This window comes from Cupriavidus metallidurans CH34 (genome assembly GCF_000196015.1).
Taxonomy (GTDB): Bacteria; Pseudomonadota; Gammaproteobacteria; order Burkholderiales; family Burkholderiaceae; genus Cupriavidus; species Cupriavidus metallidurans.
This window is the reverse complement of record NC_007974.2, coordinates 1,659,335-1,774,331: the sequence shown is the minus strand read 5'-3', so window position 1 is coordinate 1,774,331 and position 114,997 is coordinate 1,659,335. Positions and strand designations below refer to the sequence as shown.

100 protein-coding genes and 4 pseudogenes (2 of these 104 cut by a window edge) are annotated in these 114,997 nt (G+C 64.5%); 50 read left to right on the top strand and 54 right to left on the bottom strand.

Annotated elements, in window-relative coordinates; translation table 11 throughout:
* Positions 1-482, top strand: the 3' portion of a protein-coding gene (locus RMET_RS26045; protein WP_011519491.1) for a helix-turn-helix domain-containing protein. It extends 274 nt beyond the left edge of the window; the window shows 482 of its 756 coding nt (coding positions 275-756); the start codon falls outside the window, past its left edge; its stop codon occupies positions 480-482.
* Positions 483-524: 42 nt separating this feature from the next.
* Here the strand turns inward: RMET_RS26045 and RMET_RS26040 are convergent, their stop codons facing one another.
* The 6 genes from RMET_RS26040 to RMET_RS26015 all read right to left on the bottom strand — a co-directional run bounded on the left by RMET_RS26040 (position 525) and on the right by RMET_RS26015 (position 7,952).
* Positions 525-968 (bottom strand): cupin domain-containing protein, encoded by a 444-nt coding sequence (locus RMET_RS26040; protein WP_011519490.1) that lies wholly within the window; start codon positions 966-968, stop codon positions 525-527.
* 149 nt (positions 969-1,117) lie between these two features.
* On the bottom strand, positions 1,118-1,816 hold the full coding sequence (locus tag RMET_RS26035) for a DUF2894 domain-containing protein (protein ID WP_011519489.1): 699 nt from the start codon (positions 1,814-1,816) through the stop codon (positions 1,118-1,120).
* Positions 1,809-2,462, bottom strand: coding sequence for an OmpA family protein (locus RMET_RS26030; RefSeq protein ID WP_011519488.1), 654 nt, complete (start codon positions 2,460-2,462; stop codon positions 1,809-1,811). Before RMET_RS26030 ends, RMET_RS26035 begins: the two co-directional genes overlap by 8 nt.
* A complete protein-coding gene (locus RMET_RS26025) occupies positions 2,459-5,554 on the bottom strand; it encodes a DUF802 domain-containing protein (RefSeq protein WP_011519487.1) in 3,096 nt (1,031 codons plus the stop codon). Before RMET_RS26025 ends, RMET_RS26030 begins: the two co-directional genes overlap by 4 nt.
* A 9-nt stretch (positions 5,555-5,563) precedes the next feature.
* Positions 5,564-6,256, bottom strand: a complete 693-nt coding sequence (locus tag RMET_RS26020; RefSeq protein ID WP_011519486.1) for a DUF3348 domain-containing protein — start codon at positions 6,254-6,256, stop codon at positions 5,564-5,566.
* Between the two features lie 637 nt (positions 6,257-6,893).
* A complete protein-coding gene (locus RMET_RS26015) occupies positions 6,894-7,952 on the bottom strand; it encodes a beta-keto acid cleavage family enzyme (RefSeq protein ID WP_008652041.1) in 1,059 nt (352 codons plus the stop codon).
* A gap of 325 nt (positions 7,953-8,277) precedes the next feature.
* On the opposite strand from RMET_RS26015, the pseudogene RMET_RS32915 reads away from it, so the two are divergent.
* Positions 8,278-8,907: pseudogene (locus RMET_RS32915) on the top strand (sulfatase-like hydrolase/transferase); the annotation flags it as partial.
* Positions 8,908-9,024: 117 nt separating this feature from the next.
* Here the strand turns inward: RMET_RS32915 and RMET_RS26000 are convergent.
* Positions 9,025-9,453, bottom strand: coding sequence for a hypothetical protein (locus RMET_RS26000; RefSeq protein ID WP_011519485.1), 429 nt, complete (start codon positions 9,451-9,453; stop codon positions 9,025-9,027).
* Positions 9,454-10,426: 973 nt separating this feature from the next.
* On the opposite strand from RMET_RS26000, the gene msuE reads away from it, so the two are divergent.
* From msuE to RMET_RS34610, 5 genes and pseudogenes are all read left to right on the top strand, one after another.
* Entirely contained in the window at positions 10,427-11,008 is a 582-nt protein-coding gene (gene msuE, locus RMET_RS25995) for an FMN reductase (RefSeq protein ID WP_029306532.1), read from the top strand.
* Between the two features lie 66 nt (positions 11,009-11,074).
* Positions 11,075-12,058, top strand: a complete 984-nt coding sequence (locus tag RMET_RS25990; RefSeq protein ID WP_029310080.1) for a DUF1852 domain-containing protein — start codon at positions 11,075-11,077, stop codon at positions 12,056-12,058.
* A 29-nt stretch (positions 12,059-12,087) separates the two neighbouring features.
* The gene (locus RMET_RS25985) at positions 12,088-13,116 is read left to right on the top strand and encodes a methionine synthase (RefSeq protein WP_011519482.1); all 1,029 of its coding nucleotides are present in this window, start codon (positions 12,088-12,090) and stop codon (positions 13,114-13,116) included.
* Between the two features lie 292 nt (positions 13,117-13,408).
* Positions 13,409-13,519: pseudogene (locus tag RMET_RS34400) on the top strand (epoxyqueuosine reductase QueH); the annotation flags it as partial.
* Positions 13,519-13,650, top strand: a pseudogene (locus RMET_RS34610) (5,10-methylenetetrahydrofolate reductase); the annotation flags it as partial. The pseudogenes RMET_RS34400 and RMET_RS34610, both read left to right, overlap by 1 nt.
* A gap of 130 nt (positions 13,651-13,780) precedes the next feature.
* On the opposite strand, the gene RMET_RS25980 reads toward RMET_RS34610, so the two are convergent.
* From RMET_RS25980 to RMET_RS32910, 4 genes are all read right to left on the bottom strand, one after another.
* On the bottom strand, positions 13,781-14,281 hold the full coding sequence (locus RMET_RS25980; protein WP_011519481.1) for a hypothetical protein: 501 nt from the start codon (positions 14,279-14,281) through the stop codon (positions 13,781-13,783).
* Positions 14,282-14,521: 240 nt separating this feature from the next.
* Positions 14,522-15,631 carry a methyltransferase gene (locus tag RMET_RS25975; protein WP_011519480.1) on the bottom strand — a complete coding sequence of 370 codons (1,110 nt, stop codon included), beginning with the start codon at positions 15,629-15,631 and terminating at the stop codon, positions 14,522-14,524.
* Positions 15,549-15,836, bottom strand: a complete 288-nt coding sequence (locus RMET_RS34030) for a hypothetical protein (RefSeq protein WP_152567199.1) — start codon at positions 15,834-15,836, stop codon at positions 15,549-15,551. The genes RMET_RS25975 and RMET_RS34030 overlap by 83 nt, the downstream gene beginning before the upstream one ends.
* A complete protein-coding gene (locus tag RMET_RS32910) occupies positions 15,829-16,074 on the bottom strand; it encodes a hypothetical protein (RefSeq protein ID WP_152560254.1) in 246 nt (81 codons plus the stop codon). Before RMET_RS32910 ends, RMET_RS34030 begins: the two co-directional genes overlap by 8 nt.
* Between RMET_RS32910 and RMET_RS25970 the strand changes: the two genes are divergently transcribed.
* The 7 genes from RMET_RS25970 to RMET_RS25940 all read left to right on the top strand — a co-directional run bounded on the left by RMET_RS25970 (position 16,061) and on the right by RMET_RS25940 (position 22,384).
* Positions 16,061-16,594: a GNAT family N-acetyltransferase gene (locus tag RMET_RS25970; RefSeq protein ID WP_029310081.1), complete on the top strand. Its 534-nt coding sequence runs from the start codon at positions 16,061-16,063 to the stop codon at positions 16,592-16,594. The two genes, RMET_RS32910 and RMET_RS25970, sit on opposite strands and share 14 nt — an antisense overlap.
* A gap of 27 nt (positions 16,595-16,621) precedes the next feature.
* Positions 16,622-17,809, top strand: coding sequence for an MFS transporter (locus RMET_RS25965; RefSeq protein WP_011519478.1), 1,188 nt, complete (start codon positions 16,622-16,624; stop codon positions 17,807-17,809).
* Between the two features lie 191 nt (positions 17,810-18,000).
* On the top strand, positions 18,001-19,305 hold the full coding sequence (locus RMET_RS25960; protein WP_008652000.1) for an MFS transporter: 1,305 nt from the start codon (positions 18,001-18,003) through the stop codon (positions 19,303-19,305).
* Entirely contained in the window at positions 19,302-19,706 is a 405-nt protein-coding gene (locus RMET_RS25955; RefSeq protein ID WP_011519477.1) for an SRPBCC family protein, read from the top strand. Before RMET_RS25960 ends, RMET_RS25955 begins: the two co-directional genes overlap by 4 nt.
* Before the next feature lie 198 nt (positions 19,707-19,904).
* On the top strand, positions 19,905-20,276 hold the full coding sequence (locus tag RMET_RS25950) for an META domain-containing protein (protein WP_008651998.1): 372 nt from the start codon (positions 19,905-19,907) through the stop codon (positions 20,274-20,276).
* 108 nt (positions 20,277-20,384) lie between these two features.
* Complete coding sequence (locus tag RMET_RS25945; protein WP_011519475.1) at positions 20,385-21,452, top strand: maleylacetate reductase; 1,068 nt, start codon at positions 20,385-20,387, stop codon at positions 21,450-21,452.
* Positions 21,453-21,493: 41 nt separating this feature from the next.
* Positions 21,494-22,384 carry an intradiol ring-cleavage dioxygenase gene (locus RMET_RS25940; RefSeq protein WP_011519474.1) on the top strand — a complete coding sequence of 297 codons (891 nt, stop codon included), beginning with the start codon at positions 21,494-21,496 and terminating at the stop codon, positions 22,382-22,384.
* An 18-nt stretch (positions 22,385-22,402) separates the two neighbouring features.
* Here the strand turns inward: RMET_RS25940 and RMET_RS25935 are convergent, their stop codons facing one another.
* Genes RMET_RS25935 through RMET_RS25920 form a run of 4 tightly spaced genes read right to left on the bottom strand, consistent with a single transcriptional unit; the run spans position 22,403 to position 25,865 of the window.
* Complete coding sequence (locus tag RMET_RS25935; protein ID WP_011519473.1) at positions 22,403-23,410, bottom strand: tripartite tricarboxylate transporter substrate binding protein; 1,008 nt, start codon at positions 23,408-23,410, stop codon at positions 22,403-22,405.
* 52 nt (positions 23,411-23,462) lie between these two features.
* Positions 23,463-24,164, bottom strand: coding sequence for a 3-oxoacid CoA-transferase subunit B (locus tag RMET_RS25930; protein ID WP_011519472.1), 702 nt, complete (start codon positions 24,162-24,164; stop codon positions 23,463-23,465).
* Positions 24,157-24,837: a 3-oxoacid CoA-transferase subunit A gene (locus tag RMET_RS25925; RefSeq protein WP_011519471.1), complete on the bottom strand. Its 681-nt coding sequence runs from the start codon at positions 24,835-24,837 to the stop codon at positions 24,157-24,159. The genes RMET_RS25930 and RMET_RS25925 overlap by 8 nt, the downstream gene beginning before the upstream one ends.
* Before the next feature lie 41 nt (positions 24,838-24,878).
* Positions 24,879-25,865: a Bug family tripartite tricarboxylate transporter substrate binding protein gene (locus RMET_RS25920; RefSeq protein ID WP_011519470.1), complete on the bottom strand. Its 987-nt coding sequence runs from the start codon at positions 25,863-25,865 to the stop codon at positions 24,879-24,881.
* A gap of 280 nt (positions 25,866-26,145) precedes the next feature.
* On the opposite strand from RMET_RS25920, the gene RMET_RS25915 reads away from it, so the two are divergent.
* Positions 26,146-26,757 carry a TetR/AcrR family transcriptional regulator gene (locus tag RMET_RS25915; RefSeq protein ID WP_017512283.1) on the top strand — a complete coding sequence of 204 codons (612 nt, stop codon included), beginning with the start codon at positions 26,146-26,148 and terminating at the stop codon, positions 26,755-26,757.
* Between the two features lie 68 nt (positions 26,758-26,825).
* On the opposite strand, the gene RMET_RS25910 is transcribed toward RMET_RS25915, so the two are convergent.
* Positions 26,826-27,326, bottom strand: a complete 501-nt coding sequence (locus RMET_RS25910) for an FAD-dependent oxidoreductase (protein WP_029310083.1) — start codon at positions 27,324-27,326, stop codon at positions 26,826-26,828.
* Positions 27,327-27,421: 95 nt separating this feature from the next.
* Here RMET_RS25910 and RMET_RS25905 point away from each other — a divergent pair, with 95 nt between their 5' ends.
* The 3 genes from RMET_RS25905 to RMET_RS25895 all read left to right on the top strand — a co-directional run bounded on the left by RMET_RS25905 (position 27,422) and on the right by RMET_RS25895 (position 31,380).
* Positions 27,422-28,354 (top strand): Bug family tripartite tricarboxylate transporter substrate binding protein, encoded by a 933-nt coding sequence (locus RMET_RS25905; protein ID WP_223277367.1) that lies wholly within the window; start codon positions 27,422-27,424, stop codon positions 28,352-28,354.
* A 28-nt stretch (positions 28,355-28,382) separates the two neighbouring features.
* A complete protein-coding gene (locus RMET_RS25900) occupies positions 28,383-29,576 on the top strand; it encodes a M24 family metallopeptidase (protein ID WP_011519466.1) in 1,194 nt (397 codons plus the stop codon).
* A gap of 193 nt (positions 29,577-29,769) precedes the next feature.
* Positions 29,770-31,380 carry an ABC-F family ATP-binding cassette domain-containing protein gene (locus RMET_RS25895; RefSeq protein WP_011519465.1) on the top strand — a complete coding sequence of 537 codons (1,611 nt, stop codon included), beginning with the start codon at positions 29,770-29,772 and terminating at the stop codon, positions 31,378-31,380.
* 68 nt (positions 31,381-31,448) lie between these two features.
* Here the strand turns inward: RMET_RS25895 and RMET_RS25890 are convergent, their stop codons facing one another.
* Positions 31,449-32,507, bottom strand: coding sequence for an alpha/beta fold hydrolase (locus RMET_RS25890; RefSeq protein WP_011519464.1), 1,059 nt, complete (start codon positions 32,505-32,507; stop codon positions 31,449-31,451).
* Positions 32,508-32,802: 295 nt separating this feature from the next.
* Between RMET_RS25890 and RMET_RS25885 the strand changes: the two genes are divergently transcribed.
* The 8 genes from RMET_RS25885 (at position 32,803) to RMET_RS25850 (ending at position 43,995) form a co-directional block, all read left to right on the top strand.
* Positions 32,803-33,663 carry a hypothetical protein gene (locus RMET_RS25885; RefSeq protein ID WP_011519463.1) on the top strand — a complete coding sequence of 287 codons (861 nt, stop codon included), beginning with the start codon at positions 32,803-32,805 and terminating at the stop codon, positions 33,661-33,663.
* 48 nt (positions 33,664-33,711) lie between these two features.
* The gene (locus RMET_RS25880; RefSeq protein WP_011519462.1) at positions 33,712-35,814 is read left to right on the top strand and encodes a hypothetical protein; all 2,103 of its coding nucleotides are present in this window, start codon (positions 33,712-33,714) and stop codon (positions 35,812-35,814) included.
* A gap of 273 nt (positions 35,815-36,087) precedes the next feature.
* On the top strand, positions 36,088-36,843 hold the full coding sequence (hutC, locus tag RMET_RS25875) for a histidine utilization repressor (RefSeq protein ID WP_008651975.1): 756 nt from the start codon (positions 36,088-36,090) through the stop codon (positions 36,841-36,843).
* A 218-nt stretch (positions 36,844-37,061) separates the two neighbouring features.
* Entirely contained in the window at positions 37,062-38,741 is a 1,680-nt protein-coding gene (gene hutU / locus RMET_RS25870; RefSeq protein WP_011519461.1) for a urocanate hydratase, read from the top strand.
* A 15-nt stretch (positions 38,742-38,756) separates the two neighbouring features.
* Positions 38,757-40,313: a histidine ammonia-lyase gene (gene hutH, locus RMET_RS25865; RefSeq protein WP_011519460.1), complete on the top strand. Its 1,557-nt coding sequence runs from the start codon at positions 38,757-38,759 to the stop codon at positions 40,311-40,313.
* Positions 40,314-40,398: 85 nt separating this feature from the next.
* Positions 40,399-41,781 (top strand): amino acid permease, encoded by a 1,383-nt coding sequence (locus RMET_RS25860; RefSeq protein ID WP_029306512.1) that lies wholly within the window; start codon positions 40,399-40,401, stop codon positions 41,779-41,781.
* 16 nt (positions 41,782-41,797) lie between these two features.
* The gene (hutG, locus tag RMET_RS25855; protein ID WP_029310085.1) at positions 41,798-42,760 is read left to right on the top strand and encodes a formimidoylglutamase; all 963 of its coding nucleotides are present in this window, start codon (positions 41,798-41,800) and stop codon (positions 42,758-42,760) included.
* Between the two features lie 161 nt (positions 42,761-42,921).
* Positions 42,922-43,995, top strand: a complete 1,074-nt coding sequence (locus RMET_RS25850; protein WP_011519457.1) for a mechanosensitive ion channel family protein — start codon at positions 42,922-42,924, stop codon at positions 43,993-43,995.
* 113 nt (positions 43,996-44,108) lie between these two features.
* On the opposite strand, the gene RMET_RS25845 is transcribed toward RMET_RS25850, so the two are convergent.
* Positions 44,109-44,534 (bottom strand): phasin family protein, encoded by a 426-nt coding sequence (locus RMET_RS25845; protein WP_029306509.1) that lies wholly within the window; start codon positions 44,532-44,534, stop codon positions 44,109-44,111.
* A gap of 275 nt (positions 44,535-44,809) precedes the next feature.
* On the opposite strand from RMET_RS25845, the gene RMET_RS25840 reads away from it, so the two are divergent.
* Together RMET_RS25840 and RMET_RS25835 are read left to right on the top strand one after the other, a co-directional pair.
* A complete protein-coding gene (locus RMET_RS25840) occupies positions 44,810-45,067 on the top strand; it encodes a hypothetical protein (RefSeq protein ID WP_011519455.1) in 258 nt (85 codons plus the stop codon).
* Positions 45,068-45,209: 142 nt separating this feature from the next.
* Complete coding sequence (locus tag RMET_RS25835; protein WP_029310086.1) at positions 45,210-46,391, top strand: GGDEF domain-containing protein; 1,182 nt, start codon at positions 45,210-45,212, stop codon at positions 46,389-46,391.
* A gap of 78 nt (positions 46,392-46,469) precedes the next feature.
* Here RMET_RS25835 and RMET_RS25830 read toward each other — a convergent pair whose 3' ends face one another.
* The gene (locus RMET_RS25830) at positions 46,470-47,159 is read right to left on the bottom strand and encodes a GntR family transcriptional regulator (RefSeq protein WP_029306507.1); all 690 of its coding nucleotides are present in this window, start codon (positions 47,157-47,159) and stop codon (positions 46,470-46,472) included.
* A 200-nt stretch (positions 47,160-47,359) separates the two neighbouring features.
* Here RMET_RS25830 and RMET_RS25825 point away from each other — a divergent pair, with 200 nt between their 5' ends.
* The 5 genes from RMET_RS25825 to RMET_RS25805 all read left to right on the top strand — a co-directional run bounded on the left by RMET_RS25825 (position 47,360) and on the right by RMET_RS25805 (position 51,378).
* Positions 47,360-49,054, top strand: a complete 1,695-nt coding sequence (locus RMET_RS25825; RefSeq protein ID WP_029310087.1) for a thiamine pyrophosphate-binding protein — start codon at positions 47,360-47,362, stop codon at positions 49,052-49,054.
* Between the two features lie 42 nt (positions 49,055-49,096).
* Positions 49,097-50,143, top strand: a complete 1,047-nt coding sequence (locus tag RMET_RS25820) for a Bug family tripartite tricarboxylate transporter substrate binding protein (RefSeq protein ID WP_011519451.1) — start codon at positions 49,097-49,099, stop codon at positions 50,141-50,143.
* A gap of 164 nt (positions 50,144-50,307) precedes the next feature.
* Entirely contained in the window at positions 50,308-50,685 is a 378-nt protein-coding gene (locus tag RMET_RS25815; protein WP_231138579.1) for a PaaI family thioesterase, read from the top strand.
* A gap of 213 nt (positions 50,686-50,898) precedes the next feature.
* Entirely contained in the window at positions 50,899-51,132 is a 234-nt protein-coding gene (locus RMET_RS25810) for a hypothetical protein (RefSeq protein ID WP_011519449.1), read from the top strand.
* Positions 51,133-51,159: 27 nt separating this feature from the next.
* The gene (locus RMET_RS25805; protein WP_011519448.1) at positions 51,160-51,378 is read left to right on the top strand and encodes a DUF2188 domain-containing protein; all 219 of its coding nucleotides are present in this window, start codon (positions 51,160-51,162) and stop codon (positions 51,376-51,378) included.
* Positions 51,379-51,499: 121 nt separating this feature from the next.
* Here RMET_RS25805 and RMET_RS25800 read toward each other — a convergent pair whose 3' ends face one another.
* The 5 genes from RMET_RS25800 to RMET_RS25780 form a co-directional block, all read right to left on the bottom strand.
* Positions 51,500-51,871, bottom strand: a complete 372-nt coding sequence (locus tag RMET_RS25800; protein WP_011519447.1) for a copper-binding protein — start codon at positions 51,869-51,871, stop codon at positions 51,500-51,502.
* The gene (locus RMET_RS25795) at positions 51,868-55,035 is read right to left on the bottom strand and encodes an efflux RND transporter permease subunit (RefSeq protein WP_011519446.1); all 3,168 of its coding nucleotides are present in this window, start codon (positions 55,033-55,035) and stop codon (positions 51,868-51,870) included. The genes RMET_RS25800 and RMET_RS25795 overlap by 4 nt, the downstream gene beginning before the upstream one ends.
* Positions 55,032-56,549: an efflux RND transporter periplasmic adaptor subunit gene (locus tag RMET_RS25790; protein ID WP_011519445.1), complete on the bottom strand. Its 1,518-nt coding sequence runs from the start codon at positions 56,547-56,549 to the stop codon at positions 55,032-55,034. Before RMET_RS25790 ends, RMET_RS25795 begins: the two co-directional genes overlap by 4 nt.
* Positions 56,546-57,847, bottom strand: a complete 1,302-nt coding sequence (locus RMET_RS25785; RefSeq protein ID WP_011519444.1) for a TolC family protein — start codon at positions 57,845-57,847, stop codon at positions 56,546-56,548. The genes RMET_RS25790 and RMET_RS25785 overlap by 4 nt, the downstream gene beginning before the upstream one ends.
* 72 nt (positions 57,848-57,919) lie before the next feature.
* On the bottom strand, positions 57,920-58,321 hold the full coding sequence (locus RMET_RS25780) for a hypothetical protein (RefSeq protein ID WP_011519443.1): 402 nt from the start codon (positions 58,319-58,321) through the stop codon (positions 57,920-57,922).
* 416 nt (positions 58,322-58,737) lie between these two features.
* Between RMET_RS25780 and RMET_RS25775 the strand changes: the two genes are divergently transcribed.
* On the top strand, positions 58,738-60,072 hold the full coding sequence (locus RMET_RS25775) for an SGNH/GDSL hydrolase family protein (protein ID WP_011519440.1): 1,335 nt from the start codon (positions 58,738-58,740) through the stop codon (positions 60,070-60,072).
* Positions 60,073-60,203: 131 nt separating this feature from the next.
* On the opposite strand, the gene RMET_RS25770 is transcribed toward RMET_RS25775, so the two are convergent.
* The 7 genes from RMET_RS25770 to RMET_RS25740 all read right to left on the bottom strand — a co-directional run bounded on the left by RMET_RS25770 (position 60,204) and on the right by RMET_RS25740 (position 69,282).
* Positions 60,204-61,028, bottom strand: coding sequence for an SDR family NAD(P)-dependent oxidoreductase (locus RMET_RS25770; RefSeq protein WP_011519439.1), 825 nt, complete (start codon positions 61,026-61,028; stop codon positions 60,204-60,206).
* Between the two features lie 42 nt (positions 61,029-61,070).
* Positions 61,071-61,487: a MaoC family dehydratase gene (locus RMET_RS25765; protein WP_011519438.1), complete on the bottom strand. Its 417-nt coding sequence runs from the start codon at positions 61,485-61,487 to the stop codon at positions 61,071-61,073.
* A 13-nt stretch (positions 61,488-61,500) separates the two neighbouring features.
* Positions 61,501-61,941 (bottom strand): MaoC family dehydratase N-terminal domain-containing protein, encoded by a 441-nt coding sequence (locus RMET_RS25760; RefSeq protein WP_011519437.1) that lies wholly within the window; start codon positions 61,939-61,941, stop codon positions 61,501-61,503.
* Positions 61,942-61,952: 11 nt separating this feature from the next.
* Complete coding sequence (locus RMET_RS25755) at positions 61,953-63,140, bottom strand: lipid-transfer protein (RefSeq protein ID WP_011519436.1); 1,188 nt, start codon at positions 63,138-63,140, stop codon at positions 61,953-61,955.
* A gap of 52 nt (positions 63,141-63,192) precedes the next feature.
* Positions 63,193-64,332 (bottom strand): acyl-CoA dehydrogenase family protein, encoded by a 1,140-nt coding sequence (locus tag RMET_RS25750; protein ID WP_011519435.1) that lies wholly within the window; start codon positions 64,330-64,332, stop codon positions 63,193-63,195.
* 37 nt (positions 64,333-64,369) lie between these two features.
* Complete coding sequence (locus RMET_RS25745; RefSeq protein ID WP_011519434.1) at positions 64,370-66,265, bottom strand: feruloyl-CoA synthase; 1,896 nt, start codon at positions 66,263-66,265, stop codon at positions 64,370-64,372.
* A 173-nt stretch (positions 66,266-66,438) separates the two neighbouring features.
* Positions 66,439-69,282: a LuxR C-terminal-related transcriptional regulator gene (locus RMET_RS25740; protein WP_011519433.1), complete on the bottom strand. Its 2,844-nt coding sequence runs from the start codon at positions 69,280-69,282 to the stop codon at positions 66,439-66,441.
* A 262-nt stretch (positions 69,283-69,544) separates the two neighbouring features.
* On the opposite strand from RMET_RS25740, the gene RMET_RS25735 reads away from it, so the two are divergent.
* The gene (locus RMET_RS25735; protein ID WP_157139116.1) at positions 69,545-72,100 is read left to right on the top strand and encodes a LuxR C-terminal-related transcriptional regulator; all 2,556 of its coding nucleotides are present in this window, start codon (positions 69,545-69,547) and stop codon (positions 72,098-72,100) included.
* Between the two features lie 51 nt (positions 72,101-72,151).
* On the opposite strand, the gene RMET_RS25730 is transcribed toward RMET_RS25735, so the two are convergent.
* Together RMET_RS25730 and RMET_RS25725 are read right to left on the bottom strand one after the other, a co-directional pair.
* Positions 72,152-72,583 (bottom strand): PaaI family thioesterase, encoded by a 432-nt coding sequence (locus RMET_RS25730; protein WP_011519431.1) that lies wholly within the window; start codon positions 72,581-72,583, stop codon positions 72,152-72,154.
* Positions 72,580-73,746 (bottom strand): CaiB/BaiF CoA transferase family protein, encoded by a 1,167-nt coding sequence (locus tag RMET_RS25725; protein WP_011519430.1) that lies wholly within the window; start codon positions 73,744-73,746, stop codon positions 72,580-72,582. The genes RMET_RS25730 and RMET_RS25725 overlap by 4 nt, the downstream gene beginning before the upstream one ends.
* 150 nt (positions 73,747-73,896) lie before the next feature.
* Here RMET_RS25725 and RMET_RS25720 point away from each other — a divergent pair, with 150 nt between their 5' ends.
* Positions 73,897-74,535, top strand: coding sequence for a hypothetical protein (locus RMET_RS25720; protein WP_011519429.1), 639 nt, complete (start codon positions 73,897-73,899; stop codon positions 74,533-74,535).
* 79 nt (positions 74,536-74,614) lie between these two features.
* On the opposite strand, the gene RMET_RS25715 is transcribed toward RMET_RS25720, so the two are convergent.
* From RMET_RS25715 to RMET_RS25690, 6 genes are all read right to left on the bottom strand, one after another.
* A complete protein-coding gene (locus RMET_RS25715; protein ID WP_011519428.1) occupies positions 74,615-76,036 on the bottom strand; it encodes an aldehyde dehydrogenase family protein in 1,422 nt (473 codons plus the stop codon).
* 31 nt (positions 76,037-76,067) lie between these two features.
* On the bottom strand, positions 76,068-77,834 hold the full coding sequence (locus tag RMET_RS25710) for a hypothetical protein (protein ID WP_011519427.1): 1,767 nt from the start codon (positions 77,832-77,834) through the stop codon (positions 76,068-76,070).
* 32 nt (positions 77,835-77,866) lie between these two features.
* The gene (locus RMET_RS25705) at positions 77,867-79,540 is read right to left on the bottom strand and encodes a GMC family oxidoreductase (RefSeq protein WP_011519426.1); all 1,674 of its coding nucleotides are present in this window, start codon (positions 79,538-79,540) and stop codon (positions 77,867-77,869) included.
* 332 nt (positions 79,541-79,872) lie between these two features.
* On the bottom strand, positions 79,873-80,880 hold the full coding sequence (locus RMET_RS25700; protein WP_011519424.1) for an aldo/keto reductase: 1,008 nt from the start codon (positions 80,878-80,880) through the stop codon (positions 79,873-79,875).
* Positions 80,881-80,938: 58 nt separating this feature from the next.
* Positions 80,939-82,513, bottom strand: coding sequence for an FAD-dependent oxidoreductase (locus tag RMET_RS25695; RefSeq protein ID WP_011519423.1), 1,575 nt, complete (start codon positions 82,511-82,513; stop codon positions 80,939-80,941).
* 161 nt (positions 82,514-82,674) lie between these two features.
* Positions 82,675-83,142: a cupin domain-containing protein gene (locus tag RMET_RS25690; protein WP_008649220.1), complete on the bottom strand. Its 468-nt coding sequence runs from the start codon at positions 83,140-83,142 to the stop codon at positions 82,675-82,677.
* A gap of 301 nt (positions 83,143-83,443) precedes the next feature.
* On the opposite strand from RMET_RS25690, the gene RMET_RS25685 reads away from it, so the two are divergent.
* Positions 83,444-84,823, top strand: coding sequence for an FAD-containing oxidoreductase (locus tag RMET_RS25685; protein ID WP_011519422.1), 1,380 nt, complete (start codon positions 83,444-83,446; stop codon positions 84,821-84,823).
* A gap of 25 nt (positions 84,824-84,848) precedes the next feature.
* On the opposite strand, the gene RMET_RS25680 is transcribed toward RMET_RS25685, so the two are convergent.
* Positions 84,849-85,418, bottom strand: a complete 570-nt coding sequence (locus tag RMET_RS25680; protein ID WP_029310089.1) for a YdeI/OmpD-associated family protein — start codon at positions 85,416-85,418, stop codon at positions 84,849-84,851.
* A 137-nt stretch (positions 85,419-85,555) separates the two neighbouring features.
* Between RMET_RS25680 and RMET_RS25675 the strand changes: the two genes are divergently transcribed.
* Positions 85,556-86,821, top strand: coding sequence for a TIGR03862 family flavoprotein (locus RMET_RS25675; RefSeq protein WP_011519420.1), 1,266 nt, complete (start codon positions 85,556-85,558; stop codon positions 86,819-86,821).
* 51 nt (positions 86,822-86,872) lie between these two features.
* On the opposite strand, the gene RMET_RS32895 is transcribed toward RMET_RS25675, so the two are convergent.
* The 3 genes from RMET_RS32895 to RMET_RS25665 form a co-directional block, all read right to left on the bottom strand.
* Entirely contained in the window at positions 86,873-87,019 is a 147-nt protein-coding gene (locus RMET_RS32895) for a DUF3096 domain-containing protein (RefSeq protein WP_008649224.1), read from the bottom strand.
* Between the two features lie 60 nt (positions 87,020-87,079).
* Positions 87,080-87,283: a CsbD family protein gene (locus RMET_RS25670; protein ID WP_008649225.1), complete on the bottom strand. Its 204-nt coding sequence runs from the start codon at positions 87,281-87,283 to the stop codon at positions 87,080-87,082.
* A 94-nt stretch (positions 87,284-87,377) separates the two neighbouring features.
* Positions 87,378-87,956, bottom strand: a complete 579-nt coding sequence (locus RMET_RS25665) for a hypothetical protein (RefSeq protein ID WP_029310090.1) — start codon at positions 87,954-87,956, stop codon at positions 87,378-87,380.
* Between the two features lie 361 nt (positions 87,957-88,317).
* On the opposite strand from RMET_RS25665, the pseudogene RMET_RS34275 reads away from it, so the two are divergent.
* Together RMET_RS34275 and RMET_RS25660 are read left to right on the top strand one after the other, a co-directional pair.
* Positions 88,318-88,461: pseudogene (locus RMET_RS34275) on the top strand (VOC family protein); the annotation flags it as partial.
* Between the two features lie 13 nt (positions 88,462-88,474).
* Positions 88,475-89,044: a cysteine hydrolase family protein gene (locus RMET_RS25660; protein WP_011519417.1), complete on the top strand. Its 570-nt coding sequence runs from the start codon at positions 88,475-88,477 to the stop codon at positions 89,042-89,044.
* Positions 89,045-89,091: 47 nt separating this feature from the next.
* On the opposite strand, the gene RMET_RS34025 is transcribed toward RMET_RS25660, so the two are convergent.
* Together RMET_RS34025 and RMET_RS34270 are read right to left on the bottom strand one after the other, a co-directional pair.
* Positions 89,092-89,244, bottom strand: a complete 153-nt coding sequence (locus RMET_RS34025) for a hypothetical protein (protein ID WP_017511327.1) — start codon at positions 89,242-89,244, stop codon at positions 89,092-89,094.
* Between the two features lie 127 nt (positions 89,245-89,371).
* Positions 89,372-89,869 carry a putative quinol monooxygenase gene (locus tag RMET_RS34270; protein WP_227874118.1) on the bottom strand — a complete coding sequence of 166 codons (498 nt, stop codon included), beginning with the start codon at positions 89,867-89,869 and terminating at the stop codon, positions 89,372-89,374.
* A 23-nt stretch (positions 89,870-89,892) separates the two neighbouring features.
* Between RMET_RS34270 and RMET_RS25650 the strand changes: the two genes are divergently transcribed.
* The 7 genes from RMET_RS25650 to RMET_RS25625 all read left to right on the top strand — a co-directional run bounded on the left by RMET_RS25650 (position 89,893) and on the right by RMET_RS25625 (position 98,492).
* A complete protein-coding gene (locus RMET_RS25650) occupies positions 89,893-90,345 on the top strand; it encodes a MarR family winged helix-turn-helix transcriptional regulator (protein ID WP_011519415.1) in 453 nt (150 codons plus the stop codon).
* A gap of 33 nt (positions 90,346-90,378) precedes the next feature.
* Positions 90,379-91,704 carry an MFS transporter gene (locus RMET_RS25645; RefSeq protein WP_011519414.1) on the top strand — a complete coding sequence of 442 codons (1,326 nt, stop codon included), beginning with the start codon at positions 90,379-90,381 and terminating at the stop codon, positions 91,702-91,704.
* A gap of 735 nt (positions 91,705-92,439) precedes the next feature.
* Positions 92,440-93,780: a DUF1254 domain-containing protein gene (locus RMET_RS25640; protein ID WP_035822326.1), complete on the top strand. Its 1,341-nt coding sequence runs from the start codon at positions 92,440-92,442 to the stop codon at positions 93,778-93,780.
* 43 nt (positions 93,781-93,823) lie between these two features.
* Complete coding sequence (locus tag RMET_RS25635) at positions 93,824-95,344, top strand: DUF1254 domain-containing protein (protein ID WP_011519411.1); 1,521 nt, start codon at positions 93,824-93,826, stop codon at positions 95,342-95,344.
* Between the two features lie 527 nt (positions 95,345-95,871).
* Complete coding sequence (locus RMET_RS25630; RefSeq protein ID WP_011519409.1) at positions 95,872-97,218, top strand: 2-hydroxycarboxylate transporter family protein; 1,347 nt, start codon at positions 95,872-95,874, stop codon at positions 97,216-97,218.
* A gap of 180 nt (positions 97,219-97,398) precedes the next feature.
* Positions 97,399-97,710: a hypothetical protein gene (locus tag RMET_RS32885; RefSeq protein WP_011519408.1), complete on the top strand. Its 312-nt coding sequence runs from the start codon at positions 97,399-97,401 to the stop codon at positions 97,708-97,710.
* A gap of 227 nt (positions 97,711-97,937) precedes the next feature.
* A complete protein-coding gene (locus tag RMET_RS25625; RefSeq protein WP_011519407.1) occupies positions 97,938-98,492 on the top strand; it encodes a DUF3455 domain-containing protein in 555 nt (184 codons plus the stop codon).
* A 248-nt stretch (positions 98,493-98,740) separates the two neighbouring features.
* Here RMET_RS25625 and RMET_RS25620 read toward each other — a convergent pair whose 3' ends face one another.
* The 3 genes from RMET_RS25620 to RMET_RS25610 form a co-directional block, all read right to left on the bottom strand.
* Positions 98,741-99,169, bottom strand: coding sequence for a GFA family protein (locus RMET_RS25620; protein ID WP_029310136.1), 429 nt, complete (start codon positions 99,167-99,169; stop codon positions 98,741-98,743).
* A gap of 231 nt (positions 99,170-99,400) precedes the next feature.
* Entirely contained in the window at positions 99,401-100,546 is a 1,146-nt protein-coding gene (locus tag RMET_RS25615; RefSeq protein ID WP_011519405.1) for a porin, read from the bottom strand.
* Positions 100,547-100,868: 322 nt separating this feature from the next.
* Positions 100,869-102,260 (bottom strand): MFS transporter, encoded by a 1,392-nt coding sequence (locus RMET_RS25610; protein WP_231108919.1) that lies wholly within the window; start codon positions 102,258-102,260, stop codon positions 100,869-100,871.
* Positions 102,261-102,447: 187 nt separating this feature from the next.
* On the opposite strand from RMET_RS25610, the gene RMET_RS25605 reads away from it, so the two are divergent.
* Together RMET_RS25605 and RMET_RS25600 are read left to right on the top strand one after the other, a co-directional pair.
* A complete protein-coding gene (locus tag RMET_RS25605) occupies positions 102,448-103,962 on the top strand; it encodes an MFS transporter (protein WP_011519402.1) in 1,515 nt (504 codons plus the stop codon).
* 187 nt (positions 103,963-104,149) lie between these two features.
* Complete coding sequence (locus RMET_RS25600) at positions 104,150-105,331, top strand: porin (RefSeq protein WP_011519401.1); 1,182 nt, start codon at positions 104,150-104,152, stop codon at positions 105,329-105,331.
* Here the strand turns inward: RMET_RS25600 and rrtA are convergent.
* From rrtA to RMET_RS25575, 5 genes are all read right to left on the bottom strand, one after another.
* A complete protein-coding gene (gene rrtA, locus RMET_RS25595) occupies positions 105,290-106,009 on the bottom strand; it encodes a rhombosortase (protein ID WP_224444328.1) in 720 nt (239 codons plus the stop codon). The genes RMET_RS25600 and rrtA overlap by 42 nt on opposite strands.
* Complete coding sequence (locus RMET_RS25590) at positions 105,940-108,486, bottom strand: ExeM/NucH family extracellular endonuclease (RefSeq protein WP_011519399.1); 2,547 nt, start codon at positions 108,484-108,486, stop codon at positions 105,940-105,942. Before RMET_RS25590 ends, rrtA begins: the two co-directional genes overlap by 70 nt.
* Before the next feature lie 528 nt (positions 108,487-109,014).
* Positions 109,015-109,827 carry a MetQ/NlpA family ABC transporter substrate-binding protein gene (locus RMET_RS25585; protein WP_011519398.1) on the bottom strand — a complete coding sequence of 271 codons (813 nt, stop codon included), beginning with the start codon at positions 109,825-109,827 and terminating at the stop codon, positions 109,015-109,017.
* 175 nt (positions 109,828-110,002) lie between these two features.
* Positions 110,003-112,000 (bottom strand): sensor histidine kinase, encoded by a 1,998-nt coding sequence (locus tag RMET_RS25580; protein ID WP_029310134.1) that lies wholly within the window; start codon positions 111,998-112,000, stop codon positions 110,003-110,005.
* Entirely contained in the window at positions 111,997-112,710 is a 714-nt protein-coding gene (locus RMET_RS25575) for a response regulator transcription factor (RefSeq protein ID WP_011519396.1), read from the bottom strand. Before RMET_RS25575 ends, RMET_RS25580 begins: the two co-directional genes overlap by 4 nt.
* Before the next feature lie 359 nt (positions 112,711-113,069).
* Here RMET_RS25575 and RMET_RS25570 point away from each other — a divergent pair, with 359 nt between their 5' ends.
* Positions 113,070-114,377, top strand: a complete 1,308-nt coding sequence (locus tag RMET_RS25570) for a cation:proton antiporter (RefSeq protein ID WP_011519395.1) — start codon at positions 113,070-113,072, stop codon at positions 114,375-114,377.
* Positions 114,378-114,383: 6 nt separating this feature from the next.
* On the opposite strand, the gene RMET_RS25565 is transcribed toward RMET_RS25570, so the two are convergent.
* Positions 114,384-114,997, bottom strand: partial view of a DMT family transporter gene (locus RMET_RS25565; protein WP_011519394.1) — the 3' portion only. 154 nt of this gene lie beyond the right edge of the window; the window shows 614 of its 768 coding nt (coding positions 155-768); the start codon falls outside the window, past its right edge — the gene reads right to left on this strand; it ends in the stop codon at positions 114,384-114,386.

Sequence of the window (114,997 nt, the reverse complement as noted above, 5' to 3'; positions counted from 1 at the left end):
GGCCCATCGTCACGCGCGCCAATCAGGGCGTGGTCTATACCGGCCAGTCGATCGCCTATGAGTTTCTCTGTACCGAGGCGGCCGGCAAACAGATGAGCCCGACGGTGGCCACCGTCCACGCGCGGCACATCACGGGCCCGGAGGTCTTTGCCAGCCACCCCGGCGAGGAATTCATCTATGTGCTGAGCGGCGAAGTCGAGGTGCACTTCGCGAATGGCGAGTTCGTGCGACTGGCACGCGGGGATTCCTTGTACTTCGATGCCCGGCTGGGACACGCCTATATCAGCGTCAGCCGGCAACTGGCACGTACCATTGGCGTGACCACCAGCGAGAGCCAGCAGATGCGCTCCGCTCAGGCGCTGCCGGCAGCGGTGTCAAGCAAGGTCAAGGAGCGGAGAGCGGTGGCCGCGCCGGGCGCAAAGGCCGTCAGCGGCAAACGTGCAGGCACCGTCGCGAAACGGGCGGTCAAGATCAAGCGTTGATCCATTGATGCGGCTGCCGCGCGATCACGCGGCCTCGGCCTGTCAACCCGGAATCGTCACGCCGCACTCCTGCGCCACCGCATGAAGCTTTTCCAGATCGGGCGGGCCCGGAGGTACCGTTTCATCGATGCGCGAGAAGAGATGCGACGCATTGCCGCCGTGGCTGGTGACAGAGATCATCTCGCCCCCGCCGGTACCGAAGCGGAACGAGTGCGTCGTGCCAGCCGGAATATGGACGAACGTGCCGGCCGGTGCCACGAAGACCTGATCGTCATAGCCGATCTCGACACTGCCCCTGGTGACGTAGAACGATTCGTCCCAGTCGTGGCTATGCGGCGGCGGCCCACTGCCTTCCTCGCCATGCTGCAGGAATACCTCGTAGCCCTGCGTGGCGGCACTTGAGGCCAGCACCGTGATTTTCTCGCCCACGACGTTGAGCGGGCGTGCGTACGCGTCCGGCGTCACTACAAATGGCTCTGGTTTCATGGCTCGCTACCCAGTCGGTCAGGAATCGGATGACTCGGTACTGCGAGGGTGACTATGCGCGTGTCGCGGTATTGCACCGTGCGGTTGCGCACAGACGGAGCCATGGTGATTGCCGCTACGCAAAGCCTACGCCTTGCGCGCCGGCCCTTTCAGACAATGCCGCTTCCCGTCTTGCCCGATTTGGCGCGCGCCTTGCGTTCGGGTACCAGCGAGATGGGGTGCATCCCCTCCAGCCACGACAGCGCATCGACATACGACAGGAACTGTTCGAGATACCCGGGCGACACCTCGCGCATCAGTGACAGTGACCGATGCACCAGATGGTTCGTATTCAGCGGCCCGGCGTTCTCGGGCACACCCGCCTGCGACTGGCGCATTTGCCGGTCGACACTGACGCGGGCCCAGGTGTCGCGGAAGTAGTCGGCCAGTGCCGGTTCGACGGGGGCGGCTCGCTGCGGGATGAGGGCGTTGGGCGTGTGAGCCTGAGCCTGAGCGTTAGCGTTAGCGTGGGTGTGGCTGGTGATGGCCCCAGTGGCTGGCTGCGTATGCTGCCCGAGGCGCTCCCTCAGCGCCGCGAGTTCCGCGAGAGCACTGTGCGGTTGCGACTGTGCCTCTGGCGACGCCACCTCGTCCGAAGCGCCGGCGTCACGCGCCAGCATCGCTCCATACTCCGCCACCAGCCTGGCTACCCGTGCATCGAGCAGACGGCCCGCTTCGCCGCTATAGCCGGACGCGCGTTGCGCCATCGTCTCGATAAAGCGAAAGCGGACGGGGTCCGCACGGTCTGCGCCGCTGTCGCGCCAGCCGTCGAGCAGGGTAAGGGGGTCGTGCGGGCCGTCGTTATGCATGGGGTTTCGTGGCCCCGGCCCCGGCAGATACCCTCGGCACTGGCGCGATTTCCACGCGTCGGTTCTTTGCACGGCTTTCCTCCGTGGCATTCGACGCGACCGGCTGCTGCGAGCCGAATGCCGCCGAGAAGATCGAAGCCGGGGGCAGGCCCGCTTCGATCAGCGCGCGGGTTACGGTCAGCGCTCGCTGAGCCGACAGTTCCAGGTTGTCGGCAAATCGCCGGTTGCCTTCCCTGACCTGCTGGTCGTCGGTGAAACCGCTCACCATCAGGATCTCGTCGCGCGCGCCCAGATAGGCCGACAGCGGCGCGGCAAGGCTCTTGAGCAACGCGCGGCCTTCCGGCTGCAACTGGTCGGAATTTAGCGCGAACAGCACATTGCCGCTGATGCCGATGCGTCCGTCCTTGAGCGTGACCCGGCCAGCCGCCAGCGGCCCGGCGAGCGCTTCCTCCAGTGTCTGGCGGCGTTTCAGTTCCTCCTGCCGCTGCTTAACCTCGTTCTCGAGCCGTGCCGACAGTTCCATCTGCACGCCGATCACACCCAGCAGCACCAGCACGAAGGCGCCCAGCATGACCGACATCAGGTCACCGAACACCGCCCAGGCCGGGACGGTGGGCTCCGCGCCGGCGTCGAAATCGTCCGTCATGCCGCCTCGGCTCCGGCTTGCTGCGCGGAGAACTGCTGCAGGTTCTCCAGGATCTGCTTCTGCGACAGCATGCTCAGGTCCACCACCTCGCGGGCCTGCGCCACGTAGTAAGCCAACTGCTCGTCGCTACGCATCATGGACTTGTCGAGCGCGGACTCGATACGGGTGAGGTGCTCCGCCAGCTTGTCATTCGATGCGCTGAACACCTGCACCGCCATGCCAAAGGCTTCGCCCAGGCTTGCCACTTCGACGGCGCTACCCGTGACCTGTGCCGCGATGCCATCCAGCTTGCCGGTCTCCTGCGCCACCTGCTCGGTGAAGCGCGTGCCGACGCGCTCCAGCAGGTCCGCCGTGGTCGTGACGAGCCCATCCACGGCCGCACGTTGCTCGGTGGAGGCGTGATTCACGGCATCGAGCAGCGTGCCAAGCGTTTCGAGCAGACGCCCACGCTCCTCGAGCATTGCGTTGTCGCGTGCCATGCCGTCTGTGAGCTTCTGGCGCAGTTCGGCGATGACGTCGGTGGCGGCCTTGGGTGCTTCAGTTGCGATCTGCGCCAGGCGAGCCACTTCGGCGATGGTGCCGTTGGCCTGCTCCTGCGTGTGTGTGGCGATGTCACTGGCGGTCCGGGCGAGGGCGTCGCGGATCTCCCGCTGATGCTCGGCCGATTGCGTGCTCGCCTGCTGCCATTCGTCGCGCATGGTAGCTGCCATGGTTGCCAGCGTGTCACGCCATGCGGCAAGGCGCTGTTCGTCGCGCGAGGCCAGTTCCGCTTGCAGTGTGGATGCGGCCTGCAACAGGCGGTCGATCTCGGCAACCGTGCCGGAGGCGTGCGTCTGCGCGTGAGCGGCGATGTCGTGCGCGCTTTGCGTCAGGGCATCGCGGACATCCTGCTGATGGGCGGCCGATTGCGAACTGGCCTGTTGCCATTCATCGCGCATCGTGGCGGCCATGGCTGCCAGCGTGTCGCGCCATGTGGCGAGTCGCTGTTCGTCACGTGCGGCCAGTTCCGCTTGCTGCGTGGTTGTGGTTTGCAGAAGACGGTCGATTTCGGCAAGCGTGCCGGTGGTGTGAGCCTGGGCGTGCGTGGCGATGTCGCGCGCGCTTTGCGCCAGGGCGTCACGAACGGCCTGTTGGTGGGTCGCAGATTGCGAGCTGGCCTGTTGCCACTCGTCGCGCATCGTGGCGGCCATGGCTGCCAGCGTGTCGCGCCATGTGGCGAGTCGCTGTTCGTCACGTGCGGCCAGTTCCGCTTGCTGCGTGGTCGTGGTCTGTAGCAGGCGGTCGATCTCGGCAAGCGTGCCGGTCGCGTGAGCCTCGGCGTGCGTGGCAATATCGCGGGCGCTTTGCGTCAGGGCGTCGCGGACATCCTGCTGATGGGCAGCCGATTGCGAGCTGGCCTGTTGCCACTCGTCGCGCATCGTGGCGGCCATAGTCGCCAGCGTGTCGCGCCATGTGGCGAGGCGCTGTTCGTCACGTGCGGCCAGTTCCGCTTGCTGCGTGGTCGTGGTCTGTAGCAGGCGGTCGATCTCGGCAAGCGTGCCGGTCGCGTGAGCCTCGGCGTGCGTGGCGATGTCGCGCGCGCTTTGCGCCAGGGCGTCGCGAACGGCCTGCTGGTCGGCGGCCGATTGCGTGCTGGCCCGTTGCCATTCGTCGCGCATGGTGGCGGCCATGGCTGCCAGCGTGTCGCGCCACGCGGCAAGCCGCGCTTCATCGCGTTCGGCTAGCGCCGTCTGGCGCTCCGTTTCCTGTGCCGCCAATTGCGATTGCAAGTTGGCGTGCGACTGGTTGACTGTCCCGGCGACGTCGGCGGCGTGCTGCGCGAAGGCAGCCGAGGCGTCGGCCATCGCCTGGCGGTTGGCGCTGGCGAGCGATTCGCCCGTATGTTCGAGGCGCGACAGCGCGGTATCCCACGTCCTGGCGGCGTCGGCGGCGGCTGTGTCGAGGCGCGTGCTCATGCCGTCGACCAGTGCCGTCGAGCGTTGCGCGAAGGTTTCGCCGAAGCCATCAAGCGATGCGCGCAGGTCCGACGTCAGGGAGGCGTTCACCTGCTGGTGTTCGGCGAGCGCCTGACGCCAGGTCTCGGCCACGGCGGTAGTGGTGGCGCCGAAGCGGGTGGAGAGGTCGTCCAGATGCTGTCGCACGGTCTGCGTGACGGTGTCGCGCATGGTGGCGGCTTCGCGGGCGAGGCCGGTCATGGTGGTGTCCACGGCTGGCTGGATTGCCGTGCTGGCGGCCCGGGCGCTGTCCGCGATGCCTTCCTTCAGCGACTGCCCCACGGTATCGGCCAGCCGCGCGTAGGCCGCTTCGGTCCGCGTGTGGAAGGCATCCTGGCTGGCCGACAGGCGCTCGCCGAGGGCTTCGTTCTGGCGGGCCATCGTCGTGGCCATGGTTTCCAGTCGATCTACCAGCGTGGGCATCAGTTCGGTCTGGCGTTGCAGCAGGGCGAATACCGTATCGTGCTGGTGATGGCGCGAATGCGTGCGCAACGTGGTGGCGATGCGCTCGTCCAGCATCTGCGCCGCTTGCACGCGCTCGCGGCGGGCAAGCGTCGAAAGCAACCCGAGCATGGCCGAGGTGGCTACGCCAGCCACAGACGTCCCGAAGGCGAAGCCAAGACCCTTGACCGGGGCTGCCAGCGAGGCGCGGATCGCCTGCAGGTCGGCGGCGCTTTCCAGTGCGACGCCAGTGCTGCGTAGCGTGCCGACCATGCCGAGGAAGGTGCCGAGCATCCCCAGCAGCACCAGCAGGCCGACCAGATACGGCGTCATCGACGGGCCAGGAAGCGCAACGCGCTCGCCCTCCACGCGCAGGCGTACCGCATTGCGCAGGCTGGGATGCAGGCTGTCGAGCCACACGCCGAGGCTGGTCGGCGGCGCGGCCAGGTTGGCAAGCGCGACGGGCAGGGTGGCTGTGGCCTGGCGGTAGCGGCGCAGTTCGAACGCGCCGCCTACGTAAAACCCGCCAATGAGCAGCGTGACGGCCAGCGCCAGCGCATTCGTGCCCGCATAGCCGGCGCCGACCCAGCCGACGACGGCGAGGCCAGCCAGGAAGACGACGAGTGGCGCGACGAGCGGTGTGAGGTGTCTGTTCATATGGTTCGATCAGATTTCGCGCAGGGCGGCGAGCAGGGCGTCCACGGGCTGGAATCGGATTTCCAACTCGGCCAGCAATACGCTCTGCATGTCCCTGCGAAATACGTTTAGCCACGCGCCCTCGGCGTCGCGCAGCCGCGTGAAATGCGGTTCCAGCATTCCCGGCACTGCGGCAAGCACTGCCTGCTCGCGCGCGCCAAGTACCTGTTCCATGACGGCATCCAGCATGGCCAGCCGGGCTGCCTGCGGCGTGCGCGACGCCAGTGCGGCCCGCAGCCGCCCGCGCAGGCCGGCGATTTCGCGTTCCATCTGCTGCTGCAACGCGATATAGCGCTGGCGATGGACCGCGAAGTCGGCCTCGGCAGGATCGGGCGCGGCCGTCCGCGTCGGCATCCGGCGGCGGCTGTCGGACGACATGCCTTGCCCGGTAATCGCGGCGGTCAGCATGGCGCGCACATGAGTGCCAGCGGCGTCGCCGATACCCCGTTCGCTACCCGGACGCGCCGGTGCGGCGGACGGCACTTCCGGCGGACTGCCGTTGAGCGCGGCCGATAGCGCGATGGCGTCGGTCCAGCCAAGCCACCGGCTCATCACGGCGGACAGCGACGGCACGGCGCCAGCGGCGTCGGTCTCGGTCAGGCGCGCCAGCACGCGCAGCAGTTTCGGGCCGCTGAAACCCGTGCGCTGTGGCACTTGCGTCATGTCGGCAGGATGGGAAAAAGGGGGGAGTTTACACGGTCGCGGCTATGGCGGACGCGGCGCCGGGAGGCGGGTTGCCATTTATCACAGCGTGGTGGCTGCGGTGATGGGTGATTTGGTGATTGGGGGGCAGCGCCTGGAGGGCGGGTGGCATCGAGGGCCATGGCCTGAGTGGGTGCTTGGGGAGGGGGTGAAGGGTGTTGTAGAACGTGTTGGCGAGGGCGGCTTTCGGCGACCAGAAACCTTCGGTGCGTGCAACAGAAAAGACCATCGGCCGTTCCCGAGCGAAGTAGCGTCGTCGCTCCGATGTCTAGGTGTTATTAGCTAGCTGCCCCGCGATATTGCTTGTTGGAAAGTGGCAATCAATGGAGGCGCGCGTCAATCGGATAGGCTCCAGCCACGATGGTCGGGTCGGGCAGTCCTGTCTTGTGCAGGTCCTTCAACTAGTGGCTGAAATTGGGGCAACGCCGCCTTTGGCGCGCGGACCATCGAATTCCCGCTCCTGGCCCGACTCAGCCGCCAGCCATCAGCCCTCTGCGGAAGCCGGCGATGAGCCAAGAAAAACGCCCTCTCAAATTGAGAGGGCGGCGCAAACATCGACGTTCGAAGGGGCACTAAGGCCCGAAGAGCAGAAGCCTGATCAGGCAGCCTTCTGCAGGAAGCCTTGACGTCCACCGTTTCGATTGGGTGCGAACCCGTTGGCCTCCAGCGATTCTTCTACCGTGTCATAGAACACGCCGATCTTGCACATTTCGCGCGCTTCCTTAGCGGTAGCGATCGGGCGGCTCAGCTCGCGAGAGATGCGCACCAGTTGCTCGATCTGTGCTGCGGTGCCAATCTTCTTCGTCCGCGTCTGGTTCCAGAGATTATCTTCCGTGCCGCAGCGAACATGCAGCCCCATTGCAATACCGATGGTGTTGACGGGCAGCACGTTGAGTACCGAGCTTTCCACCGTCACGACTGCGCCATCCGGCACACCGCGCATGAAGTTGGCGAGGCTGTAGACGGTCGGCGAGTCCATGCCGCCGCCAATCGCCACCCAGTTCATGACTAGCGGGCCTTTGTAGATCCCGCGGCGCATCAGCCGCTCCACGGACTCGAAGCTGTTGACGTTGTAGCACTGGAAGGCGCTCTGGATCCCCGCTGCGGTCAGGCGGCGGACGTGCTCCTCCACCCAGCCCGGCTGCGCCGGCACGGTCATCTCTTTGTACGCATTGAAGACCGCGGGATCCTCCATCGAGCTGCCCACGATGTCGCGGTGGTCGAACTGCTCGAGAACGTTCATCTGCGACGTATTGACGGTGACCGTCACTTGGTCGGGCTTGGGGTCGAGTTCGGCCAGCATGTGGCGCGTGTCGTCCGAGAGCCACTTTGCTGCCGCGCCTTCGGTTTCAGGAGCGAAACTGATGGATCCGCCGACCTGGATAATCATCTCCGGCACGCGGGCGCGGACGCCTGCGATAAGCTCATTGAACTTGGACAGACGCTTGGAGCCCTTACCGTCGAGTTCGCGCACATGAAGGTGCAGCACGGTGGCGCCGGCGTTGTAGCAATCCACTGCTTTCTGGATTTGCTCCTCCATGGTGACAGGGATCTCCTCGGGAAAGTCCGACGGAACCCACGAGGGCGCATAAGGCGCAGCGGTGATGATCAGCGGTTGCTGGTTTTCGGGGAACAGGTGTCCGTCAAGAAAGTTCATGGCAGGTCCGGGAAGAGAGATTGTGGAGCTTGGCTTTTGGCGCTACCACTTCCAGCAAATATGAAGTACGGGAAGTACCGGCTTGGTGCTCCTGTCGATCAAGAACTGCCACAGGCTCGGGGTAGCGCTGCCGGGTTTAATCGAGACCGATACCGACTGGCCCCAACCCAGCCATTATTTGCGAAGATCAATCCGTTCATTTGTCATATGGGGACATAGATTTAACGAACCGGGACACCCCCTCGGAACCCCTAAGTAAAGACGCGAGGCGAAATGCACTCCCCTCGAGCAGGCGGGATAAAAGCGGCCGCCAGGGTAGGGCGGCGAGGTGGTCTTCCAGAGTCAGGTGAGGATGGGCATCGTCCCCCCGGATACAAAACTGACGCCAAGGCCGGACTGGGTGCCCACATGGGACAACCTCAATGCTGAGCAGAAGAAACTCTATGCCGCGTTCATGGAGAACTATGCCGGATACTTCGCCTTCACTGACCGCGAAGTTGGACGACTGCTTGACGCGGTCAAGCAACTCCCGGATGCCGACAACACACTGATCATCTACGTTGTCGGCGACAACGGCGCGTCTGGCGAAGGTGGCTCCGATGGTACGTTCAACGAGACCAAGTCACTGAACGGCGTGCCAACGCCGATTGAGGACAACCTGTAACGAGTCGCGCAACTGGGCGGCCCCGAATCGGAACCGCACTACCCTATAGGCTGGGCCCGGGCAGGCAACACGCCTTTTCAGTGGAGGAAACAGGTAGTGCCGCACTTGGGCGGATCGCGGAATCCGACGGTTGTGTCATGGCCGGCGCGGATCAATCCCGACGACAAGCCCCGTGATGCGCTCCTTCACCTGATGGACGTTATGCCAACCATTCTCGAGGCGCCGCACATTTCAATGCCGAAGACGGTCAATGGCATCGTGCAGAAGCCACCTGCCGGCAACTCATTTCTCGCTATGTGCCACAGGAAGATCGCGTGCAGCTTTCCCTTGTAGGAACAGCCATCACAACACGCGACCGTGCGCAAAGCCCGGTGATGCCGTCCCTTATCTCGGATTGTCCGCCTGCTGTCAGGCCATTTCACTGACAGCTTCGTCAGCCAGCGCGACCTCGGTCTCGTCGGTCATCGTGTTTGCCGCAATATTGCTGTCGACTTCGGAAACCAAGTCGCCCAGTCCGATGGCGACAGTGATATTCGGCGTCCAGTTCTTGCGGTCGGTGCTGACCTCGGCAAACGTGGTCACCGTCGCGGTATAGCCCTGCGCTCTGAGGTCTTCGGCTAGCCGTTGCGCGCGCGGTTCCAGCGCTGCTTGCGGATTGTCTTCGTTGATGTCGAGTACCAGTTTGGTCTCGAATTCTTCCTTGCCCTTCTGGATTGCCGTTTGCATCGCCTTGAGTTGCTTGTTCGCGAGCGCGACGAGCTTGCTGTACCTGGATTCTTCCTGGCTGGCGCGCAGTGCCTTGGCGGCGTTGATGATTTCGGTGCGGTCCACGAACATGATTGCCTTTCGAGGTGGAGGAGAGAAAGAGCAGGCGCCGCTCGGGCTCGACTGCAGGAGCCAGCTTTTCCGGGGTGCGGCGACAACTGTATAAATATACAGTGTTCGCCCGCGAACCCGCAAGGAGTAAAGGGTGAAAGTCTCTGACAGAGGAAGATCGGACGAATCGCGCTGTGGTTGATACGTCCTGACCAAAAGCGGCGCTGCTTGGAACTGTTCGAGTCCCGCACTGGTGGGAATGCGCGAGACCTCTCCTGGGTCCGGCTGAGGCTCGGTAGCTTGTAGTTGCCCGATGCAGGCCGTTGTGCAAGGTCCGCCCTAGGGGAGCAACGGGCTGCTCAGGCCCAGGCGTCACGAAGACCAAGTCGAGATGTGCTGACAGACGCCTCCATCTGGGAGGTGGACTCGACCACTTTGGCGATGTCCGCCTCGCGTGCCCCCAGGAGGATCTGTTTGGCGATGCCGCGCACGCTCAGTCCATGGGCACCACGTCCATCTTGGCCGTCAACACCTCTTGTTGCGCGACTTGCCAAACGTCGCCGACGTGGATGCGTTCAATCGGCGATATGAATTGTATTCATCGATGTGTGAGTTTTAACCATTTTACTTCATGCGCGGCTATCGCTAGCATCCGCTCCTACTGCTTGTTCGCATTCACCGGAGCCCCATGGCCATTATTCACAAGCTCGGATTGCGCCGGCGTTTAAGCAGGTTTCGCCGTTGAGCGGTGGCTTGCTGCCTTATCTCCAACGTGGCGGATTGGCAAAGCATGCTCAAAACCGTGCAGCAGGTTTGCACCATCCTTGACGGGATGGCAGCAAATGGCGAGCAACGCGCCGCCTTGGCCAAACGATCCGCGCGAGCAACGACGATGGCCTGCTGTCAATGCGCACTGTTGGCTTAGTCAACGTGCTGGCATCGGTGCACATCGGGTTTCCCGGCGCCGCGCAGATTAATCCATATGAACGCCAAAATGACACTTCCACTCCGCGTCGTAGCGGTCTCCGGTGGGCTGCAACGTCCCTCCAAGTCTGCTGCCCTGGCAGAGCACCTGTTGGACCTGATCGCCGAAGAAGTCCTGTGCGAACCGCGCCTGGTCGAAGTGGGTCAGCTCGCGCCGCAGCTTGCCGGTGCAGTCTGGCGCTCTCAACTGCCTGACACGGTGGAGCGGGAACTTGCGGCAGTCGAGCAGGCTGACGTCCTAGTGGTGGCAACACCGGTCTTCCGCGGTTCCTACACGGGGCTGTTCAAGCATTTCTTCGACTTCATTGATCAGGATGCATTGATCGACAAGCCAGTCTTGTTGGCTGCCACTGGCGGCAGCGAACGCCATGCCCTGATGATCGACCACCAGTTGCGGCCGCTGTTCAGCTTCTTCCAAGCACGTACCTTGCCGTTGGGCGTCTACGCGACCGACAAGGATTTCGTCGACTACCGTCTGCAGAACGGGGCCCTGATCCAGCGGGCCAGACTGGCGGTCCAACGTGCACTGCCGTTGGTCGAACTGACACGCCATACAAGATCCGCCAATGTTGAGGAAGTGGTCGCGGCCTGAAGCACGGGCTCAATAAGCAAGAAATAGATTCAAGTTTTCTATCAGAAACCGGGGCATCAGATGGCAATGAATAAAGCGTTTACATTTAGGATCAAGAACATTTGTTTTGATGAAAACTATCAGCCATCGGACAATACCCGCATAACAACCAATTTTGCTAATCTGGCCCGCGGAGAGAGTCGCCAGGAAAACTTGCGCAACACGCTAAGGATGATTGACAACCGTTTCAATAACCTGGCGTATTGGGATAATCCGAGTGGCGATCGTTATTCTGTCAATCTCGAGATCATTTCCGTAGAGATGGGCGTTGATACCCAAGATGATAGCGAAGTGTTTCCGTTGATTGAGATATTGGAAACCAATATCATCGACAAAAAGACCGGCGAACGCATAGACGGTATTGCGGGAAATAATTTTTCCTCTTACGTTCGCGATTACGACTTCAGTGTATTGCTGCCAGAGCACAATAACAATAAATCCACATTCAGCACGCCTGATGATTTCGGCGATTTGCACGGAAAGCTATTCAAGTGCTTTGTAAACTCAGATGTTTACAAAGAGAACTTCAATAAGCCGCCCGTCATCTGCATCAGCGCCTCAAGCAGCAAGACTTATCATCGAACCGAAAACAGGCACCCCATACTGGGCGTCGAGTATCAACAAAACGAATCCTCCTCGACAGATCAGTATTTCGAAAAGATGGGGTTGCAGGTTAGGTTTTTCATGCCTCCCAATAGTTCTGCACCATTGGCCTTCTACTTTCTCGGTGATCTGCTCCTTGATTACACCAATCTTGAGCTTATCGGCACCATCAGCACGATGGAGACATTTCAAAAAATTTATCGGCCCGAGATTTACAATGCCAATTCTTCGGCAGGGAAGGTATATCAACCTAGCTTGAAGAACCAGGATTATTCATTGACGCAAATTGTCTATGACCGGGTGGAGCGTAGTCAGCTGGCTATTAAGCAGGGAAAGTTTGCAGAAGAGCGCTTTATCAAACCATACAAGAACATTCTCGAACAATGGGCTGATAATTACGCTCTCTAATCAATCAAGAACATACGAGATCATTTGCCATGAAAAAACTACTTCCTACCTCGACTGCCGGCAGCTTGCCCAAACCTTCCTGGCTTGCGCAACCCGAGAAACTTTGGTCGCCCTGGAAGCTACAAGACGATGAGCTAATTGAGGGCAAGCAAGATGCCTTGCGTTTGTCACTGCAAGAACAGCAGCAAGCAGGCATTGATATTGTCAGTGATGGCGAGCAAACTCGTCAGCATTTTGTCACCACGTTTATTGAAAATCTAAGCGGGGTTGATTTCGAGAAACGTGAGACCGTTAGAATTCGCGACCGGTACGATGCGAGCGTGCCGACAGTCGTTGGTGCTGTGAGCCGCCAGAAGCCCGTTTTTGTTGAAGACGCCAAGTTTCTGCGTCAGCAAACCAGGCAACCCATTAAATGGGCCCTGCCGGGTCCCATGACGATGATTGATACGCTCTATGATAACCATTATAAGAGCCGCGAAAAGCTAGCCTGGGAGTTCGCTACAATTCTCAATCAAGAAGCCAGGGAACTAGAGGCCGCTGGCGTTGATATTATTCAATTTGACGAGCCTGCATTCAATGTTTTCTTTGATGAGGTGAACGATTGGGGCGTTGCCACGCTGGAAAGGGCGATTGAAGGGCTTAAATGTGAAACTGCTGTCCATATTTGTTATGGTTACGGCATCAAGGCCAATACTGACTGGAAAAAGACGCTGGGGTCTGAGTGGCGTCAGTATGAAGAATCTTTTCCCAAGCTGCAGAAATCCAGCATCGATATTGTCTCGCTGGAATGCCACAACTCTTATGTTCCAATTGACCTGATTGAACTCATTCGCGGCAAGAAGGTGATGGTAGGGGCCATTGACGTGGCAACTAATACCATTGAGACTCCAGAAGAAGTCGCTAATACCCTACGGAAGGCGCTTCGGTTCGTGGATGCCGACAAGCTCTATCCTTGCACTAACTGTGGCATGGCGCCCTTACCTCGCGGAGTGGCAAGAGGCAAGCTAAATGCTCTCAGTGCGGGCGCGGAGATCATCCGAGGGGAACTCTCGGCCTAGTGCTGAGCTAAAGCAGGAAGTGGTGCGGAGGGATTGAACCGGTAGATTGAAGGCCGTGGAATGGGCTGCTGCTGGTTCCGTTGATATCGGCCGATGTTCTATCGCGCGGAACTGACTGGTCCGCTGTTAGTTCGGCCCCTCCCTCCAAAATCCTTCCGTGGCCTGCACCCGCTGATCACGCTTGGTGCTCAGGTATCCCGCATTGGCGCGCTGGCATCGTGATACCTGCCCGGTGGCTACAAGCATTGCCAAAGCCTGTCACTGCCATCGCCATTGCGCGAGGAGCCAACTGATGAACACCACCATCGAACGCAAGCCGCTTCCGCTGCCCGGCGGTCACGACAAGGTGCTGCTGCATTCCTGCTGCGCGCCCTGCTCGGGCGAGGTCATGGAGGCCATGCTGATCGTCTGGCCACCGGCCTGACAGAAGCGCATGGAATGGTGAGCCTGCATTTCTTTCCATTCGGAGGCATCGCACAGTCTGTAAGGTGGATAGAGCAGTACCGCGCTCGCACGGAGCCCCTACGCTTTTGATTTGCACCCTTAGTGGCAGATTCAGTGCAACTCACCAAGCTGCGCGAAGCTCGGCTCCGGTTTTGAGGTGCGATCTTCGTATTGTCTGCAATCCAGGTGTGTATGTTGAGGGGTCACTCTGGCTACCCCGTCAATGCCGGATCTGACCAAATCCGCCATCGGCCCATCTTGTTGCGCTTTCCGTCGTCAAACGAAAGTCCGGTTGCACATTGACGCTTGCGAGAACGTCCCCGAACGAATCAATGGCCGTCAGTGTGCCGAACGGCTCGAATTCGTCTGGCGTGATCGCCAGCCTGACATTCACGAGCTGCGAGGCGATCTCGATGGAGACTTGCTTGTTGAGCCGTGCGTGCAGTTGCTGCTCGTGCCGGCGGATGACCTCGGATGCCGTCTTCACTAATGTCTGGTGTGCGGCTGCGTCGAGCGGCTTCGGATCGACCTTGTTTCTGCCCATTGTCCACGGGCCAACGAGGGCAGGTTCCGCGCTGCCGTCGCGGAACATCTCGACCGCCCACCCCTCGCCGTCCTCGTTCTTCACCACCTTCGCCGTCCAGCCTTTGTCTCGCCAAAGCCGGGGCTCATGGATTTGAGAGGTGTCGTCTTCCAAAAAGGCGGTGTCGTCTTGGGACATGGAATTGGTCGTCAAGGAATTGGGGGAGGCGGTCCGTCGCTGCGGGCCGGGGGCTGCTGAGTCGAGATACTGTACAAATATACAGTGTATGGTGCATCTGCCGCAAGGGGGAGAACTCGTGGAGCGACGGCCTCGGGAGGGGTGCAGTACATCAGTGCGCTTTCTTCGTACTCAATCCGAATTCCGTAGCGTCGGGGACCCAAACGCACCAGCTCGACATTCTCAACGCAACCGTCCTCTTCACCCCGCACGCAACACCAGAATGCTCCCGAGCGACCGGAGACGCACGACCTCTTCAAGCGTCAGGCCGCCGGCTTGAATGATGGCTTTCCATTCGGTCAAGGTGCGTTCGCGCCCCCGGCTGCCGACGAACATCTGCATGTCGAACGATGCGCTGGAGATGTCGGCGCCTTTTTCCGGAACAACGATCTCCAGGATTGCCGCGCGGGCGCCGCTGTTGCCGATGGCTTCGCGCAGCCGTAGTAATGCCTGCACGCAGGTAGGGTCGTCAAAGCCATGCAGGACGGCCGAGTACAGGTAGACATCCTTCGGACCTGCTGCAGGCAGGCTTTCAAACAGATCCGCAGCCTGAAATTGCAGGCGTTCGAGGCCATCCGCATGGTGCTCTGCCCAGTAGCGTTGGGCTTCCTCGATGACCTGGGGCCGATCCACGATCAGTGCCGTCAACCTGGGATGGCGTCGCAGGATCGCCAGCGACTTGGTGCCCCGTGATCCGCCAACGTCGATGATGCGGTCGAACCGGGCCCAATCCAGATCCGTGGCAAAGCCGTCGCCAGCCAGTGCCTCGACGCTGTTCATGGCTTCCGAGAAAAGCTGGTCGAAATCGGCGTGATGGTCCAGGTAATCAAACAGGTCCTCGCCGTGGCTGAGTTGAAACGGCGGCGTGCCACTGCGGATGCCGGCCTCCAGTTGCTCGAACCATGGGCGGCTCATGGTTTCCGAGTTGTGCATCAGGATCATGGCCCGGACGCTTTGGGGATCGTCACTCACCAGGCACCGGGAGAGCTTGTTGTTGCGGAAGACCATGGGGGCCGTTTCCTCGAAGATGCCCATGGCTGCAAGCAATCGCATCAGGCGTCCGAGCGCATCTTCATTGGCGCCGACCCGGCTGGCCAGCGCAGATGCCGTCAGGGTTGCCGTTCCCAGGACAGTCGCCAGGTCCAGCTTCGCCGCCACGTAGAGCGCTTTCGATTGCCAGTAGGCCGAGCCGATCTGCACCAGCCGGAAAGGTGCTGGCGTCATTCTCTCAGTGATCGATTGAAGCCAGGCGCCGAACCTCATGGCCTTGGCGAATCGGCGCACGGCACCTGCGTTCATCTGGAACGTCATGCTCATTCTCCTTGGCGAATTGGGCAATGCGGTGGGTCGTGACGTGGTGATAGTCGTCGGCGAGGACGCCATCCAGCGCGGCCTTGATCAAGCGGATGCGGACGGATTCTGTAGCGTTCTGATCTTTCACGGCCGGCTCGGGCGATTCTGACAAAGGTAGGTTATCAGCCGCAAAGGTGCGAGCAGAAGCGCTTTCGTCAATCATTTCCGGGGAGATGATCGATATCGCGGTGGGCACCGACCTCGGGGTCGGACGTGACCTCCACGTTGATCGGGGCTTCCAGATGCGTGATGTCGAGCCGGCGGGCGGTCACGTCGGTGGCTACCAGTTGGGCAGGGCTTGCGATGTGCCCGATTGCAAAGGTCGAAGAGGTAGCGGATGCTTGCGTCTGCGCCTGAAAAGGTGGAACAGGAAACAAGGGGTAAACAATGTCAGAAATCACGATTCGCGATGCCACGCCGGACGACATGGAAGCGGTTTGCGCGATCTATAACGATGCGGTGGCGAACACCACGGCGATCTGGAACGACGTGCTGGTCGACGTGGACAATCGCAAGGACTGGCTGGCCGCGCGCCGCAAGGCGGGCTTTCCGGTGCTGGTCGCGCAGGACGAGGCGGGGGCCGTGGTGGGCTACGCGTCGTTCGGCGACTGGCGTGCTTTCGATGGCTATCGCCATACGGTGGAGCATTCGGTCTATATCCGGAACGACCAGCGGGGCCGGGGCATTGCCGGGCTGATGATGAAGGCGCTTATCGAGCGCGCGCGCGACCTGAACAAGCACATCATGGTGGGCGCCATCGAGGCTGGAAATGCCAGTTCGATCCGCCTGCACGAGAAGCTTGGCTTCGAGCAGGTCGGCCTGATGAAGGAGGTTGGCATGAAGTTCGGCAAGTGGCTCGACCTGGTATTCATGCAGCTCAATATCGATCATCGCAGCACCCCGGACGTCGCCCAGCGGTAATCCCGCAGGCTCGGATCGAACACAACCGTGAAACGGGGATCCGTTCAATTCTCGCCGGTGCTGACGATTGCCATTGCGCAGCTGTTCGGCACGTCACTCTGGTTCAGCGCCAACAGTGCCGCCGACGACCTCGTTCGGACGTGGGGGCTGACGGCAGCCAATATCGGCACGCTGACGGCGGCGGTCCAGGCCGGGTTCATTCTCGGCACCATGGCTTTCGCCTTGCTGGGGCTCGCCGACAGGTTCTCCGCGAGCCGGATCTTCGGTCTGGCGGCCCTGCTCGGGGCAGGGTTCAACGCGTGGTTCGCCTGCCTGTCCGGTGATTTCTCTGCCGCCATCGCGCTTCGGTTCGCGGTAGGGGTGTGCCTGGCGGGAATCTATCCGATCGGCATGAAGCTGGTCATCAGTTGGGCGCCGGACAGGGCGGGCGCGGCGCTGGCATTGCTGGTGGGAATGCTGACGCTGGGGACCGCGCTGCCACACGGCTTGCGTATCGCGGCTGCCCAGTGGCCCTGGCAGTACGTCATGGCGGGCTCGTCGGTGCTGGCCTGTGCGGCGGCGGTGCTGGTGCTCTGCCTGGGCAATGGGCCGCATCTGCCGGTGCGCCGGCATGGTGCGCCAAGTCCCGGCAATCCGCTGCGGGCCTTTCGCGATCGCCGGTTCAGAGCGGTGGCGGTGGGCTACTTCGGGCATATGTGGGAGCTCTACGCGTTCTGGACGGTATTGCCGATGCTTGTCGCCCGCTCGTCGCTGCAGTCCGTTTTCGGTGGACTCAGTACTTCCACGCTGGCATTCGCGATCATCGGCATCGGCGCCCTTGGTTGTATCGCGGGTGGCCTGCTGACCCGCTGGGTGGATAGCGCCGGCGTGGCGCTGGGCGCGCTGGCGATCTCCGGCGCCTGCTGCCTGCTCTTGCCATTCGCCGCCGATGCGCTCTCGCCGGGTTGGCTGCTGTTCTTCTTCCTGGTCTGGGGGGCGACCGTCATTGCGGACTCGCCACAGTTCTCGGCCCTGGCGGCCAGGGCCTGCCCGCCAACGTTGGTTGGGGGCGCGCTTGCCATTCAGAACTCGATCGGCTTCGCGCTGACCGTGGTGTCCATTGCGCTGGCGTCCACTTACCTCGGCGAACTGGGGTTGAAGACGTCCTGGATTCTGCTGCCGGGCCCGATACTGGGCATTCTGGGCTTCCTGCTGCTTCGTCGCCGCCCGGCGTGAATGGAAACCCACCCATGCGGCGGGATCAAGGGCGGACACCTGAGCGCGGTGCGACCACGTTTTCTTACCTACACTTATTTCGAGCAGCCGCCGTGTGCTGTCACGGGCACTCCAAGGCGCCGTGCTGCTAGCCGTTCCGGTCGCAGGACCAGAGCGAATCACCATCGCAGTCTTGCCGCGTGGATACGACGATGCTGGCCGCTTCAGGTCATCAGGGCTCCGAGGGCAACGACCGAACCTTGCTGTACTTTGGTTGGCTGACCCTGTTCATCTATCTGGCGACGCCGGCTGGCGCGCTCGTCGATATCCAGACGTCGTATGTCCTCAAGAACGAGTTGCACGCGACGGCAACGCAGATCTCCACATTTCGGCTAGTGACGGGCATCCCCGTCTATGTGGCGTTCGTTTTCGGACTGGCGCGGGACCAATGGAACCCGCTCGGGTTACGGGATCGCGGCTACTTCCTGATATTCGCGCCGATGACCGCGCTGGCCTGCGTCTGGATGGCGTATTCGGGGTTCTCGTACACCGGGCTGCTGGCCGGGACCCTGATGGCCATGCTGGCATTCCGGTTCGTCGCGGCCGCCTATCAGGGGCTGATCGCCCTGGTCGGCCAGGAAAAGCTCATGTCCGGCCGCCTGAGCGCGCTGTGGAACGTGATCGGGTCTGTTCCGGTCGTGGCGGGCGCCTTTGCTTCCGGCTATGTTTCCGACCATCTGGCGGCGGCGGAAGCGTTCTTCCTGGTGGCGATTGTCAATCTGCTGATCGTCGCGCTAGCGCTCTGGAAACCCCCGTCGGTCTTCGGCCAGATCTATGACAGGCCCCTGGCCCGTGCCACCGATTTCGTCGGGAACGTCAGGCGGCTGGTCAGACACAAGGCCGTCTATCCGGCAGTGCTGATCTGCTTTCTGTGGAACTTCGCCCCGGGCTCGGCCACGCCGCTGCAGTTCTACCTGACCAACGAATTGCACGCGTCGGACTCCGTTTACTCGTACTACAACGGCATCTTCGCTGCCGCATTTGTGCCGACGTTCCTGCTTTATGGCTATCTGTGCAAGCGGGTGGCGCTGAACAGGCTGCTGTGGTGGGGCACGATCATCGCCGTGCCGCAGATGGTCCCGCTGGCGTTCATCCATTCCGCCGACCTTGCGCTGGTGCTGGCCGCGCCAATCGGGCTGATGGGCGGCATCGCCACGGCAGCCTATCTCGACCTCGCGATGCGGTCGTGCCCGCCGGGCCTGCAAGGCACTCTGATGATGCTGGTGGATGGGGTCCTCGCGCTCTCGGGCCGCGCTGGCGATCTGCTGGGCTCCTGGATCTACAATAGCGTGCCCTCGCACGGATTCACCTATTGCGTGATTGCCACCACCGCCGTGTATGGGCTGATCCTGGCCGTGATCCCGCTGGCGCCGAAGGCGCTGATTGCCACCCGGGATGGCGAGCCAGCCTTGACGGCGCAAGCCGAGGCCTTGAACGAGAGTCGGGAGAGTCTATGAACATTACCGTTGAAACCACTGTTGCAGCGCCTGTCGGAAAGGTGTGGCGAGCCTATACGACGCCGGAAGACATCAAGCAATGGAATGCCGCGTCCGACGACTGGCACACCACGGCCGCCACGGTTGACTTGCGGGAGGGGGGTGCCTTCTCTTCGCGGATGGAGGCCAAGGACGGCAGTATGGGTTTCGATTTCGCCGGTACCTACACGAAGGTCGTGGAAAACAAGCGGATCGAATACGCGTTCGGGGACCGGACTGCCAAGGTCGAGTTCCTCGAGGCACCCCAGGGGGTCACGGTGCGGGTGAGCTTCGTCGCCGAGACGGAGTACCCGGTCGAGCAGCAGCAACAAGGCTGGCAGGCCATCCTGAACAACTTCAAGCGCCACGTGGAATCGCATTGAGATGCGTCTGCAACGCCGTTGGCGTTGCTCCACGGACCTGGCACCTGCATTGACGCCCGCTTTTGCGGGCGTTTTTCCTGGGCCTCGGAAGTTCTATGCTTGAGGTACGGGATGGACTGGGCGTATTGCCCGGCCAGACTCGGGCCACGACGACCAGCACGTCTGCAGTCACGGCCCAGGAAGCAGGGCGGTGACGATATGAACCGGTTCTACGCAATGGTTGCGGTGTGCGGCCTCATGGCCGCCTGCGTATCGACTGGTATCGATGTCAAGCCCGAGCAGATGCAGAGCTTCATCCTGGGCTTCTCCACCCTCGACGACGTGACCGGGCAACTCGGCAATCCAACCTCGCAGGCGACGACCAGCGACGGGGCGATCGTGCTGGTCTACGCGTATGCGACCTCGAAGCCGCATCCGGAGAGCTTTCTTCCCTTTATCGGTCCGCTGTTCGCCGGCGGCGACATCCTGTCGTCGACGGTGCTGTTTGAGTTCGATCAGAACGGCGTACTCCGGAGCGAGCGCAGGACGACTTCCAGCGGCGCCACGGGCCTGACCGTCCTGCCGCATTGAGTCAGGTGTGAACCGGGCGATTCGGTCGCCCGCTCGCCCGGCATGTGCGTCATGCGAAGCAGGACTACACTGAAGCGCATTCGGTGGGTTGATGCCTTGGGAGAGGGGATGGAACCGTTCGTTTATCAGGCCACGCCGTCGCGGGTGGTCTTCGGCGCGGGCCGGTTGGAGGCGTTGCCCGAGGAGGTGCTGCGGCTAGGCGCGCGGCGGGCTCTGGTGCTGACCACGCCCGGGCATCGGGCACTCGGCGAGCGGGTGGCCGCGTTGCTGGGGGAGTGCTCCGCGGGCGTTTACAGCGAGGCGGTGATGCATGTGCCGGTGGAGGTGGCTCACGCCGCACGCGATGAGGCCGCGCGGCTGGGTGCTGACTGCTACGTGGCGGTTGGCGGTGGGTCCACCATCGGGCTTGGCAAGGCCATCGCCCTCGTTTCGGGGCAACCCATCATCGCGGTACCGACCACCTACGCGGGATCGGAGGTAACACCGATCTACGGCCTGACCGAAGGACGCCTGAAACAGACCGGCCGCGACCCGCGCGTGCTGCCGCGCACGGTCCTCTACGATCCCGAACTGACGCTGACGTTGCCGGTGGAGATTTCCGCCGCCTCTGGCATGAATGCGATGGCGCACGCGGTGGAGGCGATATACGCCGAGGACGCGAACCCGATCATCAGCCTGATGGCCGAGGCGTCGATCCGCGCGCTGGCCGGGGCCTTGCCCACCGTGGTGCGGCGGCCGGACGATATCGACGCCCGTGGCGACGCGCTGTACGGCGCGTGGCTGGCGGGTGCCTGCCTTGGCTCGGTTGGCATGGCGATCCATCACAAGCTATGCCACACGCTGGGCGGGACCTTCAACCTGCCCCATGCGCAGACCCATGCCATCTTGCTACCGCATACCGCGCACTACAACCACGCCGCCGCGCCACTTGCGCTGGCACGCGTGGCGCGGGCGCTGGGTGGCGAACGCGCGCAGGATACCGGCCCGCTGCTGTTCCGGCTGAACCAGACGCTGGGTATCGCCACGGCGTTGTCGGCCATCGGTATGCCCGAGGATGGGTTGGACGAGGCGGCCACGCTGGCCTGCGCCAATCCCTACTACAACCCGAGGCTGGTCGAGCGCGAGCCGATCCGGGCGTTGCTGGAACGCGCCTGGCGCGGCGAGAGCCCGGCCTGAGAGCGATCGGCGCACGGCAACCATCACAAAGGAGAGACACCATGGAGGCAACGCCCCACGCAGCCGCCGAAGCCGCGCTGACCGAGCAGGTCGTCGCGCGCTTCGCCGACACGCCCGACCCTCGCCTGCGCGCGCTGATGCAAGGGCTGGTGCGCCACCTGCACGCCTATGTGCGCGAGTGCGAGCCGACGGAAGCGGAGTGGTTCGCCGCCATCCAGTTCCTGACCGATACCGGCAAGATGTGCGACGGGCTGGTCCGCCAGGAATTCATCCTGCTGTCGGACACGCTGGGTGTGTCGATGCTGGTCGATGCGATCAACCACCGGCAGTCCACGGGCGCTACCGAAACCACCGTATTCGGCCCGTTCTACATCGCCGGGATGCCCGACCGTTCGGCAGGCGAGAACATGGCCCTCACGCCAGGCACGCCGGCGCTGGTTCATGGTCGCGTGTTTTCCGCCGATGGCACGCCGCTGCGTGGCGCGGTGCTCGACATCTGGCAGACCGCGGAGAACGGCATGTACTCGGGCCAGGACACTGCGCAGCCTACGGGCAACCTGCGTGGCCGTTATCGCACCGACGACGAGGGTGACTACGCCATCCGCACCATCGTGCCGGTGAGCTATCCGATTCCGACCGACGGGCCGGTCGGCCAGATGCTCACGTCTACCAGACGGCATCCGTGGCGGCCGGCACACCTGCATTTCATGATCGATGCGTCGGGCCATCGCCGGCTGGTCACGCATCTGTTCAACCAGGGCGATCCGTATCTGGACTCGGACGCGGTGTTCGGCGTCAAGCCATCGCTGCAGGTGGCCTACGAGGAGCGGCCCGCCGACCATCCGCTGGCGCGGCGCTTCGGCTTTGATGGGCCGTTTCGTGAAGCACGCTACGACTTCGTGCTCGATCCGGTCCCCAAGGCAGGGGACTGAGGGCTGAGGCTGGCGTCCTTACTCCAGCTTCACGCCCGCGTCACGCACCACCTTGTTCCATCGCACCAGTTCGGCGTCGATGTGCGCGCCCAAGGCGGCCGGCGTGGACCCCACCGGCTCGTAACCATTGGCGGCGAGTTGCGAGCGGAGTTCCGGCTGGGTCAGCACGGCGGCAATCTCGCTGCTGAGTTTGTCGACGACGGCGCGCGGGGTGCCGGCCGGGGCCAGGATGGCATACCAGCCATTGATGTCGAAGCCGGGCACGCCAGCCTCGGCCAGCGTCGGCACATCGGGCGCCATCGCCGCGCGTTTGGCGCTGGTCACGGCCAGCGCGGTCATGCGTCCGGCGCGGATCTGCGGCATCGAGGTCGAGATGCTGTCGAACGTAAGCTGAATATCGCCGGCAAGCATGGCGTTGACCACCTGGGCGCTACCCTTGTATGGCACGTGGGTCATCTTGACACCCGCCATCGAATCGAACAGTTCGCCCGCCAGATGCCCGGTGTTGCCGTTGCCGGCGGAGCCGAAGGTAATGGTGCCGGGCGCGGCCTTGGCGGCGGCGATCAGTTCGGGCACGTTGCGCGCCTTGAGCGACGGGCTGCCGGCCAGGATCAACGGCAGGTTGGCCACCAGCGAGACCGGTGCGAAGTCCTTGCGCGTGTCGTACGGCAGCTTGGGATACAGGCTCGGATTGATCGCGTGCGCGGCCAGCACCATGATCAGCGTGTAGCCGTCGGGTTTGCTGCGGGCCAGCGCCTGCGTGGCGATCGTGCCGCCCGCGCCGGGACGATAGTCTAGGACGATGGGCTGGCCCAGCCGCTCCTGAAGCTTGGCGCCGAGCGGGCGGGCAAGCAGGTCGGCGCTGCCGCCGGGCGGGTAGGGAATGAGCAACTGAATCGGGCGGGATGGCCACGCATCCGCTGCGTGAGCGCCAAGCGGCAGGGCGGCAATGGCGGCGGTGGCTAGCAGCACGCGTAGCGCGATGCGGGCGGTCAGGCTCATCTTTCCGGTTGTCATCCTGGTCATGCTTGTCCCCTTTTTTGTTCTGGTGGTGATCCTGCCCGATCCGTCGACGCTTTCAGCGTCCTGCCCTTAGCACGCGGCAGTCGGCCGCCAGCGTGAGTGGTGCGGCCGATAGCGCCTGCACCGTTTCGAACGACACGCCCTCGACCAGGCCGGTCACCAGCAATGGCTTGCCGGGCCGAACGTCGATCACGGCCAGGTCGGTATAAATGCGGTCAACTACGCCGATGCCCGTCAACGGATAGCTGCAGCGTTCGACGATCTTCGGTTGTCCGTCGCGCGTCACGTGTTCCATCATCACGAACAGCCTGGCCGCGCCCACTACCAGGTCCATCGCGCCGCCCACCGCAGGAATCGCATCGGGCTCGCCGGTTGACCAGTTGGCCAGATCGCCATTGGCCGCGACCTGGAATCCGCCCAGCACAGTGATATCGATATGCCCGCCGCGCATCATGGTGAACGACACCGCGTGGTCCGAGATCGACGCGCCGGCGATCAGGCTGATCGGCTCCTTGCTGGCGTTGATCAGGTCCGGGTCGGTCTCGCCTTCGCGGATAACCGGACCCATGCCGAGAATGCCGTTCTCGCTGTGCAGCACGATCTCGCGGTCGTCGGGCAACTGGTCGGATACGAGCGTGGGCATCCCGATGCCGAGATTGACGACGCTGCCATCGGGAATGTCATGGGCGACGATGCGCGCCATCTGGGCGCGGCTCAGTCGCGGCAGCGTGCCGAGGCGGGGCAGGGTGTCATGCATGGCTGTCTCCCGATGTTGCCAGGACCACTGTCTGGACGAAGATTCCCGGCGTCATCACGTGTTGCGGCGTCATCTCGCCCAGCGGGACGATCTCGTCGACCTGCACGATGGTGTGCCGCGCGGCAGTGCACATCACCGGCCCGAAATTGCGACCTGCATAGCGGTAGGTCAGATTGCCCCAGCGATCGGCACGGTGCGCCTTGATCAGCGCGAAGTCGCCGTGCAGCGGTTGTTCCAGCACGTAGCCGGTGCCATCGATAACGCGGCTTTCCTTGCCTTCGGCCAGCGCGGTGCCATACGCCGTGGGTGTGAAGAACGGCCCGAGCCCGGCGCCCGCGGCGCGCATCCGCTCCACCAGCGTGCCCTGCGGCACGCACTCGAGCGCGACCTTGCCGGCGCGATACGCATCAATGAACGCCTCGGCATTGTTCGAACGCGGGTGCGAGCAGATGACCTTGCGCACGCGGCCCGCGCGGATCAGCGCGGCAATGCCGGCATCGCCGTTGCCGGCGTTGTTGTTGACGATGGTGAGGTCGCGCGCGCCGTGGGCCAGCAAGGCATCGAGCAGTTCGTCGGGAATGCCCGAGCCGCCGAAGCCGCTGACCAGCACCGTGGCGCCGTCGCCAATGCCCGCCACCGCGGCGGCGAGCGAGGGCGCGATCTTGTCGATCATGAGAACTCCTTTACCGATGAGACTGGGATACGGTGATGCGGTTACTGCTGCGGAATACCCGTGTCCTTGACGACCCGCGCCCAGCGCTGGCGCTCCTGTTCGATGAACTGGCCGAAGTGCTCGGGCGTGTCGCCGCCCGCCTGTCCGCCAAGTTCAGCCAGTCGCGACTTGATCTGCGGTTCGGCCAGCGCCGTTGCCGCAGCCTTGTACAGTTGCGCGATCACCGCCGGTGGTGTGCCGGCGCGTGCCACCAGGCCGAACCACGCCGTCACCTGGAAATCGTCGAAGCCGGCTTCCTTCATCGTCGGCACGTCAGGTAGCTCGGCCACCCGCGTCCCGCTGGTCACGGCCAGCGCGCGCAGCTTGCCAGCCTGGATCTGCGGCAACGAACTGGGCAGGTTGTCGACCATCATGGTCACCTGGCCCGCCACCAGATCGGCCACGGCAGGCGCCGCGCCTTTGTAGGGCACGTGGATGATGTCGATGCCTGCGCGCTTCTTGAATAGCTCGCCCGACAGGTGCACCGACTGGCCCGAGCCCGACGACCCGAACGACAGCTTGCCCGGCTCGGACTTCGCCAGCGCCACCAGTTCCGCGACGTTGCGCGCGGGCACCTTGGCATTGACCACCAGCACGTTTGGCACGGAGACCACCATCGTGATCGGCGCGAAATCCTGGGGTTTGTAGGGCAACTGGCGATACAGCGCGTAGTTGATCGCGTTCGGCCCGATGTTACCCATCATCAGCGTGTAGCCGTCGGCCGGCGCCAGGAGCAGCGCTTGCGAGCCGATGATGCCGGCGCCGCCGGCACGGTTGTCCACCACCACCGGCTGGCCCAGGATCTCGCTCATACGCTTGCCTACCAGGCGGGCCGCGATATCGGTGGTGCCGCCCGCGGCGGCCGGCACGATCAACCGGATCGGCCGCTCAGGCCAGGCGGCCTGCGCGGTACCGGCCATGCCGAATGACAATGCGGATGCCGCAACCCATGCGGCGGCCAGACGCGCCCCGCCCATCTTGATGGTCATGCCTGTCTCCTTGTCCGGCGCTCGCGCACATGGCTGGGCTGACGGTGCCGTTCAGTTTCTTGTCGTTCTGTGTCGATGCGCGGAAGCGCGGATCGCGCCCTAAGATAGGCCGCTGCCCAGAGCAATGGAATTCACGATTCACAAAACGGGCCTTCGGGATCGCGGAAGGGGTGTCGTCCCGCGGGTCTCCGAGGGGCGTCTGATGATGTACTGCGTGGTACATTGACGCGCTGCGGTACGGCGTTCCATGCCGGGGCCGCGTCAACCAAGAGCCCAGCGAATGCCGAAAGCCAAAACCACCGCCGCGGACCGCTCATCCAGCGAGCAAGCCGTTCAACTGCTGGATGCCGCCACAGAACACGTGCTGGCTCACGGTCTGGGAGACCTGTCTCTGCGCAATGTCGCGGATGCGCTGGGCACCAGCCATCGAATGCTGATCTACTACTTTGGCTCTGCCGATGGCTTCTGGCAGGCGCTGCTGTTTCGCGTGCGACATACCGAGCAGCAGGCGCGCATGCGCGCGTTCTCGGGCGGCATGGATACCGGCGCGGCGATGGAAGCCGCATGGGACCGCTATTCCGCGCCGGGCTATCTGCCAGTGATGCAGTTGCTGTTCGAGATCTACGGCAGGGCGATCCGCGATCGCGATCGCTTCAGCGGTTTCCTGGAGGACGTCGTCGGTAGCTGGACTTCGATGCTGGCCGAGCGTCTGCAGCAAAGCATGAACATTAGCGAGGAAGAGGCCCGACTCTACGCGCGGGTAGAAGTCGCCACGATGCGAGGGCTGCTACTGGACCTGATCACGACCGGGGACCGCAAGGGCACCACTGCCGCGCTCAAGTACTTCGCGAGCAAGATGGCGACGCCTGGCAAGGGGCGGAAGGGCGCATAGCGGGCGCCCATCGGAGATTCCTGCGGCGAGTGTCTGTCAAATCACGATGTCCCCATCGTCGCCAGTGCTTACGGCATGACACCGTCTGGCACATCCCCCGTGACACTTTCATCCGAATCGCCCAGCCTTACCACCACACCATCACTTGCGTTTGAAATCGGCCCCAACACCACCGTGACCTCCGCATATCCCTGCGCCAGGTTGGCCTGAATGGCCGTCTTGGAGAAGTCGTAGTCACGCGACGATGGCTCGTCGGATCGGCGAGTGAAGACGGGATCGCGGAAGCTCGTGACATCGCCGGCTGCCCAGACGTTCGGCACATTCGTCTGCAGCAACTCGTCTACGGCAACGTCGCCTTTCTCGAGCGCGATCCCGCTACCCTTGAGGAAGCGCGTTGCCGGGTCTACTCCCGCGCACACGACAACCACATCACACGGCGGCCTCCTGCCTGAGCGCGTTTCGACTTCCGGCGCCTTGCGTTGCCCATGCAGGGCCACTACCACGCACCAACCCGATCCAATGCCCACGTTTTCACGTAAACCCCAATTTCCGGCATGCATGTACCACATGGTACATTCCTCGCCATCGCAACCGATCGTGGCGGCGAGAGAACTCATCGGGAAGCAACATGGATCTGCGAAAACTAATGGGAAGGATGGCCAGCATGGCTGTGGCGATGGTGCTGCCACTGATCGGACAGGCACAGACATTTCCGACGAAACCCGTCCGGCTGGTGGTGCCGCAGGCCGGCGGCACGGGGAATGACGTACTGGCGCGCGCGCTGGCCGAGAAGCTCGGCCAGGCGTGGAAGCAACCGGTGGTCGTGGAGAACAAGCCGGGCGCGAATGGGACGCTGGCGATTTCATACGTACTGGGGCAGCCGGCCGATGGATACACGCTGTTCTTCGCGGGTGTTTCCAACCTCAGCTTCAACCCGTACCTCTATCCCAAGCTCCCCTACCAGCCGGCCAAGGACCTGACGGGCGTGGCGATGCTGGCGAACTCGCCATTCGTGTTCGTGGCATCGCCGTCGCTGCATGTTCAGACCTTGCAGGACTTCGTGCGCCTTGCCAAGGCGCGACCCGGCGAGATCAGCTTCGCGTCGGGCGGTATCGGCAACTCCACGCATCTGGCGATGGAGCTGGTGGCGGAGCGCACTGGCATCACGATGCAGCATGTGCCGTTCAATGGCACGGGCGGCTCGACGAGCCTGATGAACGGGCAGACGCCGGTGATGATGAACGTGGTGGCCGGCGTGCAACCGTTTATCGCGGGCAAGAAGCTGGTGCCGCTGGCGGTCACTGGCGATCGGCGACTGGCGGCCTTGCCCTCGGTGCCTACCTTCAAGGAACTCGGCTATGACGTGCAGGTGCCGGGTTGGTATGCCATCGTCGCCCGCGCCGGCACGCCGCCAGCGGTGGTGCAGCAGATCAATGCCGATATCAACCACATCCAGGACGATCCGCAGTTCAAGGAGAAGCTGGGCTTCCAGTTCCTCGATGCGATCAAGGGCCCGCCTTCGGAGGTGGAGCGCTACATGAAGCGCGACGCCGATGCCTGGGGGCCCGTCATCCGCCGTCTCAACATTTCTCTCTGATTACCCTGACCGCTCTGATAAGAAGACCATGCCACATCTGACCAAAGCCGTGCATGACTATCGCCTGGCCGCGATGCATCGCCTGATGGACCGCCTGCGCGTGGATGCGCTGGTATTCGGCTCGCCGGACTTTTTCCAGTACGCGACCAATTTCCAGCTCGACGTGTGGCCATGGGAGCGTCCCGTGTTCGTCGTTGTGCCGCGCAACGGCGAGACGTTCGCCGTGATGAACGAGCTATCGACCAACCACATGCGGTTTGCCACGGAGAAGGGCACGGTATGGCTCTCGGACGTGACGTACTACGCCGAGCACCCCCGTGTGGCCAACCGGCTGGCGCTGCCGTCGCAGTTGCCTGAAGTCGTGGCCGCATTGCTGGCCGCGAAAGGCCTCGGGATGTCGCGCATCGCCGTCGACGTTCAGCATCCGATCCTGACCGGCGCGCAGCGCTATCTTCCCGAGATGACGTTGCGTCCGGCAATGGCCGAGATGCGCAGCCTGCGCTGGGTCAAGCACGCCGAGGAACTGCAGATCATGCGTGACCTCGCGGCCTTGACGGACTGGGTTCAGGACCGCTACCGAGAGAACATTCGTCCCGGCCGGCTGGTGCAGGAGCTCGATCACGCCATGGCGGCGTTGATGGTGGAAGAGGCTGCGCGACGTTTCGCGGGAGAGGACTTCGAGATCATGAAATGCTGGACGCTCACGGGGGCTGCTTCGGCGTCCCCGCATGGCGACGGCGCAGCGTGCGGCTCGCGCATCGCGAAGGGCGACACCATCGTCAACCTTGTATTGCCGAGATTGAACGGCCTTTACGTGGAGAACGAGCGCACATGGTTCTGCGGTCAGCCCAGCGATGAGCAGGCCAGGTTCTACAGCGTTGCGGCGCGGGCCACGGATGCCGCCGTGGCTGCGGCGGTGGTGGGGCGGCGTGTCTGCGACATGGATGCTGCCGCGCAGGCGGTGATCGAAAGCGCGGGGTGTGGCGATTACGTGTTCCACCGGACGGGCCATGCCGTGGGCCTGATGCTGCACGAGTATCCCGAGGATATGGCGTTCAACACCCGGCCGCTGCTCGCTGGCGAAGTCTATTCGTCCGAGCCGGGACTGTATGTGTACGGCCTGGGTGGCTTCCGTCTGGACGATACCGTCGTCGTTGGCGAGGTGCCGGAAGTCATCGTCAAAACGCCGAAGACGCTGAGCTACGCCACCGTGAGCCTGTAACGAGCGTGGGCGCTGGCCGGGCGGCCCGGTCAGTGCCCTTCTGCACGCGATGCCGACCGCGGTTACACTACGCACCTTCAACCCATCACCGAGGTATTCGTCCCATGCGCCATTGATGCCGCCGTCTGCATGACGGCTAGTCTCCACTGGTTCCCCACGAGCAGGGGGAGGTACTGGCATCTCTGGAATACGCATGACGAATCCTTACATCGCGCTGGAAGGCGTGTCTTTTGTCCTGCCGGACGGCAGAACACTTTTCTCCGATCTCGACGAGCAGTTTGACCAGCAGCCCACCGGTCTGGTCGGGCGCAATGGCGCTGGCAAGACCGTGCTGGCGCGGATTCTGGCCGGGCAGTTGCAGCCGGCCACGGGGCGTTGTGTGCGCTCTGGCAGCGTGTGCTACCTGGCCCAGCAGGTGACGCCCGCCGCGGAGGCTTGCGTGGCCTCTCTGGCAGGCGTGCAGGATGCGCTTGACGCGCTCGCGCGTATCGAAGCCGGCAGCATCGCCACTGAGGACTTCAATGTACTGGGTGACCGATGGGATATCGGTCAGCGGCTGCGGCAGGAACTGGAGCGCAACGGTCTCGGTCATCTGGACGCGGCGACACCAGCCCGCGCACTGAGTGGCGGCGAAGCGATGCGCGTCGCGCTGATTGGCGCATGGTTGTCGGAGGCTGACTTCCTGATCCTGGACGAGCCGAGCAACCACCTGGACCGGGCCGGCCGGCAGGCGTTGATCGAGCAGCTGCGACGTTGGCCGCGCGGGCTGATCGTCGTCAGTCACGACCGGCAGTTGCTGGCGTCGATGGCGCGTATCGCCGAGCTTTCCGCGCTGGGGCTGCGCAGCTATGGTGGCGATTACTCGTTCTATGCCAGCAGCAAGGCCCACGACCGGCGCAATGCGCTCGATCAGCTCGAGCAGAGCAAGCGCGAACGCAAGCGCAAGGAGCAGGCCATGCGCGAGCAGACCGATCGGCAGGCCCGGCGCAAGGCGCGCGGCGACCGGCACGGCCAGGACGGCAATCAGGCAAAGATCCTGCTCGATCGGCAGAAGGCGCGTAGCGAGACGTCAGCGGGCAAGCTGCGCCAGCAACAGGTCGCGGCCCGGGAGCAACTCGACGAACGTGTGCGGGCGGCGGCGCGACAGGTGGAAATCGACGCGCCAATCGTTTTCGCTGCGACGCCAGTGGGCGCTGGCACGCAGCGTTTGGCCGAACTGGATGCCGTAGCGTTGCCATTCGTGCCGGCCGCCACGCGCGATATCAGCCTGACGCTGACCCGGCAACAACGCGTGGGCGTCATCGGGCCGAACGGATGTGGCAAGTCCACGCTGCTCAAGGTGCTGGCCGGCCAACTACAGCCATTGGCAGGCACATTCAAGGTTGCGGCGGCTTGCGTCTATCTCGACCAGCGGCTGGCCGATCTGGACCCGGCGCTCACGGTGCTCGAACACATGCAGATCGCCAATCGCATTGCGCCAGAAGCCGACCTGCGCACGCGACTGGCGCAACTTGGTCTGGACACACGCAAGATCATGGCGCCAAGTGGCGCGCTCAGCGGCGGAGAGCGCCTGAAGGCGGCGCTGGCCTGCGTGCTCTACGCCGATCCCGCGCCGCAACTGCTGTTGCTGGACGAGCCCGGCAATCACCTCGATCTTCCTTCGCTGGAATCGCTGGAAAGCATGCTGCGCGGTTACCAGGGCACCCTGATCGTCGTGTCGCACGACGATGGGTTCATGGAAAACCTCGGCCTGACGGATCGTCTGCTGGCAACCGGCCAAGGTTGGCGTCTCGAGCCCTGGTGAGGTAGGTGGCATTGGGGATGGGCGGCCATGACGCCTGCCCATCGCCTGCACCGTGAAGGCACCGTGCCTTAGCGCCGGTCCACGTCGAGCACCGCCTGCGCGAACGCGGCGGGCGCTTCCTGCGGCAGGTTATGGCCGATCCCGCCGGTCACGTTGCGGTGTTCGTACCGTCCCGTGAACTTGCTGGCATAGGCGCTTGGCTCGGGATGCGGCGCACCGTTGGCGTCGCCTTCCATGGTGATGGTGGGCACGCTGATGGTGGGCGCGGTGGCGAGCCGTTTCTCGATATCGTCGAACCGGGCTTCTCCGGTGGCCAGCCCTTGCCGCCAGCGATAGTTGTGCACCGTGATGTCGACATGGTCGGGGTTGTCGAACGCGGCGGCGCTGCGTTCGAACGTGGCGTCATCGAAATCCCACTTCGGTGATGCCAGTTTCCAGATGAGCTTGGCGAACTGGTGGGTGTACTTCTGATAGCCGGCGCGGCCACGGTCCGTGGCGAAGTAGAACTGGTACCACCACTGAAGCTCGGCCTCGGGCGGCAGGGGCACCTTGCCGCCGGCCTGGCTGCCGATCAGGTAGCCGCTGACCGATACCAGTCCCCGGCAGCGGTCTGGCCACAGCGCGGCCATGATGTCGGCGGTGCGCGCGCCCCAGTCGAAGCCGGCCACCACGGCGTTCTGGATGCCGAGCGCATCCAGCAGCGCGATCATGTCGGCGGCAATCGCCGAGGGCTGACCATTTCGCATGGTGTCGGAGGACAGAAAGCTGGTGGTGCCGTAGCCGCGCAGGTAGGGCATGATCACGCGATAGCCCCGTGCCGCCAGTAGCGGTGCCACGTCGACGAAGCTGTAGATGTCGTACGGCCAGCCATGCAGCAACAGCGCGACGGGCCCGTTGGTCGGGCCAGCCTCCGCATAGCCGACGTTCAACACGCCGGCTTTGATCTGCTTGATCGGCGCAAAGCTCGTATGAGTGCCCGGCCGGGGCAGTGGCTGGGGCAGTGGCGTTGCCTTCGACTGGCTGGTCTGGGCCCGGGCCGTCTGCGCCCCCCCGAATTGCGCCGCGGCCAGCGTCGCCGCCACAACTCCCATAAAGCCCCGTCGAGGCAAATTGACGATCTCCGGCATCTCCTGCTCCTGTGTGTGTGATCAACCTGTGCATGACTCTACGTGGCGCAAGTAACCGGCATGTAGCGGCGCGCGGGGGGATTTGTATCGCAATGTATATGCCCCGGGGATTCCGGACAGACCGATACACGCCTGCACCAGCGACGGCGGCCACGGCGTCCACGGCGGGCCGACCGGGGGAGATGGGCAAAACGGTCGCACTTGTCATCGTCAATCTTGGTGATGCGCCCCCGGCCGTTGCCACGTACGCTCGCCGGCACAAAACAAGACAACAGCCGGAAGGGAAGATCGAGCCATGACAAAGACCAGGAGATTCGCCGCAGCCACGCTATACGGCTTCCTTGCCGTGACCATCGCCGCGTGCGGGGGCGGCGGCGACGCAGCGGGGACGGGCAGCGCCACCGACGCCACGCCCGCCGCATCGTGCACGGCTGCCAAGCCGCAGTGCACGGTATCGAGCTCTCCCGCGACTTCGGCGGACAACCCGGTGCCGGCGGGGACGAACGTTGTGTTGACCGCGAAATGCGATACCTCCGTGACGCAGGCGGACTGGTTCACGAACGCCAAGACCTTCGCGAGTGGCATGAACGTCACGGTGAATCCCAGCGCGACCACCAGCTATGGCTTCGCCTACAAGAATTGCGCCGGTGGCGACGCGACGGGCCTGTGGGTGTATGTCGGCAGTGGGTCGAGCAGTGGGTCGAGCAGTGGAGGCAGTGCGGGAACGTCGACCGGCACGGGCGGAAGCGCCACGGTCGACAGCGGCGCTTCCGGGTCTGGCGGCCTCAAGTACGGTGTCAGTGCCATGAACTGCGTGCGGATGGGCCACAACGCATCGGGCAGCACGACGATCACCAATACGTGCGGCGGGACGATTTCCTATACGTTCTGCAACCTCTACGCCGCTCCGGACGGAGACACAGGCTCGCTGTTCGCGTGCAAGGGCCAGCGCGCCACCTTTAGCCCGAGCGGCTACGTCTATGGGCAGGGCGCCGATAGCCTGGGCGCCGGTAACACCCAGGTCATCCTGGGGACCCGCGTCAACAATCAGGTCACGTGGGTCATCGCCTGCGCAACGGGGCTGCCCTACATCACGAATTTCGACACGAGCACCATCGGCCCGAACTCGAAGGCCACGGGGATCTGCGTGCTCTGAGTCGGATCGAGAGTGTTTTTTCAATACAGACAGCACGGAAGGGGAAATATGAAGCTCACGCCCATTGCGCTTTGCATCGCGGTGCTTGCCTTGTCGGCATGCGGTGGTGGTGGTGGCGATTCTTCAACGGGGGGGACCACGACCACGACCACGCCACCGGGCACCACCGCGCCCACCAAGCAGGTCGTCAGCGGCGTTGCGGCGACCGGCGCGGCGATGCAAGGCGCCACGGTGACGCTGACGGACGCCGCGGGCAAGTCGGCAAGCTGCCCGGCCGACGCCACCACTGGCTCGTTCCAGTGCGATGTGACCGGCCTGACCGCACCGTTCGTGCTGGCCGCCATGGGCAACGTAGCCGACTCGCAGGCCACGCTGATCAGCCTGAGCGCCACGGCTGGCACCCAGACGATCAACATCACGCCGCTCACCAACGCGATTGCGGCGACGATCATCGGCGACAACCCGACCAAGTTGCTGGCCGATACCAGTCTCCTGCAGTCCAAGGTCACGGCATCGTCGATCAGCACCACGGTGAAGGCGTACTCGGATGCGCTGGCCGCTCTGCTGGCCGCCACCGGCAACACCGGCGTGGATCTGATCTCCGGTCCGCTGACGGCCGGTGCGCCCGGGCTGGACCGTCTGCTCGATCAGGTGAAGGTCAACGTGCTCCCCAATGGCGGCGTGCAACTGACATCGGTGGCGGGCGCCTCGAGCGATACGCCGACGATGCTCCAGCTTGCGCCCGGTGTTGCTCCGACGGCGGCTGACACGGCAAGCCTGCCAAGCGTGGCCACGATTGGCGGCGCACCGGTTTCGAGCCTGCCCAGCGCCAGCGATCTTGCCGGGCTGCAGGCGGGGTTTAACCAGTGCTTCGCGGCGTCGACGACAGCTTCTGCCCGGTTGAGCGGAAGCGTGGCCGCCTGTGCGCAGATCATCGTCGACGATGTCACGCCGGGCGCGCTGATGGCGGGTGTGCCCAGCAGCTACCTTAGCAACGGCGCGAATGCCGAGCAGGACCTGGGCTCCAGTATCGTTGGGGACGACGGCATGACTGGCGCTGTCTTCAGCTTGCCGGAGATCATCCGGGTCCAGGCGGCCGACAAGGTCTGGATCAAGGTGTCCTGGACACGTGCCGACGGCATCCGCGATGGCATGCAGCAGATCGCGCAGATCGCGTTGCAGCCGTCGGCTCGGACGACCAGCGACAATGGCTGGCGTCTGGTCGGCAACCAGCGTCACGTGCTGAGCAAGGTCACCGGCAATGCGCAGCGCTGGGACTGGTTGAACACCGTCAAGGCGACCACCGGCACCAATGCCTTCGTCAGTTCGCTGAGTTTGCAGGTAGGTATCACGGACGACCAGAATGTACCCGTCGATTTTGCCGTGGTGACAGGCCCGGGGCTGCGTGAAGGGGTGCTGCTCAAGCCGAGCACCGGTGCGTGCGATACGCTCAATATCCACGCGCAGCTTGCGCCGGGTGACATGCAAGGTGTGGACGCCAGCGCGATTCCGGGCAAGTATTCGAGCAAGCTGAACAGCTGCCGCAACAGCTACCGTCTGGCCGGCGTTGCCCAGGATCCGGCCGCCCAGGCGCAGTTCAAATGGCCGGGCAGCAACGCCGCGTTTTCGAATCCGCAGTTGAGCGCCACGGAACTCGCGAACGTGGTGCCGTTCGGTGTCTACACCTTCGCGATCTACCAGAAAGGCAATGCGGCGGCGCCGGCCTACACCTACGCGGTGCGTTTGCGCACACCGCCGCCGTCGCCGGATACGCTGCGCCAGTATGCGTGGCAGGACGTCAGCAAGACCGCGCGTGATGCCCTGACGCCCGGCTCGGGATCGGAGTTCGCTGGCGGGGCAACATTCCCGATGAGCTGGACCTCTGCATCGGGTGTGCCGTTCGTGAAAAAGACCAACGTGCAGATTCGATCAACCATCGGTGGCGCCCCGCAGGTATTCGTAAGCGGCAATGCGCGTGCCAAGCCGGCGGCCGCGAATACGGTGGTCAACGTGTTGGTGCCGGGCGATCAGGGGGCCGCGTTTCCGGCGGTTGCCGGGGCGACTGGCACGAGCGATATGTCGTTCGCGAACCTTAGCTGGTCTGACACGTTCGATCTGAGTTTCAGTACCAGCGTGGAGTACGACCACTAAGTACGACCACTAAGTACGACCACTAAGTACGACCACCAGGCCGATCCCGGCGCGCCAGTCGCCGGCCAAGGACCCCGCGTCTCGCAGTCGAGGCGCGGGGTTTCTTGCGTCGGCAGTCCGGGCATTTCCATGCCCGGCTTTACCCCACGCGAGGAGCGAATACCAATTGCCCGGCATTTGCGATAATGCTGGCAATTGTCTAATCATGTATAGGTGCGCGAATCGGTCAACGCTTCGCGCTTTATCCTTGCCCGGAGCTGGAGAACCCCAAGAATGCCGCGTCAAACGCCTGAGCTGACGATGGACAGCAGTGCCGAGGACGCGCCAATGCCGCTCTATCTGCGCCTGAAGCAGATGATCACCCGACAGATCGATACGGGCGCGTGGCCGGCGCATCATCGTGTGCCGTCCGAAAACGAACTGGTGGAGCAGTTCGGTGCCAGCCGGATGACGATCAACCGCGCGTTGCGCGAACTCACCGCCGAAGGCCGGCTCGTGCGAATGCAGGGCGTGGGCACGTTCGTGGCGGAGCCGAAGATGCAGTCTTCGCTGCTCGAGGTCAACAACATCGCGGACGAGATCGCGGAGCGCGGACATCGCCATCATTCCGAGGTGATCCTGGTGCGCGAGGAACCCGCCGGCCCGGAACGCGCGGTGGCGATGGATCTGCGCGAAGGCGAGAAGATCTTCCATTCCATCATCGTTCACTACCAGGACAACGTGCCGGTGCAGATCGAGGATCGCTACGTCAATCCGGGTCTGGCTCCCGACTACCTGAAGCAGGACTTCAGCGTCGACACGCCGAATGCCTATCTGCAAAGCCTTGCTCCCCTGACGGCGGGCGAGCATATCGTCGAGGCCGTTGTTGCTACCGCCGACGAGGCAAAGCTCCTGCAGATTCCGCGCGCCGAACCGTGCCTGCTGATCCGGCGCCGCACGTGGTCGGGCAAGCGCGTCGTGACGTTCGCCCGCCTGCTGCATCCGGGGTCGCGTCACCGTCTGGAAGGGCGGTTCGGCCCCGGCGCCTGACGCCCCCCTTCGTTTTTCCTTGCACCGCTGAGCCCCTGACCTTGCCGCGCCACTGTGCGGCAAGGTCCACTCCCGTCCCCTTTGCCGCGCTATCTGCTCCCCTGAAAACGGGGTAAACCCCAGTACAAATCAACTTGTCTATACAATACTGTACAACCCCATCGGATGGCGCTGTTGCGTCATCGCCGTCGTGAACAAACCGTGGATGAGGAACAACCGTGAGCACCCCCAATCGTTACCGTGACGTAGAGATCCGCGCGCGGCGCGGCAATCAGCTTCAGGCCAGGAGCTGGCTGACCGAGGCGCCGCTGCGCATGCTGATGAACAACCTCGACCCGGAAGTGGCGGAGAACCCCAAGGAACTGGTGGTCTATGGCGGCATCGGCCGCGCCGCGCGCAACTGGGAGTGCTACGACAAGATCGTCGAGACGCTCGTGACACTGGGCGACGACGAAACACTGCTGGTGCAGTCGGGCAAGCCGGTGGGCGTGTTCAAGACGCATGCCGATGCGCCGCGCGTGCTGATCGCCAACTCCAACCTGGTGCCACACTGGGCTAGCTGGGAGCACTTCAACGAGCTGGATGCCAAGGGTCTGGCGATGTACGGTCAGATGACGGCAGGTTCCTGGATCTATATCGGCAGCCAGGGCATCGTGCAGGGCACCTACGAGACCTTCGTCGAGGCCGGCCGCCAGCACTATGACGGCAACCTGACCGGACGCTGGGTGCTGACCGCGGGCCTGGGCGGCATGGGCGGTGCCCAGCCGCTGGCCGCGACGCTGGCCGGCGCATGCTCGCTGAACATCGAATGCCAGCAAAGCCGTATCGACTTCCGTCTGCGTACGCGCTACGTCGACGAGCAGGCCACGGATCTGGATGACGCGCTGGCCCGTATCGCGAAGTACACCGCAGAAGGCAAGGCCATCTCCATCGCGCTGTGCGGCAATGCCGCCGAGATCCTGCCGGAACTCGTGCGTCGCGGCGTGCGCCCGGACATGGTGACCGACCAGACCAGCGCCCACGACCCGCTCAATGGTTACCTGCCGATCGGCTGGACCTGGGACAAGTACCGCGACCTCGCGCAGACGAAGCCGGCCGAGGTGGTGAAGGCCGCCAAGCAGTCGATGGCCAAGCACGTCGAGGCGATGCTGGCCTTCCAGAAGATGGGCGTGCCCACCTTCGACTACGGCAACAACATCCGCCAGATGGCCAAGGAAGAGGGCGTGTCGAACGCCTTCGATTTCCCGGGCTTCGTGCCGGCCTATATCCGTCCGCTGTTTTGCCGTGGCATTGGTCCGTTCCGCTGGGCCGCGTTGTCCGGTGATCCGCAGGACATCTACAAGACCGATGCCAAGGTCAAGGAACTGATCCCCGACGACGCGCACCTGCACCGCTGGCTGGACATGGCGAAGGAGCGCATCAGCTTCCAGGGCCTGCCGGCGCGGATCTGCTGGGTTGGCCTGGGCCTGCGTGCCAAGCTGGGCCTGGCCTTCAACGAAATGGTGCGTTCGGGTGAACTGTCCGCGCCGGTGGTGATTGGTCGTGATCATCTGGACTCGGGCTCGGTGTCGAGCCCGAACCGCGAGACCGAATCCATGAAGGACGGCTCGGACGCCGTGTCTGACTGGCCACTGCTCAACGCGCTGCTGAATACCGCCAGTGGCGCCACCTGGGTGTCGCTGCACCACGGCGGCGGCGTCGGCATGGGCTTCTCCCAGCACTCTGGCGTGGTGATTGTCTGCGACGGCACCGATGCCGCCGCCGCCCGTATCGCCCGCGTGCTGAACAACGATCCGGCGACCGGCGTGATGCGCCACGCCGATGCCGGCTACGAGATCGCCATCGATTGCGCCCGCGAAAACGGCCTGAACCTGCCGATGCTCGGCACCTCCAAGTAACTCCGGATTTGAACCATGTCGTACCAAGAAAATCAGCCAGTCTTCGCCCTGCATCTGCAACCCGGTGAGCTCACGCTCGCGCAACTGCGTGCCGTGCATCAGCAGCCCGTCAAGATCACGCTCGACGAGCGCGCCTTCCCCGCCATCGACCGCAGCGTGGCGTGTGTCGAAAACATCATCGCCGAGGGCCGCACGGCCTACGGCATCAACACCGGATTCGGCCTGCTGGCACAGACCCGCATTGCCCGCGAGGACCTGGAGAACCTGCAGCGTTCGCTGGTGCTTTCCCACGCGGCAGGTGTGGGCGAGCCGATCGACGACGCGCTGGTGCGCCTGATCATGGTGCTCAAGATCAACAGCCTGGCGCGTGGCCTGTCTGGCATCCGCCGCAAGGTGATCAGCGCGCTGATCGCGCTGGTGAACGCCGAGGTGTACCCGTGCATTCCGCTGAAGGGCTCCGTTGGCGCGTCGGGCGATCTGGCGCCGCTGGCCCATATGTCGTTGCTGCTGCTGGGCGAAGGCCGGGCACGCCATCGCGGCGAATGGCTGTCGGCTCGCGAAGCGCTGGCCATTGCCGATTTGCAGCCGCTGACGCTCGCCGCCAAGGAAGGGCTGGCGCTGCTGAATGGCACGCAGGTTTCCACCGCGTATGCGCTGCAGGGTTTGTTCCAGGCGGAAGACCTGTACGCGGCGGCCAGCGTTTGCGGCGCGCTGACCGTCGAGGCGACGCTCGGCTCGCGCGCTCCGTTCGATCCGCGCATTCACGCCGCCCGTGGCCAGCGCGGCCAGATCGACGCGGCGGCGGTCTATCGTCACCTGCTGGGGGAGACCAGCCAGCTCGGCCAATCGCACGCGCATTGCGACAAGGTGCAGGACCCGTACTCGCTGCGCTGCCAGCCCCAGGTCATGGGCGCCTGCCTGACGCAGATCCGCAATGCGGCGGATGTGCTGGGCGTCGAAGCGAACTCGGTTTCCGACAATCCGCTGGTATTCGCGCAGGAAGGCGATATCATCTCGGGCGGCAATTTCCACGCGGAACCGGTGGCAATGGCCGCGGACAACCTCGCGCTGGCGCTGGCCGAGATCGGCTCGCTCTCCGAGCGGCGTGTGTCGCTGATGATGGACCAGCACCTGTCGCAGTTGCCGCCGTTCCTGGTCGCCAATGGCGGCGTGAACTCCGGCTTCATGATCGCGCAGGTCACGGCCGCCGCGCTGGCATCGGACAACAAAGCGCTTGCGCATCCGGCCAGTGTCGATAGCCTGCCTACCTCGGCGAACCAGGAAGACCATGTGTCGATGGCGCCCAACGCTGGCAAGCGTCTCTGGGAGATGGCCAGCAACGTCAAGGGCATCGTGGCGATCGAATGGCTGGCGGCCTGCCAGGGCATGGACTTCCGTGAAGGCGGCAAGACCACCGAAGCGCTGGAGCGCGCGCGCGGCCTGCTGCGTCAGTCGGTGCCGTTCTACGACAAGGACCGGTACTTCGCGCCGGATATCGAAGACGCCAGCGTGCTGATCGCCGAGCGTCACCTGACGGCCCTGCTGCCTGCAGGCATCCTGCCGAGCGTCTGACGGACGCTTGCGCCGGCGCCAAGCGGGCGAAGATCCGCGCGCCATGGGCCTTCGGTCCCAATCTAGACATCCTTCTGGAGACAGCTTGAAAAACCTGCAACGCAATCTGAGCGCGCGGCATATCCGCTTTCTCGCGCTCGGCTCGGCCATCGGCACGGGCCTGTTCTACGGTTCGGCATCGGCGATCCAGCTGGCCGGCCCGGCCGTTATCCTGGCGTACATCGTGGGCGGCGCGGCGGTCTACATGGTTATGCGCGCGCTGGGCGAGATGGCTGTGCGCGAGCCGGTGACCGGCTCGTTCGGCCGCTACGCCAGCGAGTACCTGGGGCCGCTCGCGGGCTTTCTTACCGGATGGACCTACATCCTCGAGATGATCATCGTCTGTCTGGCGGACGTGACCGCATTCGGTATCTACATGGGATTCTGGTTCCCCGAAGTGCCGCAATGGATATGGGTGCTCGGCATCGTCATGCTGATCTGCGGGCTGAACCTGTGCAATGTGAAGGTGTTCGGCGAGCTCGAGTTCTGGCTGGCGTTGGTGAAGATCCTGGCCATCGCGGCGATGATCATCGGCGGCACGCTGATCCTGTTCCTCGGCGTGAAGATGAATGGCGAGCATTCGCCGGGCTTGACCAATCTGTGGGCGCATGGCGGCTTCCTGCCGCACGGCGCGGGCGGGTTGATCGCGTCACTGGCGGTGGTGATGTTTGCCTACGGCGGCATCGAGATCATCGGCATCACTGGCGGTGAAGCCCAGAATCCGGAGAAGGTGATTCCGCGCGCCATCAACGCCGTGCCCGCCCGCATCCTGCTGTTCTACGTGCTGACGATGACCGTGCTGATGGCCATCTTCCCGTGGACCGGCATCGGTAGCCAGGGCAGCCCGTTCGTGCAAATCTTCTCCGGGCTGGGGATCAAATCGGCTGCGGCGGTGCTCAACCTGATCGTCATCTCGGCCGCCATCTCGGCGATCAACAGCAATATCTTTGGCGCAGGCCGCATGATGTATGGCATGGCGGAGCAGGGCCAGGCGCCGCGCCTGTTCGCCACCACCTCGCGTCATGGCGTGCCCTGGGTGACAGTGCTGGCGATGGCTGCTGCCTTGCTCGGCGGTGTGGTGCTGAACTACCTGATCCCCGAGCAGGTGTTTGTGATCATCGCGTCGATTGCGACCTTCGCCACCGTGTGGGTCTGGCTGATGATCCTGCTGTCGCAGGTTGCCATGCGACGCCGCCTGTCGGCCGAAGAGGTTCGCGCCCTCAAGTTCAAGGTGCCGCTGTGGCCGGTCGGTCCGGCGCTGGCGATCGCCTTCATGCTGTTCGTGATCGGCGTGCTGGGGTATGTCGAGGACACGCGCGTGGCTCTGTACGTTGGCGCGGGCTGGGTCGTGCTGCTGTCGCTGGCCTGGTTCCTGCGGGCCAAGCCGAAGGCGGACGCGCTGCTCGCCCGGGAAACCAGTGTTTCGTGAAACGGACGTGCGGCAAATGACGGCATTGACGCAAGCCGAGGCCCTTGATGCGGTCTGGCAGGGGCGCGCCGATACCGGTGAGCGCGGGGATACGCGGCGGCTGTTCAATATCGTCCAGCCGCTGGCCGTAGCGGCCAGCGACGATCTGGCCGGTGCGACTGTGCTGATTGGCTTCGCGTGCGACGCAGGCGTCAGGCGTAACCAGGGTCGTGTTGGTGCGGCCGATGGCCCGCGCGGCATTCGACGCGCCCTGGCCAGCCTGCCGGTACATGACGTGGCCGCGCTCTACGATGCCGGTGACGTGCGCTGCGAGGGCGATGCGCTTGAAGTTACGCAGCGGGCGCTCAGTGAAGTCGTCAGGGCGCAACTGGACCGTGGCGCGCTGCCAATCGTGCTCGGTGGCGGGCACGAAGTGGCCTGGGGCACCTGGCAGGGTCTCAGGGCACATCTGGATACGGCGGGCGACGCGGGCCGCGTCCTGATCCTCAACCTCGATGCGCATTTCGATTTGCGCACTGCGCGGCCCGGCAGTTCCGGCACACCGTTTGACCAGATTGCGGAGGCGTGCCGTGCCGCAGGGCAGCCGTTTGACTATGCGTGTCTCGGCGTCAGCCGGCTCGGCAACACTGCATCGCTGTTTGCCCACGCGCAGGCGCTGGGCGTGCGCTACGTTGAAGACACCGAGATGCAGGAACGCCATCTCGACCACAGGCTGGCCGAGATCGACGCGATGCTGGCGCAGGCCGCACATGTCTACCTGACGATCGATCTCGACGTGCTTCCGGCAGCCGTCATGCCCGGTGTCTCCGCGCCTGCCGCGTATGGCGTGCCGATCAGCGTGATCGAGGCCATCGTCACGCACGTGCGGGGTAGCGGCAAGCTGCGCGCGGCAGACCTTGCGGAGTTCAATCCGCAGTTCGACCGTGACGGCCAGAGCGCCCGCGTTGCCGCGCGGCTGGTGTATCGGCTGATCCGTTGATCGGTTGCATGGCTGGCGTGTGCTGCGCCGAGTACCAGGCGTGGTGCGATGCGTGCGTCGCAAAGTCTGTGGAGCGCAGACAACATCGGTGAAACTTCTGTCCATTCGTCGTGTCGGTTACTTCGTAACCGGCATCACGCCTCCCCTGATGAAGGACGCCGATGAATCTCCCTCTTCTTTTCGATCACCCCTGGTTTGGCACGTGGACGGCGGCCCTGGTTGCGGTCGTTGTCGTGCTGCTGGCACATCGCATCGGCAGCCTGCTGCTACTGCGGATCACGCGTTCCGCCCAGATACTCCATCCCATGGTCGTCAAGGCGCGGGTCCCGTCGAAGGCGGTTCTGCTGCTGCTCGCGTTGCAGACTGTCTGGCAGGCCGCTCCGGACGAACTGCGCTGGATCGACAATGTGCGGCATGTCAATGGCCTGCTGTTGATCGCAGCCATGACATGGCTCGTGGCGCGGGTCATTGCCGGCTTCGCGCAGGGCGTGCTGGACCGGCACCCTGTGGATGTCGAGGACAACATGAATGCCCGCCGCATCCATACCCAGACACGCGTGCTCTCGCGCATCGCGATGGCGTTGGTGGTGGTGATCGGGGCGGCGATGTTGCTGATGACGTTTCCCGGCGCGAGGCAGGTCGGCGCCAGCCTGCTGGCCTCGGCAGGTGTGGTCGGGCTGGTCGCCGGCCTGGCTGGCAAGACGGTGTTCAGCAATATGATCGCGGGGTTGCAGCTTGCATTGACGCAGCCGATCCGGCTCGACGATGTGCTGATCGTCGAAGGCGAGTGGGGCCGAGTCGAGGAAATCACGGCGACGTACGTGGTGCTGCGGATTTGGGACGAGCGGCGCCTGATCATCCCGCTGCAGTACTTCATCGAAAAGCCATTTCAGAACTGGACCCGCAACAACTCCCAGCTACTGGGCTCGGTGTTCTTCCATGTCGACTACGGGATGCCGCTGGCGCCGCTGCGCAAGGAGCTGGAGCGCATCGTGAACAATGCGCCCCAGTGGGATCGGCGGTTTTTCAACCTGGTGGTGACCGACGCAACGGAACGCACGATGCAGATTCGCGTGCTGTGCACCGCTGCATCCTCGGGCCTGGCGTGGGATCTTCGCTGCGTCGTGCGTGAGGGGCTGATCGACTTCATGCAGCGCGAATATCCGCAGTTCCTGCCGCGGATGCGCATTGATGGCGAGGCGGGGCGAACGGGAGGCAATGGCGCGCAGGACTAGGTGCCTGCCACCAGTCGGTCCTCCATGTTGATGCCGTATTCCAGTCCGATCAGACATTGACGCTTCCGGGCCGGCGGGCCCGACCGGTCAGGCCGGGCTTCGCGGCCAGGGGGCTACTTGCCCGCCGGCTTCATCAGGCTTTTTGCTTCCGCGATGCTCTGCTCGGCACGCTTGGTGATCACGGCCAGTGCCTCGGCTTGCGATTTCTGTGCCATTTCCGCCAGTTCGCGCATGTTGTTGAAGGCTGTCTGCAAGCCTTGCTGTACCAATTCGCCCTGCCTGGTCATGGCCTCTGCGGGATTGCCACTCGTGGCCATCTTCTGGGCCGTGGCCTGAATCTCCTGCATGCTCTTGCTCAGGATTTCAGTCTGCTTCTGCACGAGTGCCTGCATGCCCTCATAGGCAATCCTGTTGGCCTCCGCGAGGGCTTCGATATCCTTGCGCCGCGCTTCGATGATCGAAGTCATGTCGACGCCGGGGAGCTTGTACTGTTCCAGCAGTTTGGTGATATCGGTGAACGGATTGGGCGCGGTAGCCATGACAAATCTCCTTGTTGGGGTAGAGCAAGCAGAAGTCGAGCGGCGCCGGCTCACGGGTGAAGTCGCCCGATCGCCACGCGGCAGGCTAAGTGTAATGCGTGCCGCAAGGGAACTGGGGAATGAATAAGGGGGGTATCGCCTGGGCGCGCCGAGCGGCTGACACGGCACACGGGTCCGCGTATCGTCCGGGCCGGGCAAGCGCCCCGATTGCCCGGCCCGATCCCGTTGCATAATGCCCACCGGCGCGACTGCCGCCAACACTATGGAAATACGACATGACGATGAAGACCGAAGAGCAGGTGCAAGCCGAGATTGCTGCCCTGAGGGCGCTGCAGCCGCAACTGCCGGAGCGCGCCCGCAAGGCCGTTGACGCCGCGTTGATGGTGTTGGAGAAGGGGCTGTCGCACGACAACGTCTACGACATGTTCGAGGAAGGCACCGAGGAGTTCGAGGACGCCTTTGCTGCGCGCATGTGGCGCGAAGGCGCTCCCGGTAGCGAATCGCTGTCAGTGCTGTATCGCGAGCTGATCTGACAGGTCGCGGGCTTCTGCCAGGCAGATCAAGGATTGAGGATTCTTTCCGGCTGCCAGGCTGTAATAGGAGACAATGGCGCACATTCAATGACCGCCGGGCCGACTGGTCACCCACGCGCTTATGTCCGAAGCAGACGTCGAAATGAGTTTCGTTGTTGATCCGGTTCGGGTCGAGTTCTCGGATCCGGGGCTCGAGCGGGAGTTTCAGCAACACCATCTGCGGACCACGCGGGCGTCGTTGCGGGTCACCCTGGTGTTCTGTTCGCTGTTTTATCTGGCCTTTTCCCTGACCGATCTGGCCGCGCTGGGCTATGGGACGTCGTTCCTCGTGCTGCTGCTGGGGCGAATCACCGTTGCGCTGACTGCCTGCGGCGGTCTGTATCTGATTCGCCGGAAAACTGAGTCGGTGCTGGCCCACCGGGCCGTGGCCAGCGCGGCGGAGGTCGTCGGGATGGCGATCTTCATGCTGGTCGTCTGGTTCCGTCCCGGCGAGTTGCCCTGGCACGCGATGTCGCTCTGCATCATGCTGATCGTCATCTACGTCTTCATCCCAAATCGGCTCATCACCGCGATTGGCATCGCCCTTGGCGCGACGGCGGCCTTCATCGCGCTGGCCGTGATAAGGGGGGAGTCGAGGTTCTCCGACGAAGTCACGATGGCGATGCTTCTGCTGCTGACCAACAGCTTCGGCATCATCGCGGCGCGCCGCTATCACCGGCTGTGGCGCGACGAGTATCGGGCGCTCAGTACATTGAAGGCGCTATCCATCCGCGACCATCTCACAGCCTGCTTCAACCGGCGGCATCTGCACACGACGCTGCTGCCGCAGGTGCTGGAGCGGGCTCGCGCCGAGCGTCGCTGGCTGACGCTGATGGTTTGCGATATCGACCATTTCAAGCGCGTCAACGACAACCACGGCCACCAGGGTGGCGATGCCGTGCTGATGCACGTTGCCATGCTGCTGCAGGACCGCATCCACGAGCCACGGGACAGCGTCGTTCGCTACGGCGGGGAGGAGTTCCTGCTCGTCATGCCGCAGATGGACTTCGAGTCGGCCGCCAGTCTGGCCGAGGACATGCGCGCCGCGGTGGCGGGCAGTGAGGTGCCCGGCCCCGATGGCAAGAGCATGCGCGCCACGGTCAGCATCGGGGTGCTCTCCGTCGATTTCTCGGCCAGCGATACCGAGGTCACCGAAAGCGCGTTGATTGCCGCTGCCGATATGTTGCTCTATGAAGCCAAACGGGCCGGACGGAACAGCATCCGGACCCGGCTTTGGGCGGATATGGTGTCCAGCCACGCTGTCTTGAGTATGCGAACGGCCTGATTGACCGCCGGATGTATGGGCCACCGGCGAGGCCCGCATCAATCCGCATCAATCCGCATCAATCCGCATCAATCGGCTTCAGTCCGCTTCACCCTCCAGATAGACGCGCGCCAGGCCCTTCTTGATGGCGTCGACGATCTGCTCGCGGCGTAGCGCGATATGCGAGGTCAGACGGGCCTCCGCGCGTTGCCAGTCGCGCGCCTTCAACGCGTCCACGATTTCGGCGTGCTCGCTCTGGGTGGAGTCGCGCCCCACGTTCTCCATGTCGATCCAGCGGATGAAGCGAATGCGCTCGTTCAGGCTGGCCAGCATCCGGCGCAACTCCGCATTGCCGGACAACTCCGCGATACGCAAATGAAAGCCCTCGTCCAGTTCAACGAGTTGCTGTGCCGGCGTATCGGGCGAGACCGAACGGCTGTGCTCCAGGTATCGGGCCAATTCCTCGATTCCCTCCGCTGACGCACGCTCGAACGCAAGCCGCAGGCATTCGCGTTCGACGGCGACGCGCGCCTCATACAGGTCCTGCATCTCGCGGATGTCGAGCGGCCGGCGGACGTAGCCACGGCTCGACTCCTCCAGGAAGCCATGCGTGGCCAGCCGCGCCAGTGCCTCACGCACCGGCGTGCGGCTCACGCCGAGTTGCTCCGCCAGTTCGATTTCGTTGAGACGCTCGCCCGGTTTCAGTGCGTAGGAGATGGCCATGTCGCGCAGCGTCTGGAACACGTCGGAACCGCGCTTGCGCCGAGTCGTGGAAATAGGCGAATTCATGCTTGTTTCTGCCCGATGGGATTCTTGAATCGCACGGATCATACCGCGCGCGCTACCAGATGCCCTTGTCTGCACCCGGCATCGGCAATTGCTGTCCGGATTCTTGCATACGATTAAGTATACTTAAAAGTATTCTTTCGAGTATGCTCCATCGGACGCCGGCGCTTCCTTCACCCGGCCGATCAATGGAGATCAAGCGGATGACCAAGATGAACGGCGCCGAAGCGATGGTGCGTATGCTCCAGCTCAACGGTGTGAAGCACATTTTTGGCTTGTGTGGCGATACCAGCCTGCCTTTTTACGATGCTCTGGCCCGTCTGGACCATGGCATGGACCACGTGCTGGCGCGCGACGAGCGCAGCGCCGCGTACATGGCGGACGCCTACGCCCGCGTCACGGGCAAGGTCGGCGTGTGTGAGGGTCCGAGTGGAGGAGGCGCCACATATCTGTTGCCGGGGCTGGTGGAGGCCAATGAATCGTCGGTGCCGGTGCTGGGCATTACGTCCGATGTATCCGTCAACTCGCGCGGCAAATACCCCCTGACCGAGCTGGACCAGGAATCCCTGTATCGGCCACTGACCAAGTGGAACACCACGATCGACCGTGCCGATCAGATTCCCGACGCCGTGCGCGCTGCCTTCCGCGCCATGACGACCGGCAAGCCGGGTTCGGCGCATCTGTGCCTCCCCTATGACGTTCAGAAGCATGACGTGGACCCGGCCGGGATCTGGGCTCAGGCCGGTCACGATCGTTTCCCGGCGCTGCGCTACGCGCCGGACCCCGACGAGGTCGATCGCGCCGCGCGCCGTCTGACCGAAGCGCGCGCGCCGCTGATCATCTGCGGCGGTGGCGTGGTGATTTCGGGCGCCTGCGCTGAGCTGGACACGCTCGCGACCTCGCTCAACGCGCCGGTGTGCACCACGGTCAGCGGCCAGGGCAGCCTGGCCGATACGCACCCGCTCAACGCCGGCGTGGTAGGCGCCAATGGCGGCATCCCGGCCACCCGCGATCTGGTGGCCAATGCCGATGTCGTGCTGTTTATCGGTTGCCGCGCCGGCTCCACCACCACCGAGCACTGGCGCTTCCCCGGCCGCAACGTGCCGATCCTGCATATCGACATCGATCCAATGGTGATCGCGGCCAACTACAACACCGACGTTGGTATGGTGGGCGATGCCTTGCTGGCCCTTCGCATGTTGAACGCCGCAGTGCGTGACCGACTGCCGATGCGCCGTGCCGATACCGCCGACGGGCGCGCGCTGGTGGAAGTCGCGCGCGCGGCCAAGCGTGCGAGCTTCGCACCGCTGGCGGCCTCGCTGGAGCGGCCGATCAAGCCCGAGCGCGTGGTCGATACGCTCAACCGCCTCTTGCCCGAGGACGCCATCGTGGTGGCGGACCCTGGCACACCTTGCCCGTATTTCTCCGCCTATCACGAGAGCCGACGCGCCGGCCGGCAGTTCATCACCAATCGCGCGCATGGTGCGCTGGGTTTCTCGCTGGCGGCCGGTATCGGCGCTTCGCTGGGTCGCCCTGGCACCACGGTTGTCTCCGTGATGGGCGATGGCAGTTTCGGCTTTACCTGCGGCGAGATGGAAACGCTGGTACGCCGCCGCATCCCGCTGAAGATGATCGTGTTCTCGAACTCGGTGTTCGGCTGGATCAAGGCGAGCCAGAAGGCCGGCTACGACCGCCGCTACTTCTCCGTGGATTTCAGCCGCACCGATCACGCGCGCGTGGCCGAGGCCTTTGGCGTGCGCGCGTGGCGCGTGGAAGATCCCGCGATGCTCGACGCAGCCATTCGCGCCGCGCTGGAGCATGACGGTCCCGCGCTGGTGGACGTCATCACGCAGGAGTTGCAGGATGCCGCGGCACCGGTCAGCCAGTGGATGGGCTGAGTCGATATCTGCTTTGCATCTGGATGACAGGAGGGCCGTACCATGCTGTTCCCTTGTTTCTCCTCGCGCCGGCAAACCACGCCGGCCGCTTCTGGCGGGATGCCGCGCGCGCAACGCGGCAGGCTTGCCGTCATCGCCGCGCTGTCCGCGCTGTGTCTGCCCGGCGGCATGTTGCCGACTTCCGCCTGGGCGGATAGTGGAACGCCATTGAAGCTCGTCGTCACCTTCCCGCCCGGGGGCAGCACGGATATCGCCGCGCGCATCGTGCAGCCCAAGTTGGCGGAGGTGTTAGGGCGTCCCGTGGTGGTGGAGAACCGTCCCGGCGCCGCGAGTCAGGTCGCGACGCAGTACGTGGCGCGCTCCGCGCCGGACGGCAACACCTTGCTGATCAGCTTCGATACCCATGCGATCAATCCCATCGCGAAATCCCGGCTGCCGTATGACACCTTCAAGGATTTCTCCGGTGTCACGCTGGCGCTGCGTTTCCCACTGGTGATCGGTGCCCATCCGTCGGTGCCCGGCAAGGACCTGCGCGGATTCCTGGATGCCGCGCGGCGCGCGCCCAATCAGTACAGCTACGCGTCCACCGGTCTTGGTTCGATGAACCATCTCGTCGCGGAGGACTTGAAGCGTCAGGCCGGGGTGGAACTGCTGCACGTGCCTTACGCCGGCGGGGGGCCGGCTGTGCAGGCCGTGCTGGGGAACGTGTCGAGCCTGACGCTGCTGAGCTACGCCGCGCTCAAGGGCCAGATCGCTGCGGGGCGCATCAAGCCCCTCGCTGTGACCGGCGCCAACCGACTGCCTGATCTGCCCGATGTGCCGACGGTGGCGGAGTCCGGATTCCCGGGCTTCGAGGCGTACTCGTGGATTGGCGTGTTCGCGCCGTCCGGCACGCCACCGGCCGTGGCGCGCAAGCTGACCAGCGACTTCCAGGCCGCCCTTAATGATCCGGAGACCCACCGCAAGCTGACGCAGGCAGGGTTCGAGGTGATGGCCACCGATGGTCCGGCGCTCGATCGTTACGCTCGCGAGCAGTATGAACGCTGGAAAGCCTTCGTCGTGAAGACCGGGCTGAAGCTGGAGGAGTAGGAGTAGGAGTAGGAGTAGCGGAGCGGGGACGCTCCGGCTCGCCAGGCGGTTTCCATGCCACAATCCTGCGCACACTACAACGCACAAAAGGAGACGGCACGGTGACACCCGCCAACGCAAACTTCGTGGAAGCTGTCCAGGCGAGCTTTCAATCCCAGAACGTCATGCATCTGATCCGCGCCACGCTGCCTGTGGTGGAGGCGGGCAGAACCGAGATTCACGTGCCGCACTGGGACGGCATCGAACAGCAGCATGGTTACGTTCACGGTGGCGTGGTCGGTACCATCGCCGACTCGGCGGGCGGTTACGCCGCGATGTCGCTTGTGCCGGCGGGCGCGTCGGTTCTGACGGTCGAGTACAAGCTGAATCTTCTGGCGCCCGCCAATGGCGACAAGCTGATTGCCCGGGGCAGCGTCGTCCGCGCGGGACGCACGCTGATCGTGACGCAGGCCGAAGTATTTGCCGTTGAAGGACCGAAGGAGACGCTTTGCGCGCTGATGCAGCAGACCATCATGGTCATGCAGGGCAAGGCGGAAAAATAGCGCCCGTATCCATACTCAATCATTGCCTGAATGCATCCCTGATCGGAGCCGATAGTGGTCTGCGATAGTGGCCCGCTTTCGTGCTGACGGTCCAGTCGGCTCGCATGGCGCCGTGACGGACGCACCCCTTCTCGCAGAATAGGAAAACGTCCTACATCGCTGCCTGCGGATACCGAGTAGAACTTATTCATACCCACTTCTACCGGATCATGCATGTCGACATCTATCGTGAAGGTGCTGGTCACCCAGGACAACCACTGGGCCGTGGAATCCGATGGCCAGCTGAATGCATACGCGTCTCGTGGCGCCGCGATTGCCGCGGGGGTGCACAAGGCCATTAAAGAACGTGCAATGTTGATGATCTATGAGCGCGAAGCCCACGCAAGCGAGCCGATCGAACCGATCGAGTCATGCGACGTGGGTGTGCTTGCCAGCGTGCAGGCATAGCGCCATCGAAGTCAACGGAGGCGCAGCATGTCAGGCGACATTCATGTCCTCCCTCACGGCAGTGAGTGGGCCATCGCAATCGAAGGGACGGGAACCCGCACGCGGTATCAGACACGAGAGGCGGCCATCGACATCGTCACGCAACTGGCGAAGCGAACAAGGGCTGAGTTGCTGATACACGGGCGCGACGGCCAGATCCACGAACGGAGCACGTTCGGCCACGGATCGCCTCACACCAGGGGATAACGAAAGTCCGAGGACTCCTTCTTTCGAACATGCCCCCTTTTCGGCCGCGACCGCGATGGTCGCGGCGACTTTTTTTGCCGGGATGGCAAACCATCCCGGTCGTCGGCGCGGCTCGATCGCGCTACTTGCGCAAGTCGGTGACCGTGATCTTGCCGTCCACGTTGTCGAACGTTGCCGACACCTTGTCGCCTTCCTTCAGGTTTGTCAGCATCGCCGGGTCCTTGACCGGGAATGCCATCGTCATCGGCGGCATGCCCAGGTTCATGATCGGGCCGTGCTTGAGCGTGACCTTGCCGGCTGCGGGATCGACTTTCCGGACTTCGGCCGAGACGGGCTGCGGTGTCTTCATTGCCTTGGCGGCGGGCTTCATGTCCATGCCGGCACTGCCGTCCATGCCGGCCGCGAACGTCGGAGGCATCAGGCCAACGGCGAGCGCGAAGACGGCTGCGTGGAGAGAGGCGCGGGAGGCGCGAGAGGTGAGAGAGGTTTTCATGCTTGCTCCTTGACGGACGTGTGAGTGAATGATGGGGAAGTCTTCGTTTCGCGACGGCGGATCAACAGGTACACGGCGGGCACCACGAACAGCGACAGCAGCGGCGCCGTCACCATGCCGCCAACCATCGGCGCCGCAATGCGCTGCATGACTTCGGAGCCGGTGCCGTGTGACCACATGATCGGGATCAGGCCTGCCAGGATGACGGCGACGGTCATCGCCTTGGGCCGCACGCGCTGCACAGCGCCTTCCTGGATGGCGGCGAGCAGGGCGTTGATGTCGGTGATGCCGCGTGCCTGGCTATCCTCCCAGGCGTGCTTGAGATAGAGCAGCATGATCACGCCGAACTCCGCGGCAACGCCGGCCAGCGCGATGAAGCCGACCACGCCGGCTACCGACAGGTTGTAGCCGAGCAGATAAAGCAGCCAGAAGCCGCCGATCAGCGCCAGGGGCAGCGTGCCCATGATCAGCAGTGCCTCGTCGAGTCGACCGAAGACCAGGTAGAGCAGCACGAAGATGATCAGCAGCGTGAACGGCACCACTACCTTCATCTTCGCCGCGGCACGTTCCAGATACTCGAACTGACCGGACCAGCTCAGCGAATAGCCCGCAGGCATCGGTACCGCCTTGCTCACCGCCGCCTGCATGTCGCGCACCGCGGAGCGCAGGTCGCGCCCACGGATGTCGACGTAGATCCACCCCGACAGCCGTGCGTTCTCGCTGCGCAGCATCGGCGGACCCTGTTCCACTCGGATGCGGGCGACGTCGGAAAGCACGATCTGCTGGCCACGGTCAGTCACGATGGGCAGGCTCCGCAGTTGCTCGACCGAATCGCGATAGTCGCGCGGGTAGCGCACGTTGATGGGATAGCGGGCCAGCCCGTCGACCACTTCGCCGATGTTTTCGCCACCAATCGCCGAGGAGACGACGGCCTGCACATCGCCGATATTGAGCCCGTACCGGCCAGCGGCCGCGCGGTCGATGTCAACGTCGATATAGCGCCCGCCGGTCAGGCGTTCCGCCAGTGCCGAGGTGACCCCGGGAACGGGCTTCACGGCTTCTTCGATGCGGGTGGCAAGCCGATCGATCTCCTTCAGGTCGGTGCCTGCCACCTTGATGCCAACCGGGCTCTTGATCCCGGTGGCCAGCATGTCGATGCGGTTGCGGATCGGTGGCACCCAGATGTTGGAAAGTCCCGGAATCTTCACCACGCGATCAAGTTCTTCGACGAGTTTGTCGGGTGTCATGCCCGGGCGCCACTGGTCGCGTGGCTTGAACTGGATTGTGGTTTCGAACATCTCCAGCGGGGCCGGGTCGGTGGCCGAATCGGCACGGCCGGCCTTGCCCTGCACCGTGGCGACTTCCGGCACCGACTTGATCAGCCGATCGGTCTGCTGCAGCAATTGCGCCGCCTTGCCAGCGGAAAGGCCGGGCAAAGCGGAGGGCATGTAGAGCAGATCGCCTTCATCGAGCGGCGGCATGAACTCGCCGCCAATCCGCATGATTGGCCAGGCGGTGGCCACCAGCGCAACAACCGCCAGTGCGATGGTCGCGCGCGGATAGGCCAGCACGCGGGTCAGGATTGGCTGGTAGGCGCGAATGAGCCAGCGGTTCAGCGGGTTGGCCTGCTCGGCGGGAATGCGGCCGCGAATCAGGTAACCCATCAGCACCGGCACCAGTGTCACCGAGAGGCCTGCCGCAGCCGCCATCGAGTAGGTCTTCGTGAAGGCCAGCGGCGAGAACATCTTGCCTTCCTGTGCTTCCAGCGTGAACACCGGGATGAAAGACAGCGTGATGATCAACAGCGAGAAAAACAGCGCGGGACCGACTTCCGCTGCGGATGCGCCAATCACGCGCCAGCGGTCGTCGCCGGAGAGTGGCCGCCCGGGGTGATCGGCATGCCAGCGTTCCAGATGCTTGTGCGCGTTTTCGATCATTACCACTGCGGCGTCGACCATGGCGCCGACTGCAATGGCGATGCCGCCGAGCGACATGATGTTGGCGTTGACGCCCTGATACCGCATGACGAGGAAGGCAGCCAGCACGCCAAGCGGCAGCGACACGATGGCAACCAGCGCGGAGCGCAGGTGGAACAGGAAGATCAGACAGACCAGCGCGACGACCACGAACTCTTCGGCCAGTTTGTACGAGAGGTTGTTCACCGCGCGATGAATCAGCGCGGAGCGGTCGTAGGTCGTGACAATCTCGACGCCGGCGGGCAGGCTCTTCTTCAGCACTGCAAGTTTGGCCTTGACGGCGTCGATCGTCTCCAGCGCGTTCTTGCCCGAACGCATCACGATGACGCCGCCCGTCACTTCGCCTTCGCCGTTGAGGTCGGAGATGCCACGTCGCATCTCGGGCCCGAACTGGATCGTCGCGACGTCGCCAAGGCGCACCGGAACACCGGCCGCGCTGGTCTCGATTGGAATCTGCCGGAAATCGTCGAGTGTCTTCAGGTAGCCCGATGCCCTGACCATATACTCGGCTTCGCCTAGCTCCAGCACCGAGCCGCCTGCCTCCTGGTTGGCGCCACGAATCGCGGCGATCACCTTCGCCTGCGGAAGGTTGTAGGCACGTAGGCGGTCAGGCTTCAGCACTACCTGGTATTGCCGCACCATGCCGCCCAGCGAGGCTACCTCGGAGACGTTCGGCAGCGACTTCAGCTCGAAGCGCAGGAACCAGTCCTGCAACACGCGCAACTGGCTCAGGTCGTGCTTGCCGGTGCGATCGACCAGCGCATACTCATAGACCCATCCCACACCGGTGGCGTCGGGCCCCAGTGCGGGCCTGGCGGCCGCCGGCAGACGTGACTGCACCTGGTTCAGGTACTCCAGCACGCGGGAGCGGGCCCAGTATGGGTCGGTTCCGTCCTCGAACAGCACGTAGACAAAGGAATCGCCGAAGAAGGAATAGCCGCGCACGGTCTTGGCCCCCGGCACGGACAACATCGTCGTGGTGAGCGGGTAGGTGACCTGGTTCTCGACGATCTGCGGCGCCTGGCCCGGGAACGGGGTGCGGATGATGACCTGGGTATCGGACAGATCCGGCAGCGCGTCGAGCGGCGTGGTGCCGACTGCCCATAGCCCCCAGGCCGTCAGCATGATCGTGGCCAGCAGCACCAGGAAGCGGTTGCGGATCGACGCGAGGATGATGCGTGCAATCATCGCTGACCTCCTTCGGCACCTGCGGGCTGCACCGACGACAGCATGGCCGTGCCGTCTTCGGCCAGATGAAAGCGGAAGCGGATGCGATCGCCCGGTTTCAGTCCCTTGAGCTGGGCTGCATCATGTGCGGCGAAATCCATCGTCATGGCACCCCACTGCGCCGAGGGTACTGCACTATGGGAGATCGTCAGGCTGTCGGCGTTCACGGCTTCGATGCGACCCGTGGCTTCGTGCTCCTGTGTTGCCGTCGATGGTGTCGATGGTGCCGACGGCGCAGAAGCTGTGACCGGGGTTTCCAGCCGCTCCGACGTGCCGCGCAGGCTGGCTTCGGAATCGATCAGGAACTGGCCGGACGTTACGACGCGCTGTCCGGCACGCAGTCCGGAGATCACCTCGGTCATGCCGTCGACCTCGCGCCCGGTGCGGATCTCGGTAGAGACATAACCCCGCTGGCCGGCATCGACCATGACGAGACTCCGCTGCCCCGTGCGGATCACTGCCTCGGTCGGGATCTGCAGCACGTCTTGCCGGTCGCCGTTTTCGAAGCGGACGCTGGCGAACATGCCGGGCACAAGGCGACGCTGCTTGTTCGGCAGCACGATGCGGACCTTGATGGTGCGCGTGGCAGGGTCAACGTCGGGCAGAATCGCGTCGACCTTGCCTTGCACGGGATCCGGCGCGGCGGTGGCAGACACCGTCACGGTCTGGCCCGGTGCGATGCTGCGCGCCTGGGCTTCCGGCACTTCGGCAATCACCCAGACCTGAGTGAGATCGGCCAGGCGGAACAGCGTCATGCCCGGGCTGATCGTCATCCCTTCGCGTACCGCGATTTCGGTGACCAGGCCATCCAGCGGACTGGCGATGCTCTGCGCCGATTGCAGCTTGCCGGTGCGGATGACCGCATCGGCCTGACTCTGCGTCATGCCCGACTGCAGCATCCGCGCTTTGGCGGCGCTCGCCAGATCCGTCTGCAGGCTGACGGGCAAGCGCATCACCGCCAGGTACTCTTCTTGCGCGGCGACCCAGTCTGGCGCGTAGAAAGTGACCAGCGTCTGGCCCTGCCGTACCGGATCTAGGGTGGCGCGCACACCGACGTGCTGCACGAAGGCGGTAGTGCGAGCCTGGATCACGCGGATGCTGCGCTCGTCGATCGCCACGTTGCCGGGTGCCTCAACCACTGCGCCCATATGGGCGGATTTCACTTCCGCCGTGCGGATGCCAAGGTTCTGTGCGATGCGGCTGTCGATGCTGACGCCGCCCTTATTCACGCCATTCCCTGCGTCATCGCCGTCGGCATAGACCGGTACCAGCGGCATATCCATGAAGGGTGACTTGCCGGGTTTGTCGAATCGCTGGCCGGGGACCATGGGGTCGTGCCAGTAGAGAATTTTCCTGTCGCCTTGCGTGGCGGACGTTGCCGGCATGGTGTGCAATGCGCCAAGGTGATACCCGCTGTAGCCGGCCACGCCAATCAGGACCAGGCAAGTCGCCGTGATGGTCAGTCGTGCGTTCATGGAAGATCCTTGTTGGCGGGTTCGGTTTGTGCGGTAGGCAACGGTGTCAGGAAGGTGAGTTCGGCCCAGAGTCGGGTCGTGCGTTGTTCCAGCGATAGCCGCTCCAGCGAGGTATCGATGACACGATGATTGGCATCGGCCACAGCCTGCAGAGACCCGGCATTGGCGCGATAGGCCGTCAACGCGGCCTCCGCCTGGGCATTGGTAAGCGGCAGCGTGGCGTCGTCGTAGCGTTTCAGGCGTTCCAGGTTGCGGCGCAACTCGGCGAGCCTGGCGCCGACCACGGCATCGGTGTCGCGCCGGATCATCTCCGCTTTCGCACGTGCCGCCGTGGCCTGCGCGAGCCGGGCAGCGACTTCGCGGTCCTGCCGGTTGGCGCGATCCCAGGGCAAGGGGATGCTCACATTGATCGAGGCGAGGTTTGAATAGGCCGAGCCGCGCTGGCTGTACATCAGTTCCAGGGAGACGTCAGGCTTGCGGGCCTCGTCCGCCACGCGGATCTCGGACTCCGCGAGCGCGACGTCGCGCTGCGCCGCGGCAACCTCGGGGACACCGTCGAAATGGCTCCGGGCAAGTTGCGCGACGCGATCCGGAACTGTCAGCGCGGGGGGATCGCCCAGGGGGCGGCTCGCATCGGTGCCGATCCAGCGGGTGAGATTCACGTTGGCGGTGTCGAGAGCCGCCTGGTTTTCGTTCTCGCGGTCGCGCAGCTTCTGCACTTCGAATTGCGCGGACAACACGTCGGCGCGGGTGCCGCGGCCGCTGCGGTAGGCGGCGTTGGCCGCTTCCAGCGTCAGGCTCAGGGGTTGCTCGTGACTGGCAAGGAGTGCCGCGGCCCGTTCGGCGTACCAGCGGTCGATCCATGCGGCCACGGCGCTGCGCTGGACATTGGTCATGCCGACCATGCGTTGGGCGTCGGCCGAGGCGGCCTCGGCCTCGAAGCGTGCCGCACGGGCCCGGCGTTTGTCCGAGCGCGTGAACTCCTGCATCACGCTGACCGACCGCATGGTCATGCTTTCGCGGGTCAGCGAGAACTTGTCGGGGCCATCGGTCGGGACATTATTCAGTCCAACCTTCAGGACGGGATCGGGCAACTGCCCGGCCGCCACGGCCATCTGCACGGCAGCCTCTACGGCCCCACGCGTGTTTTCTGCGTCGTGCGCATGTGTCGTGGCGAGAGCAGCGGCCTCTTCAAGCGACAGGGAAGGGACGGCGTGTGGTGACGCGGCGTGCGACACCGACATGCCGAGGGCGGACGCGCAAAGCAGCGCCAGCCTCAGGCGAAGCGGGAATGACATAAAGCCTCCGGAAACAACGGCCACCGCGCCCGAGGTTTCGGGGGCGGAACGGAATTGGCGTTGCTTCGGAGGCTACGTACGGAAACAGCAGTGAAGAATGGCGTGCGGCGGAGGCGGGGCGCGTGGCTGGCTCTGCGCGCGCTCGGCAAGCATTGGCGCGTCGTCCAGCACGGGGGGCTCGACGACGATGCTGACGAGGAACGGGATGAATGCCGGAATCTGCGGCGTGGCGTGGTCCGCGTGCTTCGCGTTGGCCTGGCAATGGCTCATGCAAAGCGCTTTCTGGCCGTCGTTCTGCGCGGCATCCTGCTCGGCCATGTCGGCGCAGGACATCGTCGCTTCCATCGACGGATGTTCATCCATCGAGTTCATGCCCATCGTGCAAGCATAGGCGGCGGTCGCCAGTTGCACCGACAGGAACAGGATCAGAAGGAATCCGGCAATCCATGAATGCCGGCGGGCCAGATGACGCACGATCTACGAGGATGTCAAAACAGCGCCAAGCATAACGGCTTTTGCGTTGAAAGCAATAGCGGGATTTGATTGGCATCCACGATGCTTGAACGTTCCCACGGCAGGAACGTTCAATCGGCATGTGTCTGGAGCATGTGTTGCGTCAATGCTCGCGACACCCGGCACCGTACCGGAATGACAATCGTGAGATTGGCGCAGTGCCGCGATCGGCCCTGTTCCTCGGCCCCTGATTGCAGAGAGGTCAATAGCTGCGCGAACAGATTGTCAGGTGGAGATTCATGGGCCGAAAGTCTGAGTTCTGGATCCGATATCCACGACAGAGGTAATTCAAAAGTTGGATGCGAAATTAGGCCCTCTGGCGGAGTGCCGCCGTGCTCACTTCATGCAAATAATTCAAAAAAAGAAAGGAGAACGGGATGAAATCAAAACTTGCTGCTTTGTCGATGGCCCTGGCGGTCGGACTCGTATCTGGCTGCGGAGGCGGTGGTGGGGATGGTACAACGCAGGCTTCGGGCGGCAGCTCCGGCACCGCGAGCCCAGCAGCGCCGGGCACCACGCCATCAACGCCGGTGACGCCAGTAACGCCACCGACCACTACCAATCCGCCCGCGACGGTGACGGAGTTGCAGACCACCAAGGCGCTGCTCAAGTCGGCCTTGGCGGATGGTGGGGCGCCAACCACCATGACGTCACCGCCGATCATTACGGCTGGCACGGCCAACATGCCGTCGACGATCAAGGACAGCACGCTTGTGCCACCTAACGATCCGTCGCTGCGCTATATCGGCGCCATGGAAACGGCCGGCACCGCGTTCCCGGATGATCTGCTCGTCAAGAATACGGCAGTGAACTACGGCGGATTGGGCCGCGATTCCAACGTCTACTACATCGAGTTCGTCACCGACGCGCCAACGTTCGAGATCCTGGTAAAGGGCAACTACCAGATATCGGCGCACCGGATTCTGGTGGATGGGCAGTATGCCTCCACCACACCGGTTGCGTACCCGGACGACGGCAACCTGTACCTCACGCGCGTCGACTTCCAGGGGGCGAGGAAGTCCCGAAAGATCCGTATCGAGACGCCTAACATGCGATTCGGCGGACTGCGGATCGCCCCCGGGGATTCCGTCACGGCGCCACCGGTGGTGCCGAAGGTGCGGGCTGTCATACTGGGAGACTCCATTACGGAGGGGATGGCCGGACTAGGCTACAGCTTCGACAACTATGCGGCCAAGCTTGGCTATCTGGTGGGCTGGAACGACATGTATCAGTCCGGCGTAGGCTCCACCGGCTATCTGGCCGCCCCAGCGCCGAAACTCAAGTTCCGCGACCGTGTCGCCACCGATGTCTATCCGTTCAAGCCGCACGTGGTCGTCATCGCCGGCGGGCTTAATGATGCCTGCACATCGACGGACGAATTCAAGGCGGAAGCCACCGCCCTGTTCGATGACGTGCAGAAGAACCTGCCCAACACCGTGGTGTTCGTTGTGGGGCCGTGGTCGCCCGGTTGCGAGCTTCAGGCGCATCAGGACGCCATCAAGGCGGCCGTTGGCACCCGCGCCAACTTCTACTTCATCGACAACATGGCGGAGCAGTGGCAGACCGGCACGGGGAACGTCGCCAACCCGAAGGGGGATGGCAATAGCGATATCTACATCTCCGCCGACGGGGTGCATCCGACTCCCGCAGGCCATATCTACCTGGCGGGCAAGATGGCAGACGCGGTGAGGAAGGTGGTGAGCACGTTCTGAAGCTTGCGACTCTCACGAGAAAAAGCCCCGGCCGCAGATGAGCGGCCGGGGCTTTTTCATTGGTGCCGACGTCTGCGCATGACGGGCAGTCATGGCTGGCGCTGGCGCGCTTCGGATCAACAGCCTGCCTGTTACTGCAGGTTACCGGCCACGGCGATGGTCTGGCCCGTGATGTAGTTCGAATCCGGCGAGCAGAACAGGTAGACGCCGCCAGCGGCTTCTTCCGGCGTGCCGCCCCGGCCGAGCGGATTGCGCTGAGCGTGCGACTTGAGCATCTCCGGATTCAGCCCGACGCGAATCTCGCGGCCTTCAATGTTCACGGTGGCGCCCGCATTCGCGTCGGCCGAGGTCATGCGCGTATGGATCAGGCCGAATGCCACGGCGTTCACGTTGACGTTGAAGCGGCCCCACTCGCGTGCGATGGCGCGCGTCATGCCAATCACGCCGGCCTTGGCGCCCGAGTAGTTGATCTGCCCGGCATTGCCGTTCAGCGCCGACGTCGACGAGATGTTGACGATCTTGCGATAGACCTCGCGGCCCGCTTCCTTGTCAGCAGCGTGCAGCGCCTTGATGTGCGGATACGCGGCCCGCAGGATGCGGAACGGGGCCGTCATGTGGCAGTCGAGAATCGCGTGCCACTGCTCGTCGCTCATCTTCTGCACCACGTCGTCCCAGGTGAACCCGGCGTTGTTGACGATGATGTCGATGCCCTTGAACTCGGACATCGCCGTGCCGATAAAGCGGTCGGCAAAGTCGGGTGCCGTCACGTTGCCTACGCAGGCCACGGCTTCCACGCCCATCTTGCGCAACGCTTCCACGGTGGCGTGGGCGGGCTCCGCATCCAGATCATTGATGACCAGGCGCGCGCCTTCGCGTGCCAGGCGTTGTGCGATGGCGTGGCCGATGCCACGGCCGGAACCGGTGACCAGTGCCACCTTGCCTTCGAGTGCTCCCATGTCTTGACTCCTTTGGTGATGATGGGTGGCTTGAACAGCTTGTTACAGGGCGACGACTGCGTCGCCCAGGATCCTCGTTTCGTCGTACTGGTTCGCGGTGCGCAGTTCGACCTTCACGCGGCGCTCGCCGTCGGCTTCGAACTTCTCGACCACGTGGCCTGTGCAAGTGATGCGATGGCCCAGATGGGTGATGCCGACGAAGCGCACGCCGAAGTCGCGGATCTGGCGCTGGTCAACCCACAGAGTCAGCAACCGGCCCAGGTACGCCATCGACAGCATGCCGTGCGCGAACACGTCTGGCATGCCTGCCTTGCGGGCGTAGTCGATGTCGATATGGATCGCGTTGTGGTCGTTCGACGCGCCGGCGAACAACGCCAGCGTGGTGCGGTTGATCGGCTCCAGCGTCAGGGGCGGCAGCGTGTCGCCCACCTGGATCTGTTCGAAATTCGGCATACTCATGGAACCCCTCCGCTTATCCATTGCGCTGTACCAGCACGCTGCGCAGGTCCGCCACGTGCTCGTTGTCCTGGTTGGTGACACGGGTCTCGCGCACCACGAAGTCCAGGGCGCCATTCCGCTTGTCGTAGATGTCGGTGATGGTGGTGCGGAAGTGCAGCACATCGCCGGCGTAGGCCATGCGGTGATACGTGAACGATTGCTCGCCGTGCAGGATGCGCTCGGTGCGAATGCCCAGTTCCTCGCGCCAGCCGCTCGGCGGGTTCACCAGTTCCAGCGAGAACAGGAACGTCGGCGGCAACGGCAGGCCGCGATGGCCGGCGTCGCGTGCGGCTGCCTCGTCGGTGTAGATCGCACGCGTCTCGCCGGTGGCCTTGGCGAAGAAGCGCAACTGGCTCGCGGGCGCCGACGTGCGGAAATCCGCGATGACCTTGCCGATATGCTTCTTGTCGATCATTGGGGGCTCCTTCAGTCGTGCTTTTGGTAGAGCGTCACCACGCAGGCGCCGCCCAGGCCAAGGTTGTGCGTGAGCGCGTTACGCGCGCCGGCCACCTGGCGCTGATCGGCGTTGCCGCGCAGCTGCTGGACCATCTCGTAGCATTGCGCCAGACCCGTGGCGCCGAGTGGATGACCCTTGGAGAGCAGGCCACCGGACGGGTTGACCACCCACTTGCCGCCGTAGGTGTTGTCGCCGTCATTGACCAGCTTCTCGGCGCAGCCTTCGTCGCACAGGCCGAGGCCTTCGTAGGTCAGCAGTTCGTTCTGCGCAAAGCAGTCATGCAGCTCGATCACGTCGACGTCCTGCGGGCCGATGCTGGCTTGCTCGTAGACCTGGCGCGCACCTTCACGCGTCATGTCAAAGCCCACCAGACGGATCATGTCGCTCTCGAAGCTGCTGGCGCGATCGGTCGTCAGCGATTGGGCGGCGATCAGCACGTCAGTGCGCAGCCCATGCTTGCGGGCGAAGGCTTCCGATACGACGATGGCAGCGGCCGCGCCACAGGTCGGAGGGCAGGCCATCAGGCGGGTCAGCACGCCATCCCACAGCATCGGCGCGTTCATCACGTCCTCGGTGCTGACCACGGTGCGGAATACCGCCAGCGGGTTGTTCGCGGCGTGGCGGCTGGCCTTGGCGCGGATCTTCGCGAACGTTTCCAGCTTGGTACCGTGCTTGCGCATGTGCGTCTGGCCGGCGCCGGCGAACTGGCGGATGGCGTTGCTCATGCCTTCGGTCTTGCCGACCAGCTTGTCGGTCAGGTTGAGCGCGCGTTCCAACGCGCTCGGTCGGTCGGTCCAGACCGACTTCAGCGCGCCCGGGCCCATGAACTCGAAGCCGAGCGCCAGCGCGCATTCCACGGCGCCGCTTGCCACGGCCTGGCGGGCCAGGAACAGTGCCGACGAACCCGTGGCGCAATTGTTGTTGACGTTGATCACCGGAATGCCGCTCATGCCGACATCGTAAAGCGCCTTCTGGCCGCATGTGGAATCGCCGTACACGTAGCCGACGTAGGCCTGCTGCACGAGGTTGTAGTCGACGCCGGCATCGGCCAGCGCCTGGCGCGTGGCGGTGGCGCCCATCACGTCATAGGTGTCGCTGGTGCCCGGCTTCTTGAACGGGATCATGCCGGCGCCGGCAACAAAGACCTTGCGAGTCATGGAGAGTCTCCTGTCAGGTGTATGGCTGTAGGGTTGTCTTGGGGATAGGGGTTCAGAGCTTGCGGGAGATGAGGTCGCGCATCACTTCGCTGGTGCCGCCGTAGATGCGGGTGACACGCGAATCGGCGAACGCGCGCGCCACCGGGTACTCGAGCATGTAGCCGTAGCCGCCGTGCAACTGCACCATTTCGTCGAGCGCCTTGCCCAGCGCCTCGGTGGCGTAGAGCTTCGCGATGGCGGCTTCTTCAAGGGAGAGGCGACGGCGGATATGTTCGCTGAGGTAGTAGTCCACCATCACGCGCACGGCAACGGCCTGTGCCTTGATGTCTGCGAGCTTGAACTTGGTGTTCTGGAAATCCCAGACGGTCTGGTTGAAGGCCTTGCGCTCCTTCACGTAGGCGATCGTGTGATCGAGGCACGCCTCGAGCTTGGCGGCAGCGCTGACGGCGATCGACAGGCGCTCCTGCGGCAGTTCGCCCATCAGGTAGGCGAAGCCCTTGCCTTCCTCTCCCAGCAGGTTCGACACCGGCACCCGCACGTTGTCGAAGAACAGCTCGGCCGTGTCCTGGGCGTGCTGGCCGACTTTCTCCAGCTTGCGCCCACGGCGGAAACCCTCTCGGTCGGCTTCCACCATGATCAGGCTCACACCGCGCGAACCGGCCGCCGGATCGGTCTTGCAGACCATGATGATCAGGTCGCAGTTCAGGCCGTTCGAGATGAAGGTCTTGCTGCCGTTGATCACGTACTCGTCGCCGTCGCGAATGGCGGTGGTGCGTACGGCCTTCAGGTCGCTGCCGGTGCCCGGTTCGGTCATGCCGATGGCGAGAATGGCCTCGCCCGAACACACCTTCGGCAGCCAGCGTTGCTTCTGCTCTTCGTTGGCGATGCGTGCGATGTACGGGGCGATGATGTCCGAATGCACGCCGAAGCCCAGGCCGCTGACACCGACGCGCGCCAGTTCTTCGTTGAACACGGCCGAGTGGCCGAAGTCACCGCCACCACCACCGTACTCTGTGGGCAGCGTCACGCACAGCAGACCTTCGCGACCGGCCTTGAGCCAGGTTTCGCGATCCACCTTGCCGGCCTTGTCCCATGCCCCCTGCTTGGGCAGGCACTCGCGCTCCAGGAAGCGGCGGGCGGTTTCGCGGAACATCTCGTGATCTTCGCGGTAAACGTTACGTTGAACTTGCATGACAGTCTCCTCTTGAGTTGGTGTCGTGCGGGCGGGCTTATCGCGCGCAGGCAATGTGGCTTTCGGGTTCGGGATGAAACAGGGCTTCGACCAGATGGGCGCGGCGTGCCCGCGTGGCGGCCTGATTTACGTAGCCCTTGTCGGCGATTTCGTTCGCGTCCATCGACGGCGGTTCCGCCATCAGCATCACGCGACGCACGGACAGACTGGCGCCCTTGCCGCTCGCCGGCGCGTGTAGCCGAGTGCGAATGGCTTCGACGACGATGGGGTGCCGGACCAGCGCCTCGGCGTCGAGCTCCGACAGTTCGGGCGCAAGACTCCGGCAGGCTGCGACGTTGGGCCAGGCCAGCGCCGCCAGGTAGTCGTGGTCGTGGCCGCAGATCACTGCATCGTTGAGCAGCGGCGCGCATTGTTCGACCAGCGTAAGGCGCACCGCGCCGGTACGGACCCAGGTGCCGTTGGTGAGTTTGAAGTCCTCGGCCACGCGGCCGGCGAACGACAGGCCGCGTGCAGGATCGGAGGGGTCCTGCAGACGCACCGCGTCTCCCATCTTGAAGAAGCCCTCTTCATCGAATGCGGCGGCAGTGAGGTCGGGGCGCTGTACGTAGCCCTTGAATACGCTGGGGCCCTTGATGCGGATCTCGTAGCGGCCATCACCGCCTTCGAGCGGGATGAGCTTCGCGGAGACGCCGGGCGCGGGCACGCCGATGTTCCCAGTGGTCTCGCTTGGCCACGTGCAGTAGAGGCCCACGCCGCTCGACTCGGTGCAAGCGAGGCCCGAGCAGAACGCCACGCGCTCGCCAATGGTGCGTTCGGACAGCGCGTGGATGCGGTCCCAGACATCGCGCGGCAGGCTGGCGCCACCGTAGGAGAAGTTCACCGCCTCGGAGAACAGGTTGCGTGCGACTTCCGGATTGCGCTCGGCCTCGGTCACCAGCATCATCCAGGCGGCGGGCACGGCGGTGTACACGGTTGCAGCGACATCGCGCATATTTCGTACGGTGCGATCGAACTGACCCGGCAGCGGGCGTCCATCGTCGATGTAGTGGCTGCCGCCCAACGTGGCCACGCGCGTCATGTTCAGCACGCCACCCAGGCCGTGGTGCCATGGCAGCCAGTCGAGGTAGCGGGATGGGCGTTCCAGCAGCGGCCGAAAGCTCTCCAGGTAGTAAGCAGCCACGGCGCGGAGGTTGCCGTGCGACAGTGCCACGCCCTTGGGCACACCGGTGGAGCCGGATGTGAACAGCACGCGGCCCAGGTCGTCTTCGTGGATGGCATCGTGCGCGGCCTGCACTGCCGCGCGGCGTGCCGGCGTCACGGTGGTGGCGACCAGCGAGGCCCAGTCGTGGTGGCCTTTGCGCGCGCCGCGCACCGCGATGACGGGCACATCGGGCTTGCCGATGACGTCGAGCGCGCGGGCGAAGGCGGCGGCATCCTGCACGAAGATCGCACCCGGCGGCACCAGGCTCACTACGTCGCGGAGTCGCGCGAAATCCTTGCTCACCAGCGAATAAGCGGGCGAGACCGGCGCCGTGGGCACGCCGACGTGCTCGGCTGCCAGCACTAGTATGGCGTGTTCGATCGAGTTGCCAGAGAGGATCATCAGCGGACAGTCAGCGCCCAGGCCCATCTCCAGCAGGGCGGCGCCGACGGACTGGATTTGTTGCCACATCTCGGCCCAGGTGATCATCCGCCATGCGGCGTCCGGACTGGTCGATTCGCGTTCGGCGAACGCGCAGGTATCGCCGCGTTGAACCGCCCAGTGGGCGGCAAACTCGCCGAGTCCGAGCTGGGCGGGGTCGGCCGGCGGGTTGGCGCAGCGCAGGACGATGGTGCCGTCGGCACGCTGCTCGACGAGCGTGGTGCGCGGCGGGAATACCGTTGGCCGGAACTTGGGCGCGGTGTCGCTGCGGGCAGCGGACGTTGCGGTCATGGAACGCGTCTCCTCGGTCAGCGGCACATGGTGCCGCAGGGCGTTTGTCGCCTGCCGATCCCGCGGGATCGGACGTGCGATCGAATGACGCTAAGTTACGCCCGGGGAGGGGGCGGCCACTACCACCCATGTCAGGTGGCGCGGTCGCTTTCGCGAGGGAAGGAGTGCCCGGGTCAGCTCGGGCGGGAAAGGTCGCGCACACGCGCGACGGCTTCGTCGCGCGATGTCACGCCAAGCTTGCGGAAGATGTTGCGGAGGTGCCACTTCACGGTCTCGGGCGATAGGCCGAGCGTGCGGGCGATCTTCTTGTTGGGCAGCGCTTGTCCGAGCAACTCCACCACATCGGCTTCGCGTTCGCTCAGTGGCTCCGCCAGGGTGCGCAGCGTGGCCGGTGCCGCAGCGCGGGCTGATGTCATCGGGTTGGTGGCACCGGTCGCGCGCAGGCGGCTGATGTAGAACGCGAGCAGCGGATCGGGCGCTTCGCCGGGCTGTTGCGCCAGTGCGGCAATCTCGTCGAGCGCGCCCGGGTCAACGTCGAGCAGGCTGCGCACCAGGCCAAGCCGGTGGCCCGCGCGCAATGCAGCCAGCACGCGCTCGCGCGCGGACGCATCGTTGCCGAGTCGATGATCGGCCAGCGCTGCCATCCACTGCATCTGCGCGAGATGGCGTTGCCATCCGCGTCGTTGACACTGGTCGATCAGCGGGCCGACGGCGGCGGCCGCCTTCGCGGGATCACCGTCGTCCAGGTATCCCTTGACGCGCGCGCGGCGTGCCACCAGAAGGATCTCGTCCATGGTGCCAGGGCCCGCGTCGCGGTGGCGTTCGGCGATGGCCTCGAGCCGCGCCAGGCAGGCATCCGCCGCGGCAGGGTCGCCGGCTCGCCGATGCAACCGGACCTGGCCGGCGAGGCTGTGCGCAAGCAAACGATCGAGCCTGCGTCGCGTGGCATGTTCTTCCAGCCGTTCGAGGTAGGCAAAGGCATCCAGATGGTGACCACGAGCGGCATGGCAGTTCGCCAGCGTCATGAAGACGCGCAATACCGAATCGGGAATCGAGATCCGCTCCAGCACGTCCACACGGGGCTCCAGCATGGCCAGCGCGGCTTCGATCTGGTTCTGCTCGTAGAGCACCTCGCCAAGCATGGCTGCCGCAAAGTACTCGGGCTCAGTCCCGAATGCGCCGGCCTGTTCGCTTTCTCGTATCACGTCACGGCAAATGCGCTCCACCTGCGTGATCTTGCCTTCTATCGCGTAGCTGAAGGCGGCCATGCATCGGCCGTTGAGCATGCCGGCCGCGCTGCCGAGCAGCGGCGCGCCCTCGACGATCAATGGCGCGTTTTCCGACTGGATGGCGCGGGCGCGCTCGTAGTTGCCCTGATGCATGTAGAGCCACGTCAACAGGTTGTTGCGCGCGCCAACCATCAAGCCGCCGATGTCGTCCGGCATCGATTCGAGCAACGGCTGTAGCCGCTGCGCGCCCTCGGCGTTGTCGGTCAGCACCATCCACATCGTCTGGAGTTGCCTGAGGCGCTGGCGCAGCTCCCCTTCGGCTGGCAGTTCGCCGTCGAGCGCGTCGAGGTCGGCCCGCGCAGCATCAACTTCGTGCGCATAGAGTTGCATCTGCACCGTGAGCAGGCGCAACGCCAGCCGGGCACGGACCTCTGGTTTGGGAAGCTGGTGCAGCAGGCCCGCCACCTTGCGCACCTCGCCACGTCCGATCAGGGTCGATGAGTAGCGTTCGACCAGATCCGCAGCGGTACCGGATTCGCCGGCCAGCACCGCGTGCCTGACCGCTTCGACGAGCAACCGGTGATCACGGAACCACTGCCAGGCCGCCATATGGACTTGATGCCGCACCGATTCGCTGCGCTGGCGGAACCGCTCCGCCAGTGTTTCGCGCAGGAGCGGATGCAGCCGGTACCACGGTGCCCGGTCGGGCCCCTGTACTGGTTCGATAAACAGGTTCTCGTTGTCGAGCCGCGCCAGCAGCGCCGACACCACGGGTTCCGAATCGGCGCGTCCTCCAGTCAGGGCGACACAAAGCGATGCGCAGAAGCGCTCGCAGGCGGCCGCGTGCACCAGCAACTCGGCTTCGTCCGGGGCCAGGCGTGACAGCACCTCGCGTTCGAAATAGGCCGAGAAGGCGCCCGCATTCAGCACATTGGCGCGCACGAAATCGTTGGCGAACGACAGGCTGTTGGCGTCCTGCTTCTTGCGTTTCCAGTGCGTGGCGAACAGTTGCAGGCCGGCTACCCATCCGTCGGTCAGCTCGTGTAGTACCCGCGCATCGCGCGCGTCGATCCCGGTCAGCTGCGTGGCCAGGAAGCGCCGCGATTCATCGGCGGTCAGCCGCAGGTCGCGCTGGTCGAGTTCAAGCACGAGGTCCTGGTCGCGCAGGCGTCCCAGCGAGAGCGGCACCTGGCTGCGCGAGGCCAGCACCACATGCAGGTTAGGCGGCGCGTAGTCCAGCAGCCATTGCATGGCTTCCAGCACGCGAGGATTGGTCAGGCGGTGCAGTTCGTCGATCACCAGCACGATCTCGCGCGGGCACGCCGCGATGCCGCCCACCAGCGCGATCACGGTGCGCTCGATCGCCTCGCTTTCCAGGTCGCCCAGGCCGCCGAGCAGGGCGGCCTCGCGCGTGATGGCGGGGCTGACCTGCGCCAGGCTCGACAGCACATGGTCGAGCCAGTGGGTCATCTCGTTGTCGTCGTCGGCCAGCGTCACCCAGGCCATGTCAAAGCCCAGGGCGCGGAGGTCTAGTCGCCAGGCCACCAGCACGGCCGTCTTGCCGAAACCGGCGGGCCCCTGGATCACGATGCAGCGGCGGCGGCGAGCCTCGGTGAGCTGGGCCAGCAGCCGTTCGCGTGCCACCACACGCGCGGTGCCGCGCGGATGCGCACGCGCCGCCGATAGCGGCGAAACGTCGGGAGAAACGTCAGGAGAAACGTCGGGGGAGATATCCGCGAAGACGTCGATCGATGCGGATTCAGCCGGCGCGGAAAAAGGCTGGGACATGGGTTTGACCAGCGCCGGATGCAGCGGCGCGCAGGAGGGGCAAGGGCCCGATGCCAAGCGATTCTACTCGCCGCCCCGGTGGCGCGGGAGGAGCAAAAGCGCACGACCGTGCGCTTTGCGCGGTTCCCACCCGCTTCAGGTGGGCCAGGGAGGCTGTCGGCCGCAACGCGCGCGCACAGGCATATCCTGCTGGCCATACGGTCTGCGAGCGGTCTGAGAGTGCCGGCCGGCAGGTATGGAGCCGATGTCCATGGATTGCAGTGTGCCTTCCCACAAGCTCATGCCGCCCAGGCTGGGCGGCGGCATCGCCATGCGCGACGCGCTGCTGGCGCGGCTGCATGAGGCGCGCCATGCGGCGCTGGTGGTGCTGGCTGCCAGCCCGGGGTACGGCAAGACCACGCTGTTGGCGCAGTGGCGCCAGCAACTCGTGGGGGCGCGCGCGCGCGTGGGCTGGCTCTCGCTCGGCCCGGAACTTGACGCGCCGACGCGGTTTTGCGCAGCCATCGCGGCCAGCGTGGCCAGCGTAGTACAGGGCGACGTGTCGCCATCATCCCGGCACGACCCGACCGAAGCCCTGATCGCGGCGCTGGCCGCGGTGCCCGATGAACTCTATCTGATGCTCGATGGCGCGGAGTACTTGCGCGACACCGGCGCATGGGCCGTGTTGCAGGCCTTGATCGACGCGCGCCTGCCGCGCCTGCATCTGGCGCTGGCCACGCGCTGCCGTCCGGCCTTGCGTCTTGGGCAGCTTGGGGCGGAGGGCGTGGTGGTCGAATTCGACGACGAATCGCTGGCCTTCACCCTGGCCGAAACCCGAGCGTGCCTGCCGCCCGAATCGGGTCAGGCCGCGAGCGTGCGGTTGATGGAGGCTACCCGCGGCTGGCCGGCGGGCGTGCGAATGCTGGCTGGGGGGCGCGCGCCCGACGATTCGCGCGCGGCGCTCGACGCGTACTGGTCCGAAGTGGTGGCGCCAGGGCTGAGCGTGGGACAGGCGCGGTTGTTGCGCTGGCTCGCATGGCTCGACCGCTGGACGCCGGAACTCGCCGCCGAGGTCACGGGTGTGCCTCGCGCCGCCGAATGCGCGCGGAGTCTGGTCGGGCAGGGGATCTTCATCGGCCCAGCCCGGGCGCACGCGGGCTGGCATACGCTCCATCCGCTGTTTGCCGACTGGCTGCGGCGGTCGATGCCGCTTGCCGGTGCAGACCGGCTGGCGCTGCACCGGCGAGCCGTCGCCGCGTGGCTGCGGGTCGGTAGCAGCGGTGAGGCGCTGGACCACGCCATGCGTGCCGACGATGGCGGGCTCGTGGCGCACGTCGTGCGCGAAGCCATGCCGGCGATGCCGGCGCTGAGTCAGCTTCGCGCGTTACCGGACTGGATCGATCAGGCTGGCGTCAAACATGTGGTCGACGAGCCCGCCCTGTGGCTGGCCGCGGCCTGGGCTTGCACCGTTGCGGCACGTCTGGGCGAGGCGGAGCGCTGGTTGGCCATGGTCGCCGGGTGCGACGATGTTGCCCCGCAAGTCGCGCTGGTCCGCGCGAGTATCGCGTTCCAGAAAGATGACCCTGCCACCATGGATGTCTGGCTGGCCCGGCTCGGCGGCCATGCACTGCCGCATCCGTCGCTGGAGCACATTCGCGCCGCGCTGGCGGTGCGATGCGGGGCCATGCTGCATCGGCCCGAGTTTCCGCCGGTGCCAAGGCTGGAAGCGGCGCCTCATGATGAACTGGTGGCGATGGCGCATGGCGCGGCCGCGTTGACCATGCTGCTGCGCGGGGATGCGCGCAGGGCTCAGGCTATCGGGATGCCGGCGGCACGCATGGCGCAGCAGATTCATGGCAGACGTTCGGTGAGCGCTTGCGTATGCGCGGTGCCGGTAGCGGCCGCCCTGCTCGAACAGGACCGCGCCGAGGAAGCTGCCGAGATGATGGCCTGCTGGCTCGACCTGGCCCATCACTCCTCGCCGGACGTGATGATCGTGGCCACGCTGTGCCAGGCACGGCTGCAATGGCTGGCCGGCGACCAGCATGGCGCTCGCGCGACGCTGGCCGAGGCGCAGGCCCACGCGGCGGGGCGGGGGCTGATGCGGGTGCAGTTACGTCTGCTGGCGCAGCGGGTGGTGTTCGCCATTCAAGCCGGGGACTTGCGGCATGCTGGCCTGCTGCAGGACGAACTCGACGCGCTGGCCGCCACGTTGGATGCATCGGACATGCGCGCCCGGGAGGTCGGCACGATCGCGGCGTTGTCGCGCGTGCGCGTGGCGCTGAGTGCCGGCAACCCGGTTGGGGCGCTGGCCGCGCTGGAGCCGGTCCGCTCCGACAACGCCGGCGCGCTGGTCCTGATCGATCTACTGTTCGCGCGTGTGAATGCCGCCCTGGACCGGCCACAACTCGTGGTGCGCCATCTTGAATCGGCACTGGCCGCGGGGCTGCGGCTTGGCCTGTTGCGCATGTTGCGCGATGAGCCGGGCATTCCGGCGCTGCTCGACTGTGTGCAGCCATCGGGCGACGCGGTGCGCGACAACTGGCTGGGCCGGGTGCGCGCCGCGAAGGATCAGCTCCAGCAGCCCGCCACGTGCCTGCCGATGATTCGGCGGCGCAGGCGTGACGGCGAGCCGGAGCATCTGACCCCGCGCGAGCGCGATATCGTCGCGCTGCTCGAGCAGTCGATGTCGAACAAGCGCATCGCGCTGGTATTGAACCTGAGTGTCGATACGGTCAAGTGGAACCTGCGCCAGATCTACGCCAAGCTGGGCGTTTCCACGCGCTACGAAGTCATACTGGCCGTGCGCAACCGGGCGCTGCGCACGGGTACCGCCTGAAGATGGAAGGCCGGTGACGGCCAGGTCCAGACCGGACCAGACCGGGTTGGACTAAGCAGCGACCACCGAGAACACCGCTGTCGTCTGCAGCACCATCCGGTCCCCCACATACACATCGCAACTGCCATTCACGAGCCGCTTGCCGATCTTGTGCAGCGTGACCCGTGCCTCCACGAAGTCGCCCTCGCACACGGCGCCAAGGTAGCTGACGCTCAGTTGCGCCGTGCGGGGGATCAGTTCGGGGTTGGTGCGCCGCAGGACCACGCCGTACGCAGAATCGGCGAGCGTGGCCAGAAAGCCGCCGTGGACGATGTCCTGCGCGTTCAGGTGGGCAGTCGTGATGCGCGTGGCCAGGATTGGCTCGCTCTCGTGGACATAGAACTCGCCGCAGGTCGTCATAAAGCCCGGGCTGGACCGCACGCGCCTGAAGCCGTGCGGCGTGTCCGAGGTGGCCGGCAGCAGGACCAGCATCGGCGCGCTCATGGCTGCGCCTCGACAAAGCCGAGGCCCTGCGCGCGCAGTTTGGCAATTGCGGCGTCGTCGAATCCCCATTCGCGCAGCGCGGCGCCGCCATGCTGGCCACGTGCCGGGGCTGCGTGGCGGACTTCGGACGGGGTGCCGAGAAAGCGCGGCGCTGGGCCGGGTTGCACCACGCCGTCCACTTCGATGAAGCTGCCGCGCGCGCGGTGCTGCGGATGGTCCGGCGCTTCGGAAAAGGTCAGCACCGGCGCCACGCAGGCATCGCTGCCGTCGAAGATCGCGCACCACTCATCGCGCGTACGGGTCAGGAATACTTCAGTGAAGCGGCGGCGCAGGGTGGGCCAGCCGGCGCGGTCGTGCTGGCCGGGCAGGGTCTCGCCGGCCAGGCCAAGCTTTTCGATCAGTTCAGCGTAGAAACGCGACTCCACGGCGCCCACCGACATGTACTGGCCATCCCGGGTGCAATAGCTGTCGTACCAGGGGGTGCCGCCGTCCAGCAAGTTGCTGCCACGCGACTCGCGCCAGTTGCCCGAGGCAATCAGGCCCCAGATCACCGCGCCAAGCTGCGCGGCGCCTTCGATCATCGCCGCATCCACCACCTGACCCTTGCCGCCACGATGCACGTTGAGCAAGGCGGATACCACGCCAAGCGCCAGCAACATGCCGCCGCCACCGTAATCGCCCACCAGGTTCAGCGGCGGAACCGGGGCCTCGCCGGCACGGCCGATCCCCGACAGCACGCCCGACAGCGCAATGTAGTTGAGGTCGTGCCCCGCGCGGTCGGCCATCGGACCGGTCTGGCCCCAGCCGGTCATGCGGCCGTAAATCAGGCGCGGATTGCGCGCCAGCGCGATGGCGGGGCCCAACCCAAGGCGTTCCATGGTGCCGGGGCGGAATCCCTCGATCACCACATCGGCCTTGGCGATCAGTTCCAGCGCGGCCTGCTGGCCTTCCGGCTGCTTGAGGTCGATGGTGACCGAGCGGCGGCCACGCCCCGTGACGTCGATGCGCTTGCCGGGGCCGCGCTGCGGGCCCAGGTCCGTGGGGGCCACGGGCCGGTCGATGCGCAGCACGTCCGCGCCCATGTCGGCCAGAAGCATGGCGCCGAACGGCCCAGGGCCGATGGCTTCGAATTCGATGACGCGGATACCGCTGAGGACGCCCATGGTTGTCTCCCGAAGATGGTTTTGTCTGCCTGCCAGTAGACCAAAATCCGACATGGGGCGAAGCCACCCGTATCAGGTTGGACGTGTCGGGTTTGCGCGGTGGCGGCGAATTGCGTTCCTATAATCGGCTGACTATATCGAGGAGACATCATGCCCGGCGCGCAGCGTATTGCCCAAACGACCCCCGACGCCGGCGATCTTCGCCGCGAGGTACGCGCCCTGACGCGCCGCGCGCATCGCATGGCCCTGGCGCAGGCATGTGCCACGGAAGCCTACGAAGACCGGCTGGCTGCACTGTTCGACGCATGGATGGCAACCGGCGATGGGCGGCAGCGCGTAGTCTGCTTCGCCACGGCGGCGCAGTTCGGTCTGGATGTGAGGCGGTACGCCGAGTCATGTCGTCAGGCCGCCACCTGCGGCGGCGGCGAGGCGGTGCGGATGCTTTACCTGGCGGCCGCGCGCCGACTGCGTAGCCGCTGGGGCGAGGCCGCGCGCCGGCTCGATATCGGCGACGCCACGGTGGCCGCCGCCGCGCGCGTCCGTGCCATGCCGGCCACAGCCGAAGGGCCGCTGTGCACGCACTGCGAGCGGCTGCGTCACGACAGCCGTCGCGCGGGCGGCCACGGGGCGTTGCGTCCCGCAGGCGATCTGCAGTGGCGCAGTCTGGGCGGCAGCGCCATGTGCGAAACGCGCGCGCATCAGTGCATGTTGTGCCGGACGGACTGGATGCGGCATCGCACCGGCGCGGACCCATTCGTGGGATGGACGATCAGCCGGCGTCCTCGATGACCCAGAAACGACAAAGGGAGCGGCGCCGCCGCTCCCTTCCCGTTTTCTTCCTTATCGATTCCTTCCTTATCGGGTCTGGTCAGACCGTCACGGCCTTGACTTCGAGATACTCGGCCAGCCCGTGCGCGCCGTTCTCACGGCCATTGCCGGATGCGCGGTACCCACCGAACGGCATCGACAGGTCGACCTGGCCGCCGTTGATGCGGACCGAACCGGCACGAAGACGCGCCGCTACGCGCCGCGCGCGGGCAGGGTCGCCCGATGCCACATACGCGGCGAGCCCGTATGGCGTGTCATTGGCGATGTCGACCCCCTGTGCTTCGTCGTCGTACGGAATCATGACCAGCACCGGTCCGAAGATCTCCTCGCGCGCGATCGTCATGCTGTTGTCGACGTCGGCGAAGATGGTCGGCCGCGCATAGAAACCACGGGTCAACCCGTCCGGCCGGCCCGGTCCACCCGCCACGACGCGGGCGCCTTCCTCGATGCCGGTGCCGATCATGCGCTGGACCTTTTCGTACTGCGCCTTGTTGGAGATGGGACCGATGCGCGTGCCCGGCTCGGCGGGGTCGCCGACCTGCAACGCATTGGCGGTGGCGGCCGCCACGCGCACGGCTTCGTCATAGCGATCGCGCGGCACCAGCATCCGGGTGGGCGCGATGCAGGTCTGCCCGGAGTTCAGCATGACGTGGCCGACGCCTTGGGCAACGGCGGCCTGCAGGTCGGCGTCGTCCAGAATCAGCAGCGGCGACTTGCCGCCAAGCTCCTGGTGCACGCGCTTGACCGTGGCGGCTGCGGCCTGCGCCACGGCAATACCCGCGCGGGTGGAGCCGGTGATCGAGATCACATCCACGTCGGGGTGGGCGGCAAGCCGCGCGCCCACTTCCTGACCATCGCCGAACACCATGTTGAATACGCCGGCAGGGGTGCCTGCCTCGTGCATCACCTCGGCGAACAGGGCCGCGTCGAGCGGCGCGATTTCGGATGGCTTGAGGACGATGGTGCAGCCGGCGGCCAGCGCGGCGGCCACCTTGGCGCAGATCAGGCTCAGCGGCCAGTTCCAGGCCGTGATCAGCGCAGCCACGCCGATCGGTTCATGGCGCACGTAGTTGTTGCCGTGGGCGGTTTCGAACTGGAAGGCGCGCAGCGTTTCGGTGGCGGCGCCCAGATGGGCGAGTCCGATCGGGGCCTGCAGCGTATTGCAGAGGCTGACCGGCGCGCCGATCTCGGTGCGCACCGCCTCAGCGAAGTCGCCCAGGCGTGCCTTGTACAACGCGGTGATCCGTTCCAGCAGCGCCAGACGTTCTTCACGGCTGGTCTCGGACCATGCCGGGAACGCTGCACGTGCCGCGGCCACGGCGCGGTTGACGTCTTCCGCGCTGCCCAGCGTGACGTGACCGGCAACCTCTTCCGTGGCCGGGTTGACGATGGGCATGCTGCGGGCTGCGGCGGCTGGCGTGACCCATTGGCCGTCGATGTAGAACCTGTCGAGTGTCTTCACGCGTGTCTCCTTGTCGTTGTCGGGTGTTGGATCACTGGCGTTGCGCCGTGGTCACGGCATCCCCGGTCACGCGCTTCATCCGGGAGGTGTCCAGCCGCACCAGCCCGAACGCGCCGCTATAGAAGAGGTGGCCCTCGGCATCGACCTTGACGGGCGAGTACAGCCCGTTGAAGGTCGGATCGGTGCCGGTACGGATCGTCATCACGGTCTTGCCGGTGTCCAGATCCATGCCGATGTGATAGCGGTCGTTCCAGCGGTTCGTGAAGTAGCCGTCGACGATTGCCATGCGGCCGCCGCCGCTGATCATCGGCACCACCGAGATCGACGACACATCCGTGCGCACCCATTGCATCTTCCAGTTGTGGGTGCGCTGCTGCCACTTGAGCATGGCCACGCCGCTCGGGCCCGGGCGCGTGGCGCCGTTGATCAGGCTCGTGAAGCCGCCGCCGCGCTCGATCTGGGGCGAATCGTTGGTCGGGATGTTGTTGACCACGAACGCGTAGTCGCCAAAAGCCGACACCGATTGCTCGGACTGGACCGATTCGAGCTTCGGCCCCATGTCCACCGCCAACTGGTCCGCGATGCGCGGCGACTGCGTGCCCGGCCTGGCCTTCCAGCCGGCGGGGATGTTGTCGCGCCAGAAGGCCACCATGCGCATCTTGCGCGCGCCGTCGGTGATGACCACGAGCTTGTCCTCGTCCGGGCCAAAGCCCATCAGCGTCGGCGTGGAGCCGGTGCCGTCGGCGATCTTGGGCGCGGGCATCACCACGCCACGGTCGTAATTGGCGCGCCACGCACCACTGGCCTCGTCGTCGTGGATCTTGCCGTGGATGTCAACCACCAGACGGTACATCGTGGTGTTGGACGCCACGTAGACCGCACCGCCACCGGCTTCGGGGCCCGTGGCGAAGCTGTTCATGAACATCTCGTCCGCGCCGGATACGGTGTAGCTGTCGATGACCTGCAGTGAATTGCGGTCGAGCGTGACGACCTTGCCGCCGAGCGTGTTGACGACCAGGTAGCCGTTGTAGGTCATGCCCATGCCGAAGAGGATATCGGCGGGCAGGCGGGTCTTGCCGCGTTTGATCTTCTCGTTGTCGAACAGGCTGGCCGGCAGCGTGGCGGCGCGCAGCGGCGTCATGCCCGACGTGGGCGATTTCGGGTCGAGCTGGTCGATGCGGAAGATCTGGCGACCGCTGCAGCCGTAGAACGTATCGTCGCGGCCCAGCACCGCGTAGACCGCGCCGTTGGCGACCTGGTCCTCGGCGAACGACAGCATCCGGTTCGGCTGCGACTTCATGTAGGCGAGCAGGCCAGCCTCGTCGCGGGCCGCCAGGAACGTCTTCACCTTCTCGGCCTGTGCCTGGCGCTCCGTCGGCGTCACCGGGGTGTAGTTCGGCAGGCGCACGGGGATTTCGGTACGCGCGATCTCGGTCAGCTTGCCGTTCTCGACCGCCACCTTGCGCAGCGAGAAGCCGGCCCACCACCAGTAGATGTCCTGGCCGCCCACGTGGTCCATGACCAGCGGGAGACTGACGGACTCGTTGGGAATGACCTGCACCGATTCCGGCGTAATCTCGAAGTTGCCACGCGGCACGGTGAATCCGACGCTGTCCGTGGCGGCGTCATTCCAGTGGGTCTGGTTGTTGTACGACTGAGCCAGGAACGGATTCGGCGCTGGCCCGGATGAGGCGGTGGGGCCGGCAGCGGGGCCAACAGCGGGGCCAATAGCGCAGGCGGTCGTGGCAATCAGGCTGGCCGCGATGGCGGTCAGTGCGAAGCGGGTGGAACAGCGCATCAAATGCTCCAGGTGGGAAGAGGTGGTGGTCATCAGGCGCCCGAGCGGATCAGGTCCGCGGCCTTCTCGCCGATCATCATGGCAGGTGCGTTGGTGTTGCCGCCGATCAGCGTCGGCATGATCGAGGCGTCGACCACGCGCAAGCCTTCCACGCCGTGCACACGCAGGGACGGGTCGACCACGGCCATTGCATCCACGCCCATCTTGCAAGTTCCGATAGCGTGGAAGACCGAATCCGCATGACGGCGCACATAGGCGCGGATGGCGGCTTCGTCGCCGTCGCCGGGGCCGATCTCCTCGGTGAGCAGTTCACGGCCTTGCGCGGAAGCCAGTGCCGGCTGCGCCAGGATGCGGCGCATCAGGCGGAAGCAGGCGACCATGCCTGCCATGTCCGATTCGGCGGAAAGGAAGCGCGGATCGATCAGCGGCGCGTCGCGGGTATCGGCACTGTTCAGCCGCACGTGGCCGCGGCTTTCGGGGCGCAGCAGGCAGGCCAGGCCGGTGAAGCCATGCTTGAGGTCGCGGCGTCGCATGCCGGTATGCGTCGAGGAAAGCCCCGGCACGAAGTGGAACTGCAGGTCGGGCTCGGCCAGTTCCCGCCGGCTGCGCAGGAAGGCGCCTGCTTCGGCAAGATTGGAGCTGAACATGCCGGTGCGGTCGCGTCGATACTGGCGCCACTGGCCCAGCATCTTGGCCGCGCCGCGCAGCGAGTATCCGAAAAGCTGCGGCGACGGCACCTGATGGCACACAGCGATGTCAAGGTGGTCCTGCAGGTTTTCGCCCACGCCGGGCAGGTCGTGTACGACGTCGATGCCGAGATCGCGCAGATGGGCAGCAGGGCCGATACCGGACGCGAGCAGAAGCTGCGGCGAGTTGAAGGCGCCGCCGCTGACGATCACTTCGCGGCGCGCGCGTAGCACCTGTGTGACGCCGGCGCGCGTGATGCTGACGCCGACCGCGCGGCGACCCTCGAACACGATGCGCTGCACCTGCGTGTCCGTCCAGACCGTCAGGTTGCGGCGGCCGCCGCTGAAGGTGCCATCGTTGGCATCGCCATGGTGCAGGTAGGCGCGCGCGCTGTTCCAGCGCTCGCCGTTGCGCTGTGTTACCTGGTAATAGCCGGCGCCGTCCTGTTCGGCGCCGTTGAAGTCGCGGTTGAACGGGATGCCGGCCTGCATCGCGGCCTCGATGAAGCGCGCGGAAAACGGGTTGGGCGTGCGCAGCTCGTTGACGTGCAGCGGGCCGTCCTTGCCGTGGTGCCGGTCATCGAGCGCATGGTTGGTTTCGCTGCGACGGAAGTAGGGGAGCACATCCTCATAGCCCCAGCCCTGGCAGCCCAGTTGCGCCCAGGTGTCGTAGTCCTTGCGGTGGCCACGGATATAGACCATGCCATTGATCGACGAGCTGCCGCCCAAACCGCGCCCGCGCGGCTGGTAGGAGCGCCGGCCGTTGAGCCCCGGCTGCGGCACGGAGCGATAGGCGTAGTTGCGCGGACCGGCTTTCGGGACGACCGCGGCGAGGGCCACCGGCGTCCAGACGCTGAAGTGATGGTCGCTCGGGCCAGCTTCAAGCAGGGCCACGGTCACGCCGGCATCCTCTGCCAGCCGCGCCGCGACGGCGCACCCGGCTGATCCTGCGCCGACGACGATGTAGTCGAAGGCCGCCACCGCTGGCGTATCGCCGGCGAGTTTTTCATTTTGGGTCACATCTGTCTCCTGTATGCGGCTTGTTGGGTCGCCGAGCCGGCGCGCACGCGCGAAAAGCTCATGGCCGGAGCGCAGTACATCAAATTGCGTTCAAGAGAACAGCCACCCAAATGGGGTTGGGTGGGTGGGGGAATGGAGGGGGTGTCACAAGTGGCAAATCAGGCACTTTGGCCGCTAGCCTTGGTGTGGTGGCGGGAGCGGTGATGGGAGCGGTGAATCCGGCCCGGCGAACAAGGCGTGGACCCTATGGGAAAGACCTGGCTCAGGATCAGGGGGCCGATCTGGGAGCGGATCAGGGAGCGAATTGGGGGGATCAAGACGAGATCAGGCGCCTAGGCGGGGATAGGCGGACGCTCCCGCTGGAATAGCGCGTGAAGCCGGCGTGCCGGTTGGTCCAGTGTCATGTCCTCGGCTACGTCGATATTCGCCAGGATGTGTTCCGGCCGCTTCGACGAGAACAGGATCACGCTGGCCGGGTTCATGACCAGCGCGGCCTTGAGCATGAGTTGCGCCAGCACGCGCGCATTGGCGAGATCGGCGCCGACCTCGGTGGACCAACGCAGGCAGGTGGCCGGACTGGCCTGCAGCCATGCCACAAGCAATGGCAGGTGCTGGCTCAGTGCCCGGTGATGGATACGCGGATAGGCCGTATCGGGAATGGCCGGATCGAACACCGACCATTCGAACTGCGCCACGCGGCAGAAGTCGGGTTGGGTGCGGACGAGTTCGGGAATCTGGTCGCGATGGGAGCCAGCGCCGAACGCGCCGATCTTGCCGTCGCGTACGGCGTCTTCCATGACACGCAGGAGTTCGTGGTTGCCATCGCGCGCCGTCAGGTCTTGGGCGGTGACTTCATGCAGCAGCCACAGGTCAATATGGTCGGTGCCGAGGGTGGCGAGGCTGGCTTCCAGCGATTCACGCGCCTGGCGTGCGGTGAAGATGGGATTCGGTTCGGAGGGGGGGACCGGAGAGAGGGAGGTGCCAGGTATCGGTATCACGGTCTTGCGCAGCACCTGCTTGAGGCCGGGAAACGTCTGCAGCACCGGCCGCGCTACCACGCGCGCCAGGCGCGTGACGGCGTTGCTGTCCGGCGGCGGGATGCCGAACTTGGTCGTGATGGTCACCTGGCCGCGCACCTCCCGCAGGAATTCGCCGAGGCAGCTTTCGGCCTCGCCATAGCCATACATCGGCGCCGTATCGAAATGACGGACACCGGCGTCGTAGGCCGCCCGGAGCATGGACAGCGACTGGCGGCGGTCCAGCGCGCCCATGATGCCTGAGCCGCCAAAGCCGAGCCGGGTGGTCTGGCGGCCGGTGTTGGCGAACGGGATGATTTCCATCGGCAAGTCCTTGGGGGTTGATGGGTTGCGGTGGCGTGATGGAGACGCCAGATCCATGTCAGCGACGCCCGATATGCTCGGCCAGCCGTACGGCCAGTGCCAGTACGGTGTGCGTCGGGTTGGAAAAACTCGAGGTCGGGAATACCGCGCCGGAGCATACATAGCCGTTGTCCATGCCATGCAGCTTGAGGTCGAGGTCGACGATGCCGTCACTGGCGCTGGCCGACATGCGCATCCCGCCCATGTGATGGTTCATGTCGTCGCAGGTGGCCCGGATACTGTCATCGGGCGCCTCCGACAGACTCGGATCAGACACGCGCGCGATGCCCGCCAGCGAGTCCTGCGCGACCTTCGCGAAGGCCCGGATCGTATCCACCTCGTGATTGGAGATGCGCCAGTCGAGCCTTGTGCGGCAGAGGCCCAGGCAGTCCCGCGAGTCCGACAGGCGGATCGTGCTGTCCGCGCGCGGCGACTGCTCGCACTGGATCTGCAGCCCGATGCGGGCGTCCGGCGGCACATACGCGCGCCGCGCCACCGCGTAGCTCCAGCTCTGACGCGCCAGCAGGGGCGCATGGCGGACGAGCCGGCCAATCTCGCCGCCCGTGACATCACCCACGCGGCCGCGCAACAGCTTCTTGGCGGTTGTCTTGATCTGCGTCTGGATCTCGCCGGACTCGCTTTCAAAGGAGATCTGCGCGGCGACGTTGAGCGTGCGATAGCGCTGCTGCAGCGAGCGGGACAGCCGGATCTTGGGCTGGTACTTGTAGCCCCGGCTGAACACGTTGCCGAACACATCCAGGAACTTGCGCCGGTTCGTCACGTCGAGCCATGTATGCCAGACCACGTGGTCCTGGAAATGCCTGCCCAGCAGTGCGTTGCGTTGCCACGGCATCTGCGCCAGCTCCGGCTGCAGGAAGAACCGCGAGCTTTCGATGCCACCCATGCACCAGACGAAGCGGTCCGCGCGGAACGTGGTTTCCTTGCCTTCCAGTGTTCTGCATCGGATGCCGCGAACATGGGTGCCTTCCACGATGGGGGAAACGGCATTGGCATGTAGCCACACGGTCACCAGTGGGTGATTACGCAGGGTACTGGCGTGGAGGTTCGAGAAGTTCGTTTCCGGGCACCAGCGGGTCAGGAACGTGTCGAGATTCGAGAACACCGGTTGCGCCAGTCCCAGTTCGCGCCAGACGGTCGCGTCTTCAAGCGATGCGCTGGCGAGTCCTTCCAGTTCGATCGCGCGCTGATAATACGGGGCCAGTTCCCGCTTGGAGATGGGCCAGCCGCTCCCTTCCACCCAGGGGCGCTGCTCGAAGTCGATGGCATCGAACTCCAGGATCTGGCCACCCCATCGCGTGGTGGAGCCGCCGATGGCGCGAAAGCGGCCATCGTGGATGCCATGGTGGCGAAGGCCGGCGATCTCGCTGCGATAGGTATCCTGCGAGGCCTGCTCGATGTCTTCGCCGCCGCCTTCCAGCATCACCACGCGCCGGCCATGGCGGGCCAGTTCCACGGCAAGCAGGATGCCGGCCGCGCCGGCGCCGACGATGCATACGTCGGCACGATCGCCCGGGGCAGGGGTGGACTCGATCAGGTCGCGAATCATGTGCTGGCGGCTCCAGGAAGGCGGCATAGGTCTCCCCCGGGAATTTATGGGGAGTTGCCTTGCCGGACAATGGCCTGGAGGGCCAGATATGAGCGGCGCCGCACATGCGGCGCCGGCAGGTTGCGATGTCAGGGCCGCCAGGCGGCCGCGGATTCAAGCCAGCAATCAGCGCAGCATTCAGGTCAGCATCAGGGCAGCAGATGGGTATCGCCGGCGGCCTGAGGCGGCAGCTTGATGGCCAATGCCTTGAACTCGCCGCTGGACGCGATCGAGCCCGCATGCGCGGTGCCCTTGGGAATCACGATCAGGTCACCGGGGCCGACCTCGCGCTTTTCGTCGCCCAGCCAGAAGACGCCTTTGCCCGAGATGATGTATTGAATCTCGTCGGCGCTGTTGTGGTAGTGCTTGGGGACATTGCCCGACTGCACGGCGATGGTTCCGGAAGGCGTGTTGACCAGCCCCTTGGTGCGCAGCGTGCCCATGTTGGGCACTTGCGGTCCGATGGCTTCGTCGCTCATGGCCGCCAGGTTGACGATCAGGGGCGCCAGCGCGGCCGGCGGGGTTTGGGCGTGGGCATGCGGCAGGTCGATGTGGGCGACAAGATAGCCGCAAGCAAAAGCGACCGGTACGGCGGAAAAAACGGCAAGACGACGCATATTCTTCTCCCTTGGGTTGGCCTGCGATCATTGCCTCGCCGCGACGCCTGCTTCGGGCGATCAGGCTGGATTGTCGCACCGCGCTTCATACCCAAGATTGAGGGGAAACCCGGAAGCGGCCGGCACGCGTTCGCTGCAACGCGGCCGGCGAACGTCGGGATCGTCCACTATGCTCGGATCTGGCTTCCGGGAATCATCGGGCAGGCGCGGTCCTGGCGCTGGCGGCCCGGGTGATGTCGCGGACGCGCCCATTTTCGTGGCTCGCCCGGTGGCGAGCACGGTACCCGCAAGGAGAATCGTGATGGCTCAGAGATTCGACGCGATCATCATCGGCACCGGACAGGCCGGCCCCGCACTCGCGGCGAGGCTGGCCGGCGCGGGCATGAAGCTGGCGGTTATCGAGCGCGGGCGGTTTGGCGGTACCTGCGTGAACACCGGCTGCATCCCCACCAAGGCGTTGATCGCGAGTGCGTACGCCGCCCAACTGGCGCGGCGGGCTGCCGAGTACGGCGTGACCATCGGTGGGCCGGTCGCGGTCGACATGAGGCAGGTAAAGGCACGCAAGGACGAAATCTCGGGCAGGTCCAGCCAGGGCGTGGAGCAGTGGATGCGCGGGCTGGACAACGTCACCGTCCATCAGGGGCATGCCCGCTTCGAGCACGCGCGCGGCGTGCGGGTCAACGGGGAGTTGCTGGAGGCCGACCAGATCTTCATTAACGTTGGCGGCCGGGCGCTGATTCCACCGATGCCAGGGCTGGATCAGGTGTCATACCTGACCAATTCAAGCATGATGGAAGTCGATTTCCTGCCGGAGCATCTGATCATCGTTGGCGGCAGCTATATCGGCCTTGAATTCGGCCAGATGTACCGGCGGTTCGGGGCCAGGGTGACCATCGTCGAGAAAGGCCCGAGACTGATTCAGCGGGAAGACGAGGACGTGTCGCAAGCCGTGCGGGAGATTCTCGAACGCGAGGGCATCGAGGTTCGGCTCGACGCCAACTGTCTGAGCGCGCGCAAGGACGGTGACCATATTGCCGTCGGGCTCGATTGCGCGGGCGGGGCGCCTGAAGTTCACGGCTCGCACCTGTTGATGGCCGTCGGGCGCGTGCCCAATACGGACGATCTGGGGCTCGACAAGGCAGGTATCGAGACGGATGCCCGGGGCTACATCAAGGTGGACGATCAACTGCGCACCAGCGTCCCCGGCATCTGGGCGCTTGGCGACTGCAATGGCCGGGGCGCTTTCACACATACGTCCTACAACGACTACGAGATCGTCGCGGCCAATCTGCTCGATAACGATCCGCGCGCGGTGACGGATCGCATCCCGGCCTATGCCTTGTTTACCGACCCGCCGTTGGGCCGCATCGGCATGACGGAGCGGGAAGCGCGGCAGTCAGGGCGCAAGGTGCTGGTTGGCACGCGGCCCATGAGCCGTGTCGGGCGGGCCGTGGAGAAGGGCGAAAGCCAGGGCTTTATGAAGATACTCGTCGACGCTGACACGCGGCTGTTGCTGGGCGCTGCGATCCTCGGCCTGAACGGCGACGAGGTGGTGCACTCACTGCTCGACGTCATGTACGCCGGGGCTCCCTACACGACCATCAGCCGCGCGGTGCATATCCACCCCACGGTGTCCGAACTGGTGCCGACGGTGTTGCAGGGATTGCGGGCGCTGACCTAGCGTTGCCCTGGTGCCGCCGTCGGGATTAGGGATGGATCTTCTCCCCCTTGTTCAGCATCTCGATGAACTGGGCAATCTTTCTGGCGCGTGTTTCAGCTTTCTTCACGTTCTGGATTCTGAACAGAATGGCGAAGCGGTTCTGGCTGTTCAGGGTGGCGAAGAATTTCCTGGCCTTCGGGTTGTCATCGAGGGCCTGCTGCAGGTCGTCGGGCACGGTCGCCTTGCTCGGGGATGCATAGGCGGCCTCCCAGCGTCCGTCGCGTCTGGCCTGTTCGATGGCACGAAGCCCGGCTGGGCGCATTCTCCCGGCGGCGATCAGCGCTTCGGCCTTTTCCTTGTTGATCCTGGACCAGATACTCTTTGCGGTCCTTGGCGTGAATCGCTGGAGCCAGTAGTGTTCGCTCTCGGCCTGCTTCTGCCCGTCGATCCACCCGTGGCAAAGGGCGCTTTCAATCGCCTGCGCATAGGACACCGTGGCTTCCCCGGCCGATCGCTTGGCGATGCGGAGCCAGACGCCGGATGCGGTGCCTCCATTGGCCTCTAGCCAGACTTCCCATGCTTGCTGATCGGCGAACGTGAGTGTTGGACTGTCCATGTGATGCCTGACGGGATTGTGCGGCGGACGAAGGGAATCGACGGTATCACAGCCCGGGAGCATTCGGCGAGAGTGGAAGGATCGCCGCCGGCGTGGCTACGCTTATAATTCGCCAGCCCTCCGCCATCCACGATTCCATGCCCGCTGTGCCTGCCCAAGAACCCATCCGCCACGATGGCGCCATTGTCATTGGCGGGGGACCTGCCGGTCTCATGGCCGCCGAGATGCTGGCCGGGCAAGGCCTGCCGGTGGACGTCTACGACGCCATGCCATCGGTCGGTCGCAAGTTCCTGATGGCCGGCAAGGGCGGGATGAACATCACCCACTCCGAGGCGGCGGAAGCCTTCCTGCGCCGCTATGGCGCACGCGCGGACCGGATCGGGCCGCTGCTTGACAGCTTCGACGCCGACAAACTGCGTGCCTGGGTGCACGGGCTGGGCATCGACACCTTTGTTGGCAGTTCGGGGCGCGTATTTCCCACTGACATGAAAGCCGCGCCGCTGTTGCGCGCATGGCTCCATCGCTTGCGCGAATCCGGGGTGCGCATTCACGTGCGGCACCGCTGGATCGGATTTGGCGCACCCATCGACGGCTGGCATGTGCTGCGCTTTGCCACGCGGGACGGCGAGATCGAGGTGGCGGCACGTGCGGTTGTGCTCGCGCTCGGCGGCGGTAGCTGGGCGCGTCTCGGGTCCGATGGCGCATGGCTGCCGATGCTGGCGGCGCGCGGTATTGACGTGGCGCCGCTGCGGCCCGCCAACTGCGGCTTCGATCTCGCCTGGAACGAAGTGTTCCGCGCGCAACATGCGGGCGAGCCGGTGAAGTCGGTGGCCATCGGCATCACGACGGTCGATGGCACGGCATTGCAGCGGCAGGGCGAATTCGTCATCAGCGAGACCGGTATCGAAGGCAGTCTGGTATACGCGCTGTCCGCGCCGATTCGGGATCTGATCGAGACGCACGGGTTCGCGGTCATCACGGTGGACCTGGCGCCGGGACGCTCTCCCGAGGATGTCGCAGCCGAAGTGAGCCGGCCGCGCGGCTCGCGTTCGGTATCGAGCCATCTGCAGAGCCGGCTGGGTATTACCGGCGTCAAGGCGCGCATGTTGCGTGAGGTCCTGACGAAGGAAGCGATGCACGACCCCGTGGCGCTGGCGGCGGCCATCAAGGCATTGCCGCTGCGGCTCGTTCGCGCGCGGCCGATCGACGAAGTCATCAGCACGGCGGGCGGTGTCCGCTTCGAGGCGATGGATGACCGACTGATGCTGACTGCATTGCCGGGCGTGTTTTGCGCGGGGGAGATGCTGGACTGGGAAGCGCCGACCGGCGGCTATCTGCTGACGGCCTGTTTTGCGAGCGGGCGCGTGGCCGGGTCGGGGGCCGTGGCGTATTTGCGCGGCTGACGTGTCCGGCGATCTCCCGCTCCGGGAGTGGCAACGTTGCCTACGGCGCCGTCAGCGTAGATGCCCGCCGAACAAGCCAAGCAGACCGATCACGATGAGGTAGATGGCGACGATGTAGTTGAGCAGTCGCGGCATGATCAGAATGAGGATGCCGGCGATCAACGATATGAGGGGTCCCGCACTGGTAACCATGGTCATGGTGACTCCCGGAAACAGGCGTGCCCGGGTGGCACGCCTTTCTTTCTTGCAAGCGATGGGTTACCAGTGGACGTCACGCTCCCATGCCTTCAGCTCATCCTCGGCCTTTTCCTTGGTGCAGCCATAACGTTCCTGGATGCGGCCGAGAAGCTGGTCTCGCTTGCCGCGGATCTGCGTGATGTCGCTGTCAGTGAGCTTGCCCCACTGTTCCTTGACCTTGCCCTTGGCCTGTTCCCACTTGCCTTCGATCTGATCCCAGTTCATATCTGACTCCTTGAGTGAAGTCCCTTGAGGCGGACATACGGACGCCGCCCCGGGAGCACGCCAGCAATTGGCGGAGGTGATGATTGACGGTTGATTACTTGCCGAACTTGGCGGCGACATCGGCCTGGCACTGGCTCCTGGCGTCGCCGGACATCGCATCGCAACGTTCCTTGCGAGCCTCGTATGCCGCGTCAAGGTTGTCCTTCTGGGCAGCACGGCGCGCTTGCGCGACGTCCTCGGGGCTGCCGGTGGCCGCGGCCTTCTCGATCTTCGCGGTGCCCAGGGCCCTCTCATGCGCGGCCTTGGCATCCTTCACGCAGACGTCCTTTTCGTTGCCCTTTCTGTCGTCACACATTTCCTTGGCCACGTCGTAGTCTCGATCGGCCTTGGTTTTCATGGCCTTGGCGTGGGCCTTTTCGGTACCTTCGTGACGTGCATCCGCGTCAGCCCTAGCCACGTCGCGATCTCGCCTGGCCTCCAGCTTGCACACGTCCTTCGCGTTGTCCTTCATGCCGTCACATCTCGCGGATGCTGCCTTGTAGTCGGCATCCGCCTGCTTGATTGCCGCTTCGTGATCGGCCTTCGATCCTGCCGGGACTTGCGCCAGTGCCATGCCTGCGGGCGTGGCAACAAGCATCGAACACACTACTGCCGAGAGCCATTTACTCATCACGTTCGAGCTCCTGTTCAAAGTGGATTCAATCGGATCCGCCGGGCCCTCCCGTTGCTGCCCGGCGGCGGGGGCAGGGCTGTGCGCCCATGCATCAAGGTTAGGTTCGCGGTGGGGGAGGGAAGCAGAAGGGCGGTTCCGAAAGGTGCGTCAGACGATTCCGACGATGGATCGAAGGAAGCGCCACTGACGCACGGCAGGCGCACGGCAGGCGCACGGCAGGCGCACGGCAGGCGCACGGCAGGCGCACGGCGCACATCGTTGCTCGGCCTTGATGGGATACAGTACGCAGAGTTTCGCGAAGGCCCAGACGCCTCAGGAACGCCAATGCTTGATCACGTCAAATTCGGCGTCAGCGACGAATCGCGCAGCGCCGGACGCTGGCAGCAAGGACAACAGTGCCCCGCGTCCGCGCTACCATGCGAACCACTACGCGAACTAACAAGCGGCGTTCGTCATTGGCCCCGACGGGCACAGCATCGAAGCGGTTTGCCATCAACCCGAGGCCAGAAAGGATGATCATGCAGATTCCGGTAATCGAGCCTGCGCGAACCGCGCTGCTGGTCATGCATTACCAGACCGATATTCTGGAGTTGTTCCCGTCAGTCGCGCCGGTTCTGCTGTCGAATACACGCAGGCTGTGCGATGCCGCACGCGCAGTGGGCGTCGGCGTCTATTTCGCCAAGATCCATTTCAGCGCGGGGTATCCGGAAGTCAGCCCGTTGAACCGGAACGGGCAGGTCATCAAGCAGCTTGGCCTGTTCGTCAATGACCAGATCTCGCCGGAACTCGGCCAGCGTGCCGACGAACCGCTGATCCTCGCGCATCGCGCCAGCGTGTTCTTCGGCACTGACCTGGAGGTGCGGCTTTCCGCCCGGGGGATCGACACGCTGATCATGGTTGGCATCGCGTCGACGGGGGTGGTGCTGTCGTCGGTGGCGCATGCGAGCGATGCGGACTTCCGCCTGCTCACGGTGAAGGACTGCTGCTACGACCCGGACCCGGTCGTCCACGATCATCTATTTGCCACGGCATTCGAATCGCGTACGACGGTGCTTTCGCTCATCGATGCCTTGGCGTTACTGGCCTAGTCTTTCTTGGTCACTGAGGGGCGTGCCTGATGCGGCACGTGCAACTGTCACTTGTCGCGCGTCACGCTCACGCCGGCATCCACGGTGCCGTACACGGTGACGCTTGATTCCCGGCCTCCCGGGGCGCTTGACGACGCGCATCCCTGAATGGCGCCAAGCAGAAGTACCAGTCCAATTGCGCTGAAAACTACCCGATGCATGATTGTTGTCCGATGTCTTCCAAAAAGCATTGGACGGCGCGGGGCTTCAGGAGTTTCATCCGGGATGGCGACGACCCTGGTGTCGGGTCGTCGACGCAATCATGGACGTTCGCCGGACCGTAGCCGATCAGATGGCGGACAGGCGCAGGACGTTGGGCGGGCCATCCATGAACGCGCCCATGGCTTTGCCGATGGAGCGGAAATGCTCCGATTTCCGATGCGCGTCGACCGCATCGGCATCGCGATATTTCTCGGTGAATGCGTAAAGTCCGGTTTCAGCGGTCCGCCAGAGCGTGTACTCGAGGCATCCTTTCTCCTGCCGGGATGCCGCCACCAGTTCGGCTGCGACCTTTTCGAACTCAGCCTCGGCACCGGGTTTCACTTTGATCTGCGCAACAACAGCCAGCATCGTCTCCTCCTCTTCAAGTGGGTAATTTTCGGAAAATCCTAGCCCGACCGGACCGCTCAGTCTAGGTGTATGGACCCAACAAAGCGTTCGGTATTCGCCCTTGCTGGTCTTTCCGGGGCATTGCGCGCGCCTGCGTTCTGCATGGCAGTTGATGTCCCATTGCTGGCAGCTTGAGGCGCGATTTGACCTGCCCCAGATAGGAAGGTAACCTTGCAAGGTAACCTTCCTAGTCGCATGCCATGAGCAAGAGCCCTCCTTCAGCAAGTGATGCTTTGGCGCACGCCACGGCCGAAGACCTGCGCGCCCTGATTGGCACGCTGCGCCGAAGGTTGCGCGAAGAGGCGAGGGCCGGTGATTTCACGCCTTCGCAGATCCAGGTGCTGCATCTGCTCGAGCGCGATGGCCCGGCAACGGTAGCCGGACTCGCCCGCGCCCTGGATGTGCGTCCGCAATCCATGGGCGAGACGCTGACAGTCCTGAAGGCGGCGGGTGCCGTCAGCGGCGCGCCCGATCCGAACGACGGTCGGCAGACGGTTCTCTCGCTGACCCCGGCCTTTCGCCAGAAAGTCAAAGCCAGCCGCGCGGCGCGCGAGGACTGGCTCTACCGCGCCATCCAGAGTCGTTTCACCGCTGCCGAACAGCAGCAACTCGCAACCGGCGTCGAGCTTCTCAAGCGGCTGGTCGCGCCGTAACGTCAATACGATAGATCCATAGGGAACACGTCCGTGGCTCGTACATTCCGTTCGCTGCGCAACTTCAACTACCGGGTGTGGGCGAGTGGCGCGATCGTGTCCAACATCGGCACGTGGATGCAGCGCACGGCGCAGGACTGGCTCGTGCTCACCGAACTCACGCATCACAATGCGACTGCCGTCGGGATCGTGATGTCGCTGCAGTTCGGCCCCCAGATGCTGTTGTTGCCGCTTACCGGCTATGCGGCCGACCACTTCAACCGCCGCAAACTGCTGTTCATCACGCAGACGGCCATGGGTTTGCTGGCGCTTGGGCTGGGCCTGATGACCGTCACTGGCCTGGTACGTCTGTGGCATGTCTACGTGTTCGCATTGCTGCTCGGGTGCGTCACCGCGTTCGACGCCCCCGCGCGGCAGACCTTTGTCTCCGATCTGGTCGGCGAGGAGGACCTGCCCAATGCCGTTGCGCTGAACTCCACCTCGTTCAATGGCGCGCGGATGATTGGCCCTGCGATCACGGGCCTGCTCATTGCGTCGATCGGCACGGGATGGGTATTCCTGATCAACGCGCTGTCGTTCGTCCCGGTGATCGGCGCGCTGCGCATGTTGCGTCAGCACGAGCTGCACCTGAAGCCGCCCGCGCAGCGCTCGCGCGGCAGCTTTCTGGAAGGATTCAGGTACGTGTGGAAGCGCCCCGACCTGAAGGCGGCGCTGTTCATGCTGTTCCTGATCGGCACCTTCGGCCTGAACTTCCCGATCTTCATTTCGACGATGTCGGTCAGTGCGTTTCATGCCGGCGCGGGACAGTACGGCTTGCTGAGTTCGACCATGGCGATAGGGTCTGTTACCGGCACGCTGCTGGCCGCGCGCCGGGCACGGCCGCGCATGGCGATCCTGGTCGGTGCTGCAACCATCTTTGGCGTGGGCTGCATGTTTGGCGCATTGATGCCGAATGCGGTGCTGTTCGGCCTGACGCTGGCGGTGATCGGTGCATCGACACAGACGTTTACCACGTCCACCAACAGCCTCGTGCAGATCTCGACCGAGCCGGCGATGCGTGGCCGGGTAATCGCTATCCTGCTGGCCATTGCACTGGGCACCACGCCGCTTGGCGCGCCAGTGGTGGGGTGGGTGGCGGACCGCTTTGGTCCGCGCTGGGCGCTGGGCGTTGGGGCGGCTTCGGGATTTGCCGCGGCGCTCGTCGGTCTGTTCTATCTGATGAGAAATCGCAACCTGCGCTTCTATATCGAGACGGGTCGCCTGCGCTACAGCATCGACAAGCCGCGCCAGACGGCGTTCATGGCGGCTCCCGCCGCGTCAGTGCCAAATGTGGTGATGAGCAAGGCGGAAGACGAGTGAGTGGCAGCGTCGGCATCGCGCCGGCGTGCGGACAGACGCATGTCCTTGGCCTTGCCAGCCGCGCGAGGTAACGGCTCCTCAAGGATTTCTCGGCCGACCATGTGACTCACGCGCTGCACTATCTGCTGAAGATCCTGGAGAACATGAACCTGCTGGACGCCGAATGGGCGGACCCAGGACAGGGCGAGGGCGGGTAAGGGTCGTCAGAAAATGATTCATCGCCAATTTCGGGGGGAGGGCGAGTTCGGCCGGTTTCGGACGGCCACTGGGGCGCGTTTGGATGTCGGCTCCACAATGCAATGCGGTCAGTGGCGCAGCAAACCAACGGCAGTCCGGCAAAGTGAAACGCCGCGTCAGCATCCAGCGCCGCATACGTTGCATATCCTCAAGATCTTTCATATCGGCCGCAAAATCTTTGACTTCTCGCAGTCCGTCCGGCTGTGCAGTATTGGGGACTGATCGGGATGTGAGACGCCTTCGGCTTTCGCTCGTCACGGGCACCACACCCGCCCCTTTCCTTAATTGATGAGGCTGACAATGGCGGATCTGGACAAGGTTGACACCACACGCAGGCTGCTTACGGTCCTCGGCGGAATCGCCCCGGTGGCACTGACTTCGCTCGCAACCGTACCGGCGTCCGCATCGGCCGCAGAGTCGAAAGGCGGTGCCCAGTCGAGCGCCGGCGCGGCGGGGACGTCCGCAGCAAAGGAGGTTCATCCTCCGGCGGGCCTTGCGATGCACGCCGGCTACGCGCAGGTGATTGCCCGTATGGCTTATGTGTGGGGTTGGCCGATGGTCAATATGCTCAACCGCTTTGCGCGCATTACTCAGGCACCGCATCCCGGCCTGCTGAACGGTGTGTTGCCCGCTGCGCCGCGCGGCCAGGTGGGTATGCTTCACGACTACATCGATCCGGCTCAAACATTCGTGACTTGTCCGAACCAGGACGTGGTCTACGGGCTGGGCTTTTTCCAGTTGGACGAAGAGCCGGTGGTGGCCCAAGTGCCCAATTTTGGAGATCGGTTCTGGGTTTACGCACTGTACGACGCCCGGACGAACCAATTCGGCCAGGTCGGCAAGCCCTACAAGACCAAGCCCGGGTTCTACCTGCTCGCGGGGCCGAACTGGAAGGGCACCAAGCCTGCTGGCATCACTGCCGTGGTTCGCTGCCCGACGTCGCTGGCTAACGCCATTCCACGCGTCTTCATGAATGACACCGCCGAGGACCGCAAAGCTATTCAGCCAGTCCTCAACCAGATTGTCTTTTACCCGCTGAAACAGTTCGATGGCCGTATGAAGACCATTGACTGGGCCAGGGCTCCCGAGATTCCCGGGCCAAAGTCCGAAGGTGGTGCGAGCGAAGGCGAAACCAAATGGGTTATCCCGGAGAAGTTCTTCGACCAGTTTGCGCAGGTGTTGGACACTGTGCCGCCGCTCCCCGGCGAGGAGGCGCTATACGCGCAGTTCCGTTCACTGATGGACGTTGCCAACCGTGATGCGGAGATCAAGAAGGCGCTGGTATCGGCTGCGGTCGAGACCGAGCGTGACGCGATCGGGCCGTTTTTCGAATGGCGCCGCAACGGGCTCTCCGCAGGCAATGGCTGGAACCGCTCGACCAACAACGCCCAGACCGGACTCGACTACTTCGACCGCACCGGCACGGCCAAGTCGAACATGTTCGACAACCGCCCCCACGAAACCCAGTATTTCTACACGGACTTCGATGCGGCTGGGGCGGCGCTGAACGGCGCGAGCAACTACGAGATTGTCTTCCCCGCCGGGCAGGAGCCGCCTGTCAACGGCTTCTGGTCGCTGACGCTATACAACGACAAGCACCTTTTCCACCCCAACAACCTCAAGCGCTATTCGCTCGGCACCAAGAACACTACGCTGAAGCGGAACGCCGATGGATCGCTGACGTTGTATGCCGGCGCGAAGTCCCCCGGCGCCGAGCGCGAATCCAATTGGCTGCCGGCTCCGAACGGCGCCTTCTCACTCTACATTCGAGCCTATTGGGGCAAGCAGCCGATTCTTGATGGCTCGTGGAAGCCACCCGTGATCCGCAAGGTGGCCTGACATTTGCCTGGCTGCAACAAGTACACGTAGATCGGAGCTTGAGATGAAAGAACTGCGCTGGACGTCAATCGCATTGGCTGCGCTTGCACTGGGTCTCTCCGGTGCCGCGATAGCACAGAGTTCCCGCTACGACGCCCTTGCCAATGCGGCATTCGAGAAGGACTATCCGACGCCAGAGACGTCACGGATGCTGCAGGAAGAACTTCTCTTCCAGCGTGCGACGCAAGCCTATTTGTGGGCGCTGCCGGCCATCAACATCTGGGCGATGAAGGAAGGCTCGGAGAAAGTCTTTGGCGGCGGCTACAACGTTCTACCGGTCTGGAAGGAACGGATCAAGGCTTCCACACAGGTGACGACGCCGAACTCCGATGTGGTCTACGCGATGGGCTATCTGGATCTCAAGAAGGACGGCCCGATCGTCGTCGAAGCGCCGGCTGGTGTACAGGGTATCCTCGACGACTTCTTCCAGCGGCCGCTCGTGGGACCGACGACCGAAGGCCGCACCTGGACAGGCGACGTCGGCCTGGCCGGCCCGGACAAGGGCAAGGGCGGGACATACGTGCTGCTGCCGCCCGACTACAAGGGCGAACCGCCGAAGGGATCGCTGCCAAAGGGGGCGTTCGTCTATCGGTCCCGGACGTACAACGTCTTCCTGTTCTGGCGCACGTTCTTTACCGACCCGAAGGACCTGTCGAAGCCGAACGCGCAGATCGCTGCCACGCGCATCTATCCGCTGGGCCAGAAGGCGTCGGCGCGGCCGATGCAGTTTCCCGACGCCAACGGCAAGCCGGCCGATCTGCTGTTCCCACGTGATGCGAGTTACTTCGACATGATGTCGCGCTTCATCGACAGCGAGTACGTGGACCCGTCGGACCTCGACATGCGAGGGTTCCTGCATACCATTGGCATCGAGAAGGGCAAGCCGTTCTCGCCCAGCCCTGAAATGCGTAGCCTGCTTGAACGCGCAGCGCAGACCGGCTTCAAGATCAGCAAGGTCGTGATCGCCGACATGGTAGTCAAGGAGCCTGGCGGCAAGTACTACGCCGACAGGCAATGGGTCAATGTCTTCGCCGGCGAGGACACCTCGTTCCAGTCATCGCGCACGTATACGAACTTCGAGCAGCGGTCGGGCTATTTCACCAGCGCGTACTCGGCCAGCCCGGGTATGGTGAAGAACATTGTTAACGCAGGCGCGAAGTACCCGGTCACCTCGCGCGACAAGGACGGCAATTTTCTCGACGGTGGCCAGTCGTACACGCTACATCTGCCACCCAACATTCCGGCGAAGAACTTCTGGTCCGCCACGGTCTACGACGGCACCACGGCGTCAGGACTCGACAATGGCCAGTCGCACCCGTCGCTCAACCAAATGGACAAGCCGGTGCAGAACCCCGACGGCTCGACCAACCTCTATTTCGGGCCCACCGCGCCGGCCGGCAAGGAGAAGAACTGGCTGCGGACGGTGCCTGGCAAGGGCTATTTCGTCATCCTGCGGTTGTACTCACCGGAAAAGGCGTTCTTCGACCAGACTTGGAAGCCGGGTGACATCGAGAAGGTCAAATGATGATTCCATGACCGTCGGAAAGGCACTCGACAACAGCCGGTCAAGTTAGCCTTTCCGTTCGGCCGCTACGGGTCGGTAGCCGTCCACGCACGGAGGGCCGTCACATTTCCAATAAGAAATCCCGAATTGCGAGTATCGCTCTTCCCGCAGACTTCTATAGTCGGCGTCCCGGCTCCGCGCACAACAACATGCAAGCCCTATCCTCCCCCGGCAGCGCCCGCTTTTTCGTGTTTGATGATGCGACTCTCGATTCACACGCCTCCCGCACGCCGCTGACAAGATAGACGCAACCGTTGGATGCATCGGGGTGTAAAGCGCCTGCCACGCCGCATTATGGCTGCGAGCGGCCCTCCGGCCCGGAATAGGCGCGGCCGCGATCATGACTGCGGTCCTGTCCGGCAGGCAGTTTGACTTTGACTACATCGGCTACCAAGATGGACAGCAAACCGGACGCTGTCGACCCCAACAGGCGGTCTGAACTGCCTGCCTGCGCCGCGCCGGCCCCTCGCCTTCGGAGAACGTCAGCCATGGAAGCCGAACCGGTCGTTACGCAACCCAACGAAGCACCTCAGAACGCAAGATTCTGGCCTCATGGCTGGTGGCGCCTGATGGAAATTCGCATCGGCATCTTCCCGCTGCCGGTCTATATCCTGGCCGCCGCACTGCTCGCTGTACTGATCTCCATCCACAAGCTTGCCAACGAGATCTCGCTGGTCATTGTCCTGTTTGCATTCTGCGGCTTCACGCTCGCGGAGATCGGCAAGCGCATCCCTCTTATCCGCGCCATCGGCGCGGCGGCCATCTTCGCCACCTTCGTGCCATCCGCGCTGGTGTACTACAAGCTCTTGCCCGAGCAGGTGGTCAAAGTCACAGCGGACTTTACCAAGGCAACGAATTTTCTCTACCTGTTCATCGCCTGCATCATCGTCGGCAGCATTCTTGGCATGGATCGCCATGTGCTGATCAAGGGCTTCCTGAAGATATTCGTGCCGCTGGCCGCGGGTTCCATCGCGGCGGGCGCGGTCGGCACGCTTGTCGGCACCGCACTCGGCCTCGGTACCTCGCACACGTTCTTCTATATCGTCGTGCCCATCATGGCCGGCGGTGTAGGCGAGGGGGCGATTCCGCTCTCCATCGGCTACAGCGAGATCCTTCACCAGGACCAGGGCCTTTTGTTCGCGACGGTACTGCCGCCCGTGATGCTTGGCAGTCTTACCGCGATCATCCTGTCCGGCACGCTGAACTACCTGGGCAAACGCTACCCCGCCTATACCGGCGAGGGCCGTCTGCAACCCGGCGAGCACGATGAACTGGACGCGAACCAGAAGGAAATCACTGGGCACGTCGATGTGGACCACATCGCCGCGGCGGGCGTAACGGCGCTGACTCTCTATGTGGTCGGTATCATGTGCCATCGCCTCTTCGGTCTGCCGGCGCCGGTGGCCATGCTCTTCATCGCGGTACTGCTCAAGCTGACGCAGGCCGTGTCACCACCACTGCAGGAGGGTGCATTTGTGGTGTACAAGTTCTTCTCGACGGCGGTCACCTACCCGTTGCTGTTCGCGATCGGCGTGTCGTTGACACCTTGGGACAAACTGATCGCCGCATTCAACCTGCCGACGATCATCACCATCGTCGCCACCGTGGCAACGCTGATGGCCGTTGGCGCCTTGGTGGGCACCTGGATGAAGATGTACCCGATCGACACCGCCATCGTAACTGCCTGCCACAGCGGCCAGGGAGGAACAGGGGACGTGGCGATTCTTACCGCCGCCAACCGGATGACGCTTATGCCTTTCGCGCAGATTGCAACCCGCATTGGCGGCGCCGTGACGGTCACGGTGGTGTTGCTCGTGCTGGCGCGGATGCAGTAAGAAGGACGCGACTGTGGTCCCTTTCCGGCCAGGAACCGACACCCGACATGCCTGCCTGGATTGCACACAATTCCAATTCAAGTGCACCAACTGGACATCCGGCCGTCGAGGGTGCCGCCCGACTGAGGCGAACTGCTGATTTATGGCGGATCACATACGACGACGGAGAGTCGGATTCAAATGAACCTTGCTTCCATCATCGCGGACTTGGAGTCGGCCGATAGCACACTCACCATCGTCGCGAAACGACCATGGACAGCAAACTCAGACGCGCGGTTGGTTTCATTGACCGACGAATACAGCATTCCTGGCAACGTGCTGCTAGAGGGTTTTGAGTATTTTCTTGAGGTATCCATAGCCCTCGATGAAGTACTGGGCGAATCTGCGAGCCGACTCTCATCAGATCAACGAGTCGCAGCAATTGTCTACTACGCCGAAAACGACGATTATCCGGATTGGCTCAATGCGATTGCCGGATCCCTACATGGATGACGCTTCGTGGTGGAACTCTGCCCCTCACCCAACCATTGGCCAATGACAGAGAAGGGTCGAATGCGTCAGTAGCATGAAGTTGCACACCTGATCGACCGATGTGGTGGATTACGCACGCGCCCCGTTGTGCACGAACCGAAGTGACGTGCACGGCGGCGCCCGCGTCTCGCCGCGGTTTCCCGGTATGATCGGCTGGCACGCTGAGACATTCATCGGGGACAACGCGCATGAACCAATCGATTCGTAGAGGCAGCCGTGGCGTCCGCCTGGCAACGCGACGCGCCTTTGCGATCGCGACGGCGCTGGCCGGTAGCGTGGCGCTTTCGTTGGCTCAGGCCCAGTCGCCGGTGCCGGGCGTGCTGCAGCCCGCCGGCATGACTCACGCGGTGGCCTCGCTCGAGGCATCGGGCGTGCAGATCTACGTCTGCAGGCGCGACGCCGCTAATCAACTGACATGGACCTTTCAGGCGCCACAAGCCGATCTCTACGACGCCTCCGGCCAGCTCGTCGTCAGGCACGGCGCGGGGCCGTCGTGGGAAGCGCTGGACGGCAGCCGGATCACTGGCAAGCTGATGCAGCACGCCGCCAATCCCGACGACAGCGCGGCGATTCCAATGCTGCTCCTCTCTTCCACCAATGCGGGCGGTCCGGGCCTCCTGAGCACGGTGCGCTATGTGCAGCGGCTTGCCACGCACGGCGGCGCGGCCCCCGCGCAAGCCTGCGTGCACGAGGGCGAGGAAGGGCGTAGCCCCTATCTCGCGGAGTACGTGTTCCTCGAATGAACGTAGTGTGAGTGCACGTGTACTGTGTGGCCGCAGCTGTGCTGCCACTGGCGCAGCCGTCGTGAAAGCCGGATCGCTCGCGGTGCAGGTCGACCGATAGTCCACATCGACGAGCACTGAGGCAGTGCACTCGGATCTATCTTAGGCCGGACCGTCGATAGCCGGCCATTGCGATCTTTCGCGAACGTGTCGCAAGTCGCTCACACTCGGCGCCGAGTTCCGAAGGCACGTCGAGGTTCGTTGCATAACTAAGCTTGGTAAGTCGGGCCGTCCCATCCGTCGAGGTACTTCGGCAACTCGTCCTGTATGTCGATAATCCGATGCCGGTAAAAAAGATGCATCGTCGGTCGCATTTCCTCGGGCACTTCACCGCCAGCGGCTCGGGCGAAAATGGTATTAGGAAGGACGCGCATGCCGAGCCGGTTCGTGCCAAACACCGTCTCACCGCAACCGGAGCAGAATGTTCGCGACAAGTCTTTTGACGGGTGCGAAAAGCTCGACACGCTACCACTGGCGACGGTGACTTGTTCAGCTAGCCACGCAGTCGCCGACAACATTGAAGTCCCGTAGAAATCCTGGCACGACCGACAGTGGCAATTAGCCCTTGCCTGAGGTTGGCCATTCAGCTTGATATTGACGGCGCCACACAGGCACTGCACGGAACACGGTACGGTCATTTCACCTCCTAATTGTGCCCCGGGATTATATGCCGCCGCGCAACGCAAATTGACTGACGCTTCAGATCTGTGAGCCTCCAGGCTGGATGTCCGCTTTCCGCCATGGTGACGGTCTCTTGTGGCTTGTTCTGAGTCACTCCCTGGCCCCGCAAATCGACGAAGAGCCCCCAAAAAAAGAACGGTGGCCGCCGTCGGCCACCGCAAGGGCTGAGACAAGGAACAGGGTTTTGGTCAGAAGATCTGCCGGATGCCTACCGTCACCCCGATCATGTTCTGCTGTCCGGTCATGGTCGGGTACTTGAAGGCATAGGCCGTGGCGGCGCCGTCAAAGCTGAGGCCACCGTTGTGCGCCCAGCCGGCCGACAGATAGACGTCAGTGCGCTTGCTGAAGTTGTAGTCGGCGATGAAGCTGACCTGGTGCATGTTGGGCGGATTGCTTGTCGGGGTGTTAGCTGCCGCGCTGGCCTGTTTGACGTTGGCGAAGTAGTAGGCCAGGGACAGTCCCAGTGCCGGCGTGGCCTGATAGTTCACGCCTGCCCACCAGTAGTCGTCACGCAGCAGCGTGCCGCCGTTCGAGAACTCTCCCTTGTTGTAGCGATAGCCGGCCGTGAACTTGAGCGGCCCGGTGTTGTAGAGGGCCGCCGCACCGAGCTTGGTCATCTTGCCTGGCTGGCCGGTGACCGCTGCCGGACGCCATTCGTCCGCTGCGAGGGAGAAGCCCAGGCCGTTGCTCAGGTACATCAGCGAGCCGCCGTAGCCGGTGTTGTCGGAGAAGTGCCCCGGCACTTCGCCGGCGCCGCCATTGGCTAGCAGGATGGTGGCGTTCTGCACGGCCACGCCGGTGCCGAACGAGAAGTGCGCCACGGCCTGGAACGGTCCGAACTGGCCCGTGTACTTGACCATGTTGTCTTCGCGGTAGTTCAGGCCCATCCACCAGATGCCCGGCTCATAGGTGGCCGCAAAGCGAAGCGGGGCGAAGTTGGCCATGCCGTCGAAGAACGACGTGTACTGACGGCCGAACGAGAACTTGCCGACGGTGGCGTTCTGGATGCCGAGGTACGACTGGCGGTTGAACAAGGGGGCGCTTTGCAGCGCTCCGGTGTCCCATTGAAAGCCGGACTCCAGCACGAACAGCGCCTGGTTGCCGCCGCCCAGGTCCTCGACGCCGCGCAGGCCCCAGCGCGACGCCGACAGGCCGCCCACGCTGGGCATGCCGAAGCGGCTGCCGCCCTGGTTGGGCGTGGCGGCGGACGACGCCACGCGATTGACGTATTCGATCGACCCGTCGATGACTCCGTAAAGCGTGACGCTCGATTGCGCGTGTGCTGTGACACTGGCCGCGGCGAGAGCCGCCAGCGCGAAAGCCTGCTTCCTCATGCTCTGTCTTCTCCGTATTGGTCTTGTGTTGTGATCGCCCACCGTTTGCCGGTGCGTGGGAGCACATGGAGGTGGGCTGATGCGAATTAGATCGCGCAGCCCGAGGCGGAACCCCCTCCGGGAGGGGTGGGGCGTCCTGCCAATGTGGAGCAAGAGGGGGGAGGATTTATCCCTATGGCGAAGGGCGCCGTCGCGGTTAGCGGGGACGGCATGCCATGGGAGGCGGTCGGTCAGGGCGGCAAGTAGGCTGCCATCAATGCTGGGGCAGATTGGCCGAGGAAGGGTATGTCCGGTCCAGTCGGAGACCCGCCGTCGGCCCAGCTCAATCGAGTGCGCGGTCCTTCGATTCCACGTTGACCATGCCGATGGCGAAGGCGCCGGCCAGCAACATGCTGGAGATCAACGCGAGGGCCAGGGTGAAATGCGTGGCCATCACTGGCGCGATGATCGCGGGTGCGAACAGGCCGCCGAAACGCGCCACCGCGCCGGCCGCGCCCATTCCAGTGGCTCTCAGGTCGGTCGGGTAGACCTCTGGTGTGAACGCATACAGCGCGCCCCAGGTACCCAGCAGCGCGAAGCTCATCAGCAACGTGGAGCCGACGACGACCGTGGGAGACGTGCCGAGGCTATACAGCATGCAGCCGACCGCGCTGAGCAGCAGGAATCCGATCAGCGTGGGTTTGCGGCCCCAGCGCTCGACGCCGTACGCTGACAAAGCGAAGCCGGGGAGCTGGACGATGGCGAGGACGACCAGGAAGACCTGCCCGCGCATGAAGGCGAAGCCCTCCGCGCCGAGCTTGATTGGCAGGTAGACGAACACACCGTAGTACGCGATCGAGATCAGCGCCCACGCGGCAAACAGCGCGAAGCTGCGGCGGCGGAACGTTCCGGAGAACAGCGTCAAGACCGATTTCGGCGCGACGATGTCGGATTGCAGGGCCGGGATTTCGACGTTTCGGCCGTTTGTTTTCGCCACCCGTTGCAGTACCTTGCGGGCCTCGTCCGATCGCCCGCTACGGTTCAGGTACATCGGCGATTCCGGAATGTAGAAGCGCAGGACAACGCCAATCAGCGCGGGAATGCCTGTGACCAGGAAAATGACGCGCCAGGCCTGATCGCCATGGGACAGCGCCACGAGCGCCAGTACCGCCAAGCAGATCGTGCCGATCGCCCAGAACGATTCGAGCAGGACCAGCCAGCGGCCGCGACGGTCGCTGGGCAGGAATTCGGCCATCATGGTGTAGTCAACCGGCAGCGTGCCGCCGACACCGACGCCCGTCAGGAAGCGCAACACGAGCAGCCAGGACAGTTCTGGCGCGAAGGCCGATGCGATGCCGGAGAGCGCGTCGATGACGATGGCGATCATCAGCACGGGGCGGCGGCCAATGCGGTCGGCCAGGCGGCCGAAGACAATCGCGCCTACCAGCATCCCGACGAAGAAGAGCGTGCCGGTCTGTAGCGCCTGGGGCATCGTGATGCCAAACGTCTTCGCGATGGACGGCGCGCTGAAGCCGATCGACAGCACCTGCATGGCATCGGCGAGCCAGACCAGGCCGAAGATGACGAAGAGGCGATACTGAAACTTGCCGACACCGGCCAACCGGATACCGGCCTCGAACGGCACCTTTGCGCCGTTGCGGGAGGTGGCCCCGGCATGGCCGTCCGGCACGGGCTGCCCGCCAACGACTGCGATGGGTGGAGTGGCTGGCGTCATGGTGTCTGGTGTGCCGGAATCAACGGCCGAGGGCGTGGGATCCACGGAGTATAGCGGCACGCGGTTTTGCCCGCGTGCGGGCAGTATGCATCTGCTATGCTGATTTCGTCGCGTCCGACGCGCCCCCGCGCGCCGTGACCGGCCAGTGCCCCCATCCGTCCAACGGTCAGAACGGTGGTCGCCCCCCATGCCAAGCAAGCCCTTGCTGAGCCAGCATCCGGAGTTGTCCGCAGTGCGGGTCTACATGATCGGCCTGGCCCTCGGTTGCTCGACGGGGGTCGACTTCTGGGCGTCCGCGATGATGGGCGTGGCCGGCACCCACATTCGCGGTGGCGTGCACGCATCCCCCGAGGACTTTCTCTGGACACTGACGTCGTACGCGGCGGCTGCGGTGGTGGCCAACCTGATGCTGCGGCGTCTCGCGCACGACATCAGCTACCGTGGCTTCACCATGGCGGGGCTGGTTATCGCCGCCGCTGGCGCGGCGCTTTGCGCGCTGAGCCGCAATCCGCTCGAGCTTGCGCTGGCCCGCGCGGTGCAGGGCTTCGGCGCGGGCGGGCTGTTCGCCGCATCGCGCATCATCATCCAGCTTGCTGCCGCGCGCGAGGAGCGCCGGCCATTGTTCATCGGATTCAATATCGGCAGCATGGGTCTGCCGGCGGCGGCACCGTGGATCACGGCGCAACTGGTCGAGAACGCCGAATGGCAGATGGTGTTCGTGCTCCAGGCGGGGATCGCGCTGGCCACGCTGCTGTTCGTCGTGCTCACCTATCCCCCCCGGCTGACGGTCACGCTGGCGCCGTGGGACGTCGACTATCACGCGATGGACTGGGTGACGGTGATCCTGTTCGGGGCGGGCGCGCTGACGCTGCTACATGGCCTGGGAGACCTGCGGTTCTACGAACTGGCGAACTCGCCCTCGGTGGCGTTCACGCCGATCGCCGGCATCGCGCTTTTCGCAGCGGGCATGGTGTATCTGCGCCGCCATCCGGACCCGTGGCTCAACCCGAAGCTGCTGCTGGGGCGGCGCTTCCTGATCGGGCTGTCGTTCTACGCCATCTATTACCTGCTGAACGGGCTGTGGACCTACGTCATCTCCACGATGTTGCAGAACGGTATGGGGTTCACGTTCCAGACCACCGGCACGGTGCTCACCACGACGTCGTTGCTGGGCTTCGCAGCGGCGGCCGCGTTCACGTTCTGGGGCACATCGCTGCCCGGCTCGCGGCGGTATATCGCGCTGGGCTATCTGATTTTCGCCATGGCCGCGTGGCTGCTCTCGCAACGGATGATGCCCGGTGCCTCGCTCGAGGTCATCCTGCCGGTGCTCGTGCTGCAGAACCTGACGCTGCCCTTCGTGCTGATGCTGGTGGCTGGCCTGACGTGGGCGGAGTTCAGCGTGGACGACTTCGCCCATGGCTACCAGTTCAAGAATATCGTGCGCCAGATCGCATCGGCGGCGGGGACTGGGCTGGCCAGCCTGTGGCTGCAATATGACGAAGCGATCGCGCGTACGCAACTGGTTGCGCACGTGACGCCGTTTGAATTCCAGCAGGGTATCGACCCGGCCGAACTGGCACGCCTGTCACGGCTGATCGACCAGCAGGCGACGCTGATCGGCACCGCCAATCTGCTGATGTTGCTGGCGGGCGCGTGTTGTGTCATCGCGATCGTCGCGGTTTCGCAACGCGCGTTGAAGTAGTTCGGCAAAACGGGCGTTCAACACATACGCTTGGTTCAGGCAGGCACGTCGGTGGCCTGGCGAACATCCGCAGTGTGGGCAGTACCGGAAGATTGTCTGGAGAGATGCCATCCTGGCTGGGAGCGCCATCGGTGGAGGGGGCGTTTGCTGTCCGGATAAAGAAGAACAACAAGCGGAGGGGCTCAAGATGCAGCGGAAGTATCTTGCAGTGGCAATCCTATGCACCGGCGCCAGTGTCGGGCATGCCCAGTCGACCGTGACGCTCTACGGCGTCGTCGATGCGAACCTTGAATTCGCCAACCATCTCGGCGCCGTGCCGGTTGCCGCGAATGGTTTCAACCCTGGCCCGTCGAACAACGTTTTCCGCATGGATTCCGGCGGCGTGTCCGGTTCGCGCTGGGGTCTGCGCGGCTCGGAAGGGCTGGGCGGCGGCCTCAAGGCCGTCTTCGTGCTGGAGAGCGGCTTCAACCTCGATACCGGCACCTCGCAGCAGAGCGGCCGCCTGTTTGGCCGGCAGGCGTTCGTGGGCTTGCAGAGCGATTATGGCCAGCTTTCGCTGGGCCGGCAGTACACGTCCATGTTCGAAGCGCTGGCGAACTTCGCGCCAGCCGCGTATGCGACGCAATACGAACCCGTCGTGGTCATGGCGGGCGCGAATTTCCGTGAGGACAACACGATCAAGTACACCGGCAGCTTCGGGCCGATCACGGCGCTGGGGCATTTTTCGTTCGGTACGGGCCTGGCCTTGCCGCCCACCGTGGGCGCCCCGTTCATCCTCGGCGGCAACGGCGAAGTACCGGGCCAGTTCCGGCGTGATACGGCCTATGGCGCGGCACTGGTATATGCCACCGGACCACTTGGCGTGGTGGTGGGCTACGACCAGTTCAATCCGACCATCGCGCCCACCGCGCAGCCGACCAACGCGGGCACCGGCACCTTCAAGAAGGCCTCGGTCGGCGCCAGCTACGCGATCGGGCCGGCGAAGATCATGGCGGGATACCGGTGGGGCCAGAACAAGAACCAGCAGGGGGCCGAGTTCCTGCGCGATGACTTCTACTGGATCGGCGGGACATACCAGATCACGACGGCCATCGGGCTGACGCTCGAGTACAACTACGACAACGTCAAGAACCAGTTCGGCGATGCGCACCTGGCCAACCCGTGGCAGATCTCGGCTATCTCCAACTATGCGTTCTCCAAGCGGACCGACGTCTACGTGACGGCGGCCTACACCAAGAACGCCGGTCTGGCGATGGAGTCCGCCGCGATCTTCTATGCCAACAGCCTGTCGCTTGGCAACAGCTATGCCCTGGCCAACGGACAGAGCTCAATGTTCGGCATTGCGGTGGGGCTGCGTCACAAGTTCTGAGCGGGTGGCGGGTCCGACAGGCAGCCGGTCCAGGCGCATCAGGGGCAGGAAGAGGATTGCCGCCCCACTTGCCAGCCCGGCGAGATGGGCGGCGGCCAGCGGTGGCGCGCCGAGCCATGCGGCATCCGCCGCGCCCCCGCCGCCCAGCCACTGCCAGAGCGCACGGACAATCAGCGCGCCGAGCACCAGCGCGGCGGTTGCTTCCGCGCGGGCACGCGGCAGCAGCGCCAGCGCGGCCAGGCCGTAGTTGACGCCCGAGAAGCCGGCATAGTGCTGCAGACTGGGCAAGGTGGCGAACAGGGCCAGGCCGATGATCGTGGCCAGCAGCAGGCAACAGCGCCACGCACGCAGCGGCGCGGGCAGGATGGCCGCCAGCGCCACCACGCCCCCGACGTTGAGCAGGCAGTGCGTCCAGCCGAGATGCACAAAGTGGCCGGACACCAGTCGCCAGACTTCTCCGCTGGCGATGGCCGAGCGTTCGTACCGCAACGCATCGGCTATCGTGGCGCCACCCGCTTGTAGCGCGAGCATCAGCAGGGCGACGGCGAGGAAGCCCGGATGGACCGGGCTTTGCCACCGCCAGTCAGGCCAGCGGCGCGCCAGGGCGTTCAGACTGCCCACGAGCGCCACGAGCGGCGGCGTGCCAGCGCGGCCACGCCAGCAGCCAGCGTCAGCCACGTGAACGGGTCCATCGAGCCGGCGCCGGAGTTGCCGGAATCGGCCGATCCGCTGGAGCCACCGGAACCACCGGAGCCACCCGTACCGCTGGTGCCATCTGTGCCACCTGTGCCACCTGTGCCACCTGTGCCACCTGTGCCACCTGTGCCACCGGCGCCATCGCTGCCGCCACCTGTCGACTGCGAGTTCAAGGCCAGATCGACCAGCACCGGATCATGGTCCGACGAACGGTAGGGGTCAGCTGCATAGAACGTCTGTTGCTGCTCGGCGCTCTTGTACGCGAACGAGTATTCAAGCGCGATCGGCTCGTCTGCGTTGATGTGCCATTCATGCACGGCACGCACGCGATCTGCCAGTGCGGAAGTGGCCAGTGCGTGGTCGATGTAGCCCGATTCACCGCCGAACACGTAGCTGTACGCATCCTTGCCTACGAACTTCGCCACCATGTCGGCGTAACCCTTTTCGGCGAACAGCAGTACCGGATCTTCCTTGGCGTAGCTGTTGAGGTCACCGATCAGCAGCTTGCCCACGTCGGCCACGCCGGTCGGGGAGGTAGCCAGCCAGTCGGCGATCAGGCCCGCCGCGCGCAGGCGGGTGGGGTTCCAGCAGCTCTGGCCGTCGCCCTGGTCGGCGTCCTTGCCGGCGGCGCCGGTGCAGCCCTTGGACTTCAGGTGGTTCACCACGACCGTGAAGTTCTGCGTGCCGCCCACGCGGTGGAACGTGCGGGCCAGCGGCTGGCGGTTCTTGTCGTCGATGGCCAGCGTGGCGGGCACGCCCACCGGTTCCACGTTGCGGCTGTTGTAGATGATCGCCACGGTGATCGCATCGCCGCCCAGCTTGGGCAGGCCCGGATCGACGTAGCGCCAGTCGGCGCCGAGCTGGCTCGTCAGGCGGCGGATAGCGCTCAGGTCGCCGTAGCCGTCGTTCTCGATTTCCATCAGGCCGACCACATCGGCGTCAATCGCGCGGATGGCGGCAACGATCTTGGCTTCCTGCCGCTCGAACTCGGCTTGCGACTTGGCGCCACGGTTGTTCGGGTCGTCGAAGCCGGTGCCCTTGCCGTCGCCGTTGAAGTAGTTCAGCACGTTGAACGAGGCCACGCGCACGTCAGCCTGGGCATGGCGCGTGGGCGCGCCCGTGCGCGGATTGCTGGCGGCGCTGAACGTGGGGGCGGCGGCACCCGGTACCGGCTGCAGGCGCCAGGCGTTGTAGCGGATCTCGAGCACACCCTGCACGCCGCTGACCGTGTAGCCGGCACGCACCGGATTGGCCGCGGACAGGCCCGGGGCGGGGTAGGGCACCGTGGCGGGGTTCTGCAGGTTGGAGCCGTCGTCCAGCACCAGGCGGTTGAGCGCGTTGGCGGCGGCTTGCGCGGCGGCGCCGTTCGCGGCCGGGGCCACGTTGGTCGGCAGCGGCAGGCGGCCGTTGCTGAGCAGCACGCTGCCATAGCGGCCAAGCTCGTAGGTCTCGCTGACCGTCAGCGTCTGGGGCAGGCGCACCAGCATCCCTTCATAGGCCGACAGCGTCTTGGCGTCGGCCAGCGGCAGCGTGACATCGACTGCCGTCACCTTGTTGCCGCTGGAGCAGCTTGCCAGACCGTTCGCAGCCAGCGTCAGTTGTGTCTGACCGTACTTCTCCTCGACCTTGCCTACCAGGTGGACCAGGTCGCCGGCGCGCGCGGTCACGCCGGGCGCATAGACGAAGAGACCTTCGGAGACACCGGGCAGCTTGCGGCGCTGTGCGTCGGGCTGCTGCACGAAGAATCCGCTGAAACCGCCCGTGCCGCTGTAGTCGGCGGTGACCACGGCCTCGATCTCGACGTTCTGACCGGCCAGCGGCGAGGTCGATGTCGCGCCCTGGACGTCAGCGAGGTGCGTTGCCGGTGCGCCACACACTGCCGCCACCGGCGGCGGCGTGACGGTGCCCGCGCCGTTGTACAGGCCCAGGTCCGAGAAGTCGTCGACGTTGAACGAATCCCACTGCACCGCTGGATCGAACGCCGCCGTGATGTCCGTGTCGCCCTGCGTCACCGAAGCCTTGCGGCGCAGCGTGTGGTCCTTGGTGCCGGCAGTGGCTGTACCCCAGAAACCTGACGGCGGCTGGAAGCCGACCTGTCCGATATGGTCCACCACGGTACCTGAGCGCGTGAGCGTGAGGGCGTCGTCGCCATTGAACGTGAACGTTACGGCCTGGTTGACCTTGGAGCCGAGCACCGCGGCCAGCGTGCTGTGCGCCATGACGTAGACCGACCCCGGCGCGAGCTTGCCGGCGAGCTGGAACGTGGCATTCGGCGCGGTGACGCCGTTGTTGTACTGCTCGATCTTGTAGAGCGACAGGTCGGCCTCGGTGGCATCGGGGTTGTAGATCTCGATGGCCTTGTTGTTCGAGGTACCCTCGACGTACTCACTGATGATCAGCTCGGCATGGGCGGGTAGCGCCATGAGGAGCACGGCTGGAAGTGTGTAATGCAAACGCATGGATTGGCTCGGATGGAATCGCGCGACTTGGGCACGGGGTGTTGTGGGGACTGCGAAGCGCGAGATGCTATGCGGCGTCGATGACGCGCCAATGACTGGCTGGCATACATTTGACCGGTGCTACGCCGGGTCGCGCTTGTTTCCATCCGCAGGCCCGCCTTCTGGAGGCGAGGGCCTGATGCTCCGGGACGTTTTACCTGTGTAGCGTGACGGGAAGATGGCTACGTGCCCGGCGGACACGGGCCGTTGGCAAGAGGGCGGCGTTACTTCTGCCCATACGTGGCGACGATGCCGAGCGCGGTTCGCAGGACCTCGTTCTTGAACCGTGGCATGTCATGGGGCAGATCCGAGAACGCTTCGAGAATCTGGCGGTACGAGCCCCGCCGGGCTGACCCCGAAGGTAGCGACGAGGGTTAAAACTTCCGGGTTATCGTCTCTGGCCGCCGAAAGCGGCAGGTAATCCCTGACGATCGGACTCCAGGCATCCCTGAAGAGCCGGGCTGGCTGACCAGCCCGACACGTGCCACATCAACGTTGATATGCCGGCGCAACGAATCCCGCGAACCGTTGCTGCGTAACCTGCTTGAATGCCTGTGAACGATAGGCCTCGCGAATGTCCGCGACATAAGGCCGGTTCAGATCGCTGGTCCTGACGGCGACCAGGTTCATGTAGTAGTCCGGAATCTTTTCAAGCGCCAGCGCGGTGGTGAGTTTCAGGCCGGCGGCCAGCGCGAAATTCCCGTTCACGAAGGCATAGTCCACATCGTCCAGCGAGCGCGGCAGTTGCGCTGCTTCCAGTTGAATCAGCTTAAGCTTGTGCGGGTTACCGTCGATGTCGCGCTCGGAGGCGCGCACGGCATCGGTGCCGGGTTTGAGCGTGACCCAGCCGATCTGCTGCAGGATCGCGATGGCCCGCGCCAGGTTGGTGGGGTCATTGGGCAGCGATACGGTGGCGCCGGTCTTCACCTCGGCCAGCGACTTGTGCTTGCGGCTATAGATGCCGATCGGCGCGGTGGGAACCTGGACGATCTCGGAGAGCGCCAGCTTGCGGTCGCTCGAGAATTTTTTCAGATAGACCACATGCTGGAACGCATTGGCGTCGATGGCGCCGTCGGCCAGCGCCAGATTCGGTTGGACGTAGTCGCTGAACTCGATGATGGTGACTTTGTAGCCCTGCTGCTCGAGGATCGGCTTGACCCCGTAGCGGATCTGGTCGGCATAGGGGCCGGCGGTGGCGCCGAAGCGGATCTCCTTCTTGTCGGGGTCCGCTGCTCCTGCAGCCTGCATCACCGTTACCGCAAGCAGCGCGGTGAACAGACGTAGTCCCTTGCCCAGCTTCATCGTCTTCTCCCTTCTGGCCCTGTTGTTCTTGATGGATGTCGTCGTGGCATGTGCCATGGCGTCGGGCCATTGTATGGCCGACCCGCCGCGGGGAGAACGATCAAGCAGACATACGCTTATGCGTCAGGCGTATATGGGCGGCGGTGTGGCGCGACAGGGAGCGTTCAGGGAGCGTTCAGGCCGGGTCTGTCTCGGGTCGCGACATCGCGGTATCCGTCCAGCGATCCGGACGCAGCAGCAGGCGCACGGCCGTGCCGTGGGGCGACGATTCGATTTGCAGTTCGCCGCCGATGCTGGCCGCGCGGCTGCGCATATTGGCCAACCCATGACCTTGCGACGCAGCCGTGGTATCGAACCCCGGTCCGCTGTCGCGAATCTCGATGACGATCGCGTCGGCATCGTCGGGCAGGCTGCGCGCAATGACCTTGATCACGCCGCCCGGCGCGTATTGCATGGCGTTCGAGAACGCTTCGAGTAGCAGGTACTGCAACTCCCGCACGATCTGGGGCGTGAGTCCTTTCAATTCTGGCAGACGGTCCACCTGCCAGTCCACTGTCATGCCCGCCGCTTCGAGCCGTTCACGCAGGCGGTAGCGCAGCGTGCCGAGCACGGCTGCCAGGTCTCCACCGGTGTCCTGCATCGCGTCGACCGAGAGCTTCAGCGCGTCGAGGGCCTGCTGCAGGTGCTTCTGCATGACCGGCGACGAGGTCTGACCCGAACGCACCAGGCTGAGGGCGCCAACCAGCGTGCTGCCGAGCCCATCGTGCATGTCGCGCATGATGCGGCCACGTTCCTTCATCGCGGCCTGTTCGCGTTCGATCTCGCGCGAGCGGGCGTAGAGCTGTCGCAGTTCGTCTTCCTTCTGCGCCACCTTCCGATCCAGATCGCGATTGAGGTCCGCCAGCATCCGGCTGGTACCGGTGAAGCGTTCCACCAGCAGCCATGCCATCGCCAGGCTGAACAGCAACGACACGTACTTCGTCAGGGCGGTTTCCCAGTAGAAGTCGCCGATCATGGTGATCCGGATGAAATCCGCCAGCGTGAGCGCCGTGGCAAGCCCAAGCGCGCCGGCCAGCACGATGCGCTCGCGATTGGGGCGACGCCATGCCGACCACACCAGCGCGCCGCCGACGCAGCAGGCCATCACCACGTTGACCGCCCAGTCGGCCAGCTTCAGGTAGGGCACGCTGAGCACGCTGGCCATCAGCAGGATCAATGGCAGCTTGAGCCACAGATACCCGTTGACCAGCCAGCGCGGCCAGCGCGCGCGCACGTCGATGACGATGAATGCGAACTTCGCGGTGGCCAGCATGAAGACGGCGCGGCCGGAGAGGATGATGACCTGCCAGAGACCACGCGGCAGCGGCGCGTCGGTCAGGAAGAATTCGGCCAGGCTGATGGCCCAGGCGATCTCCGCCAGCGCATAGAGTCCGAACAGCGGATCGCGCTGCCGCCACCAGATCATCAGCGAGATACCGGCCAGCACCAGGCTGACAGCCGCAATGACCAGCGGGCCGATCACGCGGAACCAGAGCGCGCGGTCATAGTGCGCGCGCGTCACGCTATCGGGCCCGAACTCGATCGCCGACAGACCGCCACGCGCGTCCGCCCGGGCGGAGATCGTGACCACCAGTTCGTTGTCAGGCTGCAGCATGGCCTGCGGCACGGGCACATGGAGCGGACGCTGTCCGCCATACAGGGCCGGCGCGCAAAGGTCTCCGGCAGTGGCCAGCAGCTTGCCGTTCAGGCGCATCTCGAAGCTGTTGGCCGCGCGTGCGAGGTAGAACCCCAGACCTTCGCGGCCGCCAGCCTCATGGGGAAAGCGGATGCGGAAAGTGGCGGTGCCACTCTGGCGCGGCAATTCGCGGTCCCAGTAGTACGGCAGCGAGACCGGTGCGGATGGCGAGCCAGTGCTGCCAGCGGCGTTGTCGTGTGCGTTTGCGCCGCCGCTGCAGTGGATCGCGCCGAATGTGCCATCGGCTTGCCTGAAGATCTGTGTGGAGGCGTTGGTGGCGTCTTCGCGCTTGTCTTCGCGCTTGTCGTCGCCGACGGGCGAGCACGCGGCCAGCATCAGCGCGGCCAGGGTGACGAAGCCGAGCAGCAGGGCGATCCATCGCGAGGAGCGCTGGGAGCGCGGGGCGGGAGTGAGGCGCGCGATCACCGTGCGGCTCACATCGATTTCAGCAGACCAAGCTTGTGGGCTTCGAAAACCGCCTCGGAGCGCGAGTTCACGGCCAACTTGCCGTAGATGTTGCGGATGTGGGCCGCCACCGTATTCACGCTGATGGACAGGTGCCGGGCGATCTCCGCATACGTGTAGCCGCGCGCGACGAGGTCGAGAATCTCGGACTCCCGCGCGGAGAGCGCAACAACGGCCTCTGGTAACAACGGCGTCGCCGGTTCCGCACGGACGGCGCGCGGGGCAGGGATGTTCGCATCGCGCAACCGGTTAATGACGCGGCGGGCGATCACGGGACTCATCGGAGAGCCGCCTGCGCGAAGCTCGCGCACAGAGGCACGCAGGTCTTCGTCGGAAGCGTCCTTGAGCAGATAGCCGGTGGCCCCGGCCGAGATGCTGGCCAGCACATTGGCCTCATCACCGAACATGGTGATGACCATGCACTCGCAGTGTGGGTGCCGGCGCCGGGCAAAGCGGATCACGTCGATGCCGGAGCCATCGGGCAGGCCCAGGTCGCACAGCACCACATCGGGCGTATTGACGGTCAGCCACTCGCAGGCGCTGACGCGGTTCTGGCAGGTCGCCATCACATGGATGCCGGGCACGCTGGCAAGCGCGGAAGTCAGGCGGGCACTGGTGGCCGGGTCGTCTTCTACAAGCATCACGCGGATATCCGCGTCCATCGCCGGGGGCTGGTGGGTCATGGTCTGGTCGATCGGCCACTTCGGTTGCGCAGTCCGGCCTGCCGCGCCGTTTGCCGCGCCGGCCAGGCAAGGGCTGGCGCCGGGCTATCCTAGCGACGGCGACCCGCACGGTCAATGCCACGCAGGGGTTGTGGCGGATCGCATACGGTCACCGGTGGGCGGCAATACCCCGCCCAGCCTTGCAGCGCGGGGCTTTACACGACTCCGCCGTCACTCTGCAATGCGGAATTGCGCGAATCGGCAGAATCTTGGCCGCCAGCCGTGCATCTAACCGGACTACTCAATGCTCGTCCCGCAATAGTGCAGGAAGAGCCGCCAGCGCCCTCAGCCAACTCCCCATCCGTATCAGGAGCCCAACCTTGGACGTTGCCATTGAACTGACTACGCGAGTCGGCGTGCTGCTGTTCTTCATCGCCATTTGCCATGTCATCGCACAACGTGTGCGGTTGCCCGACCCGATCATCCTGACCGCCGCCGGCGTCACTATCGGCTTCGGCTATGTGGCGCTAGAGCATGTCGCGCCCGCATTCGCAGCGAATACTATCGCGCCGTTCCTGTCGCCGGCCATGCCGCCCGAGGCCTATCTCTGGATCTTCCTGCCGCCAATCCTGTTTCAGGCGGCAATCGAGGTCGATAGTTCAGGGTTCGTCGCCGACCTCGGCCCAATCCTGCTGCTGGCCATCGGCGCCGTGGTCGCGGCAACGCTGAGCGTCGGCGCGGTGGCTTACCTGACCAGCGGGCAGGGACTGATCGCCTGCCTCTTGCTCGGTGCGATCGTCAGCACCACCGATCCGTCCACGGTCATCGGCCTGTTCCAGAGCAGTGGCGCGCCGGCGCGGCTGATTCGGCTGGTCGAAGGCGAGAGCCTGTTCAACGATGCCGCCGCGATTGCGATCACAACCTTGCTGACGGGCGTGATTTCGGTCATGCCGACACACGATGCCGCGCATTTTCCGCTGGCCCAGTTTCTTCTCTCGCTGCTTGGCGGTTGCGCGGTCGGCTGGCTCGTGGGCGTGGTGTTGGTGTTCGTGTCGGGCGCGATGCGCAGCCCGCCGTTCGCCGAGTACTCGCTATCGCTCGCGTTGCCTAACCTGATCTATCCGTTCGCGGAGCGCGTGCTGCATGTGTCGGGCGTGGCGGCGGTGGTGTGCGCGGGGCTCGTGGTCGGGCGGATCATGCTTTCGCGGCGCCCTGCATCGCACGTCAAGCTGTTTCGCCAGTTGTGGCTCTATCAGGCCACTATTGCCAGCGCCAGCGTGTTGCTGCTGGCGACAGCACACGTGCCGTCGCTGCTCGACGACCTGCGCATGATCGACGTCGTCATCCTGCTGCTCGTGCTGGTCGCGGCGGTGGCGAGCCGGTTCGGCATCTTGTCCGTGAGCATGCCGATGATGAGCCGGATTGGCATCTGCAAACCGTTGCCGGTCTCGCACCAGTTGCTGATTGCCTGGGGTGGCGTGCGTGGTCCCGTGACGCTGACACTGGCCATCTGCCTGGCCCGGAATCAGGACCTGGCGCCAGACACCCGTCATTTCGCGGCGGCCATGGCAGCGGGCTTCGTGCTGCTGAACCTGTTCTTCAACGGGCTGACGCTCAAGCTCTTCGCCCGTTGGCTCGGTGTGGCGGCGCCGGGTGGGCGAAGGCCGGCCGCGATCGAAGTCGATTGACCGCGGTCAGGCGGACGGCTTGCGCGCGGCCGACGGCAGGCGCTTGCGCCACGACCATCCCATCGTCATGCCCGCGGCGGCCAGCAGGATCAGCGTGGCGCCGGCGATCTGCGACGGGTGCAGGTGATGGCCGAACGCGAGCCGGTCCACCAGGATGGCCACGATCGGATAGATGAACGACAACGCGCCGGTCAGCGAGGTGGACAGTTTCTGGATGGCGCCATACAGCAGGATGTACATCACGCCGGTATGCACGAAGCCGAGCGTGACCAGCGTCGTCCATGTTGCGGCGCCGGTGGGCCAGTCCGCTTGCAGGCTCATCGGGAGCAGCGTCACCGTGCCGACGATCACGTGAATCAGCGCGATCAGGTGCGGCGGGACATCCTTGAGCTTCTTGGCGATCAGCGCGGCCAGCGCGTAGCAGAACGCGGCGCCCAGTGCCAGCAGGATCCCGACCAGATAGCGCCCATCCATGGCGCCGGCATCGGGCCCCGCACGCACGATCAGCAGCATGCCGCCGAACGCCAGCACGAGCCATCCGAACCTGGCGAGCGTCAGGCGCTCGCCAAGGAACAATGCGCCGAGGCCAACGAGCATGAACGGCTGCGTGTTGTAGACCG

Excerpts from the sequence above, each read along its gene's own strand:
- RMET_RS25910 (WP_029310083.1), bottom strand. The coding sequence starts at position 27,326 with ATGTGGTACATGCATGCCGGAAATTGGGGTTTACGTGAAAACGTGGGC.
- RMET_RS25945 (WP_011519475.1), top strand. The coding sequence starts at position 20,385 with ATGGAACCGTTCGTTTATCAGGCCACGCCGTCGCGGGTGGTCTTCGGC.
- RMET_RS25700 (WP_011519424.1), bottom strand. The coding sequence starts at position 80,880 with ATGGAAATCATCCCGTTCGCCAACACCGGCCGCCAGACCACCCGGCTC.
- RMET_RS25725 (WP_011519430.1), bottom strand. The coding sequence starts at position 73,746 with ATGGGCGTCCTCAGCGGTATCCGCGTCATCGAATTCGAAGCCATCGGC.
- RMET_RS26015 (WP_008652041.1), bottom strand. The coding sequence starts at position 7,952 with ATGAACTTTCTTGACGGACACCTGTTCCCCGAAAACCAGCAACCGCTG.
- RMET_RS25605 (WP_011519402.1), top strand. The coding sequence starts at position 102,448 with ATGCCAAGCAAGCCCTTGCTGAGCCAGCATCCGGAGTTGTCCGCAGTG.
- RMET_RS25765 (WP_011519438.1), bottom strand. The coding sequence starts at position 61,487 with ATGAGTATGCCGAATTTCGAACAGATCCAGGTGGGCGACACGCTGCCG.
- hutG (WP_029310085.1), top strand. The coding sequence starts at position 41,798 with ATGACGGCATTGACGCAAGCCGAGGCCCTTGATGCGGTCTGGCAGGGG.
- RMET_RS25850 (WP_011519457.1), top strand. The coding sequence starts at position 42,922 with ATGAATCTCCCTCTTCTTTTCGATCACCCCTGGTTTGGCACGTGGACG.
- RMET_RS25745 (WP_011519434.1), bottom strand. The coding sequence starts at position 66,265 with ATGACCGCAACGTCCGCTGCCCGCAGCGACACCGCGCCCAAGTTCCGG.
- RMET_RS26035 (WP_011519489.1), bottom strand. The coding sequence starts at position 1,816 with ATGCATAACGACGGCCCGCACGACCCCCTTACCCTGCTCGACGGCTGG.
- RMET_RS25590 (WP_011519399.1), bottom strand. The coding sequence starts at position 108,486 with ATGCGTTTGCATTACACACTTCCAGCCGTGCTCCTCATGGCGCTACCC.
- RMET_RS25620 (WP_029310136.1), bottom strand. The coding sequence starts at position 99,169 with ATGACCGTACCGTGTTCCGTGCAGTGCCTGTGTGGCGCCGTCAATATC.
- RMET_RS25775 (WP_011519440.1), top strand. The coding sequence starts at position 58,738 with ATGAAATCAAAACTTGCTGCTTTGTCGATGGCCCTGGCGGTCGGACTC.
- RMET_RS25675 (WP_011519420.1), top strand. The coding sequence starts at position 85,556 with ATGCCCGCTGTGCCTGCCCAAGAACCCATCCGCCACGATGGCGCCATT.
- RMET_RS25635 (WP_011519411.1), top strand. The coding sequence starts at position 93,824 with ATGAAAGAACTGCGCTGGACGTCAATCGCATTGGCTGCGCTTGCACTG.
- RMET_RS25895 (WP_011519465.1), top strand. The coding sequence starts at position 29,770 with ATGACGAATCCTTACATCGCGCTGGAAGGCGTGTCTTTTGTCCTGCCG.
- RMET_RS25660 (WP_011519417.1), top strand. The coding sequence starts at position 88,475 with ATGCAGATTCCGGTAATCGAGCCTGCGCGAACCGCGCTGCTGGTCATG.
- RMET_RS25785 (WP_011519444.1), bottom strand. The coding sequence starts at position 57,847 with ATGTCATTCCCGCTTCGCCTGAGGCTGGCGCTGCTTTGCGCGTCCGCC.
- RMET_RS25760 (WP_011519437.1), bottom strand. The coding sequence starts at position 61,941 with ATGATCGACAAGAAGCATATCGGCAAGGTCATCGCGGATTTCCGCACG.
- RMET_RS25600 (WP_011519401.1), top strand. The coding sequence starts at position 104,150 with ATGCAGCGGAAGTATCTTGCAGTGGCAATCCTATGCACCGGCGCCAGT.
- RMET_RS25740 (WP_011519433.1), bottom strand. The coding sequence starts at position 69,282 with ATGTCCCAGCCTTTTTCCGCGCCGGCTGAATCCGCATCGATCGACGTC.
- RMET_RS25640 (WP_035822326.1), top strand. The coding sequence starts at position 92,440 with ATGCACGCCGGCTACGCGCAGGTGATTGCCCGTATGGCTTATGTGTGG.
- RMET_RS25970 (WP_029310081.1), top strand. The coding sequence starts at position 16,061 with ATGTCAGAAATCACGATTCGCGATGCCACGCCGGACGACATGGAAGCG.
- RMET_RS25730 (WP_011519431.1), bottom strand. The coding sequence starts at position 72,583 with ATGAGCGCGCCGATGCTGGTCCTGCTGCCGGCCACCTCGGACACGCCG.
- msuE (WP_029306532.1), top strand. The coding sequence starts at position 10,427 with ATGACACTTCCACTCCGCGTCGTAGCGGTCTCCGGTGGGCTGCAACGT.
- RMET_RS26000 (WP_011519485.1), bottom strand. The coding sequence starts at position 9,453 with ATGTTCGTGGACCGCACCGAAATCATCAACGCCGCCAAGGCACTGCGC.
- RMET_RS25690 (WP_008649220.1), bottom strand. The coding sequence starts at position 83,142 with ATGCGTCGTCTTGCCGTTTTTTCCGCCGTACCGGTCGCTTTTGCTTGC.
- RMET_RS25805 (WP_011519448.1), top strand. The coding sequence starts at position 51,160 with ATGTCAGGCGACATTCATGTCCTCCCTCACGGCAGTGAGTGGGCCATC.
- RMET_RS25830 (WP_029306507.1), bottom strand. The coding sequence starts at position 47,159 with ATGAATTCGCCTATTTCCACGACTCGGCGCAAGCGCGGTTCCGACGTG.
- RMET_RS34030 (WP_152567199.1), bottom strand. The coding sequence starts at position 15,836 with ATGATTGACGAAAGCGCTTCTGCTCGCACCTTTGCGGCTGATAACCTA.
- RMET_RS26030 (WP_011519488.1), bottom strand. The coding sequence starts at position 2,462 with ATGACGGACGATTTCGACGCCGGCGCGGAGCCCACCGTCCCGGCCTGG.
- RMET_RS25825 (WP_029310087.1), top strand. The coding sequence starts at position 47,360 with ATGACCAAGATGAACGGCGCCGAAGCGATGGTGCGTATGCTCCAGCTC.
- RMET_RS25845 (WP_029306509.1), bottom strand. The coding sequence starts at position 44,534 with ATGGCTACCGCGCCCAATCCGTTCACCGATATCACCAAACTGCTGGAA.
- RMET_RS25790 (WP_011519445.1), bottom strand. The coding sequence starts at position 56,549 with ATGAACGCACGACTGACCATCACGGCGACTTGCCTGGTCCTGATTGGC.
- RMET_RS25795 (WP_011519446.1), bottom strand. The coding sequence starts at position 55,035 with ATGATTGCACGCATCATCCTCGCGTCGATCCGCAACCGCTTCCTGGTG.
- RMET_RS25950 (WP_008651998.1), top strand. The coding sequence starts at position 19,905 with ATGAACCGGTTCTACGCAATGGTTGCGGTGTGCGGCCTCATGGCCGCC.
- RMET_RS25835 (WP_029310086.1), top strand. The coding sequence starts at position 45,210 with ATGAGTTTCGTTGTTGATCCGGTTCGGGTCGAGTTCTCGGATCCGGGG.
- RMET_RS25585 (WP_011519398.1), bottom strand. The coding sequence starts at position 109,827 with ATGAAGCTGGGCAAGGGACTACGTCTGTTCACCGCGCTGCTTGCGGTA.
- RMET_RS25650 (WP_011519415.1), top strand. The coding sequence starts at position 89,893 with ATGAGCAAGAGCCCTCCTTCAGCAAGTGATGCTTTGGCGCACGCCACG.
- RMET_RS32895 (WP_008649224.1), bottom strand. The coding sequence starts at position 87,019 with ATGACCATGGTTACCAGTGCGGGACCCCTCATATCGTTGATCGCCGGC.
- RMET_RS25960 (WP_008652000.1), top strand. The coding sequence starts at position 18,001 with ATGCTGGCCGCTTCAGGTCATCAGGGCTCCGAGGGCAACGACCGAACC.
- RMET_RS32885 (WP_011519408.1), top strand. The coding sequence starts at position 97,399 with ATGAACCTTGCTTCCATCATCGCGGACTTGGAGTCGGCCGATAGCACA.
- RMET_RS25695 (WP_011519423.1), bottom strand. The coding sequence starts at position 82,513 with ATGCCGCCTTCCTGGAGCCGCCAGCACATGATTCGCGACCTGATCGAG.
- RMET_RS25885 (WP_011519463.1), top strand. The coding sequence starts at position 32,803 with ATGACAAAGACCAGGAGATTCGCCGCAGCCACGCTATACGGCTTCCTT.
- RMET_RS25680 (WP_029310089.1), bottom strand. The coding sequence starts at position 85,418 with ATGGACAGTCCAACACTCACGTTCGCCGATCAGCAAGCATGGGAAGTC.
- RMET_RS25880 (WP_011519462.1), top strand. The coding sequence starts at position 33,712 with ATGAAGCTCACGCCCATTGCGCTTTGCATCGCGGTGCTTGCCTTGTCG.
- RMET_RS25925 (WP_011519471.1), bottom strand. The coding sequence starts at position 24,837 with ATGATCGACAAGATCGCGCCCTCGCTCGCCGCCGCGGTGGCGGGCATT.
- RMET_RS25720 (WP_011519429.1), top strand. The coding sequence starts at position 73,897 with ATGCCCGGCGCGCAGCGTATTGCCCAAACGACCCCCGACGCCGGCGAT.
- RMET_RS25800 (WP_011519447.1), bottom strand. The coding sequence starts at position 51,871 with ATGAAAACCTCTCTCACCTCTCGCGCCTCCCGCGCCTCTCTCCACGCA.
- RMET_RS26020 (WP_011519486.1), bottom strand. The coding sequence starts at position 6,256 with ATGACGCAAGTGCCACAGCGCACGGGTTTCAGCGGCCCGAAACTGCTG.
- RMET_RS25770 (WP_011519439.1), bottom strand. The coding sequence starts at position 61,028 with ATGGGAGCACTCGAAGGCAAGGTGGCACTGGTCACCGGTTCCGGCCGT.
- RMET_RS25930 (WP_011519472.1), bottom strand. The coding sequence starts at position 24,164 with ATGCATGACACCCTGCCCCGCCTCGGCACGCTGCCGCGACTGAGCCGC.
- RMET_RS25625 (WP_011519407.1), top strand. The coding sequence starts at position 97,938 with ATGAACCAATCGATTCGTAGAGGCAGCCGTGGCGTCCGCCTGGCAACG.
- RMET_RS25810 (WP_011519449.1), top strand. The coding sequence starts at position 50,899 with ATGTCGACATCTATCGTGAAGGTGCTGGTCACCCAGGACAACCACTGG.
- RMET_RS34025 (WP_017511327.1), bottom strand. The coding sequence starts at position 89,244 with ATGCATCGGGTAGTTTTCAGCGCAATTGGACTGGTACTTCTGCTTGGC.
- RMET_RS25915 (WP_017512283.1), top strand. The coding sequence starts at position 26,146 with ATGCCGAAAGCCAAAACCACCGCCGCGGACCGCTCATCCAGCGAGCAA.
- RMET_RS25900 (WP_011519466.1), top strand. The coding sequence starts at position 28,383 with ATGCCACATCTGACCAAAGCCGTGCATGACTATCGCCTGGCCGCGATG.
- RMET_RS25710 (WP_011519427.1), bottom strand. The coding sequence starts at position 77,834 with ATGCGCTGTTCCACCCGCTTCGCACTGACCGCCATCGCGGCCAGCCTG.
- RMET_RS25955 (WP_011519477.1), top strand. The coding sequence starts at position 19,302 with ATGAACATTACCGTTGAAACCACTGTTGCAGCGCCTGTCGGAAAGGTG.
- RMET_RS25985 (WP_011519482.1), top strand. The coding sequence starts at position 12,088 with ATGAAAAAACTACTTCCTACCTCGACTGCCGGCAGCTTGCCCAAACCT.
- RMET_RS26040 (WP_011519490.1), bottom strand. The coding sequence starts at position 968 with ATGAAACCAGAGCCATTTGTAGTGACGCCGGACGCGTACGCACGCCCG.
- RMET_RS25755 (WP_011519436.1), bottom strand. The coding sequence starts at position 63,140 with ATGACTCGCAAGGTCTTTGTTGCCGGCGCCGGCATGATCCCGTTCAAG.
- RMET_RS26025 (WP_011519487.1), bottom strand. The coding sequence starts at position 5,554 with ATGAACAGACACCTCACACCGCTCGTCGCGCCACTCGTCGTCTTCCTG.
- RMET_RS25905 (WP_223277367.1), top strand. The coding sequence starts at position 27,422 with ATGGCTGTGGCGATGGTGCTGCCACTGATCGGACAGGCACAGACATTT.
- RMET_RS25575 (WP_011519396.1), bottom strand. The coding sequence starts at position 112,710 with ATGACCCACCAGCCCCCGGCGATGGACGCGGATATCCGCGTGATGCTT.
- RMET_RS25750 (WP_011519435.1), bottom strand. The coding sequence starts at position 64,332 with ATGCAAGTTCAACGTAACGTTTACCGCGAAGATCACGAGATGTTCCGC.
- RMET_RS25840 (WP_011519455.1), top strand. The coding sequence starts at position 44,810 with ATGACGATGAAGACCGAAGAGCAGGTGCAAGCCGAGATTGCTGCCCTG.
- RMET_RS25610 (WP_231108919.1), bottom strand. The coding sequence starts at position 102,260 with ATGACGCCAGCCACTCCACCCATCGCAGTCGTTGGCGGGCAGCCCGTG.
- RMET_RS25975 (WP_011519480.1), bottom strand. The coding sequence starts at position 15,631 with ATGACGTTCCAGATGAACGCAGGTGCCGTGCGCCGATTCGCCAAGGCC.
- RMET_RS25820 (WP_011519451.1), top strand. The coding sequence starts at position 49,097 with ATGCTGTTCCCTTGTTTCTCCTCGCGCCGGCAAACCACGCCGGCCGCT.
- RMET_RS25685 (WP_011519422.1), top strand. The coding sequence starts at position 83,444 with ATGGCTCAGAGATTCGACGCGATCATCATCGGCACCGGACAGGCCGGC.
- hutC (WP_008651975.1), top strand. The coding sequence starts at position 36,088 with ATGCCGCGTCAAACGCCTGAGCTGACGATGGACAGCAGTGCCGAGGAC.
- RMET_RS25920 (WP_011519470.1), bottom strand. The coding sequence starts at position 25,865 with ATGACCATCAAGATGGGCGGGGCGCGTCTGGCCGCCGCATGGGTTGCG.
- RMET_RS25890 (WP_011519464.1), bottom strand. The coding sequence starts at position 32,507 with ATGCCGGAGATCGTCAATTTGCCTCGACGGGGCTTTATGGGAGTTGTG.
- hutH (WP_011519460.1), top strand. The coding sequence starts at position 38,757 with ATGTCGTACCAAGAAAATCAGCCAGTCTTCGCCCTGCATCTGCAACCC.
- RMET_RS25815 (WP_231138579.1), top strand. The coding sequence starts at position 50,308 with ATGCATCTGATCCGCGCCACGCTGCCTGTGGTGGAGGCGGGCAGAACC.
- RMET_RS25630 (WP_011519409.1), top strand. The coding sequence starts at position 95,872 with ATGGAAGCCGAACCGGTCGTTACGCAACCCAACGAAGCACCTCAGAAC.
- RMET_RS25935 (WP_011519473.1), bottom strand. The coding sequence starts at position 23,410 with ATGACCAGGATGACAACCGGAAAGATGAGCCTGACCGCCCGCATCGCG.
- RMET_RS25615 (WP_011519405.1), bottom strand. The coding sequence starts at position 100,546 with ATGAGGAAGCAGGCTTTCGCGCTGGCGGCTCTCGCCGCGGCCAGTGTC.
- RMET_RS25940 (WP_011519474.1), top strand. The coding sequence starts at position 21,494 with ATGGAGGCAACGCCCCACGCAGCCGCCGAAGCCGCGCTGACCGAGCAG.
- RMET_RS25980 (WP_011519481.1), bottom strand. The coding sequence starts at position 14,281 with ATGTCCCAAGACGACACCGCCTTTTTGGAAGACGACACCTCTCAAATC.
- RMET_RS25990 (WP_029310080.1), top strand. The coding sequence starts at position 11,075 with ATGAATAAAGCGTTTACATTTAGGATCAAGAACATTTGTTTTGATGAA.
- RMET_RS25670 (WP_008649225.1), bottom strand. The coding sequence starts at position 87,283 with ATGAACTGGGATCAGATCGAAGGCAAGTGGGAACAGGCCAAGGGCAAG.